Annotated in this window: 106 protein-coding genes and 1 pseudogene (1 of these 107 running past the window's edge); 32 read left to right on the forward strand and 75 right to left on the reverse strand. The window is 63.9% G+C overall.

From position 1 onward, the window contains the following. Positions 1-175, forward strand: a 175-nt coding sequence (locus M3484_RS18025) for a hypothetical protein (RefSeq protein WP_249498708.1), incomplete at its 5' end; no start/stop codon positions are given. Between the two features lie 84 nt (positions 176-259). Here M3484_RS18025 and M3484_RS18030 read toward each other — a convergent pair. Beyond that, a complete protein-coding gene (locus tag M3484_RS18030) occupies positions 260-706 on the reverse strand; it encodes a pseudoazurin (RefSeq protein WP_092895658.1) in 447 nt (148 codons plus the stop codon). 180 nt (positions 707-886) lie between these two features. On the opposite strand from M3484_RS18030, the gene dcm reads away from it, so the two are divergent. Continuing rightward, positions 887-2,083: a DNA (cytosine-5-)-methyltransferase gene (gene dcm, locus M3484_RS18040; protein WP_283258494.1), complete on the forward strand. Its 1,197-nt coding sequence runs from the start codon at positions 887-889 to the stop codon at positions 2,081-2,083. After that, positions 2,076-2,588: a very short patch repair endonuclease gene (locus tag M3484_RS18045; protein ID WP_249498631.1), complete on the forward strand. Its 513-nt coding sequence runs from the start codon at positions 2,076-2,078 to the stop codon at positions 2,586-2,588. Before dcm ends, M3484_RS18045 begins: the two co-directional genes overlap by 8 nt. On the opposite strand, the gene M3484_RS18050 is transcribed toward M3484_RS18045, so the two are convergent. Next, positions 2,522-3,586 carry a 3-deoxy-7-phosphoheptulonate synthase gene (locus tag M3484_RS18050; protein WP_249498632.1) on the reverse strand — a complete coding sequence of 355 codons (1,065 nt, stop codon included), beginning with the start codon at positions 3,584-3,586 and terminating at the stop codon, positions 2,522-2,524. The genes M3484_RS18045 and M3484_RS18050 overlap by 67 nt on opposite strands. Before the next feature lie 310 nt (positions 3,587-3,896). On the opposite strand from M3484_RS18050, the gene M3484_RS18055 reads away from it, so the two are divergent. Beyond that, positions 3,897-4,202, forward strand: coding sequence for a hypothetical protein (locus M3484_RS18055; protein ID WP_143040411.1), 306 nt, complete (start codon positions 3,897-3,899; stop codon positions 4,200-4,202). Here M3484_RS18055 and M3484_RS18060 read toward each other — a convergent pair. Further along, entirely contained in the window at positions 4,171-4,374 is a 204-nt protein-coding gene (locus M3484_RS18060) for a hypothetical protein (RefSeq protein WP_092895666.1), read from the reverse strand. The genes M3484_RS18055 and M3484_RS18060 overlap by 32 nt on opposite strands. 255 nt (positions 4,375-4,629) lie before the next feature. On the opposite strand from M3484_RS18060, the gene M3484_RS18065 reads away from it, so the two are divergent. Continuing rightward, a complete protein-coding gene (locus M3484_RS18065) occupies positions 4,630-4,887 on the forward strand; it encodes a GlsB/YeaQ/YmgE family stress response membrane protein (protein ID WP_092895668.1) in 258 nt (85 codons plus the stop codon). 433 nt (positions 4,888-5,320) lie between these two features. Here the strand turns inward: M3484_RS18065 and uvrB are convergent. After that, a pseudogene (uvrB, locus tag M3484_RS18070) lies at positions 5,321-7,291 on the reverse strand (excinuclease ABC subunit UvrB); the annotation flags it as partial. 291 nt (positions 7,292-7,582) lie between these two features. On the opposite strand from uvrB, the gene M3484_RS18075 reads away from it, so the two are divergent. After that, positions 7,583-7,894 carry an ETC complex I subunit gene (locus M3484_RS18075; RefSeq protein ID WP_092895672.1) on the forward strand — a complete coding sequence of 104 codons (312 nt, stop codon included), beginning with the start codon at positions 7,583-7,585 and terminating at the stop codon, positions 7,892-7,894. Between the two features lie 306 nt (positions 7,895-8,200). Here M3484_RS18075 and M3484_RS18080 read toward each other — a convergent pair whose 3' ends face one another. Then, the gene (locus tag M3484_RS18080) at positions 8,201-9,394 is read right to left on the reverse strand and encodes a DegT/DnrJ/EryC1/StrS family aminotransferase (RefSeq protein WP_249498633.1); all 1,194 of its coding nucleotides are present in this window, start codon (positions 9,392-9,394) and stop codon (positions 8,201-8,203) included. A gap of 93 nt (positions 9,395-9,487) precedes the next feature. Here M3484_RS18080 and M3484_RS18085 point away from each other — a divergent pair, with 93 nt between their 5' ends. The 3 genes from M3484_RS18085 (at position 9,488) to M3484_RS18095 (ending at position 12,390) form a co-directional block, all read left to right on the forward strand. Further along, complete coding sequence (locus M3484_RS18085) at positions 9,488-10,240, forward strand: cephalosporin hydroxylase family protein (protein ID WP_249498634.1); 753 nt, start codon at positions 9,488-9,490, stop codon at positions 10,238-10,240. A 94-nt stretch (positions 10,241-10,334) separates the two neighbouring features. After that, positions 10,335-11,012 (forward strand): LbetaH domain-containing protein, encoded by a 678-nt coding sequence (locus M3484_RS18090; protein WP_249498635.1) that lies wholly within the window; start codon positions 10,335-10,337, stop codon positions 11,010-11,012. Positions 11,013-11,103: 91 nt separating this feature from the next. Continuing rightward, complete coding sequence (locus M3484_RS18095) at positions 11,104-12,390, forward strand: glycosyltransferase family 2 protein (protein WP_249498636.1); 1,287 nt, start codon at positions 11,104-11,106, stop codon at positions 12,388-12,390. Between the two features lie 3 nt (positions 12,391-12,393). Here M3484_RS18095 and M3484_RS18100 read toward each other — a convergent pair whose 3' ends face one another. Then, the gene (locus M3484_RS18100) at positions 12,394-13,317 is read right to left on the reverse strand and encodes a glycosyltransferase family 2 protein (protein ID WP_249498637.1); all 924 of its coding nucleotides are present in this window, start codon (positions 13,315-13,317) and stop codon (positions 12,394-12,396) included. Positions 13,318-13,468: 151 nt separating this feature from the next. Between M3484_RS18100 and M3484_RS18105 the strand changes: the two genes are divergently transcribed. After that, positions 13,469-14,272: a hypothetical protein gene (locus tag M3484_RS18105; RefSeq protein WP_249498638.1), complete on the forward strand. Its 804-nt coding sequence runs from the start codon at positions 13,469-13,471 to the stop codon at positions 14,270-14,272. A gap of 3 nt (positions 14,273-14,275) precedes the next feature. Here the strand turns inward: M3484_RS18105 and M3484_RS18110 are convergent, their stop codons facing one another. Genes M3484_RS18110 through rfbF form a run of 5 tightly spaced genes read right to left on the reverse strand, consistent with a single transcriptional unit; the run spans position 14,276 to position 18,675 of the window. Beyond that, entirely contained in the window at positions 14,276-15,052 is a 777-nt protein-coding gene (locus tag M3484_RS18110) for a glycosyltransferase family 25 protein (protein WP_249498639.1), read from the reverse strand. 17 nt (positions 15,053-15,069) lie between these two features. Then, positions 15,070-15,612 carry a dTDP-4-dehydrorhamnose 3,5-epimerase family protein gene (locus tag M3484_RS18115; RefSeq protein WP_249498640.1) on the reverse strand — a complete coding sequence of 181 codons (543 nt, stop codon included), beginning with the start codon at positions 15,610-15,612 and terminating at the stop codon, positions 15,070-15,072. Continuing rightward, on the reverse strand, positions 15,609-16,841 hold the full coding sequence (locus M3484_RS18120) for a methyltransferase domain-containing protein (protein WP_249498641.1): 1,233 nt from the start codon (positions 16,839-16,841) through the stop codon (positions 15,609-15,611). The genes M3484_RS18115 and M3484_RS18120 overlap by 4 nt, the downstream gene beginning before the upstream one ends. Beyond that, positions 16,838-17,908 (reverse strand): CDP-glucose 4,6-dehydratase, encoded by a 1,071-nt coding sequence (gene rfbG, locus M3484_RS18125; RefSeq protein WP_249498642.1) that lies wholly within the window; start codon positions 17,906-17,908, stop codon positions 16,838-16,840. The genes M3484_RS18120 and rfbG overlap by 4 nt, the downstream gene beginning before the upstream one ends. After that, positions 17,905-18,675 carry a glucose-1-phosphate cytidylyltransferase gene (rfbF, locus tag M3484_RS18130; RefSeq protein ID WP_092895692.1) on the reverse strand — a complete coding sequence of 257 codons (771 nt, stop codon included), beginning with the start codon at positions 18,673-18,675 and terminating at the stop codon, positions 17,905-17,907. The genes rfbG and rfbF overlap by 4 nt, the downstream gene beginning before the upstream one ends. Positions 18,676-18,883: 208 nt before the next feature. Here rfbF and M3484_RS18135 point away from each other — a divergent pair, with 208 nt between their 5' ends. Then, complete coding sequence (locus tag M3484_RS18135) at positions 18,884-20,269, forward strand: SLC13 family permease (RefSeq protein ID WP_249498643.1); 1,386 nt, start codon at positions 18,884-18,886, stop codon at positions 20,267-20,269. A gap of 5 nt (positions 20,270-20,274) precedes the next feature. Beyond that, a complete protein-coding gene (locus M3484_RS18140; RefSeq protein WP_249498644.1) occupies positions 20,275-21,171 on the forward strand; it encodes a LysR family transcriptional regulator in 897 nt (298 codons plus the stop codon). 99 nt (positions 21,172-21,270) lie between these two features. Here the strand turns inward: M3484_RS18140 and infB are convergent, their stop codons facing one another. The 4 genes from infB to rimP are packed head-to-tail and all read right to left on the reverse strand — an operon-like array spanning position 21,271 to position 26,841. Further along, positions 21,271-23,868: a translation initiation factor IF-2 gene (infB, locus tag M3484_RS18145; RefSeq protein WP_249498645.1), complete on the reverse strand. Its 2,598-nt coding sequence runs from the start codon at positions 23,866-23,868 to the stop codon at positions 21,271-21,273. A gap of 5 nt (positions 23,869-23,873) precedes the next feature. Next, on the reverse strand, positions 23,874-24,521 hold the full coding sequence (locus tag M3484_RS18150) for an RNA-binding protein (protein WP_249498646.1): 648 nt from the start codon (positions 24,519-24,521) through the stop codon (positions 23,874-23,876). Positions 24,522-24,545: 24 nt separating this feature from the next. Continuing rightward, positions 24,546-26,171: a transcription termination factor NusA gene (nusA, locus tag M3484_RS18155; RefSeq protein ID WP_092895700.1), complete on the reverse strand. Its 1,626-nt coding sequence runs from the start codon at positions 26,169-26,171 to the stop codon at positions 24,546-24,548. A gap of 52 nt (positions 26,172-26,223) precedes the next feature. Beyond that, complete coding sequence (gene rimP / locus M3484_RS18160) at positions 26,224-26,841, reverse strand: ribosome maturation factor RimP (RefSeq protein ID WP_249498647.1); 618 nt, start codon at positions 26,839-26,841, stop codon at positions 26,224-26,226. Between the two features lie 425 nt (positions 26,842-27,266). Here rimP and M3484_RS18165 point away from each other — a divergent pair, with 425 nt between their 5' ends. Next, positions 27,267-29,087, forward strand: coding sequence for an autotransporter assembly complex protein TamA (locus tag M3484_RS18165; protein WP_249498648.1), 1,821 nt, complete (start codon positions 27,267-27,269; stop codon positions 29,085-29,087). Next, positions 29,087-32,632 (forward strand): translocation/assembly module TamB domain-containing protein, encoded by a 3,546-nt coding sequence (locus tag M3484_RS18170; RefSeq protein ID WP_249498649.1) that lies wholly within the window; start codon positions 29,087-29,089, stop codon positions 32,630-32,632. The genes M3484_RS18165 and M3484_RS18170 overlap by 1 nt, the downstream gene beginning before the upstream one ends. A gap of 194 nt (positions 32,633-32,826) precedes the next feature. On the opposite strand, the gene M3484_RS18175 is transcribed toward M3484_RS18170, so the two are convergent. The 6 genes from M3484_RS18175 to M3484_RS18200 all read right to left on the reverse strand — a co-directional run bounded on the left by M3484_RS18175 (position 32,827) and on the right by M3484_RS18200 (position 39,826). Further along, entirely contained in the window at positions 32,827-33,024 is a 198-nt protein-coding gene (locus tag M3484_RS18175) for a hypothetical protein (RefSeq protein WP_092901287.1), read from the reverse strand. Between the two features lie 410 nt (positions 33,025-33,434). Continuing rightward, positions 33,435-34,073, reverse strand: a complete 639-nt coding sequence (locus M3484_RS18180) for a YjbF family lipoprotein (RefSeq protein ID WP_249498650.1) — start codon at positions 34,071-34,073, stop codon at positions 33,435-33,437. Further along, on the reverse strand, positions 34,064-36,124 hold the full coding sequence (locus tag M3484_RS18185; RefSeq protein ID WP_249498651.1) for a YjbH domain-containing protein: 2,061 nt from the start codon (positions 36,122-36,124) through the stop codon (positions 34,064-34,066). The genes M3484_RS18180 and M3484_RS18185 overlap by 10 nt, the downstream gene beginning before the upstream one ends. A gap of 180 nt (positions 36,125-36,304) precedes the next feature. Continuing rightward, on the reverse strand, positions 36,305-38,257 hold the full coding sequence (locus tag M3484_RS18190) for a polysaccharide biosynthesis protein (protein WP_249498652.1): 1,953 nt from the start codon (positions 38,255-38,257) through the stop codon (positions 36,305-36,307). 69 nt (positions 38,258-38,326) lie between these two features. After that, on the reverse strand, positions 38,327-38,938 hold the full coding sequence (locus M3484_RS18195; protein ID WP_249498653.1) for a sugar transferase: 612 nt from the start codon (positions 38,936-38,938) through the stop codon (positions 38,327-38,329). A 3-nt stretch (positions 38,939-38,941) separates the two neighbouring features. Then, a complete protein-coding gene (locus M3484_RS18200; protein ID WP_249498654.1) occupies positions 38,942-39,826 on the reverse strand; it encodes an NAD-dependent epimerase/dehydratase family protein in 885 nt (294 codons plus the stop codon). 121 nt (positions 39,827-39,947) lie between these two features. On the opposite strand from M3484_RS18200, the gene M3484_RS18205 reads away from it, so the two are divergent. Continuing rightward, the gene (locus tag M3484_RS18205) at positions 39,948-41,090 is read left to right on the forward strand and encodes a polysaccharide biosynthesis/export family protein (RefSeq protein ID WP_249498655.1); all 1,143 of its coding nucleotides are present in this window, start codon (positions 39,948-39,950) and stop codon (positions 41,088-41,090) included. Between the two features lie 28 nt (positions 41,091-41,118). Here the strand turns inward: M3484_RS18205 and M3484_RS18210 are convergent, their stop codons facing one another. Genes M3484_RS18210 through M3484_RS18225 form a run of 4 tightly spaced genes read right to left on the reverse strand, consistent with a single transcriptional unit; the run spans position 41,119 to position 43,449 of the window. After that, positions 41,119-41,565: a MarR family winged helix-turn-helix transcriptional regulator gene (locus M3484_RS18210; RefSeq protein WP_092895714.1), complete on the reverse strand. Its 447-nt coding sequence runs from the start codon at positions 41,563-41,565 to the stop codon at positions 41,119-41,121. Further along, positions 41,562-42,404, reverse strand: coding sequence for a carbon-nitrogen hydrolase family protein (locus M3484_RS18215; protein ID WP_249498656.1), 843 nt, complete (start codon positions 42,402-42,404; stop codon positions 41,562-41,564). The genes M3484_RS18210 and M3484_RS18215 overlap by 4 nt, the downstream gene beginning before the upstream one ends. Then, positions 42,404-42,661: a glutaredoxin 3 gene (gene grxC / locus M3484_RS18220; protein ID WP_198836718.1), complete on the reverse strand. Its 258-nt coding sequence runs from the start codon at positions 42,659-42,661 to the stop codon at positions 42,404-42,406. Before grxC ends, M3484_RS18215 begins: the two co-directional genes overlap by 1 nt. Before the next feature lie 35 nt (positions 42,662-42,696). Further along, positions 42,697-43,449: a ComF family protein gene (locus M3484_RS18225; protein ID WP_249498657.1), complete on the reverse strand. Its 753-nt coding sequence runs from the start codon at positions 43,447-43,449 to the stop codon at positions 42,697-42,699. Between the two features lie 77 nt (positions 43,450-43,526). Here M3484_RS18225 and M3484_RS18230 point away from each other — a divergent pair, with 77 nt between their 5' ends. After that, on the forward strand, positions 43,527-44,348 hold the full coding sequence (locus M3484_RS18230; protein WP_249498658.1) for a methyltransferase domain-containing protein: 822 nt from the start codon (positions 43,527-43,529) through the stop codon (positions 44,346-44,348). A 72-nt stretch (positions 44,349-44,420) separates the two neighbouring features. After that, positions 44,421-45,473 carry a ferrochelatase gene (gene hemH, locus M3484_RS18235; RefSeq protein ID WP_249498659.1) on the forward strand — a complete coding sequence of 351 codons (1,053 nt, stop codon included), beginning with the start codon at positions 44,421-44,423 and terminating at the stop codon, positions 45,471-45,473. Positions 45,474-45,677: 204 nt separating this feature from the next. Here the strand turns inward: hemH and M3484_RS18240 are convergent, their stop codons facing one another. Then, entirely contained in the window at positions 45,678-45,854 is a 177-nt protein-coding gene (locus tag M3484_RS18240) for a hypothetical protein (protein ID WP_092895724.1), read from the reverse strand. A gap of 144 nt (positions 45,855-45,998) precedes the next feature. Continuing rightward, positions 45,999-46,601: a L,D-transpeptidase gene (locus M3484_RS18245; protein ID WP_092895726.1), complete on the reverse strand. Its 603-nt coding sequence runs from the start codon at positions 46,599-46,601 to the stop codon at positions 45,999-46,001. Positions 46,602-46,863: 262 nt separating this feature from the next. Here M3484_RS18245 and dalA point away from each other — a divergent pair, with 262 nt between their 5' ends. After that, complete coding sequence (gene dalA / locus M3484_RS18250) at positions 46,864-47,382, forward strand: divisome-associated lipoprotein DalA (protein WP_092895728.1); 519 nt, start codon at positions 46,864-46,866, stop codon at positions 47,380-47,382. A gap of 100 nt (positions 47,383-47,482) precedes the next feature. Here the strand turns inward: dalA and M3484_RS18255 are convergent, their stop codons facing one another. From M3484_RS18255 to hslO, 7 genes are all read right to left on the reverse strand, one after another. Further along, on the reverse strand, positions 47,483-47,983 hold the full coding sequence (locus M3484_RS18255; RefSeq protein WP_092895730.1) for a L,D-transpeptidase family protein: 501 nt from the start codon (positions 47,981-47,983) through the stop codon (positions 47,483-47,485). 96 nt (positions 47,984-48,079) lie between these two features. After that, the gene (locus M3484_RS18260) at positions 48,080-49,315 is read right to left on the reverse strand and encodes a class I SAM-dependent RNA methyltransferase (protein WP_249498660.1); all 1,236 of its coding nucleotides are present in this window, start codon (positions 49,313-49,315) and stop codon (positions 48,080-48,082) included. Beyond that, positions 49,308-51,170: an ABC transporter ATP-binding protein gene (locus M3484_RS18265; protein ID WP_249498661.1), complete on the reverse strand. Its 1,863-nt coding sequence runs from the start codon at positions 51,168-51,170 to the stop codon at positions 49,308-49,310. Before M3484_RS18265 ends, M3484_RS18260 begins: the two co-directional genes overlap by 8 nt. Beyond that, positions 51,167-53,023, reverse strand: coding sequence for an ABC transporter ATP-binding protein (locus tag M3484_RS18270; RefSeq protein ID WP_249498662.1), 1,857 nt, complete (start codon positions 53,021-53,023; stop codon positions 51,167-51,169). The genes M3484_RS18265 and M3484_RS18270 overlap by 4 nt, the downstream gene beginning before the upstream one ends. A 60-nt stretch (positions 53,024-53,083) precedes the next feature. Further along, positions 53,084-54,235, reverse strand: a complete 1,152-nt coding sequence (locus M3484_RS18275) for a CCA tRNA nucleotidyltransferase (protein ID WP_249498663.1) — start codon at positions 54,233-54,235, stop codon at positions 53,084-53,086. Between the two features lie 13 nt (positions 54,236-54,248). Beyond that, a complete protein-coding gene (locus M3484_RS18280; protein WP_249498664.1) occupies positions 54,249-54,869 on the reverse strand; it encodes a CoA pyrophosphatase in 621 nt (206 codons plus the stop codon). Then, entirely contained in the window at positions 54,859-55,878 is a 1,020-nt protein-coding gene (hslO, locus tag M3484_RS18285) for an Hsp33 family molecular chaperone HslO (protein ID WP_249498665.1), read from the reverse strand. The genes M3484_RS18280 and hslO overlap by 11 nt, the downstream gene beginning before the upstream one ends. 224 nt (positions 55,879-56,102) lie before the next feature. Between hslO and M3484_RS18290 the strand changes: the two genes are divergently transcribed. Beyond that, positions 56,103-56,546, forward strand: a complete 444-nt coding sequence (locus tag M3484_RS18290; protein ID WP_249498666.1) for an NUDIX hydrolase — start codon at positions 56,103-56,105, stop codon at positions 56,544-56,546. A 62-nt stretch (positions 56,547-56,608) separates the two neighbouring features. Here the strand turns inward: M3484_RS18290 and M3484_RS18295 are convergent, their stop codons facing one another. From M3484_RS18295 to mbfA, 5 genes are all read right to left on the reverse strand, one after another. Beyond that, the gene (locus M3484_RS18295) at positions 56,609-57,232 is read right to left on the reverse strand and encodes an HAD-IA family hydrolase (protein ID WP_249498667.1); all 624 of its coding nucleotides are present in this window, start codon (positions 57,230-57,232) and stop codon (positions 56,609-56,611) included. Continuing rightward, entirely contained in the window at positions 57,229-58,191 is a 963-nt protein-coding gene (locus M3484_RS18300; protein ID WP_249498668.1) for a DMT family transporter, read from the reverse strand. The genes M3484_RS18295 and M3484_RS18300 overlap by 4 nt, the downstream gene beginning before the upstream one ends. A gap of 13 nt (positions 58,192-58,204) precedes the next feature. Continuing rightward, positions 58,205-58,684: a YaiI/YqxD family protein gene (locus M3484_RS18305; RefSeq protein WP_092895748.1), complete on the reverse strand. Its 480-nt coding sequence runs from the start codon at positions 58,682-58,684 to the stop codon at positions 58,205-58,207. Positions 58,685-58,842: 158 nt separating this feature from the next. After that, positions 58,843-59,673, reverse strand: a complete 831-nt coding sequence (fghA, locus tag M3484_RS18310; RefSeq protein ID WP_092895750.1) for an S-formylglutathione hydrolase — start codon at positions 59,671-59,673, stop codon at positions 58,843-58,845. A 103-nt stretch (positions 59,674-59,776) separates the two neighbouring features. Continuing rightward, positions 59,777-60,754, reverse strand: coding sequence for an iron exporter MbfA (mbfA, locus tag M3484_RS18315; protein WP_092895752.1), 978 nt, complete (start codon positions 60,752-60,754; stop codon positions 59,777-59,779). 248 nt (positions 60,755-61,002) lie between these two features. Between mbfA and M3484_RS18320 the strand changes: the two genes are divergently transcribed. Next, positions 61,003-61,563 carry a TetR/AcrR family transcriptional regulator gene (locus M3484_RS18320; RefSeq protein ID WP_249498669.1) on the forward strand — a complete coding sequence of 187 codons (561 nt, stop codon included), beginning with the start codon at positions 61,003-61,005 and terminating at the stop codon, positions 61,561-61,563. 291 nt (positions 61,564-61,854) lie between these two features. Here M3484_RS18320 and M3484_RS18325 read toward each other — a convergent pair whose 3' ends face one another. The 8 genes from M3484_RS18325 to M3484_RS18360 all read right to left on the reverse strand — a co-directional run bounded on the left by M3484_RS18325 (position 61,855) and on the right by M3484_RS18360 (position 69,161). Next, positions 61,855-62,250 (reverse strand): GNAT family N-acetyltransferase, encoded by a 396-nt coding sequence (locus M3484_RS18325; RefSeq protein WP_249498670.1) that lies wholly within the window; start codon positions 62,248-62,250, stop codon positions 61,855-61,857. 239 nt (positions 62,251-62,489) lie between these two features. Then, complete coding sequence (locus M3484_RS18330; RefSeq protein ID WP_249498671.1) at positions 62,490-63,767, reverse strand: bifunctional folylpolyglutamate synthase/dihydrofolate synthase; 1,278 nt, start codon at positions 63,765-63,767, stop codon at positions 62,490-62,492. A 7-nt stretch (positions 63,768-63,774) separates the two neighbouring features. After that, positions 63,775-64,080, reverse strand: coding sequence for a monooxygenase (locus M3484_RS18335; protein WP_249498672.1), 306 nt, complete (start codon positions 64,078-64,080; stop codon positions 63,775-63,777). 25 nt (positions 64,081-64,105) lie between these two features. Continuing rightward, positions 64,106-65,032, reverse strand: a complete 927-nt coding sequence (gene accD / locus M3484_RS18340; protein ID WP_249498673.1) for an acetyl-CoA carboxylase, carboxyltransferase subunit beta — start codon at positions 65,030-65,032, stop codon at positions 64,106-64,108. A gap of 246 nt (positions 65,033-65,278) precedes the next feature. Further along, positions 65,279-65,884, reverse strand: a complete 606-nt coding sequence (gene recR / locus M3484_RS18345; RefSeq protein WP_249498674.1) for a recombination mediator RecR — start codon at positions 65,882-65,884, stop codon at positions 65,279-65,281. A 13-nt stretch (positions 65,885-65,897) separates the two neighbouring features. Next, positions 65,898-66,251, reverse strand: coding sequence for a YbaB/EbfC family nucleoid-associated protein (locus M3484_RS18350; RefSeq protein ID WP_092895762.1), 354 nt, complete (start codon positions 66,249-66,251; stop codon positions 65,898-65,900). A 55-nt stretch (positions 66,252-66,306) separates the two neighbouring features. Further along, on the reverse strand, positions 66,307-68,079 hold the full coding sequence (locus M3484_RS18355; protein ID WP_249498675.1) for a DNA polymerase III subunit gamma/tau: 1,773 nt from the start codon (positions 68,077-68,079) through the stop codon (positions 66,307-66,309). Between the two features lie 122 nt (positions 68,080-68,201). After that, complete coding sequence (locus M3484_RS18360; protein ID WP_249498676.1) at positions 68,202-69,161, reverse strand: L-threonylcarbamoyladenylate synthase; 960 nt, start codon at positions 69,159-69,161, stop codon at positions 68,202-68,204. A gap of 159 nt (positions 69,162-69,320) precedes the next feature. Between M3484_RS18360 and M3484_RS18365 the strand changes: the two genes are divergently transcribed. Next, a complete protein-coding gene (locus M3484_RS18365; RefSeq protein WP_249498677.1) occupies positions 69,321-71,015 on the forward strand; it encodes an acyl-CoA dehydrogenase family protein in 1,695 nt (564 codons plus the stop codon). A gap of 3 nt (positions 71,016-71,018) precedes the next feature. On the opposite strand, the gene M3484_RS18370 is transcribed toward M3484_RS18365, so the two are convergent. Together M3484_RS18370 and M3484_RS18375 are read right to left on the reverse strand one after the other, a co-directional pair. Then, positions 71,019-71,675, reverse strand: coding sequence for a GntR family transcriptional regulator (locus M3484_RS18370; RefSeq protein ID WP_092901306.1), 657 nt, complete (start codon positions 71,673-71,675; stop codon positions 71,019-71,021). Positions 71,676-71,750: 75 nt separating this feature from the next. Further along, positions 71,751-72,443 carry a M48 family metallopeptidase gene (locus tag M3484_RS18375; protein WP_092901309.1) on the reverse strand — a complete coding sequence of 231 codons (693 nt, stop codon included), beginning with the start codon at positions 72,441-72,443 and terminating at the stop codon, positions 71,751-71,753. Positions 72,444-72,611: 168 nt separating this feature from the next. Here M3484_RS18375 and M3484_RS18380 point away from each other — a divergent pair, with 168 nt between their 5' ends. Next, positions 72,612-72,947 (forward strand): TIGR02300 family protein, encoded by a 336-nt coding sequence (locus tag M3484_RS18380; protein ID WP_249498678.1) that lies wholly within the window; start codon positions 72,612-72,614, stop codon positions 72,945-72,947. A 97-nt stretch (positions 72,948-73,044) separates the two neighbouring features. Here the strand turns inward: M3484_RS18380 and M3484_RS18385 are convergent, their stop codons facing one another. The 3 genes from M3484_RS18385 to M3484_RS18395 form a co-directional block, all read right to left on the reverse strand. After that, complete coding sequence (locus tag M3484_RS18385) at positions 73,045-73,974, reverse strand: 4-(cytidine 5'-diphospho)-2-C-methyl-D-erythritol kinase (RefSeq protein WP_249498679.1); 930 nt, start codon at positions 73,972-73,974, stop codon at positions 73,045-73,047. Further along, complete coding sequence (locus M3484_RS18390) at positions 73,934-75,799, reverse strand: tetratricopeptide repeat protein (RefSeq protein ID WP_249498680.1); 1,866 nt, start codon at positions 75,797-75,799, stop codon at positions 73,934-73,936. Before M3484_RS18390 ends, M3484_RS18385 begins: the two co-directional genes overlap by 41 nt. Before the next feature lie 370 nt (positions 75,800-76,169). Next, entirely contained in the window at positions 76,170-77,813 is a 1,644-nt protein-coding gene (locus M3484_RS18395; protein ID WP_249498709.1) for an electron transfer flavoprotein-ubiquinone oxidoreductase, read from the reverse strand. 337 nt (positions 77,814-78,150) lie between these two features. On the opposite strand from M3484_RS18395, the gene greA reads away from it, so the two are divergent. Both greA and M3484_RS18405 read left to right on the forward strand, forming a co-directional pair. Next, positions 78,151-78,621, forward strand: coding sequence for a transcription elongation factor GreA (greA, locus tag M3484_RS18400; protein WP_092895778.1), 471 nt, complete (start codon positions 78,151-78,153; stop codon positions 78,619-78,621). Between the two features lie 12 nt (positions 78,622-78,633). After that, complete coding sequence (locus M3484_RS18405; RefSeq protein WP_249498681.1) at positions 78,634-79,665, forward strand: hypothetical protein; 1,032 nt, start codon at positions 78,634-78,636, stop codon at positions 79,663-79,665. A 17-nt stretch (positions 79,666-79,682) separates the two neighbouring features. Here M3484_RS18405 and M3484_RS18410 read toward each other — a convergent pair whose 3' ends face one another. The 7 genes from M3484_RS18410 to M3484_RS18440 form a co-directional block, all read right to left on the reverse strand. Beyond that, positions 79,683-80,294, reverse strand: coding sequence for a GNAT family N-acetyltransferase (locus tag M3484_RS18410; protein WP_249498682.1), 612 nt, complete (start codon positions 80,292-80,294; stop codon positions 79,683-79,685). Next, positions 80,284-80,784, reverse strand: a complete 501-nt coding sequence (mobB, locus tag M3484_RS18415) for a molybdopterin-guanine dinucleotide biosynthesis protein B (protein ID WP_249498683.1) — start codon at positions 80,782-80,784, stop codon at positions 80,284-80,286. Before mobB ends, M3484_RS18410 begins: the two co-directional genes overlap by 11 nt. Next, positions 80,781-81,365, reverse strand: a complete 585-nt coding sequence (gene mobA / locus M3484_RS18420; RefSeq protein ID WP_249498684.1) for a molybdenum cofactor guanylyltransferase MobA — start codon at positions 81,363-81,365, stop codon at positions 80,781-80,783. Before mobA ends, mobB begins: the two co-directional genes overlap by 4 nt. A gap of 48 nt (positions 81,366-81,413) precedes the next feature. After that, complete coding sequence (locus M3484_RS18425) at positions 81,414-82,040, reverse strand: hypothetical protein (RefSeq protein WP_092895784.1); 627 nt, start codon at positions 82,038-82,040, stop codon at positions 81,414-81,416. A 58-nt stretch (positions 82,041-82,098) separates the two neighbouring features. After that, the gene (locus tag M3484_RS18430; RefSeq protein ID WP_092895786.1) at positions 82,099-82,248 is read right to left on the reverse strand and encodes an aa3-type cytochrome c oxidase subunit IV; all 150 of its coding nucleotides are present in this window, start codon (positions 82,246-82,248) and stop codon (positions 82,099-82,101) included. Positions 82,249-82,393: 145 nt separating this feature from the next. Next, complete coding sequence (locus tag M3484_RS18435) at positions 82,394-82,897, reverse strand: DUF6173 family protein (protein ID WP_249498685.1); 504 nt, start codon at positions 82,895-82,897, stop codon at positions 82,394-82,396. Next, positions 82,894-83,913, reverse strand: a complete 1,020-nt coding sequence (locus M3484_RS18440) for an MBL fold metallo-hydrolase (RefSeq protein ID WP_249498686.1) — start codon at positions 83,911-83,913, stop codon at positions 82,894-82,896. Before M3484_RS18440 ends, M3484_RS18435 begins: the two co-directional genes overlap by 4 nt. Before the next feature lie 361 nt (positions 83,914-84,274). Between M3484_RS18440 and M3484_RS18445 the strand changes: the two genes are divergently transcribed. Next, positions 84,275-84,934, forward strand: coding sequence for a thermonuclease family protein (locus M3484_RS18445; protein WP_249498687.1), 660 nt, complete (start codon positions 84,275-84,277; stop codon positions 84,932-84,934). A 40-nt stretch (positions 84,935-84,974) separates the two neighbouring features. Here M3484_RS18445 and M3484_RS18450 read toward each other — a convergent pair whose 3' ends face one another. From M3484_RS18450 to M3484_RS18460, 3 genes are all read right to left on the reverse strand, one after another. Then, the gene (locus tag M3484_RS18450; protein WP_249498688.1) at positions 84,975-86,951 is read right to left on the reverse strand and encodes a DNA gyrase/topoisomerase IV subunit B; all 1,977 of its coding nucleotides are present in this window, start codon (positions 86,949-86,951) and stop codon (positions 84,975-84,977) included. A 233-nt stretch (positions 86,952-87,184) separates the two neighbouring features. After that, positions 87,185-88,204: an LLM class flavin-dependent oxidoreductase gene (locus M3484_RS18455; protein WP_249498689.1), complete on the reverse strand. Its 1,020-nt coding sequence runs from the start codon at positions 88,202-88,204 to the stop codon at positions 87,185-87,187. A gap of 139 nt (positions 88,205-88,343) precedes the next feature. Then, the gene (locus tag M3484_RS18460; RefSeq protein WP_092901323.1) at positions 88,344-89,003 is read right to left on the reverse strand and encodes a glutathione S-transferase family protein; all 660 of its coding nucleotides are present in this window, start codon (positions 89,001-89,003) and stop codon (positions 88,344-88,346) included. Between the two features lie 371 nt (positions 89,004-89,374). Between M3484_RS18460 and ppk2 the strand changes: the two genes are divergently transcribed. Together ppk2 and M3484_RS18470 are read left to right on the forward strand one after the other, a co-directional pair. Further along, positions 89,375-90,361, forward strand: a complete 987-nt coding sequence (gene ppk2, locus M3484_RS18465) for a polyphosphate kinase 2 (RefSeq protein ID WP_249498690.1) — start codon at positions 89,375-89,377, stop codon at positions 90,359-90,361. Between the two features lie 57 nt (positions 90,362-90,418). After that, a complete protein-coding gene (locus M3484_RS18470) occupies positions 90,419-91,813 on the forward strand; it encodes an MATE family efflux transporter (protein ID WP_249498691.1) in 1,395 nt (464 codons plus the stop codon). On the opposite strand, the gene M3484_RS18475 is transcribed toward M3484_RS18470, so the two are convergent. From M3484_RS18475 to M3484_RS18485, 3 genes are all read right to left on the reverse strand, one after another. Continuing rightward, on the reverse strand, positions 91,772-93,841 hold the full coding sequence (locus M3484_RS18475) for a capsule polysaccharide biogenesis protein (protein ID WP_249498692.1): 2,070 nt from the start codon (positions 93,839-93,841) through the stop codon (positions 91,772-91,774). The genes M3484_RS18470 and M3484_RS18475 overlap by 42 nt on opposite strands. A 7-nt stretch (positions 93,842-93,848) precedes the next feature. Continuing rightward, complete coding sequence (locus M3484_RS18480; protein WP_092895800.1) at positions 93,849-94,985, reverse strand: polysaccharide biosynthesis/export family protein; 1,137 nt, start codon at positions 94,983-94,985, stop codon at positions 93,849-93,851. A gap of 90 nt (positions 94,986-95,075) precedes the next feature. After that, complete coding sequence (locus M3484_RS18485; protein WP_092895802.1) at positions 95,076-96,362, reverse strand: capsule polysaccharide biogenesis protein; 1,287 nt, start codon at positions 96,360-96,362, stop codon at positions 95,076-95,078. 239 nt (positions 96,363-96,601) lie between these two features. Here M3484_RS18485 and M3484_RS18490 point away from each other — a divergent pair, with 239 nt between their 5' ends. Further along, positions 96,602-97,198 carry a riboflavin synthase gene (locus M3484_RS18490; protein ID WP_092901326.1) on the forward strand — a complete coding sequence of 199 codons (597 nt, stop codon included), beginning with the start codon at positions 96,602-96,604 and terminating at the stop codon, positions 97,196-97,198. Positions 97,199-97,365: 167 nt separating this feature from the next. On the opposite strand, the gene M3484_RS18495 is transcribed toward M3484_RS18490, so the two are convergent. The 5 genes from M3484_RS18495 to M3484_RS18515 form a co-directional block, all read right to left on the reverse strand. Beyond that, positions 97,366-97,875: a CarD family transcriptional regulator gene (locus M3484_RS18495; RefSeq protein WP_092895804.1), complete on the reverse strand. Its 510-nt coding sequence runs from the start codon at positions 97,873-97,875 to the stop codon at positions 97,366-97,368. A gap of 334 nt (positions 97,876-98,209) precedes the next feature. Continuing rightward, positions 98,210-98,548, reverse strand: coding sequence for a ferredoxin FdxA (fdxA, locus tag M3484_RS18500; RefSeq protein WP_092895806.1), 339 nt, complete (start codon positions 98,546-98,548; stop codon positions 98,210-98,212). Between the two features lie 51 nt (positions 98,549-98,599). Next, positions 98,600-98,995, reverse strand: a complete 396-nt coding sequence (locus tag M3484_RS18505; protein ID WP_249498693.1) for an RNA-binding S4 domain-containing protein — start codon at positions 98,993-98,995, stop codon at positions 98,600-98,602. A 3-nt stretch (positions 98,996-98,998) separates the two neighbouring features. Beyond that, the gene (locus M3484_RS18510; RefSeq protein WP_249498694.1) at positions 98,999-101,983 is read right to left on the reverse strand and encodes a helicase-related protein; all 2,985 of its coding nucleotides are present in this window, start codon (positions 101,981-101,983) and stop codon (positions 98,999-99,001) included. Between the two features lie 19 nt (positions 101,984-102,002). Next, positions 102,003-102,644 (reverse strand): tetratricopeptide repeat protein, encoded by a 642-nt coding sequence (locus M3484_RS18515; RefSeq protein WP_249498695.1) that lies wholly within the window; start codon positions 102,642-102,644, stop codon positions 102,003-102,005. On the opposite strand from M3484_RS18515, the gene M3484_RS18520 reads away from it, so the two are divergent. Both M3484_RS18520 and M3484_RS18525 read left to right on the forward strand, forming a co-directional pair. Beyond that, on the forward strand, positions 102,643-102,930 hold the full coding sequence (locus M3484_RS18520) for an SCP2 sterol-binding domain-containing protein (RefSeq protein WP_092895810.1): 288 nt from the start codon (positions 102,643-102,645) through the stop codon (positions 102,928-102,930). The two genes, M3484_RS18515 and M3484_RS18520, sit on opposite strands and share 2 nt — an antisense overlap. Further along, positions 102,927-103,877 carry an alpha/beta fold hydrolase gene (locus M3484_RS18525; protein WP_249498696.1) on the forward strand — a complete coding sequence of 317 codons (951 nt, stop codon included), beginning with the start codon at positions 102,927-102,929 and terminating at the stop codon, positions 103,875-103,877. The genes M3484_RS18520 and M3484_RS18525 overlap by 4 nt, the downstream gene beginning before the upstream one ends. A 16-nt stretch (positions 103,878-103,893) precedes the next feature. Here the strand turns inward: M3484_RS18525 and M3484_RS18530 are convergent, their stop codons facing one another. The 3 genes from M3484_RS18530 to cobS all read right to left on the reverse strand — a co-directional run bounded on the left by M3484_RS18530 (position 103,894) and on the right by cobS (position 105,738). Continuing rightward, positions 103,894-104,325, reverse strand: a complete 432-nt coding sequence (locus M3484_RS18530; RefSeq protein ID WP_249498697.1) for an META domain-containing protein — start codon at positions 104,323-104,325, stop codon at positions 103,894-103,896. An 85-nt stretch (positions 104,326-104,410) separates the two neighbouring features. Continuing rightward, positions 104,411-104,875: a transcription antitermination factor NusB gene (nusB, locus tag M3484_RS18535; RefSeq protein ID WP_092895816.1), complete on the reverse strand. Its 465-nt coding sequence runs from the start codon at positions 104,873-104,875 to the stop codon at positions 104,411-104,413. 98 nt (positions 104,876-104,973) lie between these two features. Then, complete coding sequence (gene cobS, locus M3484_RS18540) at positions 104,974-105,738, reverse strand: adenosylcobinamide-GDP ribazoletransferase (protein ID WP_249498698.1); 765 nt, start codon at positions 105,736-105,738, stop codon at positions 104,974-104,976. Positions 105,739-105,864: 126 nt separating this feature from the next. Here cobS and cobT point away from each other — a divergent pair, with 126 nt between their 5' ends. Continuing rightward, a complete protein-coding gene (gene cobT, locus M3484_RS18545; protein WP_249498699.1) occupies positions 105,865-106,890 on the forward strand; it encodes a nicotinate-nucleotide--dimethylbenzimidazole phosphoribosyltransferase in 1,026 nt (341 codons plus the stop codon). An 82-nt stretch (positions 106,891-106,972) separates the two neighbouring features. On the opposite strand, the gene M3484_RS18550 is transcribed toward cobT, so the two are convergent. After that, on the reverse strand, positions 106,973-110,407 hold the full coding sequence (locus tag M3484_RS18550) for a hypothetical protein (protein WP_249498700.1): 3,435 nt from the start codon (positions 110,405-110,407) through the stop codon (positions 106,973-106,975). A gap of 171 nt (positions 110,408-110,578) precedes the next feature. Between M3484_RS18550 and M3484_RS18555 the strand changes: the two genes are divergently transcribed. Continuing rightward, positions 110,579-111,286 carry an SIMPL domain-containing protein gene (locus M3484_RS18555; protein WP_249498701.1) on the forward strand — a complete coding sequence of 236 codons (708 nt, stop codon included), beginning with the start codon at positions 110,579-110,581 and terminating at the stop codon, positions 111,284-111,286. A gap of 48 nt (positions 111,287-111,334) precedes the next feature. Here the strand turns inward: M3484_RS18555 and M3484_RS18560 are convergent, their stop codons facing one another. Next, positions 111,335-112,571, reverse strand: partial view of an O-acetylhomoserine aminocarboxypropyltransferase/cysteine synthase family protein gene (locus M3484_RS18560; RefSeq protein ID WP_249498702.1) — the 3' portion only. It continues 74 nt past the right edge of the window; only the last 1,237 of its 1,311 coding nucleotides appear in the window; the start codon falls outside the window, past its right edge; its stop codon occupies positions 111,335-111,337.

Below are 112,571 nucleotides of genomic sequence, written 5' to 3' on the forward strand. Positions count from 1 at the left end.
ACCCGACCTGATCCAGTTCGCCCCGGGCCTGCCGAAGACCCGTTCCGGCAAGATCATGCGCCGCATCCTGCGCAAAATCGCCGAAAACGACTTTGCCGCCCTCGGGGATACCTCAACCCTCGCAGACCCGACCGTCGTCGAGGACCTTATTGAGAACAGGATGAACAAGGGATGAGGCTGTAGCGCCAGATCCGGAAGAAATGTTGAAGAAGGGAAAACGCTGCTCATAATCGGGCGGCGTTTTCCATATGATGTTCGATTATTGAACCTGATCCAGTGCCAGATCCATCCGCTCACGCGCTTTCTTTGGCAGTTTCACCGCCTTGAGCTTCTCGATCTCGTCCGCCAGATCTGCAGGCGCCGCGCCCACCTGGATCACCATCACCATGCCCATGGCCAGATGCGGTGTGCATTTGACGCCGTAAATGCCTGGCTCGGTCACCGTCACGTCAAGCTCTTCATTGATTTTGCCTTTGAACACCGCGGCGCCGGGCGGCAACATATCTTTGATCGCCTCGACATTGTGGCTCTTGTCGGTTGGGATGAACCTGATCACATCGCCCGGTTCGGCGCGCACGTAATCCGGCTCGAAAACCATTGTGCCGGCGGCGCCTTTGTTCAGCATATGCACCTCGATTTCGGCGGCAAAGCCGGGGGCTGCGAGGCCGCAGGCGATCAGGGCGGCGAAAAGGATGCGGGATGTCATGGTGAACTCCTGTGTCACAGAAATGACCGGCAACCGGCCATTCCCCATGCGCTAAGCGGAGTTGTCCTGCCCGACCTTGAGCGAGGTCAAACCGGACCTGCGGCGGGGCGTCGCAGTCCCGGTTGCGGCGGGGCGTGTATCGCCATAATGTCAGAAAAATTCCCAGAGATGAAAGCCGCGATGCAAACCGAATTTGACAGGCTTCTGGCCCAGGCGGGGTGGTCTGTGCCCGATGCCGCGAAACGTCTTGGCTATTCCGAGGGCCATATTTACCGCTGGAAACGTGGCGAAGAAGCCCCGCGCGAGGCCGTTCTGACGGTATTGCGTGCCGAGGCCGGGCGCCATCCGGACCCTGAAGGCTCTTTCACGTTCATCGACCTCTTCGCGGGAATCGGGGGCCTCAGGCGTGCCATGGAGGCGGCGGGGGGGCGCTGTATTTTCACCTCGGAATGGGATCAGTTCGCGCAGAAAACCTATCACGCCAATTATCCTGACAACCGCCCGATTGCCGGCGATATCCGCGAAGTGGCTGAGGCCGATGTGCCCGACCATGATGTGCTGGTTGCGGGCTTTCCCTGCCAGCCGTTCTCTATTGCCGGGGTCTCGAAGAAAAATGCGCTTGGCCGGGCGCATGGTTTTGCCGATGAAACCCAGGGGACGTTGTTTTTTGACGTGGCGCGGCTGATGAAACACCATCGCCCGGCCGCGTTTTTGTTGGAAAATGTAAAGAACCTGCAAAGCCATGATAAAGGTAATACTTTCGCGGTCATTCACCGGACGTTGACCGAAGAACTGGGCTACCAGCTTTTTACCAAAGTGATTGATGCCGGTCATTTCGTGCCGCAACATCGCGAGCGGATCGTGATGGTGGGCTTTCGCGAGACCACCTCTTTCAGCTGGGCTGACCTTGAACTGCCCACTTACGGCGGGCGCCGGCTGGGCACGATCCTGCATCCCGAGAACGGCACTGAGGCTCCGGAAGGGCATTTCACCACCGGCCCCGATGCGGTTGTCAGCGAGAAATACACGCTGACCGACAAGCTCTGGCGCTATCTTCAGGACTATGCCGCCAAGCATCGTGCAAAGGGCAATGGGTTCGGATTTGGCCTTTTCGGGCCGGATGACATCGCCCGCACGCTTTCGGCGCGCTATTATAAGGACGGGTCCGAGATCCTGATCCGCCAGCGGCCCGGTGAAAACCCGCGCCGCCTGACGCCCAGGGAATGCGCGCGACTGATGGGCTATGGTGAGAATTTCCGCATTCCGGTCTCGGACACCCAGGCCTATCGCCAGTTCGGCAATTCGGTGGCGGTCCCGGTCTTTGCCGAGGTCGCGCAGAAAATGCGGCCACATATCCTTTCGCTGATCCATGGCTGACGTTCATTCGCCTGATGTGCGGCGGCGCAATATGCAGGCGATCCGGGGCGCGGATACAAAGCCCGAGAGGGTGTTGCGCAAGGGGTTGCACCGACTCGGGTTCCGCTACCGGTTGCAAAGGGGTGACCTGCCCGGGCGGCCCGACCTGGTGCTTTCGAAATACCGGGCGGTGATCTTCGCGCATGGGTGTTTCTGGCACGGCCATGGCTGCGACCTGTTTCGCTGGCCCAGGACGCGGGAAGAGTTCTGGCGCGGCAAGATCGGCAGCAATATGGCGCGCGACGCCCGCGTCCTGGCCGCGCTTGAGGCACAGGGCTGGCGGGTTGCCCTGGTCTGGGAATGCGCGCTGAAAGGGCGGGGGCGGCAGCCGGAAGCTGCTGTACTGGCAGAGCTGGCCGCCTGGATAACCGGGGGCGGCCAGCATATCGAGATTATGGCTCAGGCGGCGGCCATATCGCCCGCTTTGACCGCATCGGCGAGCCCGTCAAGCAGTTCGACCGTCTGATCCCAGGAGATACAGCCATCGGTGATCGACTGGCCATAGACAAGATTTTGGCCAGGAACGACTTTTTGCGCACCGGCGACCAGGTTGCTTTCGACCATCAGCGCACGGATACGGCGCTCGCCCGCGCGGATACGGGCGGCGACATCGGCAACAACGCCGGGCTGGCGGGCCGGGTCTTTGCCGCTGTTGGCATGGCTCGCATCGATCATGATACCCGGATCAATGCCGGCCTTTGCCGCAGCCGCAGCCACCGCATCGACATCGGCGGCACTGAAATTCGGCCCATTCGAACCGCCGCGCAGCACGACATGACAATCGGGGTTGCCGGTGGTGCGCGCGATCGCCGCCCGGCCGTCTGCCGTGATCGCCGGGAAAGAATGCTGGCCGCGTGCCGACAGAATCGCATCCAGCGCCATCTGGACCGAGCCATCGGTGCCGTTCTTGAAGCCGACCGGGCAGGACAGGCCCGAGGCCAGCTGGCGATGGATCTGGCTTTCCGTGGTGCGCGCCCCGATCGCGCCCCAGGCGATCAGATCGGCGAAATATTGCGGCATGATCGGGTCGAGGAATTCGGTCGAGGCGGGCAGACCCATGCGGTTGATATCGAGCAGCAGCTTGCGCGCCAGGGGCAGCCCGTCTTCGATCCGGTCCGAGCCGTCGAGATGCGGATCATTGATCAGACCCTTCCAGCCGACCGTGGTGCGCGGCTTTTCGAAATAGACCCGCATCACGATTTCCAGCTTGTCCTGGTGGCGCTTGCGCTCGGCCGCGAGGCGGCGGGCGTAATCCATCGCGGCCTCGGGGTCATGGATCGAACAGGGCCCGATCACGAGGAGGAGCCGCTCATCACGGCCCGCCAGAATCTCGCGGATGGCATTGCGGCTTTGTGCCACGGTTTCGGATATGGCGGCATCGCGCGGAATCGCCACCGCGAGCTCCAGCGGCGAGGGCAGGGGGCGCAATTCCTGGATACGCAGATTGTTGGTTTCGGTCGGCATTTCGGTCTTCCTGTTCTTTGCCTCAGGATCTGACCGGTACCCCCAAAACGGAAAGCCGCCGGTCGAACCAGCGGCTTGGGGGTTTTTGGTGAGTATCGCCTGTCTCGCGTTACACAGCCGCCCGCATCCGCTGGCATGAGCGGAAGTAATAAAACCAGACGGGGGCGCAGGACATCGACATGTCGGGAAAGCTAAGCGCGAAAAATCACTTTGTCACCAGAAAAATAGTGAGGATTTTCAGGGGCCTGGTGGGGCGGGCAAAGATCTTCAGGAATTATTAACCCTGGTCGCAGAGCATCGGATCATGCGAGTGACCCTGATCCTGCCCCTTTTTCTTGCCGCCTGTGGTGCCCAGCCAGCGCCGCATATGTTCGGGGCCGAGCGCTTTGACGCCAGCCGCGGCGGGCATGACTATGTGGTCTTTCTGAAGGGCAGCAGTGTCGAGGTGATCCGTCTCGGCTGGGCCTCACCGGGGGAGCATCAGGCGATTCGGGCCACAATGATCGACCTGATCCCCGAGCTCACCGGCTGCAAATTGCGCGAAAGCGCGCTTCAGGGTGATTCGGGCGAGATGCGGGGGCTGGTCACTTGCCCCCGTCCGGCCCCTTTGGCCTGACGATATAAAGCATATAGCCGGCATAAAGCCCCGCCACGAGGAAGACCGCCCCCCAAAGCGGCGCGTTGAAGACAAAGAATTCCAGACCCGACCACAGGATCGGCAGGACCGTGGTCAAGAGCCGCGTGACGGGGCGCTCGAACATCGGGTGAAACGGGTCGAGGATCTGCATGGGCACGGGTCCGGTCTTTAATGAGGTGAAGCGGCGGCGGATGAGGCGTCGAAAGTCGGAGCAAAGCACATTCGGCGGATGCGGCGGCAAGGTCAATCGCCGTGAGCCAGGGTCTTTCTGCGAGAGGGAACCAAATCGCTCCGGCTGCGTTAATCTTCCGGCCATAGTGAGGCTCTGCAACAGAACCGCCGATCTTCGGGCGGGGCGGCATCGCCCGACACCCTGACGGCGCTTCGTTAAAGTGAGGGAGAGATTATGGGTATCGAGAGCATTCTGATTCTTCTGGTCATCGGCGCAATTGCCGGCTGGCTGGCGGGACAACTGGTCAAAGGCTACGGCTTTGGCCTGGTCGGCAATATCGTGGTTGGTGTGGTGGGCGCCTTTATCGCCGGGCTGATCCTGCCGCGGATCGGACTGACCTTTGGCGGCAATGCAATTCTTGCCTCCATCATCCATGCCACCATCGGTGCGGTGATTCTCCTGCTGCTGATCCGCCTGGTGCGGACGGCCTGAAATCATTAATGCGACGGGGTCAGCGGTCGCAGCCGACCCCGTCGCCACCCCGGTCAGGGCCGTAAGTATCCTGGCCGATGACCCTGAGCAGCCCTTCGACAGCAGCAGGGCCGTCGAGACTTCGGTCGGCGTAATCTTCGCCAGACTGAATCGTTGTCCGACATCTGGCGCGACGGGCGCGCGGGCGCCCGAACAGGTCTGGTCACTGCGCGGATCACAGCCCCGGACGGAAACCCGGCTGAACCCCCGCAATGCGGCATGAAGACGTCAACCAGGGTCGGCAGCCTGGGCCAAGGCGGGCTTGTTATCGCCGCTTGCTCCTTTTGGTGCCGCCACGTTGGCCTGCGCGCCCGGCGGTCGAGCGGCCCGAGGCCTTCACCGCTTCATCCACCGCCTCATCGACCGCCGATTGCCGTGCCAGCGGGTCGTCGGCCACGGCCAGTTCTACCGCTTCGAGCCGTTTGACCTCGTCGCGCAGCCGCGCGGCTTCCTCGAATTCGAGGTTTTCGGCCGCCTTGCGCATCGCCACCCGCAGCGCGTCCAGATGCGCTGCCAGATTTTGCCCCACTGCCGGCCGGTCGATTTTCGCCGTCACCCGCGACTGATCGGTATCGCCCGACCACAGCCCCGCCAGCACATCCTCGACGTTTTTCTTCACCGTCTGCGGCGTGATGCCATGTTCACGGTTATAGGCTTTTTGCTTTTCGCGCCGCCGTTCGGTTTCGGCCATGGCGCGGCTCATCGAGCCGGTGATCTTGTCGGCATACATGATCACCCGCCCCTCGGCATTGCGCGCGGCCCGCCCGATGGTCTGGATCAGCGAGGTTTCCGACCGCAGGAAGCCCTCCTTATCAGCATCGAGAATCGCCACCAGTCCGCATTCGGGAATATCGAGCCCCTCGCGCAAAAGGTTGATACCCACCAGCACGTCAAAGGCTCCGAGCCGCAGATCGCGCAGGATCTCGATCCGTTCGATCGTGTCGATATCGGAATGCATGTAGCGGATGCGGATCCCTTGTTCATGCATATATTCGGTCAGATCTTCGGCCATGCGCTTGGTCAGCGTGGTCACCAGAACGCGCAGGCCCTTTGCCGCGACCCGCCGGACCTCGTCGAGAAGGTCATCGACCTGCATGTCGACCGGCCGGATCTCGATCATCGGATCGATCAGACCCGTCGGGCGGATCACCTGTTCGGTGAAAACACCACCGGCCTGTTCCAGTTCCCATGCCGCGGGCGTGGCCGAAACGAAGACCGATTGCGGCCGCATCGCATCCCATTCCTCGAATTTCAACGGCCGGTTGTCCATGCAGGAGGGCAGGCGGAAGCCGTGTTCCGCCAGCACCGATTTGCGCCGGAAGTCGCCCCGGTACATGCCGCCGATCTGCGGTACGGAAACGTGGGATTCATCCGCAAAAACAATGGCATTGTCAGGGATGAATTCAAAAAGCGTCGGCGGCGGCTCGCCAGGCGCCCGCCCCGTCAGATAGCGCGAATAGTTCTCGATCCCGTTGCAGACGCCGGTGGCTTCCAGCATCTCCAGATCAAACCGGGTGCGCTGTTCAAGGCGTTGCGCCTCCAGCAGCTTGCCCTCATCGTTGAAGCGTTTCAGCTGCTGATGCAGTTCGGCACGGATGCCCTGGATTGCCTGGGCCATGGTCGGGCGCGGCGTCACATAATGGCTGTTGGCATAGATACGGATCTGGCTGTAGCTGCCGGTTTTCGCGCCGGTCAGCGGGTCGAATTCGGTGATACTTTCCAGCTCTTCGCCGAAAAATGAGAACCGCCATGCGCGGTCTTCAAGGTGGGCGGGCCAAAGTTCGATCACATCGCCCCGGACGCGGAACCCGCCGCGCTGAAACCCGACCTCCGAACGCCGGTATTGCTGCGCCACCAGTTCCTGGATGAATTTGCGCTGATCGTAGAACTGTCCCTGAACCATGTCCTGGGTCATCGCCGAATAGGTCTCGACCGAGCCGATGCCGTAGATACAGGACACCGACGCCACGATGATCACATCGTCACGCTCCAGCAGCGCCCTTGTCGCGGAATGGCGCATCCGGTCGATGGCTTCGTTGATCTGGCTTTCTTTCTCGATAAAGGTATCGGTGCGCGCGACATAGGCCTCGGGCTGGTAGTAATCGTAATAGCTTACGAAATACTCAACGGCATTGTCGGGGAAGAAGCCTTTGAATTCCCCGTATAATTGCGCGGCCAGCGTCTTGTTTGGCGCAAGGATGATCGCCGGGCGCTGCGTCTCTTCGATCACTTTCGCCATGGTGAAGGTCTTGCCGGTGCCGGTTGCCCCCAGCAGCACCTGGTCATGTTCTCCCGCGGCCACACCCTGCGACAGTTCGGCAATTGCGGTCGGCTGGTCGCCCGCCGCGGTGAAGGGCGTGTGCATGACAAAGCGCTGCCCGCCTTCGAGCTTTTCGCGCCGGACTGGGGTGATATGGGAAATGTCGGGCAGCTTGTCGGGCGCGTTGTTATGCATCTCGGGCCTCGGGAGGGGCAGGGGGGCAGCGGGCAGTCTGTCGCTAATTTGATCTGTTTTTGTTCCAGTTCAACCCCAGTTCAGCGCCGCGCTGTCCTTGTGGCGCGAGATGCGCCGGCGCGATGGTCCGGTCTGTCGGCATCCCTTGCACTTTCGCAGCGTTTCGGCCAGAACGGCGGGGCTATTCCGGAGGTCAGCCCAATGCGAGCCCGTATCTATCAGCCCAGCCGCAATGCCATGCAATCTGGTATGGGCAAAACCCATGTCTGGCTGCTGGAATTCGCGCAGGATTCGGCACGTGAAGTGGATCCGCTGATGGGTTGGACCTCATCTTCGGACACCCAGACCCAGGTCAAGCTGCGGTTCGAGACCCGCGAAGAGGCCGAAGCCTATGCCCAACAGCATGGCATCGCCTATACGGTGATCGAGCCGACCCCGCGCAAGGCAAATATCCGCCTGCGTGGCTATGGCGAGAATTTCGCCACCGACCGGCGCAATCCGTGGACCCATTGACCGGGGCTAATTGCAGTAACGTTCGTTCCGGCTGACAGCAGCTTGCCCCAAACTTGCGCTGTCGCCGAAATTGCCCGCCGCGCAACTGGCGCTTGGCTATGCCATGGAGCATGACAGCCTAGGCCTGTCCCTTGCAGGACCCTTGAGTGCGATTTCGTCCTCAGGGCCGTCGAAAATGTCGACCGCTATACTCTTATCAGCTAGTGCGGCGAGAATACGATGTATGCCCATCCCCTTGCCCATGGGGAGGAGTGCCGAAAGAGCTGCAGCTTTGGGTCGGTGAGGGGGGCGAAGGAGCGCGTTGCCTCAGCGCCGGGCGCATCTCTGCAAGATCTCTTTCAGCGTTTCGCAAATATAGCTCACGGTTGCTTCATCGAGGCCATAGCCCGAGGGCAGATTGATTCCGGCATGGACGATCCGTGCGGTCTCTGTGCGCGGCGTCATCAGGGGGCGGCAGTCTGTGTCCGCATAGGCCTTGAGCGATGAGAGGCTTGAGAAGAATGGTCTTGAATCAATGCCTTGTTCTGCCAGCGCGGTTTGCAGGGCGAATTTATCCAGATCATAGCGTTCATCGGGGATGACCGTGACCATCCAGAATGAGTTCTTAACCTCTTGCGGCTCGGCATTGATCGCGAGGCCCGGCACATCGCGCAACCGGTCGGCATACCAGCCGAACAATTGCCGCTTATAGGCGATCAGCGCATCCAGCCGCTCCATCTGTGCGATGCCAAGGGCGGCCTGAACGGCGCTCATCTTGTATTTGAACGCGACCTCGTCATTGAGGAAGAAACGGTCTCCCGGCGGGCGGCCATGGTCGCGCAGCTTTTGCACCCTTGCATGCAGGGCCGGATCATTGGTGACCAGCGCACCGCCTTCGCCGGTGGTGATGGTTTTCGAGCCGTGGAAGGAAAACACCGCCACATCGCCGAGGCTGCCGGCCGGGCGGCCGCAATATGTCGAGCCAAGCGCTTCGGCCGCATCCTCGATCAGTGCGATTCCGTGACGGTCGGCAAGGGCGCGCAGCGCCTCCCAGTCGCACATCGAACCATAGAGATCGACGCCGATGATCGCCTTTGTCCGGGGTGTGATTGCGGCCTCGACCGCCACCGGGTCAAGACACCAGGTATCGGGCAGGATATCGACGAAAACCGGCACCGCGCCCACATAAGTGACCGGTGCCATCGAGGCGATCCAGGTCACATCCGGGCCGATCACCTCATCGCCGGGCCCGACCCCAAGTGCCGCCAGCGCCAGATGCAGCCCCGAGGTCGCATGGGGCAGGCTGACCGCATGGGCAACTCCGCAATGGGCGGCGAGCATCTCTTCGAACCGGCGGTTATAGCGGTAGTGATCCGCGCCCCAGGCGTTCAGCGCGGCCTCACGCGCCAGCTCGCCCTCGCGTTCGGTAATCGACGGCGCTGCCACCGGGATCTGGCGGGCGGGTTTTGCGGCGGAAACGGGCGCGGCAGGATTGGGGGCCAATGGCCGATCAGATGTCATTCGACGTTTCTCCCTGACCGGTTTTCTCTTGACCGGTGGCCGGTCCTGGTCGTCTGATCCCGATACCCAGATCCAAGTCGTATCGAGGCCAAAGTGACCGTACAAGACGACCGTTTAGAGTTCGAAGCCCATAAACGCAAGCAAGCGCTCGCGCTCGGAGGGGACAAGGCGGTTTTCGCGCAATCGCTTGATATGCTCACCGCGCTGGACCGCTATGATTACTCCTATCTCTGGAGCTGGATGGGCGTTCCGATCATCCAGATGCCGGCCGATATCATGGCCACGCAAGAGGTGATCTGGGAGACAAAGCCCGATGTGATCATCGAGACCGGTGTGGCGCGCGGCGGATCGGTGCTGTTCATGGCCTCGCTTCTGGAGGTGATGGGCAAGGGCAAGGTGATCGGCGTCGATATCGACATCCGCGCCCATAACCGCGACACGATCGAAAGCCATCCGATGGCGAAACGGGTGGTGCTGATCGAGGGTGGTTCGGCTGATGAGGACACGCTGGCAAAGGTGCGGGCCGAAATCCCGCCGGGGTCGCGGGTGATGGTGGTTCTCGACAGCGACCATTCGCGCGCGCATGTTCTGGCGGAATGCCGCGCCTATGCCGATCTGGTGACCGAAGGCTGCTATCTTGTGGTCGCGGATACGGTGATTGGCTTCATGACGCCGGATCAGACGCCGAAGAAACGGTCGCATGTCTGGTTTGCCGGCGATGAGCCGCTGAGTGCGGTCGGGGATTTCCTTGCCGGAACCGACCGGTTCGAACCGGATCCGCTCATCAATGGCAAATTGCAGCTCTCCTCGTCGCCGGGGGGGTATCTGCGTTGCGTTAAGGAGTGATGGCGGACAGGCGCGCAGCATCGGCATTGAAGATCCCCTGTTGCTGCCGGTCGCGGCAGGGAATACCAGATCTCCTATGGCAAGGAGGACCGATGTGAAGCTTTGTTTTCTTGGCGCATCCAACCCCGAGACGATCCGTATGCTACGCGCGCTGGAACGCGCGGGTCAGAGGTGCGAGGTGGCCGGGTTCATCGATAATGATCCGTCCCTGCAGGGAAGCGACTTCTACGGCTATCCGGTGCTGGGTGGCTCCGACCGGGTTGCCGGGCTCGCCACCGAGGGCGTGCATTTCGTGAACCTGATCACCGGCAGCGCTCTGGTGCGCTACGAGACGAGCCGGGATATCATCCGGCGCGGTGGCCGGCTGGCGAATTTTCTGCATCCTTCCGTCGATCTGGACATGGTCAGCCTCGGCTGCGGGAATTACATCCAGGAAGCCGTGGTCTTGCAGGCCGGTGTAGTGATCGGAGACAATTCGAGTCTGCATATGGGCGCGAAAGTGGGGCATGAGACGGTGATCGGCTCATCGACCTTCATTGCGCATGAGGTCAGCGTCTCGGGCTGTTGCCGCATCGGGGATGGGGTGTTTGTGGGCACCAATGCAACCATTCTGCCGCGGATCCGGATTGGCAATTTTGCGATGATCGGTGCCGGGGCGGTGGTAACGAAAGACGTGCCCGATGGGGCGGTCGTGGTCGGCAATCCGGGGCGGATCCTGCGTATCGATGAGGCGAATGCCGCGCGTCAGCATGATCTGGGCCTGCCTGCTTAAATCGTTTATTGCGGCTCTGATCGCATGGCCCTGATTTGGCAGGATCGCGAAGATTTCAAAGGTGTGCAGCGCCACAACGTCCGGAACGAGTATGACCCTGAAGATCAGCCTTATCATTCCCACCCGCGAAAGACTGGAATACCTGCCCTGCGCGCTGGCTTCGGCGCAGCTGGCCGCGGACCGTGCCGGGGCGGAGGTTGAGATACTTGTGTCCGATAACGCCTCGGGCGACGGTACCGACGCCTGGCTTGCCAAGCAGCGCGACCCACGCCTCAGGGTGATCCGCAGCGAACGCCGGCTTTCGATGCGCGAAAATTATCAGTTCGCGCTGGAAAATGCCACCGGCTCGCATCTGATCTATATCGGCGACGATGATGCGGTTCTGCCCCATGGCCTGGCGCTGGCGCGGCAGATGATTGAGACGAAGGATGTCGATATCTACAAATGGCGGGTGGAGAATTACCACTGGCCCGACCCCGCCAGCGGCACCGATGGCTGGGTCAAGATCCGGCCGCAACATCTGGATGGCCGCTGCGAGATGATCGACCCGGCGGCCGTGCTGTCGAGTTTCTGCAACGCGAGTTTCCGCACCTATCACGATGGCGGCATGATCTATCACGGTATGATCAGCCGCCGGCTGGTCGACCGCGTGGTGGCGAAGACCGGCGGGCCCTATTTCCGGGGGTCCTCACCCGATCTTTATACCTCGGTGCAGGCATTGGTGATCGGGGATCGCCCGATCATGAAAGTCAACCTGCCTCTGACCATGGGCGGCACGTCGCCGCGCTCGAACGGGGCTTCGGCGCAGCAACGGGCAAAGATCGCCAGTGCGGCGGAAAGCCCGGAATTTATGAAATTCATCCGTGAAAGTGCCGAGGACCCTTATCAGTGCCGGCTGCCCGCACGGGTACCATCCCTGATCCTCGTGACACTGGACGGGCTGACCGAAGCGGCGCGGCAATGCGGCCGCGAACTGGATCTGGATATGGCGGCCTGGAGCGCGCGTGTCGCCCGGGAGATCGCCGGTTTCGTCGAACCGGACAGGTCCGACTGTGTCGCGCTGGCGCGGATGTTCTTCGGGCCGGATTTCGATATTCCACCCGCAGCTTCGCCTGTTTCCGGCGCGCCGCGCGCAAAAGACGCAATGCGCCGCAGCAACGCGCCCGGACGGATCAGGGCCGTTGGCGGGCCACCGATGCAGGATGCTCTGACAGCCGCTGATTTCATTGACCGCCTGACCCGGCTTGAGACGAGTGCCGGGCGGCATTTCGGCCCGGTATCGGGTTTTGTGCGGATGTTGCGGATGCATGGCACGGCGGCGCGTCTCTTCGAAAGTGCGCCCCGGCCGCTGGCGTCCTGGCAACCGGCGGAGAGCTGATCTTCAGCGCCGCGCTTTCGATGACATGAGCTTGACCGCGCCATAAAGCCGAAAGGCCGGGCGCATCATCCAGGGGCGCACCATTGCGGTGAACGCCCTGATCCGCGCGCGCGCGCCCAGTTTCGCCGCCCGGCGCAGATACCGTGCCCCAAGGAACCAGCGTGCCTCGGACCAGGCGGGAAAGCTTGCCTCATGCCGGGTCCAGGTCCGCAGGTAGCAGTCCAGCACCAGATCCGGGTCCGAGCCTTGCGTCAGCTGCGCGCCGGGCGCATCGGCGGCGCTGTGCAGGTGATAGATCCGCATGCCGGGCCGCGCGTCATACCAGGGCAGGCTGCCACTGGCGATGAGCGCGCAGCACAGGCTGGTATCCTCGTCGATCTTCTGGTCGGGATCGAGGCCGCCCAGGGCGAGAAACCGCGTGCGGCGGATCCAGAAACCGGTGCCAAGCCCGGCGATCTTGTGGCGCAGTGCCGCTTTCGCCGGCACCTGACCCTGGGTGAGGCGGCGGGTGAGCGTTTCCTCATGCCCCGAGGCATCGCGCCGGATCACCGCGCTGAAGCCGTAATCCACGGGCTCGCTTGTGGCGATTTCCAGAACCCGGGCGGCATAGCCGGGCAGGAGTTCATCATCATCGTCGAGGAAGAGGATGATATCGCCCAATGCCTCGGCGGCGCCGAAATTCCGCGCCCCTGCCGCGCCACGCAAACCGCTGTTGTGCAGAACCCGGAGAGGCGCATCCCATCCGGTCAGAACTTCGCTTGCGGGCAGATCGGAGGCATCATCGATCACCAGCACTTCAGCCGCCGGTGGCAGATCCGCCAGCGCCGAGGCGACTGCGCGTTTCAGCAGATCCGGGCGGTTATGCGTCGGGATCAACACCGTCAGTGCAAGCCCCTCAGTCTTTACCGCATCCCGCCCCTCTGTCACTGCCAGGCCCCCCGTTTCCTGCCTTATGACTAGCGCATTGCGCGGCGAATGGCGAGGCTGCGACGGGGCTGTGCGGCCCGCACTGGCAGCCCGGGCCGAATGGTGACAGAATGGGCCTTTGTGATCCGATGCACGTAAATCCGAGGCAGGTATGGTTCCCCATTCGAAAAGCGGCTTTGGCGAGCGCGTTGTGCTGAGCATGAAATGGGGCAAGCTTTACCCTGCCAGCTATGTGAACGTGCTTTATAATGCCTGCCGCCGGAACATCACCGGGGATTTCCGCTTTGTCTGCCTGACGGATGACGCGACCGGGCTTAGCCCGGAAATCGAGGCCTGTCCGATCCCCGATCTGGGGCTGACCCCCGGCATGTGGAAAAGCGGCGCCTGGGCTAAGCTCGGGGTGTTTCAGCATGACCTTTACGGGCTGAAGGGCCGCGCGCTTTTCATCGATCTTGATATGGTGATCTGCGGCGCGCTGGATCCGTTTTTCGATCATCCGGCACCGGTCCTGACCACGGATATGGGCGAGGGCTGGGGGCGGCCGTCGCGGGCAAACGCCCCGCGCGAAGCCGGAACCTGCATCTTCGCCTTCACCCTTGGCGCAGAAGGCCAGATCGTCGACCGCTTTACCGCTGATCGTGAAAAGGCGGTGCGTGACCATGTGATCGAGCAGAACTGGGTCGGTGCCGAAGCCAGCGCAATGGATTACTGGCCCGATGGCTGGGTGATCAGCTTCAAGCGGCATCTGCGCCGTCCGATTGGCCTGGATCTGATCCTGCCCCCGAAAGCACCGCCGGCCTCTGCCAAGGTGCTCGCCTTTCACGGCACGCCGCGCCCGATTGACCTTCTGCGACCGGGCAACCGGTTCTGGGACAGGTTTCCGCATATGGGCCATGGCCAGGTGCGCTGGATGGCGGAATATTGGGTGGAAAACGGCGGCGACCTGCCGCGCTGATCCTCAGCCCTTAGGGGCGGGAAAGCGCCCTTTGCGGATCAGATAGCCCAGCTTTCCGATCATATTGCGCAAGCGCAGCCCATAAAGCGGCAGCCGCCGATACCAGGGAAATTTCCGCACATCGCTGTGCGACTGGCCGGTGATGGTGCTGGAATTGCCGTCATCGACATGGCTGGGGAAGGGCTCCAGCCCGTAATGGCGGAAGTCATGGATATGGACGCGGTCGAGCTCGTGGTCGATGGGCCGGGTGATCGGCAGCATCCCGGGCAAAAGCCGCGCCGCCAGATCGCGACGGATAAGGTAGGCGCCGAGGCCCGTCGCGGGGCCGAGATAGGCGTTCAGAGCCCAGATGCCGAGCTTTTTTTGCCGCAAGGGCTGTTTGGCACGGATCTTGTTAAGCTTCAGGAAATCCCAGTCTGCCTTCGCGGCCAGCGCCGTTTGCAGCGCGGTCATGAATTCGGGATGGAAGACGACATCATCCTCCAGCACCAGCGCCACATCCTTGCCGGAGTCGAGAAACGCCTGCCAGACCGCGATATGCGAATGGTAGCAGCCAATCTCGCCCGGAAGCACCTCGCGGCCCACATTGCGGCGAAAGGCCGGCAGATCGACATTCTGCACCAGCCGGTCCCATTCGGCGCGGCCATCAGTGGCCTCATGCAGGCTATAGGGCAGGTTCAGCGCAGAAAGCTGTGCCTCCATAGCGGCGCGCCGCTGTGCTGATCGCGGCAGGTTGATCAGCCAGGCGCCGAAATCAGGCAGCATTTGCGAATCTGGCATGGTCACTCCTGTGGTGGTCAGGTGAGGTCAGGACGGCTGGCGAAGGGCGGCAGGGCGGCGTCAGCCTCCGAGATCACCGCGGGGCGCGCAGGCCAGCTGATGGCGAGAGCGGTGTCATTCCAGGTGATGCCGCGCCCATGACCGGGGATATAGGCGGGCGCCATCATATATTGAACCACCGCGCCGGGCGTCAGGCTGAGAAACCCATGCGCAAAGCCTTTGGGGATATAGATGCCGTTCATCCGCCCGGCATCCAGCTCCACCGCATGCCATTTACCGCGCGTCGGGCCGTGGCGCAGATCGACGGCCACATCCCATACGCGACCCGCAACACAGCGGACCAGCTTTTCCTCGGCAAACTCACCGGCCTGATAGTGCAGGCCCCGCAAGGTATGGACCGCCGTATTGGTCGAAAGATTGACCTGCACCGGCTGAAAATCCACCCCGGCCGCCAGAAAGCTGTCACGGCAGTAGACCCGCGCGAACTGCCCGCGCGTATCCTGATGCGGATCAGCCTCGACCTGGATCAGGCCGGGAAGCGGCGTCGGGACCAGTCTCATCCGATGTGAAGCGCCGGGATCGCGGTGACGAATTCGCCACCCCAGGTGCGGATCTGCGCCTGTTGGTCGCGGATCTCGGCTGCGATGTTCCAGGGCAGGATCACCAGGTAATCCGGGCGGCGTGCGGCGATTTCCTCGGGCGCGAAGACCGGGATATGGCTGCCCGGCAACAGGGTTGCCTGTTTCTCGGGGTTGCGGTCGACGACGAAAGCGATGTCATCCGCGCCGATACCGGCCACGTTGAGGAAGGTGTTCCCCTTGGCGGCGGCGCCGTATCCTGCGACGGTTTTGCCTTCTTCGCGCGCATGCGCCACGAAAGCACGGAAGGCGCTCGTGATCGCGGCGACTTTGCCCGCAAGATCACCATATCCTGCAGCCTGATCCAGTTTCAGGCGCATCTCTTCCGCCGCGACCTCTGCAAGGCCCGGCCCCGGCTGATGCGCGCCCTTATGGCCGACAAAGACCCTCAGCGAGCCGCCATGGGTTGGCAGGCGTTCGACATCGAAGACCTCCAGCCCGGCCTCGTCCATCAGGCGGCGCACAAAGGTCAGCGACAGGTAGGAATAGTGTTCGTGATAGATCGTATCGAACTGTACCTGTTCGATCAGCCGCGCCAGATGCGGAAATTCAAAGGTTGCAACGCCTTCGGGGTTCAGCAGCACGCGGAATCCGGCAGCGAAATCGCGGATATCGGGGACATGGGCCAGCACGTTATTCGCGGCCATCAGGTCGGCGCCATGGCCTTCGGCGCGCAGGCGCCGGGCGGTGTCTTCGCCGAAAAACGCGACAAGAGTGGGCACGCCTTTGGCTTCGGCAAGGCTTGCGGCATGGCCTGCGGGCTCGACCCCCAGAACCGGGATGCCAGCCCCCGCGAAATGCTGCAGCAGATAGCCGTCATTCGACGCGATCTCGACCACTTTCGATTGCGGGCCAAGCCCGAACCGCGCCGTCATGGCGGCCGCATAGCGGCGGGCATGTTCGACCCAGCCCTGGGAAAAGGACGAGAGATAGGCATAGCCATGCGAGAAGATCGCGTCCGCAGGCACGGTCTCGGTGGTCTGGGCAAGCCAGCAGCTGTTGCAGACCATGACATGGAGGGGAAAGCGTCGCTCGGCGGCCAGGGCGCCCGCATCCCCTGCGGGCAGGTAGCTGTTTGCAAGCGGGGTCTCGCCCAGATCGACGAGCGTCTGGGTCAGGGCTGCGTTGCAAAAGCGGCAGGAACGGGTCACGGGCGGATATCCTCGTAAAGGGCAATCTGGTGGTCGGTGAGCGCGGTCATATTCTGCCCCTCCGCCCAGGCGGCATACCAGTCAGCGGTGAGGCCGATGGTCCGGGCGGCGTCAAGGCGCGGCGTCCAGCCAAGCACCTTCTGCGCCAGCGCGGAGTTGATACCAAGGAGCGCCATTTCATGCGGGCCGGTCTGACTGTCCTGCGCGAAAGCGGTGGGGCGACCCATGGCCGAGAGCAGGCGGTTTGTCAGGACGCCGACCGCGACCGGCTCTGCCCCCTCGGCCGGGCCGAAATTCAGCGCATCGGGCAGGGGCGCGTCACCTGTCATCGCTTCAAGCAGGGTGAGATAGCCGTCGAGGCATTCCAGCACATGCTGCCAGGGCCGGGTCGAGGCGGGATTGCGCAGCAGCGGCACCTCATCTGCGACCAGCGCACGGATGATATCCGGGATCAGCCGGTCCTCCGACCAGTCGCCGCCGCCGATCACATTGCCGCCCCGCGCGGTCATCAGCCGGGGGCCAGCCTCAGTGCAGAAAGACTGCCGCCATGAGGCCACAGCGATCTCGGTCGCCGCTTTCGAGGCCGAATAGGGGTCATGCCCGCCCAGCCGGTCGCCTTCTTCATAGGCACGGCCGGAGCCGTCATTCTCATAGACCTTGTCCGAGGTGATCACGAGCACCGCGCGCGGGCGTGCCAGCCGGTGCAGCGCGTCAAGCAGATGCAGCGTGCCCATGACATTGGTGGCAAAGGTCGCGACCGGTTCCGCGTAAGACCGCCGCACCAGCGGCTGTGCGGCCATATGCAGCACCAGATCGGGCTGTGCCTGTGCCACGGCCGCGTCAACCGCCGCCGCGTCGCGCAGATCGACCAGATGCGAGGCCGCGAGATGACCCTCGCCCAGAAGCGTCGAGAGGTTGGGCCCGGGCTCCGGCGGCAAAGCGAGACCGGTCACGGCCGCGCCGCGCCGCGCCAGCCAGCGGCCCGCCCAGGCGCCCTTGAACCCGGTATGTCCGGTCAGGAGAACGCGCTTCCCTGCCCAGAAGTCCTTCGCGGAATCAGAGGTCACGACCAGATTTTCCAGGGCGCGGCCCCACCGGCCCAGAGCTTTTCCAGATGGTTGCGGTCGCGCAGCGTATCCATCGCGTGCCAGAAGCCGGGATGGCGCCAGGCCTGCAGCTCGCCGTCGCGGGCGAGCCCCTCGAGCGGGTCGCCCTCGAACGGGGTGGGATCGCCCTCGATCCGGTCCAGAACCTCGCGCTCCAGCACGAAAAAGCCGCCATTGATGCGGCCCTCATCCCCGGGCGGCTTTTCGATGAACCGCTCCACCTGGCCGCTTGCGGTGATCTCAAGCGCGCCATAGCGGCCCGGAGGCGTCACTGCCGCGATGGTCGCAAGCTTGCCATGGGCGCGGTGAAAGGCGATTTCCGCCGTGATGTCGATATCCGAGACCCCGTCGCCATAGGTCATGCAAAAGGTCTGGCCAAGCCAGGGCTTTGCCCGTTTCAGACGCCCCCCCGTCATCGAATTCTCGCCTGTGTCAATCAGCGTGATGCGCCAGGGTTCGGCGACAGAGCCGTGATAGGTGATCTCGCCCGTCCGCGCATCCACCGTCATATCCGAGCTGTGCATGACGTAATTGGCGAAATATTCCTTGATCATATGGCCGCGATAGCCAAGGCAGATCACGAAATCGGTAATGCCGTGATGGGCATAGATTTTCATGATATGCCACAATATCGGGCGGCTGCCGATCTCGATCATCGGCTTGGGTTTCAGATGGCTCTCTTCGGAGATCCGGGTGCCAAAGCCCCCTGCCAGGATAACAGCCTGCATGTCCACCCTCATATCCGTCGCCCGCTATGTACAATATCGCGGCCGCGGATGACAACCTCCGGCGCAGGCAGGGGCGATGTCGGCGGCGGTCCTCAGCTTTTCCGGGGGGAGGCCCCCGTTCATTCGATTGGTAAGCCGGTCGGCGGATATGCGATAGCGTGAACTGGCCTGACCGGATGGGGCGGCCAGGATGGCAGGAGATGGTCTGATGGGCGCAGTACAAAGACAGGGCATGGCGGCGCTGATCACCCTGATGAGCCTCGCGCTCGCCGCAGGGCTGGCGCTCTGGCTGCCCTGGGGGATCGCCGGGACCGGCGGGTTAGGTGCGTTTTGCATCCTGATGTGGGCAAGCGGCGCGGTGCCGGAACATCTCACCGGGCTGATCTTCTTCGCGGTGGCGATCCTGAGCGGACTGGCAGTGCCCGATGTGGTGCTGGGGGGCTTTTCCTCCTCGACCTTCTGGCTGTTGTTCGGAGGGATGGTGATGGCGGCCTCGATCCGCTTTACCGGGCTGGGGCGGCGGCTGGCGCCGCTTCTGGGGCGGCTGACGGGGCAGAGCCTTGGCGGCATCGTGGCGACGATCGTTGTGGTGGGGGTGGTGCTGTCTTTCGTGCTGCCCTCATCGATGGGGCGGATTGCGTTGTTGCTGCCTGTGGTGGCGGCGCTGGCGGATCACCTCGGATATGCGCAGGGGCGACCGGGACGGATGGCCATGCTGATGGCGGCCACGTTCGGGGCCTGCCTGCCGGCCTATGCGATCCTGCCCGCCAATCTGCCGAACATGATCCTTGCGGGCAGTGCCGAAAGCCTCTGGCAATATCACATCGGCTATTTCGACTATCTCTGGCTGCATTTTCCGGTGCTGGGCGCGCTGAAGGCAGCGTTGCTGGTGGTGGTGATCCTGCGCCTTTATCCCGATCTGCCGCCCGGGCGCCCGGAGCAGCATGAGGCGCCATCGGCTATGAGCCGGGCCGAGATCGCGCTTCTGGTGATCATCCTTGCGATGCTGGGCCTGTGGCTGACCGATGCGCTGCATCACATCTCGCCGGGCTGGATCGCGCTGGCGGGGGCGGTGATCTGTCTCTGGCCGGGCGCCGGGCTGACCGGGCCGAAATGCCTGAATGAAGAAATCGGCTACGGGACGTTGTTCTTCGTGGCGGCGATCATGGGGCTCGGGGCGGTGATTGCGACCAGCGGGCTGGGCGAATGGATCGTCGGTCAGGCATCCCGGCTGATCGGGCTCGCGCCGGGGCAGCCGCTGCGCAGCACCCTGGCGCTTGGCGCGATCGCGACGCTGGTGGCGCTGGTGACCAATCAGCCCGGCGTGCCGCTGGTGATGACCCCCGGCGCCGGCCATCTGGCAGAAGTGACCGGCCTGCCGCTGGCCACGGTGCTGATGACCCAGGCACTTGCGTTTTCCAATGTGATGCTGCCGTTTCAGGCGCCGCCTTTGATCATGGCGGCGCAGACCGGCAATCTGCCGATGCGCGAGATGACCCGGATCTGCCTCATTCTTTTCGGGCTGACGCTTCTGGTGCTGACGCCGCTTGATCTGGTCTGGTGGTGGTGTCTCGGCATGTTTCCGCTATCGTAACCAGGATGGATATCCATGAGCTGCGCAGTTTTATTGCCGTGGCGGCGGCGGGCAGTATCACCCGCGCCTCTGAACAGCTTTGTCTGAGCCAGCCGGCGGTCAGCGCCCATATCAAAGCGCTGGAGGAGGAGCTGGGCCTCGTGCTCTTCCGGCGCAATCCGCGGGGGATGGGGCTGACCGATGACGGCGCCCGGCTGCTGGCCCAGGCTGAAGCGATCCTGGCGGCGCATCGCGATTTCCTCGCCGGGGCACAGCGGTTGCGCGGAAGGCTGTCAGGCCCGCTGCGGATCGCGGGCGGCGGCAATTCTGATCCGGAGCCGCCCGGCCGGCTGGTCAGCACGCTTTCCTCCCGGCATCCGGAGATCGCGGTGACCCTGGTGCAGGCGAGCAGCGGCGAGGTGATTCGCGGGCTGCGGGACGGTAGTTTTGACGGCGGGTTTTTCAACGCGCCCGCTCCGGACCGTGCCGGGGAGGATCTGAGCGATCTGACGCAGCGGTTATTGGGACGGTTCAGCATCTGGCTTGCGGCGCCGAAAGGCATGGTGGCGGATCCGTCCGATCCCGACTGGCAGGCGCTGGCACAAAAGACCTGGATCCTGCCCGAAGAGAGCCCGAGCTGTTGCGGCCAGGCCGCCAGGGCGCTGTTCCTGCGCCACCAGTTCCGTCCGCGCCAGGTGATCGGGATCGACCGCGAGGCCGCCACCCGCAGCCTGATCGCAAGCGGGGCCGGTCCGGGCTTTCTTCACGACAGGGCGGCGTTTGCCGCGCGTGACAAGGGCGAGCTGGAGCTGATCTGCCAGGCCGGGCAGGGGGGTGATGTGGTTTTCGCAACCCTCGCCAGCCGGGCGGAAGAGCCGCTGATTGCCGCCACAGATGCAGTAGCGGCTGATCTCTGGCCGTGATCGCGCGCTGCGGTCAGGGCGCGAAACAGATCAGCAATGAAAAAGGCCGGGACATGATCCCGGCCTTTTCCATAGTCCCGACGCTTTGAGGCCCGGCGCTCAGAGGCTGCGCTGGATCTCTTCGCGTTCGAAGATCTCGATCACGTCGCCCTGACGGATATCCTCGTAGCGCTCAAACGCCATACCGCATTCGGTGCCGGACTGGACTTCTTTGACCTCGTCCTTATGGCGCTTCAGCGTTTTCAGCGTGCCTTCATGGATCACTACATTGTCACGCAGCAGACGCACGCCAGCCGAACGGCGGGCAATGCCTTCGGTGACCAGACAGCCTGCGACATTGCCGGTGCCGGTGATGCGGAAGACCTCGAGGATCTTCGCATAGCCGATGAAATGCTCGCGGATCTCGGCCTTGAGCATCCCCGATGCCGCCTGCTTCATCTCATCCAGCAGATCGTAGATGATCGAATAATAGCGGATCTCGACGCCCTTTTGCTGTGCCGAAGCACGGGCGGTCGCGTTGGGACGCACGTTGAACGCAAGGATCGGCGCGCCCGAGGCATCAGCCAGGCCCACATCCGAATCGGTGATCGCACCGACGCCGTAATGCAGGATCCGGATCCGGACCTCGTCATTGCCAACCTTTTCCAGCGCCTGGACGATGGCTTCCGCCGAGCCCTGCACGTCGGCCTTCACGATCACCGGCAGCACGGCCACATCCTTGTCAGCCTTGGCTTTCGCCATCAGCTGTTCCAGCGTGGTCGCGGCACCAGCAGCCGCACGTTTGTCCTTGGTCGCTTTCTCGCGGTAATCGGCGATCTCGCGGGCCTGAGCCTCGGAGGCCACAACGTCAAGCGTATCGCCAGCCGAAGGCGTGCCATCAAGGCCAAGCACTTCGACAGGAACCGACGGGCCGGCCTCGAGCACGGTCTCGCCCTTGTCATTCACAAGCGCGCGGACCTTACCCCATTTCTCGCCGACGACGAAGATATCGCCCTTCTTCAGCGTGCCGTTCTGCACGAGAACCGTCGCCACCGGGCCACGGCCGACATCCAGCTTGGCCTCGACCACGGCCGCACGGGCGGCCCGGTTCGGGTTGGCTTTCAGGTCAAGCACTTCGGCCTGGATCGCGATGGCTTCCAGCAGGTCGTCAATGCCCTGGCCGGTATGGGCCGAAACCTCGACATCCTGCACATCGCCCGACATCGCCTCGACGACGATTTCGTGCTGCAGAAGATCGGTACGCACCTTGGTCGGATTGGCCGAAGGTTTGTCGATCTTGTTGATCGCCACGATGATCGGAACGCCCGCCGCTTTCGCGTGGGAAATCGCCTCGATCGTCTGCGGCATGACCGCATCATCCGCCGCGACCACCAGCACCACGATATCCGTCACCTGGGCGCCACGGGCGCGCATCGAGGTGAAGGCCGCGTGGCCGGGCGTGTCGAGGAAGGTGATCAGCTGGCCGTTCGGGGCTTTCACCTGATAGGCACCGATATGCTGCGTGATGCCGCCGGCTTCCCCGCTTGCCACGGTGGCCTTGCGGATCTTGTCCAGAAGCGAGGTCTTGCCGTGGTCGACATGACCCATGATCGTCACAACCGGCGAGCGGGTGATCAGGTCATCGGCTTTGTCGACAACAGTGTCGATCGACTGTTCAACGTCAGCATCCGAGACCCGGACCGCACGGTGGCCGAATTCCTCGATCACCAGTTCAGCCGTATCGGCATCAATGGACTGGTTCATCGTGACCATCATGCCCATCTTCATCAGCGATTTGACGACATCGGCGGCACGTTCGGCCATCCGGTTCGCCAGTTCGCTGATCACAATGGTCTCAGGCAGCTGCACATCGCGGGCCAGCTTCTCGGGCTTCGAGAAGCCCATAGCCTTCTGGCGTGCCTTTTCCTGCTTGCGCTTCATCGCAGCAAGGCTGCGCTGACGTCCGCCTTCTTCATTGGTCGCAGCCGAGAGTGTCAGCTTGCCGGCACGGCGGTCGCCTTCGCCGCGACGTGCGGCGCCGCGATCGGTGTCGCGATTCTCACGCTCACGCTCGGTCTTGCGCGGCGTGGTGGCCGGGCGCGGGCCGGTGGCGTCGGTTGCACCGGGGCGCGGACGGCTCTGGCCCGCGCCGCGATCTGCGGGCACGCCCGGATCGGCTTCGGCTGCGGTCTTTGCAGGTGCTTCGGGGGCTGCGGGCTGACGGCGCTGCGTGCCAAGCACATCAGCCTTGCGGGCTGCGGCCCTGGCCTTCGCCTCTTCCTCGGCCTCGCGCTTGGCGCGCTCTTCCTCTTCGGCTTTCGCCCGGAGGGCAGCCTCGCGCTGGCGATCCTCGCGCTCTTTCGCCTCGATTTCCTCGCGGCGGCGCTGGCGTTCCTCTTCGCGTTCTTTTTCCTCGGCAGCCCGTCTGGCTGCATCTTCCTGCTCGCGTGCTTTGGCACTGCGCAGAGCGTCGAGGCGGCGCTGCATTTCGGCATCAGAGATGCCTGCGGGCCGTTTCGACGGGTCGCCCAGATGCGACGCGCCGGCCCCGCCGGCAGCCGTACCGGGCTTTGCCTGGGCAGGCACCACAACGCGCTTGCGTTTGGTCTCTACGACCACCGCATGGGTGCGTCCGTGCGAGAAGCTTTGCTTCACCGAACCGGAACGTGGGCCACCACCGCCAAGCCCGAGGGGTTTTTTGCCGTCAGTATCGCTCATACGTCTTACATATCCTTCCCGGCGGATATCCCGCCGACATGCTCTGCGTCCGGTTCGCCCGATGGCGCCCTGAAGCCGGAGAGCCTTGCCGCTTCCTCTACTATGCGTGGACTGAGTCCACCAGCGGCAAGCGCCGCGTGTATTGCACGTTCACGACCGAATGCCAAACCCAATTCCCCTGCCGAAAGCCAGGAAATCAGGGTGTTTTTGCCTTCCGGGGGCCGCAATTTGCTTTTGCCGCGCTCCGAGCCGTCTTCTGCCTGGATCAGAACGCGTGCGGTTCCCTTCACCAGCCATTCTTTCACCTTCTCATATCCGGTGATCGCATCGCCGGATTTGCGGGCCAGCGAGATCAGTTCGATCACCCGTCTCGTCAGCAGATCATGGACCGTATCTGCCAGGTCTTCCGGTGCCTTCACAGGGGCGCGCGCCGCCCGGGCGAAGAGCCCCTTCTTCGCGGCTTTCGTCACCAGATCCCGGTCGGCCGAGACCCAGATCCCCCGACCGGGCAGGCGTTCCAGAATATCCGGAACGATTTGCCCGTCAGGTCCGATGACGAAACGGACGAGGCCGGTTTTCGACCCCGTCTCGCCGGAAGCGATACATTTGCGCTCCGGCTCGTCCCTTGATTTATCCCGGCCACCGCGCGTCATCGCGGAAACTCCCGAGGCCTGAGATCAGGCCCCGGTCTCCTCTTCGCCGGTTTCATCTTCTTCGGTCTCTTCTGCCTCTGCCGGCATCATTTCGGTCGGGTCAACCCAGCCCAGCATAACGCGCGCGGTCATGACCAGGTTCTGTGCATCATCAAGCGACACGCCGAATTTCTCGAGCAGGCCATCGTCTTTTTTGCGCTGGCCGTTTTCCGTGGTCCAGCCGCCGGCCAGTTCCCAGTCGGCGCAGGTTGCGAAATCTTCCAGCGTCTTCACGCCGTCTTTACCCAGCACTTCCAGCATCTGGGGAGTGAGGCCCTCGAATTCAATGAGGCTTTCCTCGACACCCATCGCGCGGGCAGCTTCCAGAGCCTTTTTCGCCTGCTCTTCCAGGTAGTCACGGGCGCGGGCCTGCAATTCGTCTGCGGTGCCTTCGTCAAAGCCGTCGATGGACAGAAGCTCGTCCTGGTCGACATAGGCGACTTCTTCGAGATTGGTGAAGCCTTCGGCAACCAGCAGCTGCGCCATCATCTCGTCCACATCCAGCGTCTCCATGAAGAGCGCGGTGCGGGCGGCGAATTCGGCCTGGCGGCGGGTCGATTCTTCGGCTTCGGTCAGGATGTCGATATCGAGCGCCGTCAGCTGGCTTGCCAGACGCACGTTCTGACCACGACGGCCGATGGCAAGCGAGAGCTGCTCATCAGGCACCACGACCTCGATCTTGCCGCCTTCATCATCGAAGACAACCTTGGAGACCTGGGCCGGTTGCAACGCGTTCACGAGGAAGGTCGCCTGGTCCTGGTTCCACGGAATGATGTCGATTTTCTCGCCCTGCAGCTCGTTCACGACGGCCTGGACGCGGCTGCCGCGCATACCGACGCAGGCGCCGACCGGATCGATCGAGTTGTCGTAAGAGATTACAGCGATCTTGGCGCGCGAGCCGGGGTCACGGGCCACGGCCTTGATCTCGATGATGCCGTCATAGATTTCCGGCACTTCCATCTTGAACAGTTCCGCCATGAATTGCGGATCGGTCCTGGACAGGAAGACCTGCGGGCCACGGACTTCGCGGCGCACGTCTTTGATATAGCAGCGGATGCGGTCGCCGATGCGATACGCTTCGCGGCCGATTTTCTCGTTGCGGCGCAGGATGCCTTCGCCACGGCCGATATCGACGATGACATTGCCATATTCTTCGCGTTTGACGGCGCCGTTGATGATGGTGCCCTTGCGATCCTTGAATTCGTCGAACTGACGATCACGCTCGGCCTCGCGGACGCGCTGCAGGATCACCTGTTTCGCCGATTGCGCCGCGATGCGACCCAGATCGACCGGGGGCACTTCGTCAACGATCTCGTCGCCGATGGCAGGGTCTTTCAGGTAGTCTTTCGCCTGTTTGACAGTCAGCTGGGCGTGGTAATTTTCAACCGCATCATCCTCGACCACGGTGCGCACGCGGGTAAAGCTGGCGCGGCCCGTCTTGCGGTCGATGGCGACACGGATGTCCATATCGGCGCCGTAACGCGATTTCGCCGCACGGGCGAGGCTGTCTTCCATCGCCTGGATCACCAGATCCGGGTCAATCATCTTCTCGCGCGCAACGGCCTCTGCAGTCTGCAAAAGCTCAAGCTGGTTGGCCGAGGTAATCGCCATTTGGGTCTCTCCCGCTCTCGTGTCAGGTTCTGGAAGTCAGAATTCGGTCGCGTCAGTGTTTCGTTTCGGGCGTGTCGGAAATCTCTTCCTCTTCGCCTTCGATTTCTTCGATCTCGTCAAAGCCGCCCTCTTCGGGCAGCGCGACTTTGCGCTGGCGCAGCATCTCTGCGATCAGCTCATCCGTCAGGATCAGTTTCGCGTCCGAAAGCCAGTCGAATTGCAGCCCGATGATCACAAGCTGCCCGTGCTGTTCGATCTCGATCAGGATCTCGCCATCCTCGACGCCTTTCAGCTCGCCCTTAAAGCGGCGCTGGCCCTCGATCAGCTCGGTCGTCTCGATCCGTGCTTCCCAGCCGGCCCAGGCTTCGAAATCCTTTTCCCGCGTCAGCGGGCGGTCGATGCCGGGCGAGGAGACCTCAAGCACGTAATTCTCTTCGATCGGGTCTTCGACGTCGAAAACCGCCGATACCGCAGTCGAGATCTTCGAGCAGTCTTCGACGCCGATGCCGCCCTCGGGCCTGTCGGCCATGATCTGGAGGGTGCGCTGGATCTTGCCCTGGCCGCCCATCAGACGGATGCGCACCAGTTCATAGCCGAGCCCCTCGATCACCGGAGTGGCGATTTCGGCGAGGCGGCGGTCAATGGCGGTTTTTGCGATCAGGTCGGACATGGCGGGCTCGGATATGCCTTTCGGGCTAAGGGTCAGGTGCTGAAACGACAGGGCGGGGCGTGAAACAAAAAAGCGGGCTCAGCGGCCCGCTCATCTTTTCGGTAGCCCCGGGTTTGGACCCCGGCGCAGCTGTTGGAGCCTTATATAGGGCCAGAGGCGGTTTCATGCAAGCGCTCTGTGGTCCTGCCGCGGGTGGCGGGGGTGTCCGGGCGGCTCTGCTCAGCAAAACCAGGGCCTTAGCTGCCAGGATCGCGATGCAGCACCGGTGCGGTGGTCGCGAATCGGTGTGACGGTCGGGCAATCGCGCCGGGCAGGGCAGGGGAACAGTTTGGGACAAGCCTGCCACAACACGCTAAATCTGTGGTTCTCCGGTTGCTCTTGGCCAGGAATTGACGATACTTGCCCCGTTGGCGGAGGGTGATGTTTTGCGTAGCTTTTTTCCAGGACTCCCAGGGCGCCGGCTGGCGCGCGTCACGCTGATTGCGGGGGGCATTTCCTGCGTCGCGCTTGAGCCCGGCCAGGCGCTGGACGGGGTCGCGTTTGACGTGGTGGGCGAGAACAAGGATCTCACCAGAACCCTGCGGCAGTCGTCGCTTCTGGTGGCGCAGGTGTCTGAAAAACAGACCGAGGCCGAAGACCTGTTTACCGCCGCGCGGGCCGATTACGGCCGCATCCTTGCCGCGCTTTATGCCGAGGGTTATTATTCGGCGGTGATCCGCATCACTATCGACGGACGCGAGGCCGCGAATATCCCGCCGCTTGATGCGCCATCCTCGGTCGGCGCGGTCAGCGTCTGGATCGATCCCGGCCCGCGTTTCGAGTTTTCCGATACAGTGATCGCCCCGCTGGCCAGTGACACGGTCCTGCCCGAGGAATTCGCTCGCGGCGAGGTTGCCCGCGCCGGGGTGGTTGAGCAGGCGGTCTCGGCCTCGATCCTGCAATGGCGCGAGCGCAGCCATGCGAAAGCCAGGGTCGAGCGCGAGGATATCACCGCCGATCACCGCAACAATACGCTCTCGGCGCGGATCGGGATCCAGCCCGGCCCGTCGCTGCGGTTTGGCACGGTGACCGTCAAAGGCGCCGAACGGATGCGGGTGCAGCGCATCCTCAAAATCGCGGGTCTGCGCGAGGGCGAGAAATTCAGCCAGACCGAGCTGGACCGCGCCGCCAACCGGTTGCGGCGGTCGGGCGTTTTCTCGGCAGTGACGCTGACCGAGGGGGAGACGCTGCAAAATGGCGGTCTCCTGCCCATCGAGATCTCGGTCACGGAACAGAAGACGCGGCGCTATTCCATCGGGGCCGAGCTGTCTTCGGTCGACGGGGTCTCGCTGACCGGCAACTGGATGCACCGCAACCTGCTGGGCGGCGGTGAGCGGCTCAAGGTCGAGGGCGCGATCAGCAATATCGGCTCGGGCGACAGCGGGGTGGATTACGAACTGGGCGTCACCATCGACCGCCCCGCCACGCTGACCCCGGACACCACGGCCGGGCTTCTGGCAAGGGTCGGCCATCTTGATGAGGTGGATTATTACGCCGATTACGCCGAATTCGGCCTGACCTTCACACAGTATTTCTCGGAACAGGTGACATTCCGGGGCGGGCTTTCCTTTGAATATGTGCAGGGTGCGGATCCGACCGGCGATTTCCGCTACCGCAATCTCTCGCTGCCGCTGGGCGTGACGTGGGACCGCCGCGACAGCAGCACGGATGCGCGGAAGGGCTTTTATATCGATGCGACCGCCAAGCCGTTTTACGGGCTCGGCACCACCGGCTCGGGCGCGCGCCTGACCGCCGATATGCGCGGCTATCGCAGCTTTGCTGATAAGAAATACACCATCGCGGCACGGATCCAGGGGGGCGCGATTGTCGGCAGCGAGCTCTTGGAAACGCCGCGCGATGATCTGTTCTTCTCGGGCGGCGGCGGTACAGTACGCGGCCAGCCCTATCGCTCGCTCGGGATCAACACGCCGGACGGATCCGGCGGCACCTATCTGATCGGCGGCACCGAATTCGCCGCCGCCTCGATAGAGCTGCGCGCGCGGTTCGGCGAAAGCTGGGGCGGCGTGGCTTTCGTGGATGCCGGCTATGTCGGCGCCGATGGCGACAGCGAATCCCATGCCGGCGCCGGTTTTGGCGTGCGCTACGAGACGGGCTTTGGCCCGATCCGCTTTGACGTGGCGGCTCCGGTCAGCGGCAAGACCGGCGACGGCGTGCAGATTTACATCGGTCTGGGGCAGGCATTCTGATGCGCTATATTCCTCTTATTCTCCCGGTTGTTGCGCTTACGGTGCTGCCGGGCGCCCCGATCCATGCGCAGGACAGCGCTGCTGATGATCGCGGCTGGCTGACCGCCATGCTGGAAGACAGCCTTTCGGGGGCCGGGCGCAAGGTGACGATCACCGGGTTCGCCGGGGCTTTATCCTCGCGCGCGACGATCCAGAGGCTGACCATCGCAGACGATGACGGCATCTGGCTGACCATCGACAATGCCGCACTTGACTGGAGCCGTACCGCGCTTTTGTCGGGCGAGGTGATCGTCAACGAGCTTTCCGCCACCTCGATCGTGCTGGACCGTATTCCGGCGGGCGACCCGGATGCGGTGTCGCCCGAGGCGGGGACCTTTGATTTCGCGCTGCCGGATCTGCCGGTCTCGATTGATATCGGCAAGGTCCAGGCCAACAGTATCGTGCTTGGGGAAAGCGTGCTCGGCCAGCAGCTTACCGGTACGCTGGCGGCGGAGCTGCACCTTGCGGGCGGCGCCGGTACCGCCGATGTGCTGATCGAACGCACCGATGACGGGCCCGAGGCGAAGATCGCGCTGAAAGGCAGCTATTCGAACCAGACGAAACAGCTGGCGCTCGATCTGGATGCGCGCGAAGGCGCGGGCGGGCTGGTCGCCACCGCGCTTGATCTTCCGGGCAAACCCGCCGCCGGGCTGAGCGTCAAAGGTCAGGGCACATTCGACGATTTCGCCGCCGATTTCCGGCTGGAAAGCGATGGCGAGGAACGTCTGGCCGGGCCGGTTACGGTGAAAACCATCGAGACGGGCACCGGATTCGAGGCACGTCTGACCGGCAATCCGGCGCCACTGTTCCTGCCGGAATATGCCGAATTCCTTGGCAGCAGCCTGTCGCTTGACGTTGCAGGCACCAGCCTTAGCAGCGGCGAGCTGGATCTGGGCGAGGTCTCGCTGAAAGCGCGTTCGCTGAACCTTGACGGCAAGCTGAAGCTTGATGCCGGGGGCATGCCGTCTCTGATCAATCTGACCGGCACTCTGGCCAGCCCTGATGGCAGTTCGGTTCTTCTGCCGATCTCGGGGCCGGTGCCGACACGGGTGCAGGATGCGGCGCTCGGGCTGCAATTTGACGCGGCGCAGGGCTCCGGCTGGACCATGCAGCTGAGCATGACCGGGCTCGACCGCGATGACCTTTCGCTGGCCCGGGCCGGGCTGATCGGTGGCGGCACGCTGGACCGGCAGAACGGCAAGCCCGGGATCGAAGGCACGCTGATGTTCGACGCCGAAGGCATCGGGCGTCTTGACCCCGCGCTGATCACGGCGATCGGCCCGAAAGTCACCGGTCGCACCAGCTTCAAATGGCGCGAGGGCGACCAGTCGTTCAGCCTGCCGGAAATCTCCCTCAACGGCAGTGATTACGGGCTGACCGGCACGGTCGACATCGCGGGGATCGGCGACGCGCTTTTGACCAGGCTTGATATGGTGGTGAAAGCCGGGGATCTGGGGCGTTTTTCGGGGCTCGCGGGACGCCCGCTTGCCGGTGTGGCCGAGGTCGGGCTGAAAGGCACGGTGACGCCGCTGACCGGGGCGTTTGATCTTGATCTGAACGTGCTGGGCCAGGGGTTGAAATCCGGCATTGCTGAGGCCGACCGGCTGCTCGCGGGGCGTTCGGTCATCACAGCCTCGGCCCTGCGCGATACCACGGGCACCACGCTGCGCAGCTTCTCGGCCCAGGCGGCATCACTGAATGTCAGCGGCTCTGGCAAGCTGACCAGCCAGGGTGCTGATATCAAAGCCGATATCGACTGGAGCAACCTTGCCGATATCGGGGCGAATTATGGCGGCGGGCTGAAGGTCAGCGGCACGTTCACCGGTGATGCGGCCAATGGAACCGCAAGTTTCAGCGGCGAAAGCCAGGGGCTGCGCATCGGCCAGGCCGAGGTCGACCGGCTGATCTCGGGGCGCTCGGATATCAGGGCGACGGTGGCTCTGGTCGGCGGCGCGCCGATCCTGCGAGCGCTGAACCTCACCTCTCCCCATGTCACCGCCGAGGTGACGGGCGAGGGCGATGCCGGAGCGATGCGGGTCTCGGGGCGGCTGAGCGATCTTGGCCTGCTGGTCGCGGAATTCCCCGGACCGGTGACGCTTTCGGGGCGGCTGACGCCGGCGGGAGGCGCGGATTTCGACAGTGATCTGCGGGTCCAGGGCCCGGCCGGGATCGATGCGCGGCTGACGGGGCGTATCGGCCCGGTGCCGGATCTGACGGTCACCGGCAGTGGTGAGGCAGGGGTGGCCAACCCCTTCACCGACCCGATCACTGTGGCGGGGCGGCTGGGCTATGATATCCGCCTTCAGGGTGGCTGGGGGGTGACGAATGCCGCCGGTCGGGTGACGTTGTCAAATGGCCAGCTGGCCGTGCCGGCGCGGGGGATCTCTTTCGAGCGGATGGCGGCGACGGCGGATCTCTCGGGCGGGACCGTGCGGCTTTCGCTGACGACAGATGTGACGCGGGGCGGGCGGATACGGGTCGACGGACCGCTGGCGCTGGCCGCGCCATTCAACACCGATCTGACCATCCAGGCGGACCGCGTCCATCTGCGCGATGCCGAGCTTTACGACACAACGCTTGATGCGGCGCTGGCGCTGAGCGGCCCGCTGATGGGTGCGGCGCGGCTTTCGGGCACGGTGCAGATCGGTGAGACCGAGTTGCGCGTGCCTTCGACCGGCTTTGCTTCGGCAGCCGATATGGAAAAGATCCACCATGTCGGCGATACCAGCGCGGTGCGGGCCACCCGCGACCGGGCAGGGCTGGGGGCAGTGCCGCCGGGCGGTGCTGCAGAGGCCGGCTCTGGCATGCCACCCTGGGCGCTGGACCTGTTGATCCAGGCGCCGAACCGGATTTTCGTGCGCGGTCGCGGGCTTGATGCCGAACTGGGCGGGCAGCTGCGCGTTGGCGGCACGCTGAACAATATCGTCCCCGCCGGCAGTTTCGACCTGATCCGGGGGCGTCTCGACATCCTCGGCAAGCGGCTTGTGCTGGATGTCGCGTCGCTGACGATGGAAGGCAGCCTTGTGCCCTATATCAATTTCCAGGCGAGCAACGTTTCGGATGAGGTGACCAGCACCGTGACTGTCTCGGGTCCGGCCAATGACCCGGAAGTGACCTTCTCCTCTGACCCGGAGAAGCCACAGGAGGAGGTTCTGGCCTGGCTTTTGTTCGGGCGTGGGCTGGATACGATCTCGGCTTTCCAGGCGGCGCAGCTGGCCAATGCGGTGGCGACGCTGGCGGGGCGCGGTGGCGAGGGGATCGTCAATAAATTGCGGCGCGGCTTTGGCTTTGACGATCTGGATGTCTCGACCTCGGCGGATGGGAATACATCGGTCAGCGCCGGGAAATATATCTCTGAGAAGGTCTATACGGAGGTCGGCGTTGACCAGTCCGGCAATACGCGGGTCAATCTTAACCTGAGCCTGCGGCCTGGCGTTACGGTCAAGGGCAGGGTCGACAGCGATGGCAGCAGCGGCATCGGTATCTTCATGGAGCGCGATTACTGAGGCCGGTCAGGCCAGCACTGGCGGGCCGGAAAGGTCGGGCCGGTGAAAACGGAAAAGGGCCACCCTGCGGGGTGGCCCTTTTTCTGTCCGGCCTCGCTGCGCTACAGGGCAAAGCTGAAGGAGAGGCGGCAAAAAAAAGAGCCAGCTCGAAGGCTGACCCTTTTAAATTCCTGCGCGAGTTATGCGCAGTTGGCTCAGCTGTCGCTGCCGCAAGCAACGGCGCAAAGAACCGCAGCACCGATCAGCAGCGGGACGAGAACGCCACCGGTGCTCGAGGTGCGCTCGGTAACAACTACCGGTTCAACGTCGTCAATGACGACAACCGGGCCACCAGCGAAAGCAGCCGAGCCCACGAGGGACAGTGCGACTGCAGCAGTCATGACTTTCTTCATCGGAAACCTCCAGAACGACTCCATCTTCGGGATAGCATTTTTCTGCTCAGGACAAAAGCTAATCTCACGCGGTGAGCGGAAACTGTGGCAGCGGTGCAATGAATTCGCCCTGCGGATGCAGAGATCCGCCAATCCTGTCGGGTATTACCCTGAAAATGATGCTGTTTGCGGCTGAAAACGTGGAATTTGCGGGGGCGCTGGTAATCATTGCAAGACGAAGCCGGGGGGCAGCGGCGTCCGGTCACCAAAACCGGCAGAATCAGGCCTGTGATTGCGGGTATTCCGGGGGCCGGAGGTCAGAATATATGCCGCAATCACCGAAAGCCTGTGATGTGTCGGTTAAAAGAAAGGTATTGTGGGCGAGGCAGGGGCAATTCCCCGTCCCCCTTCGCGCTTTTGCCCGCGAGCGATCAGTCGACCACGCGTTCGAATTCGATCTGGCCGATGCCCGGGCTGACCCATTCGCGTGATTTGCGGACCTTGCCGCCTTCCAGCCAGTAGTGATTGGTAAGGCGCCCGCCCTCGCGTTCACAGGTCTCGCTGATCTTGCGGGTGCTGTGGCCGCGCCCGTAGATCGTCACTGTCTCGGACCCGTCGGTGGTGACGACGCAATTGTAATCGCGCCGTCCGGTCTGGTCATCGGCATCCATGTAGAAATACGACCGCCGATAAGCGCCGCCCGAAGCGATCTGGCCGGCCTGGGGCGCAGCAGAGGACATCAGATCAGCGCCAAGCCCCCGGGTCTCGATCAGGACATCGCCACGGAACGAGAACAGCATCCCATCCGCCGAGAACCACTGTGTCACATCACCACGACGGTCGCGGATGGTGAGGAAGGTCTCGATCCCGCGCGAGGGGACGCGCAGTTTCATCACCGGCTCGCGCGATTTCTCGATCGCGGCACGGCTGACATTGCCGATCGGAGCCAGCTGGCCACCGGCTTCGCCGCCTGTCAGGTCCTTGACCCCGGGGATGAGCTTTTCCAGCTTGCCGCAGCCCGCGAGCGTGGCGAGCAGCACCAGCGCGCCGGTGGTGGTTTTCAGCGCCATACGCGGCTCCATTGGTCATCGACCCGGTCAGAGTGATAATCGCGGATCGTGTCATAGAGCCTGCCCTCGACATCGACACGCGCGCCGCCGTCGCGTTGCAGCGGGCGGATGGTCTGGCTGATTTCCTGGCGGGACGGGTTGCTGAGCATCCAGTTCATCGGGATGGTGATGCGGATCCCCTTGTCGAACCGCCCTTCGCCGACCGCTGCCGCGCTGGCATCGGTCAGGGTTGCAAAAGCGCCCACTTTCCAGCCATTGGCGAATTCGCGGTCCAGCGTCAGCGTCGCGCCGACATCGCCCGCAAGATAGCGCCCGACATCAAGCTGGCCGAGATAGCCATTGCCGAAATCGTAATAGGCCGAGAGATAGCCGGTCGTGATGGCATAGTCATAATCGCCAAAGCCCAGCATACCATCGGTGTCGCGCTGTTTGGTGTAATTTACCTCGACCCCAAGGGCGAGCGGGCTGTCGGCTGGTTTCCAGAGCACCTCACCCGAGACGCCGCCATGCATCCGTTCCAGATAACCGACGGTGACACGGCTGTAGAAATTCGGGGCGGGGTGGGCATACCAGGCCAGCGTCGCGCGTTCGAACGCGAAATCGGAATCCTCGTTATATTTGCGCGTGTCCGACCGGACATGGGGCAGGGTGCCACCTTTGGGGACCAGATGCGCTTTCTCGGAATTGCCGGCGATCTTCTGATAGATGGTGCCCGAGGCAACCCAGCCGGGGGCCAAATCATAGCTGGCCGATGCGCGGATACCGATATCGCCATGCGCCGGCGACGTTACGCGGAAGCCCGGCAGGATACGCCAGCGGAGCTTCTGATACATATCCTCTTCGGCGCCTGCGCCACCGGGGATCATCTCGCCTGCATCGGCCCAGGTGACACGCTCCCGCAGGGTCGCGGCATTGTTGGGCGTATGTTCCAGCCGTTCCAGATCCGAACGGCGGATGGTGACTTTCGACACGCCCATGCCTTTGACGACCGGCACGATCTCAAACGTCTCGACCGAGGCCGGCATCACGGCGGCAAGTGCGCGGGCGGTGCGGCCGATGGCCTGGGCCGGCGCGTCAAGCTTGTCATTGCGGATGCGGATCTGCACGCGGTCGGCTGTATAGGCGAAATCCTCGATGCGGATTCCGTCTTTTTCCAGATAGCGGTTCAGGTTCTTGCGCAGGAGACCATTGGCATTGGCCTGAGTAACCCAGCCGCCGTCATATGCATCCGGGTTCGAGGCACGCGACGGGCGGGTGATCACCGGGATCGGCCCGGAACCCAGAACGCCGATGGTGCCGGGGCGGTTTTTCGGATCCATCACCAGATGGAAGGAAAACCCGAATTCCGACCCGTAAAGCGAATAGGCGCCGATGCGGACATTATCGCCCCAGGCATATTCGACGCCGATATTATAGGGGTTCTTGCGCTCGAACACTTTCCGGTCGCCGGATTCCAGATTGTAATTGTCGCTGGAATACTCGGCCTTCACCGTCCATTTGTCGTTGATCTTATATTCAAGGCCGCCAAAGAGTGCGGCCGGGCCGCGAAACCAGTTATCGGCGTTCAGTTCGGAGCCGAGGCCGGTGGTGGAATCCCAGCTGTCGCGCACGCCGCCGAACGGGTTGCCAAAGGACTGGTAGCTGCCATAACGCCCCCAGCCGATGCCGGCAGTGACTTTCAGCCTGTCGTTGAAGGTCTTGGTCGCGACCAGATATTCGGCAGAATTAAAGCCTGTCCCGAGAAAATCCTGCAGCCCGAGGGTGACGGCGGGCATCCATGCGCCCTCTTCCGCGAGGCGGAAGCGCAGATCGAAGCTGCGGTCATTATAGGTCGAATAATCATTCGGGTCAGGCAGAACATCGTTCCATTTGCCGGTCGCCTGCAACCGGAAACTTGCGGCCATCCAGGGGGTGATCTGGAAGCTGAGTGTCGCGCGAGACACCGCGCCAAATTTGGAAACCGAGAGGTTGAAGGTGCCGTCCGGCATCGTATCGCCCGAGGGCATATCAATAAGGCCGGGCACGCCGCTGAAGCTCAGCGTCGGTTTCATCTCTGCCTTCGACTCTCGCACAAAGGGGAACGTCATCACCGATGCACAAACCGTCGCAAGCAGCAGGCTACGTGTCTTGCTTGCCAAAACTGACCCTCCGTTCGCCCCATCTATGCGAAAGCCAGCACCGAACGGCAAGCCCTGCTGTGCGAAGGTGCCCACAGATTGGCAGGAACCGCGTCACTGCGACATCATTGCTGCATTGGGATCCGGCCTCGCCTCGCCAGTGCTGCAGGCGACGCTGATCGCGAGTTCACGGGCTTCCTCGGCATCGCCTGTGGCGGCAATCCGGCCAAGCCTTTGCAGCAGAACCGGAATTTCCAGCCGGGTTTCGTCTTCTTCACTCGCGCGCAGGATCTTGGGATGCGGCGTGCGCAACAGGCCGTCGCCGATCAGCAATTCCTCATGCAATTTTTCGCCGGGCCGCAGCCCGATGACTTTGATTTCAATATCGCCGGTCGGGTTGTTCTCATCGCGTAAGGTATAGCCCGCCGCTTCGATCAGCTGGGCCGCAAGATCGCGGATCCGGACCGGCTTGCCCATATCAAGCACGAAGACATTGGCGCGGCCGCGTGTCGAGGCATCCTCGAACGAGCCCGCCAGCAGCACGAGGCGCGTCGCCTCGGCAATCGTCATGAAATAGCGGGTGACGTCTTCATGGGTCAGCGTGACCGGTCCGCCATGGGCGATCTGATCCTTGAAGAGCGGAATGACCGAGCCCGAAGATCCCAGCACATTTCCGAACCGCACGATTGAGAAATGTGTGCCCTGGTGGCGATGCGCCATGTCCTGGATCACCAGTTCGGCCAGCCGTTTAGAGGCGCCCATCACATTCGTCGGCCTGACCGCCTTATCGGTCGAAACCAGCAGGAAGCGCTTCACCCCCGCTTCGACGCAGGCATCGGCAAGCGCTCTGGTGCCCAGCACATTGTTCACCAGACCCGAGATCGGATTGGCCTCGACCAGCGGGACATGTTTATAGGCGGCGGCATGCAGCACCACCTCGACGCCGTTTTCATGTATGGTGCGGCGCAGGGTGCGGGCATCGGTTACCGATCCCAGCACCGGTTCGATATGGATGCCCTGCGCGCCGGGCATCGCGGCGAGTTCGCGCTCGATGTTGTAAAGCGCCAGTTCGGACATCTCGAACAGAACCAGCCGCACCGGTCCGCAGGACAGCAGCTGGCGGCAGAGCTCGGACCCGACAGACCCCCCGGCGCCCGAGACCATGACCGAGCGGCCGTAATAGGCGTCTGTCCCGTCCGGCAGGCCGACATCAAGCCGGTCGCGGTTCAGGAAACGCCCCGGCGAAACCGATTTCAGCGTATCGACGCGCATCTCGGCCCCGGCGAGCTGCTCGAACGAGGGCAGCACCTGCACCTCCAGCCCAAGCGCCTGCATCTGCCGCACGATCCGCATCTGTTTCGGTGCCGACAGCGACGGGATCGCCAGGATCACCCGGTTGATCTCATGATTGCGGGCAATATCGGAAATCCACTCGGGCGAGAGGATGCGCAGCCCGGCAATGCGCTGGCTGGACAGGTTCGGGTCATCATCCAGGAAGGCGACAACGCGGATCGTCTCATGCGCTTTAAGGGCCGAGGCGAGGCGCAGCCCGGTGGTGCCGGCGCCATAGATCAGCACCCGTACCGGCACTTTGTTATAGCGCAGCGCCGAGAGGTAAAGCTGCAGCAAGATCACCCGCGACCCGATGGCGGACAGAAACAGGATAAGCGCGAAGGCAAGCGTGCCGACCACCGGGAAATAGAGCCCCGGCAGGCTGGTGACGAAAAAGGCGCCGGTCGTAACCATTGCCGCATAGGGGAAGATCCCGATGGTGCCGAAGGTCTCATAGCTTTTCAGCTTGACCCGCAGCAGCCCGAGGGCGATCGAGGCAAAGCCGCCAAACACCGCCAGCAGCGGAAAGACCAGTGCCAGCCGCGCAAGCTGCTCGGAGGGCCAGATTGTATTATACGTGAAAATGCAGGCCAGCAAAAAGCTGAATGGTGCGAGGGAGACATCGAGCAGCCAGATGGCCAGTTGCTTGTGCTGCCTGGTCAGAGATTGGGAGATCCAGAACAGCGTCTTGCGAAAAGATGTCATTGTCAGAAAGATCACCAGGTAATTGAACACAGAATGATCATATGCCACCAACCCGGCAAGCATAACATACAAGGCAGAGTATCAGTGGCGCTTACCTGCCTATTTCCGCCGTAAGACCTGCCCGAATGTGCGGCCAAGTATGACAATATCGTAACAAAGACTGCGCTTCGCGCGGTAGATCAGGTCGAGATGCGCCTTTCTGGGTACGCAGCGCCGACGGTAAACCTCGTCGGTCTCAGATGCGTCACGGCATTGCGCAAGCAGCCATGCCTCGTGACGGTGGAAGTGCAGCGTAGCGAGGCCGGTGAGACCAGGACGGCATTGCAGCACCTCGCGGTAAAGATCGGGGAAGGCCTCAGTATATTGCGGCAAGGGCGGGCGCGGGCCGACAATGCTCATATCACCTTTGAGGATGTTCCAGATCTGCGGGATCTCATCAAGCCGGTAGCGCCGCAGGATACGGCCTTCGCGGGTGATGCGCGCGCTTTTGTCGCCGCCCGAAACGCCGGTATCGGCGCGGTCCACCGTCATGGTGCGAAATTTCCACAGCCGGAATGGCTGGTCAGGGGTCTTCATCCGCTCGGCAAGGTAGAAGACCGGCCGGCCGGAACGGATCAGGATCCAGATCGCGATGATCAGCGCCGGCAAAGCCAGCAGACAGGCTGCCACCAGTGCGAGCACAAGGTCAAAGAGGCGTTTGCCGGGGGTCATGGTTTATGGCTCCGGCAGGGCGCGCAGCGCCTGGATTTCCGCGATGATCTGTGCGGGTGAGGCAGAAGGCAGCGGCAGCAGCGCGGCAAGCGCTGCATTATCCTGGCTCGCGACAGGCACCACCTTTGGATTGGGCGCGGCCCAGCCCCAGGCGAGGTCCGAGGCGCGCAGGAGATCGGCCATGCCCAAAGGCGGTGCCTGCACGATGTTCAGGACTGGCGGCAGGGTTTCGCCCGCCGCAATCCGCCCCAGCAGCGCGGCCAGCGCTTGCGCGAAGGTGATGGGGCCGATCCAGGACCGTAATGGCCCGCCCGGCATATCTGCAACCGGGTCCAGTAGGATGTCCTGACCGGGCGCGCGCGGGGTCAGCAGGGCATCGGCCCCGGCCAGATTGCCAAGCCGCAGGATGGTCAGCGGCAGGCCCGATGCCACAAGCAGACGCTCGGCCTCCAGCTTGGCCGCACCATAGGGGCCCGGCGGCGCGGGCGGGTCGCTTTCGCGGGCCGGCACCGGCCCCGGCGCATAGACGGCCGCAGTCGAGAGACAGACCAGATGGCGGACATGATTTTGGCGACAGGCTTTCAGCACCGGCGGGATCAGGCCCGGATTGGCACCCGGATCCCTCGCGCCGGTCGTGCCGGCCAGATGCAACAGGATCGCATCCCGCGGCCAGGCCGGGGCAGGGCCCGCGCCGATCTCCCAGCGGATCCCGGGTGCCGCCTGCCGCGAAGACCACAGAAACTGCAGCGCCGGCGGTGGCGCTGCCGTCCAGACCCGCTTCAGGATCGAGCCAACCCGGCCTGCCGCGCCGGTTACAATAACAGTGGTATCTGACAGAGTTTCCCCCAGGGTTTTTGCGCCGCATTCCCGCCAAATCGTCCGGGCCAATGTCACAGGCAATTGACCGTAGCCGACCAGAGCTTATGGTCCCTGGGGTCGGACTGTCCATATATGGGGATATGCGGACAGGCACGATGCCGGAATTCCAGGGCTGCCGCCGGAGATTTGTATGCGTTCCTCGTCTGTCGTCAGGCTGCTTGTTGCAGCCACTGTCTCTGTGTCACTAGCCGGCTGTACCGCGCCGAGAGGGGCGGGGAAGGCGAGCGAGATCCTGCGCGGCGCGGATGCCGAAGACGCAGATTTCCAGGTGGTGAATGTGTCGCGCGATACGGTGGGGCGGGTTTCGGGCTGGCCCGGCATGGGCGGGGGCGCCGCCACCTCGGGCTGGCTGACCAAAAAGCGCGGGCCTTCGGGCAATACGATCCAGGCCGGCGATAAGATCGATCTGACGATCTGGGAGACCGGGGATGTCACGCTCCTGTCGCAGCCTGGACAGAAACTCGTGGCACTGCCGGGGCTTACCGTCTCGCCCGATGGGTCGATCTACCTGCCCTTCGCCGACAAGGTCTATATCGGCAATATGACCCCCGACCAGGCGCGCGAGGCGGTACAGAAGAAAATCGAAACGATCATGCCCTCGTCTCAGGTGCTGGTCGCACATCAGCCGGGACATAAATCGACCGTCGATCTGGTCTCAGGCGTCAATGCGCCTGGCAGTTACCCGATGCCCTCGCGGGACTTTACCGTCCTGGGTCTGCTTGCCATGGGCGGTGGTATCCCGGCCGCGACGAAGAACCCCTATGTGCGGCTGATGCGCGATGGCAAGCTCTACGGCATCTCTGCCGACCGGCTGCTGAAAGACCCGGCGCAGGACACCACGCTGCGTGGCGGCGACAAGGTCTATGTCGAATCGGATGAGCGCTATTTCATCGCGCTGGGCGCCTCGGGTGCCGAATCACAGGTGCCCTTCCCGCAAGAGCGGGTGACTGCGCTGGAGGCTTTGTCGCTGACCGGCGGACTGAACGATACGCGCGCCGATGCCAAATCGGTGCTGGTTCTGCGCAATTATCCGGCGACTGCGCTGCGCGCGGCGAACAGTGCGGCTGGCGTGGGCCCGGACAAACAACGCGTGATCTTTGCCATCGATCTGACCTCGGCAGATGGGCTGTTCTCGGCCGGACAGTTCTACATCCAGAACAAGGATGTGGTTGTGGTGGCGGAAAGCCCGATCGGCTCGGCGGCCTCCATCATCGGCCTCGCGGCGGGTGTGATGGGGATCGGGCGCGCGGCCCAGGCGATATCAAACAACTGATTGCGGGACCGAGGCGGCGGGAGGGCGTTCAGCCCTCCTGTTCCAGCCTTGCCCGCATCTCACGCAGGACCGGCAGGACGGCGCGCACCCGGTCCTGGCCAAGCGCCTCGACCACTTCGGCAATCATCGGCGTCACTGCCTGGACGGCGGCATCGCGGGCGGCGCGTCCGGCGGGGCTGATCGCCACGAATTTCCGGCGTGCGTCATCCCAGTCGGGGCGAATATGGATATGCCCGGCCCATTCCAGCCGCGACAGTGTGTTGGTCATCGCGCCCCGCGTGACATGGAACGCGCGCGCAAGCTGCGCGGGGCTGCGTTCATCCTGCACCCGCGCGAGGTGGTTCAGCACCGAGAACTGCGACAGTTCCATGCCCTTTGGCAGTGCTTTCGAAATGCGGTTGCGCGCAAGCTGATCGGTCATGAACAATTCGCCAAACAGCGCGACGGCAATGTCTTCGGTGCGGTCCTGGCTCATAGGGGCGTATCCGGCCCGCTGAAATCGCGGTCATGGCTCAGCGCCGGAACCCGGCCCCGCGCCCGCGCGATCTGGGAAAGGTCGAGATCGGCCAGGGTGACGCCCGGCTCGGTCCCGCCATCGGCGATCACCTCGCCCCAGGGCGCGATGGCAAGCGAATGGCCCCAGGTGCGCCGCCCGCGGCCATGCGCCTCGCGGTGAAAACCGGTCTGGGCAGGGGCGAGGACGAAACAGCCATTTTCAATGGCGCGGGCGCGCAGCAGGGTCTCCCAATGCGCGCGTCCGGTGGTGTCGTTGAAGGCCGCCGGCACCGTCAGGATCTCTGCGCCGCCTTTCGCGAGGTGGCGGAAAAGATGCGGGAAGCGGAGGTCGTAGCAGACCGCCATGCCGACCTTACCAAAGGGTGTTTCCGCCACCACCGCGCGGTCGCCGGGCCGATAGCCTGCGCTCTCGCGGTAGATCTCGGTTTCCGAGACATTGACGTCGAACATATGAATTTTGTCGTACCGCGCGAGGATGCCGCCATCCGGCCCGATCAGAAAGGAGCGATTCGCGAACCGCCCATCAGCATCCTGCGTCAACAGCCCCAAGGAGCCGATCAGCAGATGCTTCCCCGCTGCTGCTGCCGCCTCGCGCAGGGCGCTGAGCGTGGGGTCGTCGGCCTCATGGTGATAAACACTGCGCTGGTGATCGCGCGATGAGGACAGGCAATTGGTCATCTCGGGCGTCAGGATGAAATCCGCGCCCGAGGCCACCGCTGTGCGAATCATCCCCTGGACCGAGCCGAGATTCTCGGCCGGGTCATCCGTCACATTCAGCTGGATCAGAGCCGCCCGCATCAGCCGGCCAGCAGGGGGTCAAGCCTGCCCTCATGCTCCAGCGCATGCAGATCGTCCGAGCCACCGACATGGGTCTCGCCGATGAAAATCTGCGGCACCGTCCGCCGCCCGCCGGCACGATTGGTCATGGCGATCCGCAGATCGGGGTCACGGCTGACGTCAATCTCGGTGAAGGCCACGCCCTTTTTCGTCAGAAGCCGCTTTGCCGCGAGGCAATAGGGGCAGGTGGGGGTGGTGTAGATCTCGACTTTAGGCATGGCTGGTCCCTCATTCCGGATGGAATTATAGGGATTTAACCATTGCGTGCAACGCGTGCGAGGGCGAGAACGGATACCGGCCCTGCGCCTGCTGCATGACAGGCGGCGGTGGCTGCAGAAAATGTCGCGCCCGAGGTCATCACATCATCGACCAGCAACACCGGTCGGCCCCGGATCCCGGCGGCCTGGCGCGGCGAAATGCGGAATGCCCCGTCAAGCGCGGCAAAGCGCGCCTCGCGCGAGCGGCCCTCCTGGCTGCCTGTGGCGCGCGGGCGGGTCAACAGATCGGGAAAGTGATCAAGCCCGGTCAGCCGGGCCAGTTCATGCGACAACAGGGCAGCCTGGTTATATTGCCGCCGAAAGAGCCGCCAGCGGTGTAGCGGCACCGGCGCGATCACCATGCCTTCGGCCAGCAGGGGCCGCGCCGCGCGCGCGAGCCACTGGCCCATTGGACGCGCCAGGTCCAGCCGGTCGCCATGTTTCAGCGCCAGCACAAGGCTGCGCCCGGTCGCCCTGTAGAGCATCGCCGCGCGCCCGGCCGCCCAGGGGCGGGGGGCGGCATGGCATTCCTCGCAAAGGTGATCCCCGCCGCCAGCTGCCCCGGAGGCATCCGGATCTGCGGGCACCTCCAGGCCGCAGGTGCTGCAGCAGGCGCCGGTGATAAACGGCGTGTCACGCCAGCAGCCGCCGCAAAGCCCGAAATCCGACGAGACCAGCCCGCCGCAGGCAATGCATTGCGGCGGAAATACCGCGCGGAGCAGCCCGAGCCCCAGTGTCTTCGCAAGCAAAGAAGGCCGACCGGACGGCGCCCCAATCACCTTATCTTCGCTTGCATCTTTGCCTGCGCCCCCTATTTTCCGCCATCATGTCCGCACCTGTCCTGACCGATCGCCACGCCCTTTCGCTGCACCGCCGTCGCGCGGTTGCCTCGCCTGATCCGGCCTTTTTCCTGCTTGAAGAGGCTGCCGATGAGATCAAGGAAAGGCTGCTTTCGGTTAACAGGAGGTTTACGGCGCCGGTTCTGATCAGCGGTTTTCCGGATTTCTGGGCCGGGGCGCTGCCGGATCTGCCGCAATCCCCGGATCTGCCGCTGCTGAAGCTGGCCCCTGGCAGCCAGGATGCCGTAATCCATGCGATGAGCCTGCATTGGGCGGATGATCCGGTCGGGCAGATGGTACAGGGGTTTCGTGCCCTGAAGCCCGACGGGTTGTTCCTCGCCCTTTTGTTCGGCGGGCAAACGCTGCACGAGCTGCGCGCCTGTCTTGCCGAGGCCGAGGCCGAAATCAGCGGCGGTCTCTCGCCCCGGATCCTGCCGATGGCCGAGATCCGCGATCTGGGCGCGCTGTTGCAACGAGCCGGATTCGCACTGCCGGTGGCAGACAGTTTCACCCGCAAAGTGGCCTATCGCGACATTTTTCATCTGATGTCGGATCTGCGCGCCATGGGCGAGACCAATGCGCTGGCAGCCCGGTTGCGCCGCCCGACATCGCGCGCGCTGTTTCTAAGGGCTGGCGAGATCTATCGGCAAAATTTCCCGGCAGCCGGCGACCGGATCGAGGCTACATTCGAGGTGATCTGCCTGACCGGATGGACCCCGCATGAAAGCCAGCAAAAGCCGCTGCGCCCCGGATCAGCACGCGCGCGGCTGGCGGATGCGCTTCGTGCGACGGAACACCGCTTGCCGTGATGCGGCCTGGCGCTTGACCCCACAGGTCAAGCCTGTATCCCGGACCCGCAACCAGCAGAGGGAGCGACAGGCATGACTGACGCGAGAATCAGCGCGGCGAACGGGCTTCCCGAAGGGCATCCGGTGACGGGCAGCAAGAAGATCGGCGTGCTGATCGCCAATCTCGGCACGCCTGACGGCTATGATTACTGGTCGATGCGCCGCTATCTGAACGAGTTCCTGTCAGACAAGCGGGTGATCGATATCCCGGACTGGAAATGGCAGCCGCTGTTGCAGGCGGTGATCCTGTCGAAACGTCCTTTCACCTCGGGGGCGAATTACAAGCTGATCTGGAACGAAGACCTGAACGAATCGCCCCTTATGACGATCACCAAGGCCCAGACCGCGGCGCTGGCGGCGTCGCTGAAGGCGCAGTTCGGCGACCGGGTCGAGGTCGATTTCTGCATGCGTTACGGCAAGCCCTCGACAGAAGAAAAGCTGAAAGCGCTGATCGCGAAGGGCTGTACGAAGATCGCCTTCCTGCCGCTTTACCCGCAATATGCGGGCGCGACGGTGGCGACGGCGAATGACCAGCTTTTCCGCGCATTGATGCAGGAAAAGCGCCAGCCCTCGGTCCGGATCGTGCCGGAATATTACGACAACCCGGCCTATATCACGGCGCTGGCGGGGGCCGTCACCCGGGCCTATGCGGGGCTTGATCACCGCCCCGACCTGCTGGTCGCAAGCTATCACGGCATGCCGAAGCGCTATGTCGAAGAGGGTGACCCCTATTTCTGCCAGTGCCGCAAGACCTCGCGCCTGCTGCGTGAAAAGCTCGGCTGGGAGGACGCAGAGCTGCACACCTCGTTCCAGTCGGTTTTCGGCACCGAGGAGTGGCTGCGTCCCTATACGGTCGAATATGTGGCCGAGCTGGCGAAACAGGGGAAAAAGCGGATCGCGGTGATCGCGCCGGCTTTTTCGGCCGATTGCATCGAGACGCTGGAAGAGATCCAGGGCGAGATCCAGGAGGCCTTCCTGCATGCCGGCGGTGAGCGCTTCACCTATATTCCCTGCCTCAATGACGATCCGGCCCATATCGAGGCCCTGACCGGCATCATCGCAGCGAATCTGGCCGGCTGGGTCTGAGCCGGCGAGGCACCTTCCGGGCCGTTCTGCGGGGTGATTCTGACGGTTACTTCCGGCAGGATGGTCTGGGTTCACCCTGCCTTTCATTGGCGCATCTGTCGCCGGGAGCCGACACAGGCAGAAGGCAGGGGCATTCACGCATCGGCACAAATGAAAAGGGACGGCAGAAACTCTGCCGTCCCTTTCCATGAATTGCTTCAGTGATCAGCTTGCGGCAGCTGCTGCGATCACAACGAGCACCAGCAGCGGAACAAGGATGCCGCCCGAGGACGACGTCGTTTGCTTCACGACTTCCGGCTCCATATGGGGTTCAACAACACCACCTGCGAAAGCCGACGAAGCGGCAACCGAGAGAGCAGCGGCAAGCGCGATTTTTTTCATCTTAGAATCTCCAGTTACAGCATGCCGTGGTATTGCAGAGGTCACGACATGCACCCAAGTGTCCTCGTATCCGTTTGTTAATCAGGAGCCCCTGGAAAATGCAATTCGCTGTAAGCGGGTGCTGTATGTAGGGCTAAAGTGTCGTCAAATTAGCAACACTTGTGTGCCAATTTGCGCCATATCGTAAAGTTCCTGCACGTGTTCATTATACATGCCGATGCAGCCATTGGACGATTTCCGCCCGATCTTGCGCGTGTCATGCGTGCCGTGGATGCGGTAATAGGTCCAGCTCAGATACATTGCGCGGGTTCCAAGCGGATTGTCCGCAGCGCCGCCTTCAACCACATCCGGCCATTCCGGATTGCGCTCTTTCATCGAGGGCGTCGGACGCCAGGACGGATTGACGACTTTTTGCACCACTTCGGTCCGGCCCAGACGGGTCAGATCATCCGAGAGCGGCACCGAGGTCGGGTACAGCCGGTAAACCGACTGGTCTTCCGACCAGAAATGCAGCGCCCGCGAGGTGATATCGACGAGAATCGCCCCTTTGCGGGTGTTGTCGAAATAGCCCCGCCAGTCCAGCATCCGGAAGCTGGAGGCATTGTTGCGCGGAGTATCCTGGGCCATTGCCGGCGTCAGCCCGGTGCCGAAAGTGGCGGCTCCGAAGGCAGAGGCGCCAAGTGCGGCGGCCCCCAACGCGGCGGCATTGCCAAGCACCCTGCGGCGATTCAGGTGGTCAGCGGACATTTCGTTACTCCTGGAATGGGTATTTTTGTGCGGAACCTAGTGTTTTCCGGCGTCATGCGCAAATCAAACGGTTGTAACTTTCGTGCATGGTGGCGACCTGCGCTGTGCAAAGGCGCGAAAGCGGGCCGGGGCGATGTCTGCAGGCCCCCGTGCATCTTGACCCGGGGCCGCCCGGCGCCTGCGTCACGCGTAGCATTTGCGCCTGCGCCGCAGAACGGATAAAAGGGGTAAAACACCGAAACGGGCAGTAGTTGGTGAGAACATGAACAGACGAGCATTCCTGGCCCTGGGGCCGGCACTTTTGCTGGCGGCATGTGTGGGGGCGGGAACCGAACCGGTGCAGCTTGGTGCGGATGGCAAGCCGTTGCCGCGCATCTATCGCATCACCCCGGCCATTGCCGAACAGATCCCTTATCGCTTCCTCGACAGCGTCAATACGATGCGGCGGGCAAAGGGCGCGCAGCCTCTGGCCTTCAGCGCGGCGCTGAATGCGGCGGCAGAGACCCATTCGCGCGATATGTCGGTGCAGAACCGCCCCTGGCATTTCGGCTCTGACGGCTCTTCGCCGCTGACGCGGGTGCAGCGCGCGGGCTATAACGGGCGGCTTCTGGGCGAGAATATCTCGGAGACCTATCAGACAGAGCTGGAGACGCTCTCGGTCTGGATGGCGGCCAAGGATCAGCGCGATGTGATCCTCGATCCGAATGCGCGCGAGGCGGGCTTCGCCTGGTATCAGGAAGAGGGCGGAAAGATCTGGTGGACGCTGGTAACAGGCGGCTGATCCGGCCGCGGAACCCCGGCGAAAGCAAATGACCAAAGCAAAACGGGCGGCCTGTGCAGGGCCGCCCGTTTTGCTTTGTCTGTTGGCTATGGGGGGAAATTCAGGGCAGGATATGGATCGGTGTGCCCAGATTGACCATGGAATAGACCTCTTCGATCTGATCATCGGTCACGGCGATACAGCCCTCTGTCCAGTCCCGCACCGAGACTTTGTTGCGCGGCCCGCCATGGATAAAGATCTCGCCGCCGGGTTTCTTGTTCTGCAAAAGCGCGAATTCCTTGTCGATGACATTGGGGTAATTCACGTAAAGCGACAGATGGTAGCGCGAGTTCGGGTTCTTGAAGGTCATGTAATAGGTGCCTTCGGGCGTCTTGCCGTCCCCTTCGAACTGCTTGTGGCCGACCGGAGCAAAGCCGAGGCCCACATCATATTTCTTCAGCACTTTTTCATTGTGCAGAAGATACATGATTCGGTCGGTCTTTTTGATGACGACCGAAGTGACCTCCGGGCCCTTATAGGTCCGGAATTTGGTATCCTTCTTGCCGCAGGCTGCCAGCGTCACCGCAAGCGCCAGGATAATAAGAAGTCTGAATGCCCGCATGGAGTGTTTCCGCTCGCCTGTTTTTTTACGGATAGCGGAATCACCTTGCTGAGGCCAGCATTCCCGTCGCCATCCGGTCTCACGGATGCGTTATTTTCAACGCGAAAAGCGGGCTGCCAGTTCGATATGAACCGACCAGCGGAACTGGTCGACGACCTGAACATGGTCGAGCCGGTAGCCGGCCTGGATCAGGATCTTTGCGTCGCGCGCAAAGGTGACGGGGTTGCAGGACACCATCGCGATCACCGGCACCTCTGACGCCGCAAGCCTCTGACATTGCGCCTCGGCCCCGGCACGGGGCGGGTCGATCACGACCGCGTCAAAGCCTTTCAGCTCATCGGTCTCAAGCGGGCGGCGGAACAGATCGCGGGTCTCGGTGGTGATCTTTTTCAGCCCCGGCGTGTTGCGCGCGGCTTTTTCAAGCGCACCAGTGAGGGCATTGTGGCCCTCCACCGCATGGACCGACGCCTCTGCCGCCAGCGGCAGGGCGAAAGTACCAAGCCCGCAGAACAGATCCGCAATACGCTTCGCGCCCCCGACGGCGGTTTTCACCGCGCTGACCAGTGCCGCCTCGCCCTGGAATGTCGCCTGCAAAAAGGCGCCGGGGGGAAATTCGACCCGCGCCGTGCCCAGCCGGATCACCGGCGCCTCGCGTTGCGAGATGATCTCTTTGTCCCAGGTCAGGCGCGCGATGGAGAACCGCTCGGCAAGCCGCGCAAGCTCCATCTGCGCCGGGCCGTCCAGCTCTTTACCGCCGGTCACAACCACATCCGGCCCCGCGAGGCTTTGCGTTACCTGAAGCTGGATCTCGGATGTGCGCGAGCCCCCGAACTGCACCAGCGCCTCCAGCGCGGGCAGGGTGGCCATCAGGTCGGGATGCAGCAGCTTGCAGCCCGGCACCGCGATGATCAGTTCCTGGCCTTTGGCGTGAAACCCCAGCTGCACACCGCCTTTGGTGCGCCGCCCCGACAGGGTCGCGCGCCGCCGTGTGGCCGGTGGCGAGGTCGCAACCCCGGGCAAAAGCGGCGCCTCGATCCCCTGGAGACGCAGCGACTGGGCGACCACATCGCGTTTCCAGCTGGCCACGAAATCATCCGAGGCATGTTGCAGCTGGCAGCCACCGCAGCTTTTCGCATGCTGGCAGGGCGGTTTTACGCGCGCAGGCGACGGCGTCACGATCCGCGCGCCGGTCAGACGGTCGCCCTGCAATATGCCTTCGACCTCTTCGCCGGGCAGCATCCCGGCAACAAACACCGCACCATCCGGGCCGGACGCAATCGCGTCGCCCAGATGCCCCAGCCGGTCAATGACCAGCCGAACCGTTTCACCCATTCGCTTCTTCCTGTTCGGTGACGATGAAGCCGCCCGACTGGCGTTTCCAGTACCGCGCATAGCGCCCGTCCTGTGCCAGCAGCGCCTCATGGCTGCCTTCTTCGACAATCTCGCCCTTTTCCATCACGATGATGCGATCCATCGCCGCGATGGTCGAAAGCCGATGCGCGATGGCAAGCACGGTCTTGCCCTGCATCACGCGTTCCAGCGCCTCCTGGATCGAGGCCTCGACCTCGCTGTCAAGCGCCGATGTCGCCTCATCCAGCACCAGAATGGGCGCGTTTTTCAAAAATGCCCGCGCCAGTGCGATGCGCTGCCGCTGGCCGCCGGAAAGCTTGACACCGCGCTCGCCAAGGAAGGCGTCATAGCCCCGGCGCCCCTGGTGATCGACCATGGAGGAGACGAAGTCATGCGCCTCGGCGGCCCGCGCAGCCGCCTCGATCTCGGCCTGCGAGGCTTCGGGATTGCCGTAAGCGATATTGTCGCGGGCGGATCGGTTGAAGGTCGCGGTCTCTTGCGTGACCATGCCGATCTGACGGCGCAGGCTTTCCTGCGTGACACCGCGCAGGTCATGGCCGTCAATGGTGACGGAGCCCTTTTCCGGGTCGTAAAGCCTGAGCAACAGCGAAACCAAAGTCGATTTCCCGGCGCCCGAAGCACCAACAATGCCGATCTTCTCGCCCGCCATGATGGTCAGGCGGATGTCGCGCACCCCGCCCCGGCCTTTCTCATCGGTGCGGCCATAGGCGAAGGTCACGTCATTATAGCCGATCTCGCCGCGAATCTGCGGCAGCTGCGCCGCATCTTCCGCATCGGCCAGCGTATGGGGGACAGAGAGGGTCTTCATCCCGTCCTCGACCTCGCCGACCGAAGTATAGATCCCCATCAGCGTGAACGAGACCCAGCCCGACATCTGCGCGATGCGGATCGCGACCGCGCCGGCGGCAGCGATATCGCCGGCAGTGGCCAGCCCTGCCTGCCATTGCAAGAGCGTGCCCCCGATCAGCAGGACCGGCAAAAGCCCTGACAGCGCCATCAGCGAAAAGCGAAACCAGGTCGAGATCTCGCCGAATTCAAGCGAGGCTTCGCGGAAGCTTTCCATCGCTTTCAGCGCGACCTCATCTTCGAACCTGTGATGGGCGAACAGCTTGACCGTTTTGATATTGGTAATGGTGTCGACCACCTGGCCCGAGACCATGGCGCGGGTCGCGGCGCGGGCGGCAGAATTTTTGCGCACCCTTGGCATGAAGAAGCGGATCATCACCACGTAGAAGATCAGCCAGCCCAGAAGCGCCAGCGCGACCAGCGGATCAATCGCCAGCAGGAAAATCGCCGACCCGATCACCGAGGCGAGCGCGAAACAGACGGTGTTGATGATCTCGGTCGCGGTATCGGTGACGGCGCGGGCGGCCTGCATCTGCTTGGTGGCGATGCGCCCCGCGAAATCATTGTCAAAGAAGGTGACCGGCTGGCCAAGCGTCCAGCGATGCAGCCGCGACAAGACCAGCGGCATCACATTCGGCCCGATCACCACCGAGTTCGAAGCCGATGACAGGCCGAACGCCATCGGTCGCAGCACTAGGTAGAAGATCAGGAAGATCAGCAAAAGCCCCATATGGGCCTGGAAAAACGCCTCCGGCCCGGCATTGACCGCCGCATCCACCACCCAGCCGAGGATCACGGCACTGACCACCTCGGTTGCACCGGCAATCGAGGAAATCACGCCTGCGACGATCATCCATGGCCAGGCGCCGCGCAGACACCAGCGCATGAAGGCGCCCAGGTTTTGCGGCGGCGGCCCATCCGCCGGGCGAAACGCGTCGATCCGTGCTCCGAGCCAGGCGAAAATGCTCATTGCGGCTGATCCTCAGACTGGTCTTCAAGGCCGATGAAGCCGCCCGATTGCCGTGCCCAGAACCGGGCATAAAGCCCGTTCTGGGCCAGCAATTCGGCATGACTGCCCTGTTCGGCCACTCGGCCATCATCCAGGACGACAATGCGGTCCATCTCGGCGATGGTGGAAAGCCGGTGCGCAATCGCGATCACGGTTTTCCCCTGCATCACGCCGTAAAGCGCGGCCTGGATCGCGGCTTCTGCCTCGCTGTCCAGCGCCGAAGTGGCCTCGTCGAGGATCAGGATCGGGGCGTCTTTCAGGATCACCCGCGCCAGAGCCACCCGCTGCCGCTGGCCGCCCGAAAGCTTCACGCCACGCTCGCCGACATGGGCGTCATAGCCGCGGCGCCCGGAAGGATCTTCCAGGGTCAGGATGAACTCATGCGCATCGGCGCGTCTGGCAGCCGCGATCATCTCGTCTTCTGTCGCATCCGGCCGGCCATAAAGGATATTGTCGCGCACCGAGCGGTGCATCAGCGAACTGTCCTGCTGCACCATGCCAATCAACCGGCGCAAGGAATCCTGGGTGACTTTCGTCACATCCTGACCGTCGATCAGCACCTCGCCGCCTTCGGGGTCGTAGAACCGCAGGATCAGCTTCACCAGCGAAGATTTCCCCGCACCTGACCGCCCGACCACACCGATTTTCTCGCCCGGACGGATCACCAGATCGATGCCCTGGATGCCGCCCGCCTCACGCCCGTAATGGTGGCGCAGGCCTTTCAGCTCGATCAGCCCCTCGCGATAGTCCAGCGGTTTCGCGCCGGTCGCATCGGTCAGCTGAATGGGCTGGGTGATGGTCTGCATCCCCTCCTGCACGACGCCCAGAGCCTGGACGAGGCCGGAAAACGCCCACATGATCCAGAAGGTCATATTGTTCAGCCGCAGAACCAGCGCCGAAGCGGCGGCGACGGTTCCGGTCGAGGCCTGGCCCTGAACCCAGAGCCAGACCGCCCAGCCGATGATCGCGATGATCAGGAACCCGTTCAGAAGCGTCAGCGCGAGATCCATCCTGGTGATGATCCGCATTTCCTTCTGGAAGGTCGTTCGGGCGTTTTCGATCGCCTCTTTCGCATAGAGGATTTCGCGGTCGTGATGGGCGAAGAGCTTGACGGAATGGATGTTGGAATAGGCATCGACCACCCGCGCGGTCACGGCCGAACGCGCGTCCGAGCTTGCCATCGCGGCCGGCCCGGCGCGGCGGATCGTCCAGCGCACCAGCGCCATGTAAAGCGCGAACCACAGAACCAGCGGCACCAGAAGGCGCGGATCGGCCTCGGCCAGCATAAGCCCCGCACCAACCACCGTGACGGCGGCAAAGGCCACCGCGTCAAAGGTCTGGAACACCGCGTCACCGGCGGCGGGCGGGGTTTGCATGATGCGGTTGGCGATGCGGCCGGCAAAGTCGCTCTCGAACCAGCCGACGGGCTGGCGCAGGACATGGCGATGGGCGCGCCAGCGGATCATGGTGCCGAAATTCGGCAGGATCGTATTGTGCAGCAGCGCCACGCTGCCGACCTGGATCATCGGGCGTATCACCAGGACCGCCAGCGCGATCAGCGCGACTTCCAGGCCGTGCTCTGCGAAAAAGGCGGCAGGGCCCGACGTCACCATCAGGTCGATCAGCCGCCCGAGATACCAGATCAGCGCCACTTCGATGAAGGCCGAGGCCACCGACAGGGTGCCGGTGACCGCAAAGACCTTGCGGAAGGGGCGGATATAGTCCCTCAGCCAGGGCCAGAGCTTGCGCGGCGGGGTATCCGTTTCGGAATAGGCGGTATACGGGTCGACGAGACCCTCGAAAAAGCGAAACATTTCAGCACCCGGAATTGTCCGGGGTGTCTATACGGTTTTGCGGTAAAAGGAAACTGCGGCTCAGGGCAGAGCCAGCAGTGCGTCTCTGCCGAGGGTCAGATCCGAGGCGAGCCAGGCCTCTTTCAGCACTGCCAGCCGCCGGCCAAGCGCAGGGCCACTGTAATCCGTCATCAGGTCCGCAGCGGTGACGGGGAAAGGGGCGGCGGCACCGCGCGCGACTGCGTCTTCCCAGCCAGGAGGCGGAGGGCTTTCGATCAGCGCCGCGCGCGCGAGGATGGCATCGGTGGCTGTTTCGCTGCCGAGGACATGACCCAGCCGGGCAGGGGCGCCGCCTTCCAGGGTGGCGTCGCGCAGGCGGGTGATCTCTGCGCTTTCGGCGCGTGAAAGGCGCAGGGTCTCGGGCAGGCTCTCGCCGCCCATGACCGCAAGGCGGCGGGTCCAGCGCGGGGTACGGCCCGCCTCGAAATGGACCAGCACTGCGATCTGGCGCGCATCGGCCCCTGGCAGCGTGGCCGCAAGGACGCCTGCGGCCTGCATCGCCGCCAGCGCAGGCGCCGGATCGGGGGCCGCGAGGAGCTTTTTCAGTTCGGCGCCGACCCTTTCGCGTGACAGCGTGCCGATCCCGTCGGCAAGCGCCGCGCAGGCGCCGAGGCTGTCCGGGTCCGGGCCTTCATCCGGGTCGCCATACCAGGCGTAAAAGCGGAAGAAGCGCAGAATGCGCAGGTAATCCTCGCGGATACGCGCCTCTGCCGCGCCGACAAAGCGGATATGGCGGGCCAGGGCATCTGCGAGGCCGGTGCCCAAAGGATCGGTCACGGTGCCATCTGCCCGGGCGTAGAGCGCGTTCATGGTGAAGTCGCGCCGCATGGCATCGTCTTCGATCCGGTCGGAAAAAGCCACCACGGCGCGGCGGCCATCGGTTTCGACATCGCGCCGCCAGGTGGTGATCTCATAGGGCTCGTCCCCGATGATCACGGTGACTGTGCCATGGTCGATCCCGGTCGGCACGGCGCGAAGCCCCGCCGCGCGGGCGAGCCCGATCACCCGGTCGGGATGCGCATCGGTCGAGATATCGACATCGGCGACAGGCGCGCCGATCAGCGCATTCCTGACGCAGCCGCCCACTGCCAGGGCCTGATGGCCCGCGGCTTCCAGCAGGTGAAACACCTGCTGGCTTTCGGCGCGGGTGAGCCAGTCGCCGGTAATCTTCATACTGCGGCGCTCTTCATGTTCCGTCCCGCCCGGCAGCGCGCCCGGCAAGGCCGCGCAGGATGCGGGCGGTGGCGCCCCAGATATACCACGGCCCCCAGGGCACTGTGTAATAGCGCCGCCAGTCGCCGCGCCACATCCGCCGCTCGATCGAGTAATGCGGGATCGACAGAAGATGCGCCAGCGGTACGGTGAAAACCTCTGCGACCTCACCGGCCTCGGGGCGCGGGGTAAACGGGGTCGCGATCAGCCCCAGAACCGGGGTGACCTGAAAGCCGGTCACCGTCTCATGGTCTGGCAGGCGGCCAAGGACCTCGACCGCGCCGGGGGCAAGGCCGGTTTCTTCCCATGCCTCGCGCAGGGCGGTGGCCTCGGGGCCGACATCCCCCTCGTCGGCCTTGCCGCCCGGGAAGGCGATCTGGCCGGGATGGTGTTTCAGCTGCGACGAGCGTTTCGTCAGCATCACCCGTGCCCCTCCGGGGGTAAGCAGCACCGGGATCAGCACGGCGGCGGGGCGCAGTTTGCGCCCCTCGGGCAGGCGGATGCCTGGATTCAGGTCGTAATCCGAGGATGGCCGGGCGGCCCCTGGCACAGCCAGGAGCTGCCGCAGCGTTTCGGGCGAAGGGTCAGCCGTCATTGCCGGTGGCGCTGGCCGCAGCTGTGCCCTCAAAGCCGAGCGTGGCCGGGTCCATCTCGTAATGCGCGCCGCAGAACTGGCAATCGGCGGTGACCCGGCCCTCCGGCGTCGTCATATGGGCGATGTCCTTCTGGCTGTAGATCGAGAGCGTGTTGCGCACTTTTTCTTCCGAACAGGAACAGCCGAACCGCAGCGGCTGAGCATCAAACACCCGGGGCTCTTCCTCATGGAAGAGCCGCACCAGCAGTTCCGTCGGCGCGACATTGGGGCCGATCAGCTCCAGCGTCTCGACAGTGTCGAGAAGGTGATTGGCACGGTTCCAGTCTTCGGCCGGTGCGCCGGAAAGAATATCGGCATGGGTCAGAAGCCCGCCTTCGCCCGAACCCTCTGCCGCCGCCACACCGCCGGTTTGCGGCATATGTTGCAGCATGATGCCGCCCGCGCGCCAGCCGGCCTCACGCCCCGGCTCGTGACTTTTGCCAAAGCTCAGTGCAAAACGGGTCGGGATCTGTTCGGATTGCGCGAAATAAGTTTCGGCACAGGATCTCAGGCTGCCACCGGCGATGGGCGTAAAGCCCTGATAGGGCAGCATCCCTTCCCCCTGGTCGAGCATGACCGCGAAATACCCTTCGCCGATCAGCGAAAAGGGGTCATCGGTTTCCGAAACCCGGTCAGCGTCATAGCTGGCATAGGCGCGGATGCGGGCGGGTTCGCCCTCGGCGGTCGGGCCGTAATAATCGGTGGCGATCAGCCGGGCCGCACCATTGCCCCGGATCTGCAGCGAGAGCTTCCAGCGGAGTTTGATCGTCTGCCCGATCAGCGCAGTCAGAAGCGCACATTCCGCCACCAGCGCCTCGATGGCGGGCGGGTATCTGTGTTGCGAAAGGACCTGGTCAAGCACCCCGTCCAGCCGCGCCACCCGGCCACGGATGCCGCTGAGGTCAAGCTGGAAGGGAAGGACGGTGTCATCCCACGCGATTTTGGAGCCGATCTGGGTCCCGGTTGCCATAGATTTATCCTCGGGCGCGGAATTTGCGCATGTCTGAAGGGCGGAGACCCGGGCAGGGCCTGGGCTCTGCACGCACATGCCTTCAGCCTTGCCCATCAGGGCGGGCTCTGGCAAGGCTGAAGGCAGAACGGCGCCCTGGCCGGGACTGGGTTCGACGGCCTATATAGGCGCGACAGGGCGGGTGACCAAGGGGGGCCGTTTATGGGGCGCTTTGTGGGGATGCGATGATCAGGCGGTATGGCGAGGCGGTGAAACCCGGGCAGCAGTATCGCCGGCGACCAGGGGCCTATGCGGTTCTGTGGCGCGCGGGCCGGATACTGACCACCTTCCAGCAAAGCCCGGTGCCGGAATTCCAGCTGCCGGGCGGCGGGATAGATCCGGGCGAAAACCCGCTCGCGGCGCTGCATCGCGAGGTCTTTGAGGAGACCGGCTGGAAGATCGATGCGCCGCGACGGATCGGGACCTATCGGCGCTTCACCTTCATGCCGGATTACGACTTCTGGGCCGAGAAGGTCTGCACGGTCTGGCTGGCGCGGCCGGTCCTGCGGCACGGGCCGCCAGGCGAGTCGGGCCATACGGCAGTCTGGCTGACCCCCGGAGAGGCGCTGGAGCTTCTGGGCAGTGAGGGTGACCGCGCCATGCTGGCACGGGTGCTGGCTGGCCGGTGACGGAAGCGGGGGGTATCTCCCTCCGCATCCCCGGTAGTATTTCGATCAGGAGGCAGGGGCGATCAGAGCCCGGCCTCATCCTCGGTCAGCAGGTCTTCCGCGACGAGACGACGGGCGAGGCCTTCCCAGCTTTCGACCTGATGGGTGCGCCAGCCGCGCCTGGCGGCGGCGGTGATATTGTCGGCGCGGTCATCGGCAAAGAGCAGCCGGTCGGGGGCGATGCCGCAATCCGCCTCGACATGGGCGTAGAGCGCGGGGTCCGGTTTCACCAGCCGCAGACGGCCCGAGATATAGAGCCGGTCGAAATCGGCGAGGAAGCCGTAGCGCAGCAGGGCATGGTCCCAGGAACCGTCGCCGAAATTCGTCAGAGCAAAGACCGGGATGCCTTTGGCGCGCAAAGTGTCGCGCAGCCGGATTGCTCCGGTGATCGGCGGCGAGGCGAGATCGTGCCAGCGATCATGCCAGAGCATGATCTCGGCCGCCCAGGCCGGATGATGTGCGGCAAGCTCCTCGATCGAGGCGCGGAAAGGCGCGCCGGCGTCGATCGCGTCATTGACTGCCACGAGGCCGGTCTGAGCAAAAAGCGCGCGGCGGCGGTCCTCGCCGATTTCGCGGTCATAAAAGCCCTCCGGATCCCAGCGGAGCAGTACATTGCCGATGTCGAAGATGACGGCTTCGGGTTTCACGTCTTTTTCCTTTTGCCGATGATCGCTTCGCGCCAGACGATATAGATGCCCGAGCCGCAGATCAGCGCGATGCCGCCCCAGGAGGTAAGGTCGGGCCAGGTGCCGAAGATGGTGACGCCCCAGAAAATCGCCATCGGCATCCCGGTATAGTCGAATGGGGCGAGGATGGCGGCTTCGGTGGTGCGATAGGCCTGGGCGACCATTAGCCCGCCGGTCACCACGCAGCAGCCGGTCAGCAAAAGCCAGGGGATATCGGCAAGCGGCGGCCAGATCCAGGGGCGCAACAGAAAGCTCCAGAGCTCATCGCCGGTTTCGAACCGGCCATCACCGCAGATCAGACCCATAAGCGATGACAGGATGATGAAACCCGAGATGACATAGAAGGAAAATGTCATCGCCGTCTCGGTTTCGCGCATCGAGCGCGTCATCAGATTGCCGATCGCATAGAGCAGTGAAGACAGGAGCACGAGGAGCGCGGCGATCTGGATGACCCCGGCGCCGGGGCGCAGGATCAGGATAGTGCCGATCAGGCCGAGGAATACCGCGAACCAGCGCCGCGGCCCGACACGTTCATGCAGCGCAAGGACGGAAAGCGCCGTCACCATCAGCGGGCTCGTATAGGACACCGCCGCCGCATCGGCCATCGGCATCACCGCGAGGCCCGTATAATAGACCGAGTTCGAGATCAGGATGACGAAAACCCGGATCAGGTGGCCCAGTGGCCTTCGGGTGCGCAGCTGGCCAAACCCGCGCGAGGAGCGCGCGATCAGGAAAAGAAGGACCGTCATCCCGATCAGCGAACGGATCAGGATGATCTGATGCAGCGCATAGCCGCTCGAAAGCTGCTTGATCGCCATATCATTGACCGAGTAAAGCGCGGTTCCGCCTGCCGCGAGCAGGATGCCGGTCAGAACCGGCGCGGGGCCGGACGGGCCGGCATGGTGTATGGGCTCAGACATAATGGCAGCAGATTCAGCCTGCTTTCCCGCCCGCGTCTGTCCTGCCCGCGACATCGGCGCGGCGCATCACGCGATCCAGCGCTTCCAGAAACCGCGAGCGGTCGGCTTTCGAGAAGGCGCGGCCACCCCCCTGGCGGAACGGATCGGCCGAGCGCAGGTCTGCCATCAGATCGCGGGTGGCCAGAACCGAGCCGATATTGCGCTCATGCAACTCTTCCCCATTGGGTTTGACGACAAAGGCGCCGCCTTCGATCACGCGCGCGGCCAGCGGGATATCCGAGGTCACCACCACATCACCGCGCCCCGCGTGGTCCGCAATCCAGCGATCAGCCTCGTCCAGGCCCTGACCGACATAGACCGAGGAGACCAGCGGATTGGCCGAGGGCCGGATGCCGCCATTCGAAACCAGCACCATCGGCTGGCGCAGCCGGGTTGCAACCTGTTCGGCCTCGGCTTTCACCGGGCAGGCATCGGCGTCGATATAAAGCGTCATCGGGCATTCCTGACATGCATTGTCATCTCTGGCTGGCCGGGGAAGCCTCCGGCGGGGATATTTAAGGACAGATGAAACACGGATATTTTCATCTGTCTCTAAATATCCCGGGGGAGAGGCCCTGAAAGGGCCGAGGGGGCAGGGCCCCCTCTTTGTCTTCAGCCCCTCAGCGCGTCGACATGGAAGGAGATGTGATCTTCGATGAAGGAGGACACGAAGAAATAGCTGTGGTCATAGCCTTTCTGCATCCGGAAGGTGCCGCCCTGGCGGCGTTCTGTCATCGCGGCGGCAAGGGCTTCGGGTTTCAGCAGGTCGATGAACTGATCTGAGGTGCCCTGGTCGATCAGCACCGGCCCGTCAAAGCCACGTTTGCGCATCAGCGCCGAGGCGTCATGCGGCGCCCATGTGCTCTCATCCGCACCGAGATAGGCGGTGAACTGTTTGCGGCCCCAGTCTGACGCCATCGGGTTGCAGATCGGCGAAAAGGCCGAGACCGAGGAAAAGCGGCCCGGGAGGCTCATCGCGATGGTCAGCGCGCCATGGCCGCCCATCGAATGTCCGGTGATCGCCTGGAGGCCTTCCTCCAGCGGGAAGGCGCGGAATACGAGGTCCGGCAGCTCATCCGTCACGTAATCCCACATCCTGTAGTGCCTGGCCCAGGGGCCTTCGGTCGCATTCACATAGAAGCCGGCGCCCTGACCCAGATCATAGGCCTCATCATTGGCGACCGCCTCGCCGCGCGGGCTGGTATCGGGGAAGATCAGCGCGATGCCGGCCTCAGCGGCCCAGCGTTGCGCGCCGGCTTTCACCATCGCATTCTCATGCGTGCAGGTCAGGCCCGAGAGATACCATAACAGCGGCACGGGCCCGTCTTCGGCCCCTTCCGGCAGGAAAAGGCCAAAGGTCATATCGGTCCGCGTGGTCTCCGAGGCATGGCTATAGACGCCCTGCACCCCTCCAAAGCAGCGGTTTTCCGAAATCGTCTTCATGGTCTCTCCTCCTTCGTCTCCGGATGGGGCGGATCCCGGCCCCCTCCGGCTTTGGCGCCACCATGGAGTTATTGCCGCGCCGGAGCAAGGGGCGCGGGCGCACCTAGCCGCCGCCGATCAGCACACCGGCGGCAAAGACCAGTGCGCCGCCCAGCACCACCTGGAAGGCCGCGCGCAGGAATGGCGTCTCCATATAGCGGTTCTGGATCCAGGCGATGGCCCAGAGCTCAAAGAACACCACGATCATCGCAATGGAGGTGGCCAGGTGGAAATTCGGGATCAGATAAGGCAGGGCATGGCCAAGCCCGCCAAGGGCCGTCATCACCCCGGTCGCGATCCCGCGTTTGATCGGGCTGCCGCGCCCCGAGATCCGGCCATCATCGGCCGCGGCCTCGGTAAAGCCCATCGAGATCCCGGCGCCGACCGAGGCGGCCAGCCCCACCAGAAAGGTCGTATGGGTGTTTTGCGTCGCGAAAGCCGTGGCGAAGATCGGCGCGAGGGTCGAGACCGAGCCATCCATCAGCCCGGCAAGGCCTGGCTGCACCCAGGTCAGGATGAACTGGCGCTTTTCCGTCTGGCTCTCGGCCGCACTGGCATCGTCGCTCAGATGGGTTTCTGTCAGCTGATCGGCCGCCCGTTCATGGGCTGATTCCGCCTGGGCCAGATCGCCCAGCAATTTACGCGTTGCCGCATCGGTGATATGGGCGGCGGCGCTTTCATAAAAGGCGCCGGCCTCGCGTTCCATCTTGGCCGCCTCGGCCCGGATTACGTCCAGCGACATCTGCGCCTTCAGCCAGACCGGCCTGCGCATATGGAACCCTGCCACATGTTCGCGCCGGATCAGCGGGATCACCTGGCCGAACCGGCTTGTGAAAAGGTCGATCAGCGCGCGGCGATGGCCGTCTTCCTCAAGCGCCATCCCATCAAACACCGCCGCGCTGGCGGGGTATGCCTCCCGGAGATGGTCGGCGTAATGGCGGTAAATGCGGGCGTCATCTTCTTCTGACGAGATCGCCAGAGCGAGGATCTCTTTCTCTGAGAGATCCCGGAGCCGGCGGCGGGATGAGAGCGCGGTCAACATCTCGGACCTCCATCACAGTGGCATCACTTAAGCCCCCCGGCACAATCTTTGCACGACAGGCTGCATAGCGGCCAGCTAGCCTGCTGCGCTGCCGGAAGGCCAGCCGGAAATTCCGGCCCGGGGGCGAATTGACAAGCCTCATGGTTGCCAATGGCCCGACCGGCGGCCATGATGCTGCTGTTATGACATGTATTTCCGACTCCGAGGTCCGCAGAGGCCGAAAATTTGATCAGGTTCAGGAAGGCGCATTGCGTGTTTTCCTGCGCGATGGGTTTGAAGGCGCATCGGTCGATGAGATCGCCCGCGAGGCCGGGGTTTCCAAGGCCACGCTCTATTCCTATTTCCCCGACAAACGCGTGATGTTTGCCGAAGTGTTCAGCGTCGAATGCCAGCGCCAGGCCAGGTTTGCCGAGGCGGATATGACGCAGACCCCCCCGGCGCGCGAGTTTCTGGCCCAGTCCTCGCGGCGGGTGATCCGCTTTGCGCTGTCGGATTTCGGGCGGCAGCTCTTCCGGCTTGTCGTCGGCGAAGTGTCGCGCTTTCCCGAACTTGCGCGGCAGTTCTATGTGAACGGGCCGGGGATCGTCAGGGGGCGGCTGGAGACCCGGCTGCGCGAGCTGGCGGCACGCGGCGAGCTGGAGATCGCGGATTTCGACCTTGCGGTGGACCAGTTTGTGCAGCTGGCGAAATCGACGGTGCATGACCGGGCGATGCTGAACCTCGTCGATGACATCCAACCCGAAGAGATCGAGCGCGCGGTCGAGGCCACGGTGGAGATGTTCATGGCCCGCTACGCCGCGAAAGGCTGAGGCGCCTGTCCCCGGGTCGGGTACGCTTTCGGGTCATCAACCCTATGGCCTTAATTCAGCGCAGGGGACGGGCAGACAGAAGAGCGGCCCCTGACGAGATCGGTTCTGCCAGAGGGCAAAGGGGGCGGGTGGTCTCCGGGCGTCCCATGGGCCGGTCATAATCGGCAGTCAGGCCCGCCCCGCCGCCGCTGGGCGCGGCGATCTGTCAGCCGCAAAACGTTCGGGCCAGCCGTCACCTGAGTTACCCAGGGGTGTGCTTGCGCAGTATCACAGGCCGGGCCTGGGTGCCGCTCAGGGTGACGGGATACCGCCCGACTCAAGCAGCACATAATCCTGACCATTCGCATGGCCGTCACCGGCCTGCGTGAACTGATTTGCCCGATAGAACGCAAGTGCCGGGGTGTTCAATGCGACGCATTTGAGGCGGTAGCGGGCAGTCGGCCAGCCGGGCAAGGCCCGGAGAAGGGCCGACCCGATGCCACGGCGTGGAAGGTCTGGGTCAACATGCAGGTGATGGATGAAATTGTCGGGTGCCCAGACCGAGATGAAACCCAGAATCCGACTGGCCTCCACAGCGACAAATTGCAACTCATCGACTGTCTGGAGGTCGAAATCCTCGGCACGCAGCGAGGACGGATCCTCCCAGACGAAGGCCGAGCGTCTGGATCGCAGGAACAGGTCTCGCAAGGCTGGCACGTCTCGGGCGTCGGCAATTCGGGTTATCAGGTTCGCACCCTTTCCTGGGCTGATGGCTGTGTCCGGTCCTTTGATCAGTCAATCAGACCAATGACGCCCGGCCCCCGTTAAGGAGCCTGAAGACCCGCCCGGCAATTATGCACGGACGGCAGGCGTGCATCCGCTGCGGCCGAACCGCAAAACGGTCCTCAGGCACTGATATTCGGCGCAGAAATGGCCGGGCGCCTGGCTCAGCCATTCTCCTTCAGGATCTGCCCCGCGAGATAGAGCGAGCCGCAGATCAAGACCCGTGCCTCAGGCGCCCGGGCGGCGATCTCGTCAAGTGCAGCCTGGACCGACCCTGCAACCGCGGCAGGGATCCCGGCGTTTGCAGCTGCATCGCGCGTCGCCGTGGCCGGCAGGGTGTTTGGCTCGCCCGGGATCTCGACCGCGATCAGACGCCGCAATCCGGGGGCGAGCGGGCGCATATAGCCCGTCACATCCTTGGTGTTGAGCATGCCGCAAATCGCGTAAGTATCGCGCGCGGGCATGCGGGCAAGCGTTGCCGCCACCGCATCGCCGCCTGCCGGATTGTGACCCCCATCAAGCCAGAGCTCGATGCCCGGCGCCGATGCCGCAAGCGGGCCTTGCGTCAGGCGCTGCATTCGGGCGGGCCAGACGGCCTGGGTGACGGCAGCCTCGCAGGCGGCTTCATCCCGGCCCAGAAGGCGCAGCGCGGCAATCGCAGCCCCGGCATTCTGGATCTGATGCGGCCCCGGCAGATTGGGCAAGGGCAGATCCAGCAGGCCGTTCTCATCCTGATAGACCATGCGGCCGCGCTCTTCGGCGATCTGCCAGTGCTGGCCAAAGGCAATGACCGGTGCGCCAAGACGGGCGGCCCTGGCTTCAATCACCGCGAGGCCCGCCTCTTCCTGGGGCCCTACCACGACAGGCACACCGCGCTTGATGATCCCGGCTTTCTCGCCGGCGATCTCGGGCAGCGTCTCGCCGAGATATTGCTGATGGTCGACCGAGACCGGCGTGATGATCGTGAGACGCGGCTGTTCCACGACATTGGTGGCGTCGAGCCGCCCGCCAAGTCCGACCTCGAGCAGCGTGAAATCCGCCTTCACCCGCGAAAAAGCGAGCATCGCCGCCACGGTGGTGATCTCGAAAAATGTGATCGGCTCGCCGCCATTGGCGGCAATGCATTCATCCAGCAGCGCCATCAGCGCCGGTTCCGAAATCAGCTCGCCGGCCAGCCGGATCCGCTCGTGGAACCGCGCCAGATGCGGCGAGGTATAGGCATGGACCTTTGCGCCCGAGGCCTCGAGCCCGGCGCGGATCATCGCCTGGGTGGAGCCCTTGCCATTGGTGCCCGCGAGATGGATCACCGGCGGCAGGCTGCGCTCGGGGTGGCCGAGAGCCGCCAGCAGGCGATGTACGCGGTCAAGCGTCAGGTCGATGATCTTTGGATGAAAGCTCATCATCCGCTCAAGGATCGCATCCGATCCGGTGCTGTCTGGCATGGTCATGTCAGAGCGGCGCGCGCGTGATGGCGGACAGCGCGTCATTCACCGCAAAAGCATGTGCCACAATGCCGGTGATGCCGAATGCTGCGAGCCGGGCCGAATGTTTCACGCGGTACGCCTCTGCCGCGTCAGCCGTGGCGAAGAGGTAGATCCCGCCTGCGCGGCTGTTGTCCTGGTTCTCGGTCCAGATCTTCCACAAAAGCCCCAGCTCTCCGGCGATATCCTGTGCCAGGTCCTCCATTGCCGCAGTCATCCCGGCCCCCCAGGGGCCCGTGAAGGGGAAATCGAACTGAAGAAGTGTGACAGACATCATGAATGCCTTTCCTGGCTCAGCTTTAGGGCGTTTCGGGGGCCGGAGCACTGGTCGCGACCGGGGCCGGTTCGGGGGCGGCAAGATCGGCGCGGATCGCCGGGGGCTGGCCGGTGAGCATGCGCAGGATGGTGATCAGCTCTTCCCGCATGGATTTGCGATGGGTCACGCGGTCAAGCATGCCATGATCCAGCAGGTATTCGGCGCGCTGGAACCCTTCGGGGAGCTTTTCGCGGATGGTCTGTTCAATAACGCGCGGCCCGGCAAAGCAGATCAGCGCATTGGGTTCGGCGATCTGCACATCGCCCAGCATCGCATAAGACGCCGTGACGCCGCCGGTGGTCGGATGGGTGAGGACGACGATATAGGGCAGCCCTGCCTCTTTCAGCATCTGGATCGCCACGGTCGTGCGCGGCATCTGCATAAGGGCAAGGATCCCCTCCTGCATCCGTGCGCCGCCGGCGGCGGAAAAGACCACGAAGGGCTTTTTCATCTGAACCGCGCGCTCGGCACCGGCGATGAAGGCATTGCCGACATACATCGACAGCGATCCGCCGATAAAAGCGAAATCCTGCGCGGCGGCGACGATGGGGGTGCGGCCGATCTCGCCCTCGGCCACCAGCATCGCCTCTTTCTCGCCGGTCGCTTTCTGCGCGGCTTTCAGTCGGTCGGGATATTTCTTCTGATCGCGGAAATGCAGCGGATCGGCGATGGGTTCGGGAACCTTCACCTCGGTGAAAATACCACCGTCGAACAGTGCGGTGAAGCGATCCCGCGGGCTGATCGCCATATGGTGATCGCAATTCGAGCAGACATTGAGATTGGCCTCGAGCTCACGGTGGAACAGCATCGTTCCGCATTCCGGACATTTGGTCCACAGGTTCTCGGGCACCTCGCGCCGCGAGAAGAGCGAGTTGATCTTCGGGCGGACGTAATTGGTGATCCAGTTCATATGCAGGCCTTTCCACCGGGGACGTTTCGGGGGTCTGAGGTTTGGTCTCCGAGATAAGGCCACGGCGCCCTGAATGCAATGCAAAGGCCTGTGGCCGGCGGCGAAGAGGGGGCCAGCCCCCTCGCGGCTTTGCCGCTCACCCCCGGGATATTTAGAGACAGATGAAATTGCTAAGTGAGAGTGGTTTTCAGCTGTCCTTAAATATCCCCGCCGGAGGCATCCGCAGCCGGCAAGAGGCCGCGGGGTTCAGAGTTTGCGCCGCGCCCGCAAGGCGGCTCCGAGCGTGCCATCGTCGAGATGGTCAAGCTCGCCACCGACCGGCACACCCTGGGCAAGGGTCGTGATCTGCGCTGTCGTCACCGTCAGGGCATCGGCGATATAATGCGCGGTGGTTTGTGCATCAATTGTGGCGCTCAGAGCGAGGATCACTTCGGTGATATTTTCATCCGAGACCCGTGCGACGAGGCGCGGGATTCCGAGTTCCTCGGGGCCAAGCCCGTCAAGCGCCGAAAGCGTGCCGCCGAGAACCTGGTAGCGGCCGCGAAACACGCCGGCGCGTTCCAGGGCCCAGAGAGCGGCGACATCTTCGACAACGCAAAGTTCACCCGTCGCGCGGGCGGGATCCTGACAGATCGGGCAGATGTCTGCGGTAGAGATATTGCCGCAACTCTGGCAGTCGCGGGCGTTCAGAGCCACTTCGGCCAGCGATTGCGCCAGTGGTGCCATGACCTGAGCGCGACGTTTCAGCATGGCCAGCACCGCCCGCCGGGCCGAGCGCGGGCCAAGGCCCGGCAACCGCGACATCAGCTGGATCAGTGTTTCGATACCGGTCTCGTCAGAAGTGCGCGTCACTGGGGCGCCGGCATCAGAACGGGAGTTTCATATCGGCCGGCAGCCCGAGCTGTTCGGTCAGGCGGCGCATCTCGTCTGCGGATTTCGTGGCGGCGCGCGACTGCGCATCGCGGATCGCGGCGAGAATCAGATCCTCCAGCACTTCCTTTTCCGAAGGCACCAGGATCGACGGGTCGATATCAAGCCCGGTCACATCGCCCTTGCAGGTCGCGCGCGCCTTCACGAGGCCGGCGCCGCTCTCGCCCACCACCACGCTGTTTGCGAGGCTTTCCTGCAGGTCGGCCATTTTCGTCTGCATTTCCTGGGCGGCTTTCATCATTTTGGCCATATCGCCAATCCCGCCGAGACCACCAAGACCTTTGAACATCGGTTTCTTCCTTTGTGTTTACCGCTGACTGCTGCGCCCGGGGCTGTGTGCAGGGTTATTCCTCGAACGGGTCCCAGTCATCGCCATCGGCCGCTTCGACCTCGGGCAGTGCCTCAAGCGCGGCCTCCGCCTCTGCAGAGCTCGCCGTTCGGATATCGGTGATTTTCGCTTTCGGGAAGGCCGTCAGCACGGCTTTCACCAGCGGGTTTTGCAAAGCGCCGGTTTCGGCCTCGCGCCGTTCCTCTTCACGGATCTCGGCGATGGTGGGGGCGCCGCCGCTTGCGACCACCGAGACGCCCCAGCGGCTGCGGGTCCAGCCCTGAAGGCGTTGCGAGAGTTTGGCCGCCAGATCGCGCGAAGCACCGGGGGCGGGTTCGAACTCGATCCGGCCGGGCGCATATTGCACGAGCCGCAGCCCGGTCTCGACCTCGACCAGCAGCTGCATATCGCGTTTCTCGCGGATCAGCGCCACGATCTGATCAAAGGAGGTATAGATCACCTCCGGCTGGCCATTCAGCGCGGGCGCCGCCGCCATCATCGCGCCATGCGCCGGGCCGCGCGCCATGGGGGCAAAGCGCATCGCGCCGCTGCCGGCCGGGGCGCCGCCCGCCATGCCACCACCGCCGGGACCACCCGCGGCAGGGCCATCCGAAGACGGGCGCGGCCCGTCATTCAGGCGCCGCATCAGCGTTGCGGGGTCGGGAAGCTCGGCCACATGGGTGAGGCGGATGATCGCCATTTCCGCCGCCATCATCGCATTGGGGGCCTGGCCGACTTCTTCCAGGGCTTTCAGAAGCATCTGCCACATCCGGGTCAGCGCCCGCATCGGCAGCTTTTCGGCCATTTCAAGGCCCCGGCTGCGCTCGTCCGGCGGCACAGTCGGGTCTTCGGCGGTCTGGGGCGTGACCTTGATCACGGAAATCCAGTGGGTGATCTCGGCCAGATCGCGCAGGACGGCCATCGGATCGGCGCCTTCGGCATATTGCTGTGCGAGTTCCGCCAGAGCCTCGGAGGCCTGGCCCTTCATCACCATGTCAAAGAGATCCAGCGTGCGGCCGCGATCGGCGAGGCCCAGCATGGCGCGGACGGCGGGCGCGGTCGTCTCGCCCTGGCCATGGCTGATCGCCTGGTCGAGGATTGAGGTCGCGTCGCGCGCAGAGCCCTCGGCTGCGCGGGTGATCAGCGCCAGCGCATCCTCGGAAATGTCAGCACCCTCAGAACCCGCGATGCGGCGCAGGAGGGCCATCATCACCTCGGGTTCGATCCGGCGCAGATCGAACCGCTGGCAGCGCGACAGGACGGTGACCGGAACCTTGCGGATCTCGGTGGTGGCGAAGATGAATTTCACATGGGCGGGCGGCTCTTCCAGCGTCTTCAGGAGCGCGTTGAAGGCGTTGACCGAGAGCATGTGCACTTCGTCGATGATGTAGATCTTGTAGCGCGCCGAGGCCGCCCGGTAATGCACCGAATCGATGATCTCGCGGATATCGCCGACGCCGGTATTCGAGGCGGCGTCCATCTCCATCACATCGACATGGCGGCCTTCCGAGATCGAGACGCAATGCTCGCATTTGCCGCAGGGCTCGGTCGTGGGGCCGCCGGTTCCGTCTGGACCGATGCAGTTCAGCCCCTTGGCGATGATACGGGCGGTGGTGGTCTTGCCGGTGCCGCGGATGCCGGTCATCACGAAAGCCTGGGCAATGCGGCCGGCGGCGAAGGCGTTTTTCAGAGTGCGGACCATCGCCTCCTGGCCGACAAGATCGGCGAAGGTCTCGGGGCGGTATTTGCGGGCGAGAACCTTATAGGCCTGCGGCGATTGGTCGGACATCTGGCCTCCTGTGGCTCTGGCTCAATCTAAGCACCGGCGTCGCTTTCGGCAACCGGCTGCCGCTGGCGCCGGAATTCGTGACGAATTCCGGTCCGGTTTCTTGATGAAGAAACCGGCGCCCGTTACGGGCGGGGCGCGGCGGCCCGGCGCAGGCGATCATTGATGGCCTGGCCAAGACCGGTTTCCGGAATCGGCGCAAAGGCGATGCGGCCTTCTGTACCTGCAAGCACATCGGCTTCGCGCAGGATGTGAAAGAGCCGCGCGGCAGCCTCCACGAGATCACCATGTTCCGACAGGGTCAGATCGCCTTTTACCTCGCCGAAGCCTATGAGGATCTCGCCGGTTTCGGCTGCTCTTGCCTCCAGCCGCACCAGCGCGCCCGGCGCGTAATGCGACCCGAGCTGGCCGGGCGCCGTTGGGCGGTCAGGCGCTTTTGGCGTCATATGCGGTGGGATCCGCTGACCCAGCACGGTTTCCAGGGCCTCGACCGGTACGCCGCCGGGTCGCAAAAGCTGTACCCCGTCGCCGAAGCCCAGGATTGTCGATTCCACCCCGACCTCGCAGGCGCCGCCATCCAGCACCGCCGCGATCCGGCCTTCCAGCCCGTCCATCACATGCGAGGCCCTGGTCGGCGAGACCCGGCCCGATGGATTGGCCGAGGGCCCTGCCAGCGGGCCGCCGAAGGCGCGCAGCAGCGCCCGCGCCACCGGATGCGCCGGCACCCGGACCGCAAGCGTTCCCAGCCCCGCCGTCGCCAGCGGCGAGATCCCTGCGCCGGGCCTGAGCGGCAGCACCAGGGTCAGAGGCCCCGGCCAGAAATGTTCCGCCAGCAAAAGCGCCTCTGGCGTGAAGGTCACATAATGCTCCGCCGCCGCCAGATCCGGCAGATGCGCGATCAGCGGGTTGAAAGAGGGCCGCCCCTTGGCCTCGAAAATCCGCGCGACTGTGCTGTCGAGACGCGCATCCCCCCCGAGCCCGTAGACCGTCTCGGAGGGGAAGGCGACCAGTTCGCCCTCGCGCAGGAGCCTGGCTGCGCGGGCGATACCGTGATCGGTGGCAGCAAGGAGTTCGGTCTGGCGCATTCCTGATCCTGGCATGTGACGTCCGGCGATTGTGACGCAGCGTCTGTCTTGCGGGTGAGGGGCATTTGTTATGCTTTTGCGCATATTGGACCTCGACAGATCAGACAAGACCGTTCCCGGGCCCCGGCCCCGGCGCAGCGGCCCGCCGGAGACCAGAATATGAGCCATGCACCCGCAGCGGATCACCGATTCATCCTGGATCACATCATTGATTTTACGGATATTTCCGGGACGGATCGCTTTGTCGAAGCCTCGCCCGACATGGTAAGCGCGATCCTTGATGGTGCGGCGCGGCTTTGCGATGAAGTGGTGGCACCGGTGAATCGCGATGGCGACCTGACACCCGCGCGGCTGGAAAACGGTGTGCTGCGCGCCTCGCCCGGCTTTGAGCGCGCCTACCGTGCCATTGCCGGGGGCGGTTGGGTCGGGGTCTCGGCCAGTGCGGAATATGGCGGTATGGGGCTGCCGCATGTGCTGGCGACCTGCGTCAACGAGATGCTTGCCGGCGCCTGCCTGTCCTTGCAGCTGAAACCGCTTCTGAGCCAAGGGCAGATCGAATCGCTGGAACATCACGCTTCGGAGGCGCTGAAAGCGCTTTATCTGCCGAAGCTGATTTCGGGCGAATGGTCGGGCACGATGAACCTGACCGAGCCGCAGGCCGGGTCGGATGTCGGTGCCCTGACCACGCGCGCGGTGCCGGCAGAGGATGGCAGCTACCGGATCAGTGGCCAGAAGATCTTTATCACCTGGGGCGATTCGGATCTGGTGTCGAATATCTGCCATCTGGTGCTGGCGCGGCTGCCGGATGCGGCGCCGGGGGTGAAGGGGATCTCGCTGTTTCTGGTGCCGAAATACCTGCCGGATGCGGCGGGAAATCCGGGGCAGGCGAATAATCTGCGGGTGGTCAGCCTGGAACATAAGCTCGGCATCCATGGCAGCCCGACCTGCGTGATGGAATTCGATCAGGCCACCGGCTGGATGGTGGACGGGCCGGGCAAGGGCATGGCTGCGATGTTCACCATGATGAACAACGCCCGCCTGGGCGTGGGGATGCAGGGGGTCGGCGTGGCCGAGGCGGCGCTGCAAAAGGCCGTGGCCTTCGCGCAGGAGCGGGTGCAGGGCAGGACGCCCGACGGCTCTGCCACGATCATCGGCCATGCCGATATCCGCCGTATGCTGACTGAGGCGCGCGCCAAAATCTTTGCGGCGCGGGCGATCGGCCTCACCTGTGCCAAAGCGATCGATATGGCCAGCGCGACCGGCGATGCCGCATGGGCGGCGCGGGCAGCGTTCCTGACGCCCATCGCCAAGGCTTTCGGCACCGATATCGGCATCGAGATCGCCGATATGGGGGTGCAGGTTCATGGTGGCATGGGCTTCATCGAGGAAACCGGCGCCGCGCAATATCTGCGCGATGCAAGGATCACCGCGATTTATGAAGGCACCAATGGCATCCAGGCGATGGATCTGGTCGGGCGCAAGCTGGCCGATGGCGGCGCGGTGGCCTTTGAGCTGATCGACGGGATCATCGCCCGCGCCATCGCGGCGGAGGAACACTGGCCGGAGCTCGCGGCGATCCTCGGCACGGTGGCGAGATCGTTGCGGGGGGCGACCGGCACGCTGCTTGAGATGGAGATGAACGACCGTTTCGCTGGCGCGGTGCCCTATCTGCGCGCTTTCGCGCTGGTGCTGGGGGCGGATGCACATCTGCGGGCCGCGCAGGCCGATCCGGAGCGGCTGCCACTGGCGCGGGTGATGATCACCCGTCTTACAGAGGATGCGCTTTTCCTGCTTTCCGCGGCACGCCGGCGCGCGGCGGATCTTTACGCGGTGCCGGTCGCGATGCTGGGCTGAGCCCTATCCGGCGAGGTGGCGCAGCCCCTGTGTCACGTCGGTTCTGACGGCAAGGCGCAGCCCCGGCTCGTCACCGGCTTTCAGCGCCGACAGGATCATCCGGTGATAGGGCGGGGCCTCGCGCCGCCGCAGACGCGCGTAAAGCGCCCGCATCGTCGGGCCAAGCTGCAGCCAGACCGTCTCGCACATTGCGAGCATCGCGGGGGCCTGGGCGCGCAGATACAGGGTGCGGTGAAATTCCAGATTGGTCCGGACATAGGCGACCGCATCGTGGCGCGCGACGGCTTCGGTATTGGCGGTGTTGATCGCCGCCAGCCGCTCGATCAGCGCGAAATGCGCGCGGGGCAGGGCGCGGGCGGCCAGTTCCGGCTCCAGCATGGCGCGGATTGCAGCCAGTTCCTCGATCCGCTCGGGTGTCAGCTCCGGCGTGGACACCCGCCCTGAGGAGGACAGCGTCAGCGCGCCTTCGGCCACAAGACGGCGCAACGCCTCGCGCGCGGGCGTCATCGAGACGCCGAAATCCTTCGCGAGCCCGCGCAGCGTCAGCGACTGGCCGGGCGCCAGTTCGCCATGCATCACCTGCTGGCGCAGGACACGGTAAAGCCGCTCATGCGCGGCGGCATTGGGGTCGGGCGGACGGGGGCCGGCAGGAATGATCATGGCGGGCATCGGAACATGCTGGGCAAAGCGGGGTCAACCGGTATCAGGGTGGAAACTGGGGCGGGCATGATGCGTTCAGCCCGCAAAACTGTAGCGGTGCAGCGTCTGGCCGTCGCGTTTCAGCCAGTCGCGCTCGGCCTTCCAGCCGGGGCGGATCTTCGAGACCACCGCCCAGAAATCAGCGGAATGGTTCATCTCGACCAGATGCGCGACTTCATGGGCCGCGACATAGTCAAGCACCTCGCGCGGCGCCATGGCAAGGCGCCAGGAATACATCAGCGTGCCGTCATGGCTGCATGATCCCCAGCGGGACCGTGTGTCGCGCAGAACAAGCCGCGTATAGCTGCGCCCGACAAGGCCCGCGTAATGAGTTGAGCTATAGGCCAGCCGGTCGCGCGCCAGCGCCTTGAGCCAGGCCGCCACTTTTGCACCGGCCTGATCCGGCCGCCCCGGCACGAGGAGGCTGTCGCCTTCGACCCGGACGCCGCGCCCTTCAGACGGAATGAGGCGCATCATTCGCCCCAGAACCGGCAGTTCGGCCCCGTGGGTAACCGGCACCAGCCGCGCCATTGGCATCGAGGCCAGCACATTCCTCAGCCAGCCTTCCTGATCGCGCAGAAAACTCAGCGCGTCGCGGTCTTTTGCGCGCGGCGGCAGCGTCAGCGTCACCTTGCCATCGAGTCGCGAAACACGCAGCGAGAACCGCTTTGCCCGGGCCGAGCGGCGCATATTGATCTCGACCGGCGGCGGTCCGGGCAGCAACAGCATCAAATTCTCGTTCCAGAGGCCAGAATTCACGTGCCGTCCGGCTTGATTCCGCGCCAGTAAAGGCGCATCTGACGGCTTACGCAAAAGGCTTTGACAGCCGCTCCGGCCTGTGGCAAGGGGCAGCGTTCGGATTACCCTGTCATCAGGGCGAAAGTGAAGGGACAACCCATGGCCAAGGAAGACTGGGGCACCAAGCGTCTGTGCCCGACGACCGGAAAACGGTTCTATGACCTGAACCGGACGCCGGTGGTCAGCCCCTATACCGGCGAGGTTGTGGATATCGAATCGGCCCGCCGCAAGCTGGCGGCTGCGGTGATCTCGCGCGTTTCGCCCGAGAAGGACGACGAAGTTCTGGTCGACGATCTCGAAGCCGAAGAAGATCTGCTGGAAACGGCAGAAGGCGGCGATGACGATATCGACGATGATCTGCTTGAAGATGATACCGATGACAATGTCTCGCTCGACGAGCTGGCCGATGTGGCCGGCAGCGACGAAGAGGGCTGAGACAAGCCTGCAAGGCCTTGCTCAGCATAGCCCCGTGAAACAGGAAAAGACCCGCCGCTGGCGGGTCTTTTTCGTTTCGTCTGGCGGGGGAGGAGGCTCAGGGGGCGCAGACCCCGTCGGGCGCATTTCCGGGTCCGTGCACGATCGGCCCGGCGCTGGTCCACCAGGCGGGATTGGAGCGGGCGATCAGCGGCAGGGCGGCACGGGCCGCGGCCTCATCGGCAAAAAGCGCGAAACAGGTGGCGCCCGAGCCGGACATCCGCGCCATCAGCGCGCCGGGAAGGGCTTTGAGCTGGTCCAGCACCTCGCCGATCACCGGGGCGACCTCGCGCGCGGGCTTTTCCAGGTCATTGCGCTGGTCCCGGGCCCAGGCCGCGAGGGTGGCGATATCGGGCCAGGCGGGAAGGCGCGGGGGCAAAGGCGGGTTCTCGCGGCGTGTCAGGGCGCGAAACACTGCCGGAGTGGGGACTTCGACACCAGGATTGACGAGAAGAATGCCCCCTGACGGAAAGCCGGTCAGCGGTTCGATGATTTCGCCGATGCCGCGCATCCTGGCGGGGCCGGGGCTCAGGCAGACCGGTATATCGGCGCCAAGCCGGGCCGCGATACGGGCAATCTCTGCCGCGTCAGGCCGCGCTCCGGGCGGGACCAGCCGCAGGGCGGCGCGGATCGCGGCTGCCGCATCCGAAGATCCGCCGCCGATGCCGGAGGCCGGCGGCAGATGTTTTTCCAGCCGGAACGCCATGGGCAGCCCCGGGAATATCGCGGCCGAGGCGCGCGAGACCAGGTTTTCGGTGCCACCGGGCAGTGCCGGTCCGAAAGGGCCGGTCAGCTCCAGCAAGGGGGCTGCGGCCGGCGCCGCATCAAGCCAGTCGCCGATACCGGCAAAAATCACCAGGCTGTCCAGCAGGTGATAGCCATCTTCCCGCCGCCCGGTGACATGCAGGCAGAGATTGACCTTGGCAGGTGCGAATTCGCGGATGGAATCAATCCTCTGCAGGGGCGTTCTCCGGCAAGCTGCCCTCACTGTCGCCACCGGCATCGGGCGCGACGGCGCTGCCGTCCTCCGCGGCGGGTGCCGCTGCCGGAGCGGGAGAGGCGGCCGGAGAGGCGGGACGCGCCGGGGGGCGGGCGGCCTCTTCGGCCATGACCGCATCAAGGCCGATATCCAGCTTGCGCCGGATGCGGATCGCATCGGCGGCATCCGGCCCGTAAGACAGCGCCCGGTGCCACTGGAATTCCGCTTCGCGCTTGCGGCCGTTCATCCAGTAGATATCGCCCAGGTGATCGGTGATCTCGGGCTCAAGGGGTTCCAGCAGCGAGGCCTGTTCAATCGGCTGCAATGCTTCCTGATAGCGGCCGAGCATGAAATAGGCCCAGGCGAGACTGTCAAGGATCATGCCCGAATCGGGCGCTCCGGCCACGGCCTGTTTGATCATAGCCAGCGCTTCATCAAGGTCCTGGCGCCGTTCCAGCAGGCTGTAGCCGAGATAATTGAGCACTTCCGGCTGGCCCGGATTGATGCGCAGCGCCTCGCGGAAATCGAGATCGGCGCCGGTATGGAGGTTCTGACGTTCCCGCATCGCTCCCCGGCTGAAATAGAGCAGCCAGGCCGCGCGCGGGGGCGGATCGGGCAGAAGACCGATTGCCACGCTGTAAGCCGCCTCTGATTCGGCCCAGCGTTGTTCATTGCGCAGCATGTCGCCAAGCGCGACCTGGACCACCAGCAGCTTGCCATGGCTGCGGGTCAGCTGTTTCAGCACTTCGATCGCCGCCTCTTTGCGACCGGCGGAATAAAGCGCATTGGCGCGGCCGAGCTGGGCATCATACCAGGACGGGTGTTCGGGCGAGAATTCATCATAGGCTGCTTCAGCCAGATCGTATTCGCCCATCTGGTCGAGCATCGCAGCCCCGAGCAGGATCGCATCGTCATGATCGGGTTTCAGCGCCACGGCGATGCGGCAATTCAGCTGGACAAAAGCGGGCTCGGCCTCGCCGCTGAGCAGGGTGGCCAGCGACCAGAAAACCTCGGCCATGCCCTCGCGCGCGTCTTTCACGGTGTCAAAGGGGATGGTCTCGCCTGCGACAAGCCGGGCGCGCAACACCTCGGCCAGGGGCTCGGGCGTGGTGCCCCAGGTCTTGTCGATCAGCGCGATGGCGTCGTCATTGCGTTCAAGCTGCGACAGGATCTGCACATGCGCCAACACCCCGCGCCGGTTCAGCCCCAGACCGGGTGCCGACAGCGCCTTGTCGGCGCCCTCGAAATCGCCTGCCAGCGCGAGCGCAAGTGCTTTGTGATAGATGCCATGCGCCTCGAGCCCGCGGCGTTCGGCAATCTCGTCAAATTCGCCCAGAGCCTCGGTCATGCGGCCCTGACCGATATCGGCCCAGGCGCGGGCAAGTCCATCGACCAGCGGGCCAATGGATTTCCCCTCATCCAGCGCCGATCTGATGGCGGCGAAATCGCTGTTCAGACCAGCCTGGCTGATCTGCGCCAGATCGGCGAGCTGGGCGGGCTGGTCGCCCTCTTGCATAAGGGCGTGGCGATGTTCGGCGATGCTCGCCGCATCGGCGATCTTGCCAAGGCTGAGCAGGGCGAAGATCGAGCCGTCCATCAGCAGCCGGTTGTCAGGGTCAACGCTGAGCGCCTGGGTGAACCAGGCGGAGGCGGAGCGGAAATCACCGGCGGTTTCGGCATTGCGGGCGGCAAGGAAAGCGCCTGAATCGACGGGAGTTTCGGTCGTGACATCAGCGGGTTGCGCTGCGGCAGAGGCCTCTTGCGCGACCACCGGTGAAAGCCCCGAAAGGCTGAGACCAAGCGCGGTGGTCAGCGTAAGGAGAGAACGGATCATTGCGGAATACCCCCTGGACTGCCTCTGGCGGAGCCCGTCTGACCTGGCCCACCCCCGCCGGGCCTTTCGGACACGCCCATGCTGGGATCGAAGCTAACGCCCCGTTTTGCAACACGCAATGCAGGGCGGAGCGGTTCGGGGGGAGGATTGCCTGTGATAGTGGGCTGGCGGGTGAACTCTTCGTGAAACGGTGTTCACGCCATGAGCCGGAAAAAAGAAACCGACTGCCAGGAATTACACCACAGCCTTGCAGGAGGTCCGCATCATGACGGCCCTGTTGTGCAGGCGAGGCTCTTTATAAGTCTGTGCGGCGGATAAGGGGCGGCGGTCAGGCGAGGATTTCGGCTTCGCTGACCGCAGCCCCCGGCCCTTACATATTCGGGTAGTTCGGCCCGCCCCCGCCCATCGGCGTGGTCCAGTTGATGTTTTGCGACGGGTCTTTGATGTCGCAGGTTTTGCAATGGACGCAGTTCTGGAAGTTGATGCGGAAGCTGGCATCCTGGCCTTCGCCCAGCACCTCATAGACGCCGGCCGGGCAGTAGCGCTGCGCGGGCTCGTCATATTCGGGCAGGTTGACGCGGATCGGCACCGAAGGATCTTTCAGCCGCAGATGGGCGGGCTGGTTCTCGTCATGGTTGGTGAAGCTGTAGGACACATTGGTCAGCCGGTCGAAGGAGAGAACGCCATCCGGTTTCGGATAGTCGATCTTTTTGTAATCCTTGGCCTTTCCGGTTGAATCTGCATCGTTCTTGCCGTGTTTCAGCGTTCCGAACAGCGAGAAGCCGAGCGTATTGGTCCACATATCGAGCCCGCCGAGGGTGAGCGAGGCCTTGAGACCCCATTTCGACCACATCGGTTTGACATTGCGGACCTTTTTCAGATCCTTCCCGATGGCGCCGGCCCGCACCTCGGTTTCGTAATCGGTCAGCTCATCGCCCTGGCGTCCCGCGCTGATCGCCGCATAAGCGGCCTCTGCGGCGGCTTTGCCCGAGAGCATCGCGTTATGGTTGCCCTTGATGCGTGGCACATTGACGAGACCGGCCGAGCAGCCCAGCAGCGCCACGCCAGGCGCCACCATTTTCGGGATCGACTGGAAGCCACCTTCCGAGATCGCCCGCGCGCCGTAAGCCACGCGTTTGCCGCCTTTCAGCAGTTCCGCCACCATCGGGTGATGCTTGAAACGCTGGAATTCCATGTAAGGGTAAAGGTGGGGGTTCTTGTAGTTCAGGTGAACCACGAAACCGACATAGACCTGATTGTTTTCAAGATGGTAGATGAAGGAGCCACCGCCCGCATTGCCACCCAGCGGCCAGCCCATCGTATGGGTGACGGTGCCCTCGCGGTGCTTTTCGGGATCAATCTCCCAGATCTCTTTCATGCCGAGACCGAATTTCTGCGGGCAATGGCCCTGCGAGAGGTCGAACTTCTGGATCACCTCTTTCGCGAGGCTGCCGCGCACGCCTTCCGAGAGGAAGACATATTTGCCGCGCAGCTCCATCCCGGGCTCATAGGCAGGGCCGGGAAGGGCGGTTTCAGGATCGAGGCCGAATTCACCGGCAACGACGCCGGCGACCCTCTTGCCATCTTCGGACCAGACCAGCTGCGAGCAGGCCATGCCGGGGAAAATTTCGACGCCGAGCCCCTCGGCCACACCCGCCATCCAGCGGCAGACATTCGCCATCGAGACGATGTAATTGCCGTGATTGTTCATCAGAGGCGGCATCGGGAAATTCGGGATGCGGATCTTGCCGGCCGGGCCGAGGATATAGAAATTATCCTCTTTCACCGGCACCCTGACCGGTGCATCCATCTCGCGCCAGTCGGGCAGCAGGGCATCGAGACCGGCGGGATCCAGCACCGCACCTGAGAGAATATGCGCGCCGACTTCAGAGCCTTTTTCCAGCACGACCACGCTCAGATCGGGGTCAAGCTGTTTGAGACGGATCGCCGCCGAAAGACCCGAAGGCCCTGCGCCCACGATCACAACGTCATATTCCATCGACTCGCGGGTGATCGCTGTGTTGGGATCGGTCATCGGCTTTTTTCTCGCTCCTTGCTGCGGTCTGACGGCGCCGCAAATTCTGGCTGGGAAGTCCTGTTGGGCCCCGATTGGCCGGGCGTCTCGTGATTGCCCTATGGGCAGGCGCGCGTCAACCATGCTGCAGCATCATCCCATAGGGGCGCAGCCCGCGGCACTATTCTTGCCGTTAAGCGACAGGACGCGCATGCAGCACGCCATGGCCCTTGCTTTTTCTTTGCCCATCGGGTGAGGTTGCCGGAACACGAGGCGCGAAGTCATGACCCGGGTGACCGGTTCGTGGCTTCTGTTTTTTTAAAGTGACGACAGCGATATGGAAAAAATTCCGGTTACGAGGCGCGGCTTTGAAGTGCTGGATGCGGAACTGCGGCAGTTGAAAAGCGAGGCGCGTCCCGCGATCATCCGCGACATTGCCGAGGCCCGGGCGCATGGCGACCTTTCGGAAAACGCCGAATATCATGCGGCGCGTGAAAAACAGGGCTTTATCGAGGGCCGGATCAAGGAACTCGAAGGCATCATTTCGCTTGCCGATGTGATTGACCCGACTTCGCTGTCGGGCGCGATCAAATTCGGGGCGACGGTCACCGTGGTCGATGAAGACAGCGATGAGGAAAAGACCTGGCAGATCGTCGGCGAGGTCGAAGCCAATATCGAGCTCGGGCTTTTGAACATCCGGTCCCCGATTGCGCGCGCGCTGATCGGCAAGGAAGAGGGCGACAGCGTTGATGTCACCACTCCGGGCGGGCAGAAAAGTTACGAAATCCTGTCGGTGCGCTATATCTGAGCCGGAGCCGCCATGGCGAAAGATCCTGAGGACATGCCCGAGGATATGAATGCAACAAAGTCGTGGGCGGGGGCCCTCGGCGGCTCGCCGGTGACCGGGATCGCCGCCGGGGTGATGTCGGGCATCTGGGTTGTGGCGGTGCTGGCCTGGGTCTTCACTGCGCCCGAAGGCACCGAATCGCGGGTGCCAGGCCTTGTGATGACCCTGTTGATTCTGTTTCTGCCGCTGGCCCTGATCTGGGTCGCGGTGGTGACATTGCGGCTGGTCGCCGATCTGCGCTCTGAAGCGGCCAGCCTGAAAGCCGCCATTGACGGTATGCGGGGCTCTTTTCTCGAGGCGCGCCAGGAGATCCGCAGCGTGATCGCCCGCCCCGAGGCGCCGGTCGCGGCTGCGCCGATGGCAGAGCCTGCGGGAAGTGCGATGGCCGGACCCGCCAGTTTCTCGTCGCGCCGCGATCAGTCGCTTTCGGTGCCTTCGGCAGATCGCAAGGTCGCGCTGACGCCGGCGCGCCCGGAACCCGAGGCCGAACAGCCGACCCTCGCACTTGGCACGCCGGGCGATATGGCGCGCCAGCCGCTCTCGATCGAAGATTTCATCACGGCTCTGCAATTCCCCGAAAGCCCCGATGACAAGGCCGGTTTCCGCGCCCTGCGGCTGGCGCTTGAGGATCGCGAGGTCGCGAAGCTGATCCGCGCGGCCCAGGATGTGCTGACGCTTCTGAGCCAGGAGGGCATCTATATGGATGACCTGCGGCCCGAGCTTTGCCATCCCGATATCTGGCGCCGCTTCTCGGCCGGCGAACGGGGGCGCGGCATTGCGGCGATTGGCGGTATCCGGGATCGCTCGTCGCTGGCGCTGGCTGCCGGACGACTGCGCGAGGACACGATTTTCCGCGATGCGTCGCATCACTTCCTGCGCACCTTTGACCGGGTCTTCCAGGTGTTTGAACAAAATGCCAGCGATAATGAGCTGATCCATTTCGCCGATACCCGTACCGCGCGCGCCTTCATGGTACTGGGCCGCGTGGCCGGGGTTTTCGACTGATCACCCGGGTGCGGGGCCTAATCCGCAGGGAAATCGTCGAGCTGCCGCACCATGGTCGTCGCGGCGGCAAAGCCGAAGGCAAAGCGCAAAAGACCAAGCTGATCAGTATGGGTCGCTGTAAAGCCCTCGCGCTCGTAAAGGGCGCGGGCGCGGGGATTGCCATCGATCACCTCAAGGCGCACGGAAGGGTAGCCCCGCCGCTTTGCCTCGCGACACAAAGTGGTGATCAGGGCGGTGCCGACACCGAGGCCGCGTGCCTGTGACGCCACGGCGATTCCATCGATCAGGAAGCGCTCGTTATCGACCTCATGGCTCAGGAGCCGCAACAGACCTGCGCGCCAGGCCGATCCGAACACGCCGTAAACCCGCCGCAGATCGCGCCTGGTGCCACCTGAAAAGCTGCCCTGCACCGATTTGAACCCGGCAAGCCCGATCAGCCGGCCGGTATCGTCCTGCGCGGAAAAGCAGTGATCGGGCCTGAGCCCGCGTGTCAGGAAAGCCAGCGCCCGGTCGTCAGGCCCCATGACGCGGCCGAGTTTGGCACCGAAAGCCTCCCAATAGATGCGTGCGGCCTCGTCGCGCTGGTCCATGGGAAAGCCGCGCCGGATGGAAAAGCTTTCAGGCCGCAAGCCCGGAATCCTTCAGGATAAATGAGGCAATTGCCTCCGCGTCATTCAGATCGAGCACTGGCACGCTCAGCCCCTTCAGGGCAGCGTCTGAGGCCACCGCCCGCACCAGCGGATCGCCGGGCTGGATCATCGGGCGGTCGGCCACGCCCGCGCGCCAGACTTCGATCTTCGGATGGGCGTCGCGCTTGTACCCTTCGACCAGCACCAGATCGACCGGGGTGAGGCGGGCCAGCACCTCTGTCAGTTCCGGCTCGGGGCCGCGATGTTCGCGCAGGATGACGAAGCGTTTCGCAGAGGCCAGCACGACTTCCTGCGCGCCGGCTTCGCGGTGGCGCCAGGTGTCCTTGCCGGGCTGGTCGAGATCGACATCATGATGCACATGTTTGACCGTCGAGACCGACAATCCACGCTGTGTCAGGGTGGCGACCAGGCGCTCCATCAGCGTGGTTTTGCCGCTGTTTTGCCAGCCGATCACACCATAGATCTTCATATGGGGCGGCCCTCACTGCGGATACTGGCGCGGGCGAGGTCTTCGGGCGTGTTGAGATTGTCGAAGGCACCCGCATCGGGGAAATCGACGGGGCAGGCGCCATGGTGCGCCGCGAAATCGGCGATTTTCGGTTTCGCGCCAGAGGCGAGGAAACCGGCAAGCGGATCCGCGAGTGTGACCGGCCAGATTGCGGTCGCATTATGGTCGCGCCCACCTGCCCGGGCAAATCCCGGCCCCGGCAGCGCGGTGGCAAGGCGTGTGATCAGATCACCCGGCAGGAAAGGCGCATCAACCGGGACAGAGACCAGCGCGGTGGCGCCTGCCGTCTTTGCCGCGCGCAACCCGGCAAGGATCCCGGCCAGCGGCCCGAGTGACGTTTCATCGGGCAGGACCTCAAGCCCGGTAAAGGCAAAGCGCGCCGCATCGCCATTGGCCGAAATCAGCAGGCGCCCGGCCTGGGGCTGCAGCCGCGCGATCACATGGGCGATCAGCGGCTGACCGGCGAGCGTCAGAAGCGCCTTATCCGCCCCGCCCATCCGGCGCCCCTGTCCCCCTGCGAGAATGACGGCAAAGAGGCTCACGCGCGCAATCACCTTATGCGGAAATGGAACTTTGCCGGTGCAGGCGGATCAATTGACCCGTCTGCCCTTTTTGTCGACGAGGATCACGCCATGCCCGGCACCGGGATTGTCGTTTTCTTCGGTTACGATACGGGTGGTGACGCCCGGCAGCTCTGCGAAGGACGCATCAAGCCTTTTCGGGAAGTAAGTCGAGGACACGCCCTCAAAGCCTGGAACCGAGCGCAGGATACCGGCGATCGAGCTTGCACAATGGGCCTTGGCCACTGCGCCATTCGACATTGCTTTTTGCAAGATCGCCTCGGCCACGGCGGGCGAAACCTGCAGCTTACGCTCGATGACGTGGAACTTCTCTGTTTCAGAGTCGCGCGCATGGTAATCGAGGTAGAAATTCACCATCCGGTCGGTCATGCCGAAATGCACGTCATTGCGTTCGGGCGCGGCATCATGATGCCAGGTCCCGGCCGGATCAAACAGCACACGTTGCGAAGCATTGATCAGCAAAGCCGAATGCGATCCCGATCCGGTGCGGTCATTGATGGTGGTCAGAAGCGTGATTTCGGTCGGCGGTCCGGCGACATAGCTGGCACGTGAGACCTGGTCGTCAGGCGCCCAGACCGGTTCTGCACAGGCCGAAAGCGTCAGCAGCACCGCGAGCGCGGCAAGAAGGCGATACATGTAACCTCTCCCTGCCCTGTGCCGGCCCGCAGGGGGGGCCGGTTTCAGGGCGGCAAAATCACGTCCGGGCGAGGCCGAGGAAAACGAGAACCACGACGCAGACAACGACAGTCCAGGTCGCGACCCTGATGAAACCGGCAAAGGTTTTTTCCTGAGTGCGGATATCCATGCTGCCATGCGTGTGATCGCCATGCTGATGATCGGCCATTCTTCATTCCCCGGGAACAGATGCTTTTCCGCCTGTTAGCCGATTCAGCGCCCGCTGTCACCCATCGGGCGCGGCCCGGCATGCACGAAGATGCCATGGTGATGTATCTTTCCCGCGCCAGCGCCCTGGTCTGCGGGGGAGGTCCTCAGTCGCCCGCGACCGGCCAGACCGAAGCATCCCCGGATTCGCCGCCGTCCCAGCCCTGCAAAAGCCGAAAGCCGATACGGACCGGCGGCGCTTCGGGGGCAAGCTTCGGCACCGCGCGCAGCAAAACCGAAAGCTGGCTGACATGCTGCACCATCTGGGTGCGGATGCCATCTTCATCCCGGCCAAAGAAGGTGAGCAGATCCGGGGCCGACCAGCCCAGCCCCTCGATCCGGAGCACCCCGGCAGCGCTGCCGGTAAAGCCCATGGCGATCTCCTGGCTCTGATCGAGCTGGCTTTCGAACTGGCGGATATAGATCACCAGACGCTCGCAGGCCGATTCGGCCGGGGTCTTTTGCGCCGCTGCCTTCCTCGTCGAGGTCTTCGGTGCCGCTGTCGCAGGGCTGCCGGGAACGATGGCCGCAGCCTTCGCCGTCGTTTTGCGTTTCGCGGGGGCTGCGGTGCTGCCAGCGGCGGCGGCTTTGGTCAGGGTTTTCTCGGTCATGTCTTTTGCCAGAGCCATGCCCCATCGGGGCCGGGGGAACGGGTGATCTCGCCCCGGTGCAGCAGGTGGTTCAGATGCGCCACCGCCTCGACCAGCGCGAGGCCAAGCTCGCTTTCGCCGATCCTGCGGCGGAAGAGCATCGGGAAGCAACCCACTGCCGTATTGGGCACGGTGAGGAAATCGCGCAGCCGGTCCAGGGCCGAGAGGTGGTTTTCCACCATCTGACGCAGCCGGAACGGCAGGCCGGTGAAAGGAAGCTTATGGCCTGGCAAAACCAGCTGATCCTCGCGCGCGAAAGCGCTGAGGCGGGTGCAGCTTTCCAGCCATTCCCCAAGTGGGTCGGCCTCGGGTTCCGCCGGATAAACGCCGATATTGGCAGAGATCCCGGGCAAAAGCTGATCGCCACCAAGAACGAGGCCGTCCGTCCAGAGCGTCGCATGCGCGGGGGCATGGCCATGACCGATGCGGATCTGCCAGTCGCGCCCGCCCAGCCGCAGGGTCTGGCCTTCGCTGATCCGGGTAAAGCCCAGTGGCAGCGGCGCCATACAATCCGACGAGTTGAACGGGCGCTCATTCATCCGCCGCTCCAGATCGGAGGGCAGCATGCCGGCGCGTTTCCAGAAGGCGACCGTCTCGGGAGAGGGGCGTTCTTCGGCTGTGTTAAACAGCATCCTTGCATAAAGCCAGGCGGTGCGGGTGATCAGAAGGGCTGCGCCCTGTTCGATGAACCAGCCCGCCATACCGATATGATCCGGGTGATGATGGGTGACGATCAGCCGCTTTACCGGCCTGCCGGCCAGCGGCCCGGCCAACAAAGCCTGCCAGGCCGCAAGGGCGCGGCGCGATCTGATGCCGGTATCGATCAGCGTCCAGCCATCGCCCTCGTCGATCGCATAGACATTCACATGGTCCAGCGCCCAGGGCAGCGAAAGCCGCATCCATAGAACACCCGGTGCGACCTCGGTCGCGGAACCGGCTGCGGGTGCATCGGGGAAGGGGTGGCGGATCTCACTCATGGGGTGTTTCATGCCGGGAACGCGCGGCGCGGGCAAGCTGATGTTCATGGGAGCGGGTTCGGGAGCAGACGATATCGCGGATGCGCCTGCCTTCGGGCTTTCGCAGGGGCCTCATATCGGGGGTTTGTGGGATTGGACCAAATTCGGTACTTTTTCGGGGGGCGTTGGTGATTGCTTTCTTGTTGTGGCGCTGACCCGGCAGGACAGGTCGCGCGCCGGGGGCACCAGGATGGAATGCGGGGCGCACATCGCGGGGCAGTCCCACGGGGGGATCCTCAGGATAAAACCGGGGTAAAGCTTGCGGTAACCTTTGTTAACGCAAGCGCTGGACAAAGCCGGTGGCATCGGCCAGGCCCCTCTGATGTCCGGTCTCATTCTAAAACTTGTCTTCGTAACTTCTGTTGTTGCCGCGCCGTCGATCTCGGGCGCGCCCCAGGTCAGTGATGGGGATACGCTGCGGTTCGGACCGGTCGTGGTGCGGCTTCATGGCATCGACGCACCGGAATCCGGCCAAAGCTGTGCCAGTGCCGGTGGCGGCAGCTGGCCCTGCGGCCTGGCGGCGACAAGGTGGCTGGAGGCATTGATCGCTGGCAAGACCGTGATCTGTGAGGCGCTGGACCGCGACCGCTATGGAAGGGTGGTCGCACGCTGCGCGGCCGGCGGCGAGGATCTCGGCGCCACAATGGTCTCGGATGGCTTCGCCTGGGCCTATATCGCCTATTCCGATGCCTATCTGCCGCAGCAGACACTTGCGCAGGCGGCCGGTCACGGCATCTGGTCCGCACCGTCACAACCCGCCTGGGAGTTTCGCGCCGCGCACTGGATGGCGGCCGATCAGGATACGCCGATTGAGGGCTGCCCGATCAAGGGCAATATCTCGAAATCGGGCGAGCGGATCTACCACCTGCCCTGGTCACCGGCCTATGCCAGAACGGTGATCCGCGAAGATCAGGGCGAGCGCTGGTTCTGCGACGAGGCCGAGGCCCGGGCCGCGGGCTGGCGCCCGGCGCGCGGGAAATAACGCCGGGGCGCGCAGACCTGGTACAGGTCTGCTGCCAACCTCAGATATCGAGCTCGTCGGTATTGGCGAAACGGGCCTTTTCCTGAATGAACTGAAAGCGCAGCTCCGGCTTTTTGCCCATCAGGTCATTGACCAGGGTCTTGGTCGATTCGCGCTCTTCCTCATTGATCGAGACCTGGATCAGCTTGCGCGTTGCCGGGTTCATCGTGGTGTCTTTGAGGTCCTTGGCATCCATCTCGCCCAGCCCCTTGAAACGCTGCACGTCGATCTTGCCGCGCCCGCCCAGACCTTTGGCCAGCCATTCCTCTTTCTCGGCATCATTCGAGACATAGAGCCGCTTCGGCCCCTGGGTCAGGCGGTAAAGCGGCGGGCAGGCAAGGTAGAGATGCCCTTTCAGAATCAGCTGCGGCATCTGTTCGTAGAAGAAGGTCATCAGCAGCGAGGCGATATGGGCGCCATCCACATCGGCGTCGGTCATGATGATGATCTTGTCATAGCGCAGATCGTCGATGCGGAAGCGCTCTTTCATGCCAACGCCAAGCGCTTCGCAAATGTCGCGGATCTCGGCATTGTCCGAGAGTTTGCTCGCGGCAGCCCCCAGCACATTGAGCACCTTGCCGCGCAAGGGCAGCAGCGCCTGGAATTTGCGGTCGCGCGCACCCTTGCCGCTGCCGCCGGCCGAATCGCCCTCGACGAGGAACAGTTCGGTGCCGGAGCGGTTCGAGGCCGAACAATCGACAAGTTTACCCGGGAGGCGCAGCCGCTTGGTCGCCGTCTTGCGCTGCGTTTCCTTTTCGGCGCGGCGCTTCAGCCGCTCCTCAGCGCGCTGCACCAGGAAATCGAGGATCGCGCCGGCAGATTTCGGATCACTGGCCAGCCAGGTGTCGAAATGGTCGCGGACGGCGTTTTCCACCCATTTCGCCGCCTCTTCCGTCGCCAGCCGGTCCTTGGTCTGGCCGACAAATTGCGGCTCCCGGATAAAGACCGAGATCAGCGCGCAGCCGCCGGTCAGCATATCCTCGCGGGTGATCTGATCGGCTTTGCGGTTCTTGACCCGCTCGCCATATGCGCGGATGCCTTTCAGGGTCGCAGCCCAGAAACCTGCCTCATGGGTGCCGCCCTCAGGGGTTGGAACCGTGTTGGTGTAGGACGAGATGAAACCGTCGCGCATCGGCGTCCAGTTGACCGCCCATTCGACCGAGCCGGGCACGCCGAACTTTTCCCTGAAACTGACTTTGCCCGCGAAAGGCCGCTCGGCATAGGTCTGATCGGATTGCAGCTGTTCGGCCAGATATTCGCCAAGGCCACCGGGGTAATGGAAGGTCGCTTCCAGCGGCATATCGCCGTCCGGAATCGCGGATTTCCAGCGGATCTCTACGCCGGAATAAAGATAGGCCTTGGAGCGGACCATCTTCATCAGCCGCGCCGGGCGGAAGGTCTGATGGCCGAAAATCTCGGCATCGGGGTGGAAGATCACCGTGGTGCCGCGCCGGTTCGGCGCCGGGCCAATTTTTGCGACCGGTCCCCGGGGCTTGCCACGCGAGAATTCCTGGACGTAGAGCTCTTTGTTCCGCGCCACCTCGACCCGCATATGGTCGGACAGTGCATTGACCACAGACGAGCCAACGCCGTTCAGCCCGCCCGAGGTTTCATAGGCGTCGCCGTTGAACTTGCCGCCTGCATGGAGCGTGCAGAGGATCACCTCCAGCGCGGATTTGTCGGGGAATTTCGGATGCGGGTCGACGGGAATCCCGCGCCCGTTATCCCTGATCGAAACCGAGCCATCGGCCAACAGTTCGACCTCGATCCGGTTGGCGTGGCCGGCGACCGCCTCGTCCATCGAATTGTCGAGGATCTCGGCGGCAAGATGGTGATAGGCGCGCTCGTCAATGCCGCCGATATACATGCCGGGCCGCATCCGCACCGCTTCAAGCGGTTCAAGAACCTCAATCGAGGAGGCGTCATAGGTCTGCTGGTTCGGCGCGGCGAGAAGATCGCCGGAATCATTCGGGGCCATGCGCTGCTCTTATGGTTTGTAGCACAGCATTAGACCACCCGGAGGGGGAGGCGCGCAAGATCCAGGGGGGATTTTCCTGTGGACGCGCGCAAGGGGGGCGCTGCCCCCGTCTCCTGGCGGAGACCCCCCGGGGATATTTAGAGACAGATGAAAAGATCTTCTGCTGATTTCATCTGTCCTTAAATATCCCCGCCGGAGGCATCCGGCCCCGTAACGGGGCCGGACGTCTTTTCTCAGCGCCAGCCAAGCGCCGGGGCGACATGTTTCAGGATATTCTCGATCACATGGGCGTTGTACTCGACGCCCAGGGTGTTCGGTACCGTCAGAAGCAGGGTATCGGCCTCGGCGATGGCTTCGTCCTGGCGCAGGTCCTCGATCAGCTTTTGCGGCTCGGCGGCGTAGGAGCGGCCGAAGACCGCGCGCTGATCGTCGATCACACCGACCTGGTCCTGGTCGGGGCGCGATTGCCCGAAATACATCTGATCCTGCGCTGTGGTGATCGCGAAGATCGAGCGGCTGACCGAGACGCGGGGCGTATGCTTATGACCCGCTTCTTTCCAGGCCGCGCGGTATTTGCGGATCTGGTTGGCCTGCTGCACATGGAAAGGCTCGCCGGTCTCGTCCCATTTCAGGGTCGAGCTTTGCAGGTTCATCCCCAGTTGCGCCGCCCAGATCGCGGTCTGATCCGAGGCTGCGCCCCACCAGATGCGGTTTCTCAGCCCTTCGGAATGCGGCTCCAGCCGCAAGAGGCCCGGCGGGTTCGGGAACATCGGGCGTGGATTTGGCTTTGCGAAGCCCTGACCTTTGAGGAGGCTCAGGAAGGTCAGTGCATGTTCACGGGCCAGATCCTGATCTGTCTCGCCCTCTTCCGGCGCATAGCCGAAATGGCGCCAGCCATCGATCACCTGTTCGGGCGAGCCGCGGGATATGCCCAGCTGCAGCCTGCCGCCGGAGATCAGATCGGCAGACCCTGCATCCTCGATCATGTAATGCGGGTTCTCATAGCGCATATCGATGACGCCGGTGCCGATCTCGATCTTCTTCGTGCGGGCGCCGATGGCGGCCAGAAGCGGGAAGGGCGAAGACAGCTGGCGGGCGAAATGGTGAACCCGATAATAGGCGCCGTCAGCACCAAGCTCTTCGGCGGCTTCGGCCAGTTCGATGCTCTGGAGCAGCACATCCTGGGCCGAACGGGTGTCCGAACCCTGCTGGGTCGACCAATGGCCGAAAGACAGAAAACCGATTTTCTTCATGGTTCAAATCCCCTGATCCTGAGACCCGGGCCGGGCCAGTGGCCGTGCCGGATCGTTTGACGGAAAGATGGGGCGATCGGCGCGCCAATGCCAGAAGCAGCGGCGCGCAACCACTGTGCGCAGGTGCCCGTTCCCGGGGTCAGGCCGGCTCTGCCTCGCGCCTGGCCCAGAAGGCCTGGAACGCCGGCCGGGCCTGGCAGCGGGCGAGCCAGTCACTCACATGCGGGTATTCCGCCAGAAGCGCGGGATAGCCCTGGGCATAGCGCAGGCATTCGGCAGTATTGATATCGGCGGCGGTAAAGCGGTCGCCCACCAGCCAGTCATGTGCGCTCAGGTGCCGTTCCAGCCGGTTCAGCGGCCGGCGCAGTTTCTCGGCGCTGACCCGGATCGCGGCGCGGGTTTCGGGCAGGGTGTCGCCACCGGATTCGACGGCGAGCAGGATCTCCAGCGCCGGCGGCTCCAGTGAGGTGGCCGCGTAAAGCGCCCATTGCTCCATCAGCGATTGCTCGGATGCGTCGGCCGGGCCAAAGCCACCCCCGTGGCGGCGTGCGATATGGAGGGTGATCGCTAGCGACTCGGTCAGCAAAAGCCCGTCATCCTCCATCGCGGGGATCTGGCCCTGCGGATTGACGGCGAGATAATCGGGCGAGGCGGTGTTCAGCGCCGCGTCTTCGGCCTTCGCATCCCTGAGACGATAGGCCTGGATCACCGGCACATGGGTGAAATCGCAGCCGATTTCGCCGAGAAGCCAGAGCGGGCGCGAGGCGCGTGAACGATAGACGCCGTAAAGGGTGATCATGGCGGGGTCCCCAAAGCCGGGCAGATACTGCCTGAAATAACCCGGCCCCAATAGCAGAAGCGGGAAGAAAATCCACTGGCTGCCGGGGCCGCTCACCCGATTGGGAAAAGATTTCCTGCGAGCGTCCGCCAGGCAGGAGGGTTTTTCGCACGGGTGGGGCTTGCGGGGAAAGGCGGGGGGCTCCGCCCGGGCTCTGCGGCTGACTTTGCCGGTCTCTCCTGGTATGCAGGCCTGACTGCGCGCCGCGTTTGTCCAGGATCAAGGTCAAATGCGGCGGCCAGGATTATGCTCTGGCCGGCCCCTTTCGGTCCGGCGCGCGCGCAGCCCAGACAAGACGGGCGTCGTTTTGCATTATGGTGAAGGAGTTTCTCATGAGCACAGATCTGCATGTCAGCGGCAACGAAAAACCATCTGAGCCAGAAACTGTTTCGGAAGATAGCCCGACCCCGCCGGTGCTGCCGCCTGAGACCGGCGACACTCTCGCGCCGCCGCGCCATTTTCCTGCAGTGACCCAGGACGAGATTCGTGAGGCCTTTGAAAGCGGGCGCTACCCCTATGGGCGCCTGATGGGGCGCGTCGCCTATGAGCGGGAAAAGGCGCAGCTTCAGGCCGAGCTTTTGAAGGTACAGATCTGGGCGCAGGAAACCGGGCAGAAATTCGTCCTTCTGATGGAAGGGCGCGATGCGGCTGGCAAGGGCGGCACCATCAAGCGGTTCATGGAACACCTGAATCCGCGATATGCGCGTGTGGTGGCGCTGACCAAACCCTCGGACAAGGAAAAAGGCGAATGGTTCTTTCAGCGTTACATCCAGCATCTGCCCACCGCCGGCGAGATCGTCTTCTTTGACCGATCCTGGTACAACCGGGCCGGGGTCGAGCGGGTGATGGGCTTTTGCACCCCGCCGGAATATCTCGAATTCATGCGCGAGGCGCCGGAGCTGGAACGGATGCTGGTCCGTTCGGGGATCCGGCTTTACAAATACTGGTTCTCGGTCACCAGGGGCGAACAGTTCAAACGCTTCAGGGCGCGCGAGACAGATCCTCTGAAAATGTGGAAGCTCTCGCCCATCGACAAGGCGAGCCTCGACAAATGGGATGACTACACCGAGGCCAAAGAGGCGATGTTCTTCTACACCGATACCGCCGATGCGCCCTGGACCATTGTGAAGTCGAATGACAAGAAACGCGCCCGGCTGAATTGCATGAAGCATTTCCTCGCCTCGCTGGACTATCCCGGCAAGGATCATGCGCTGGTGATGCAGCCTGATCCGCTGATCATCGGCTCGGCGGCGCAGGTTTTGCGGGGGGCGGCGCACATCCCGGGCAACACCACACATCCGGCTGTGCGGCATGGCTGAGATGCCACATCTCGCGGCATATTGCCGCTAATTTGATCAAAGGATAGACCATGCGGCATGGATAATTTGTCGCAGCCCGCCCGTCCGTTCACATTCGCCAGGCATCTGCGTGAGACGCTGCGGCTTGGTCTGCCGCTGGCGGGGTCCTCCATCGCGCAATTCTCGCTGCATGTGGTCAATACCGCTATGGTCGGCTGGTATGGCGTGGTGCAGCAGGGCGCGCTGGTGATCGCGGCGTCGAGCTTTTTCATTCTCTTCGTCGTGGGTTCGGGTTTTGCACGCGCGGTGATGCCGCTGGCCGCGAGCGCAAGGGCGCGTGGCGATGATACGGAGCTCCGGCGCGCGGCGCGGATGGGGCTCTGGTTGTCCATCGGCTTTGGCCTGCTCGTGTACCCGATATTCTGGTTTGCCGGGCCGATCATGCTGGCACTTGGACAAAAGCCCGAAGTGGCGGCCGAGGCGCAGTATTACCTGCGCATCGCCGGTATTGGCATGGTGCCGACGCTTGGCGTGGCAGTATTGCAGGCCTGGCTCGCGGCGCTCGGGCGGACGCAGATCGTGCTCTGGGTCACGGTGGCGGCAGTGGTGGTCAATATCATCGTCAACTGGTTCCTGATCTTCGGCAATGGCGGCGCGCCCGAGATGGGGGTCGGGGGCGCAGGCGTGGCGACGCTCGTGGTGCAGGTCTTTTCGCTGTTGGGGCTGGGGCTTTATGCCGGGCTGTTGCCAGCGCTGCGGCAGTTTCAGCTCTTCCGCCGGTTCTGGCGCATCGACGTGGCGGCGCTGCGCGAGGTCTGGCGGCTGGGCCTGCCGATCGGGCTGACCGGGCTTGCGGAAAGCGGGCTCTTCCAGGCCAGCGCGCTCATGATGGGCTGGATTGGCACCCGTCAGCTGGCCGCGCATGGCATTGCACTGGAAATCACGGCGCTGGCCTTCATGTGCCATGTCGGCCTGTCGAATGCCGCAACGATCAGGGTGGCCGAGGCCTCGGGGCGCGCGGATCCGGCGGGGATACGGCTGGCCTCCGGCGCGGCGCTGCTGATCTCTTTCCTCGTCGCGGTTGTGGTGATCATCGTCTTTCTGAGCGTGCCGGAATTGCTGGTGCGGCAGTTCCTCGACCTCGAGAAACCGGGGTCTGATTTTGTGCTGCAATTCGGGATGACGCTGCTGGCGCTGGCGGCCCTCTTCCAGCTTGCAGATGCGATGCAGGTGATGGCGCTTGGCCTGTTGCGCGGTATTCAGGATACGGCGGTGCCGATGTGGCTCGCCACGATGAGTTATTGGGTGATCGGTATTCCGGTCAGCTATGTGCTGGCATTCCCGCTGGGCTTTGGCGGGATAGGCCTCTGGTCGGGGCTGGTGATCGGCCTGGTCGGGGCGGCGGTGAGCCTGATGATCCGCTTCTGGCTGCTAGCGCCAAAGCCGGGCATGGCTGGCAAAGCGGCCCTGTAACTTCGCGATCAGCCGGTTGATGAGGCCGGGATGCGGGATGGTGCCGCTGGCCAGCCGGTCAAGTGCGACCTCAACCGGGCAGGGGCGACGCGAGACCGGATCCCAGTAGCGCGGATAGGCGATCAGGCTGGCATGGACCAGCTGCGCCAGATCGGGCCGGGGAAGCAGCGCGCCATCGGGACGACGCAGCCGGCGTTCCGGGATATCGCCCAGATCACGGGTCAGCCCCCAGCCGGCATAGAAGGGCGCACCGAAGGTCGTGACCGCCTTGCTCCGGATCAGGGCCTCGAACCCGGTGAGGGAAGTCATGGTCCAGACCTCATCCACCTCATTCAGCGCGGCCGCCATACTGGCATGGGTCAGGACCAGATCGGCCAGCGGTGCAGTCTGATCGGCGGGGATCACCCCGGGGCGCAGACCGGCCTCGACATCGGGATGCGGCTTATAGAGGATCAGCGCATCCGGGTTGGCTGCGCGGGTGGCTTTCAGCAGGTCGAGATTGGTCCGGATGGCACCGGCGCCGCTCAGGATCGAGGCGTCATCTTCGACCTGGCCCGGAACCAGAATGCGGGATCTCTGGTCGGTCTCCCGGTCGGGGAGCGCCGGAATGGCACCTTCAATGTTGTATTTGGTCAAATTGGCCGCGCGCAGCCTTTCGATCAGCCGCGTCGCGCGGGCATGGCCGCCGGGGGGAAGGGGCGCCTTGATCAGCTCTTCCAGCCGCGAGGGATGCGCTGGATCGTAATAGATCCCGAGGTCATCGGCGACCAGCGACAAAGGCGGCACCAGCTCGGCCCCGAGCCCGCGTGAGCGCAGGAACCCATCCTCAACCCGCAGCGTGCCCTGGGGCAAGGAGCCTTGCGCTTTCCCGGCCCAGACCAGCAGGCTTTGCCCCTTCGCCTGCGCCACCCCGTCGATAAAGCGCAGCGGCTTTTCCCGTCCGAAAAACGCCTGCAACCGCCCGCGTTTCCACATACGCATCCCCATCGCCATATGGCCATGGCGATCTTGACGAAAGGCGCGCAGCTCGGCCTCCAGCTGATCAACCACCTCTTCAAAGCTGCAAAGCCGGTCGCGGCAGGGGTCATACCAGCGGGGCGCGATGATCATCACGCCGGCAAAGAGCTGCGCCCGTGTCAGCTTGCGCTTACGGCGGGACGGCGGCGTGCGGTCTTCGGTCAGCCCCCAGCCGGCATAAAAGGGCAGCCCCCAGACGCGGGGGCGATGCCCGGCAAGGATCGCCTCAAACCCAAGCTGCGACGACACGGTATAGACCGCCACCGCGCCTTCCAGCAACGCGTAGGGCGGGATCGCGGGATCGGAAAAGCTGATCCCCGGCCCCTCCGGGTCGCGCAGATGCTCGGGCCCGTAATGACCGGGGCGCAGCCCTTTCGCAGTTTCAGGATGCGCGCGGATCAGGATGGGCAGATGCGGCCAGTCGCGGCGCGCAGTTTCGAGCATTTCCTCGAAAGACCCCCGATCCGCACCCGAAGCCCGCAGCGAGGCATCGTTCACCGTCTGATCAACCACCAGCGCATAGCCCGGCGGCGGTGGGGGCAGGGAAATGTCGTGCAGATTGTATTTGGACAATTCAAGCGCGCGAAGACGGTCGATTCCGACCTTTGCACGGCTCAGAATGTTCGAATTGTCTAAGGGGTCAGTTAAGAGAATCCGCTCGGTCAGCGAGATATCCGACGGGTCGAAATGGATCCCTTCTGCATCGATCAGCAGGCCCAGCCCGGGCTCGCCCATCCGCCCCGGCCGGATCGAGCGTAGAAACGCATCCTCCAGCCGCACCAGCGGCACACCGCGTTTTGCCGCCACTTTCTCGCCGCGCCAGGCGGTGGGGCTGGCCCCCCAGACCACGACGCCGTCGCCCGGTTTCGGCAGGCCGAAGCGCAGCTCATGCCCCGCAAGGGCAAGGATCCGCTTCAGCCGGCGGTCACGCAGGAAGGACAGGTTCTGATGGAAAAGCCGCCGTGGGATCACCACGGCGGCCTCTGGTTTCGGATCGCGTTCGACGGCCAAGGCGGCCTCAGTTGCCGGCGGCGGAGTTGATGCTCGCCGCGGCCCCGGCAGATCCCGTCAGCACAGAAAGCGATTTCTGCCACTGAACATAGGGCGCCTCGGTCACATAGACGGTGTCGCCATCGCGGACGAGGAAGTCACGCGCCTCGAACATGCCGGTCGGCGCGGTCAGGTCGAGCACATAGACCACCCGCTGATCGCCCCTGAGATCGCTGCGGCCGAGCACGGCATTGGCGATGGCTTCGGGCTCGTTGCGGAAGACGAAGACACCGGTCGGATCGGCGGCCATGGTCTGCAGCCCACCCACCGTGGCCAGGGCCTCGATGGCCGAAAGGCTCTCGCTCTCGAACGGGACCACGGTTTGCGTGCCGGTGGCGCCAAGGGCGGTAAACTTGCGTTCATCTTCCTCGATCACGATCCGGTCACCGGGACGCAGCGCGATATCCATTTTCGGATTGGCCCAGAGATCTTTCAGCCAGATCTTGCCGGTCTGACCGCCACGGGTCACGCGCACAAGCGCAGTTGAGGGGTCGATCACGACGCCGCCGGCACGGGCCAGCATGGAGGCCAGCGTGCGGGTCGGCTGTTCGATCGGGAAGACACCCGGGGTAGAGACCGATCCGTTGATCGTCACGGTCGAGCCGTCACCGGCCACGCGCGCCACCTGGACCTGCGGATCCGGCGTTTGCGCATCAAGCTTGCGCGTGATGGCCGAGCGCACGGCCTCGACCGAAGTTCCGGCGGCTTTGATCCGGCCGGCATAGGGGATGAAGACAAAGCCCTGGCCGTCGACCTGGACTTCGGTCAGCTGCGAGACGCGCTGGCCGGTATTGCCCAGAAGCGGGTCGTCGCGGACGTTTTCAAACACGGTGATCGACAGGAGGTCGCCATTCGAGATCGTGTCCGATCCCATCTTGCCGGCCTTCTGGAAGCTGTCTGAAAACCCGAAAGAGGGCAGCACGGCGGTGGCGCGCGTGACCCGTGGATTGACGCTGACGATAAAGGCATCGCCCTCTTTCAGGACCGAGCCTGCAAAGATCTCTTTCTTGTTCGGTCCCGACCGCGGCAGGCCGCAACTCGCGGTCGCGGCGACAATGGCGATCAAGGCCAGGGCTTTCGCCCCCCTCGTGGTATGTCCGATCACTGCTCGGGCTCCTTTAGCGGATTTGCCTCAAGTTTTGACCGCAACAATACGGAATATCACGGAAATTGAAAGTCTTTGGTTTTCGGAAATTCAGGTCACCAGCCGCAACTGTTGCCTTGGTGCCGCGTTTCCGCTGGTCAAAGCGTCGTAAGGATCCTGCCCGGAAAGCAGCATATCCACAACTTGTCGTAGTAATTCACGCCGCCCACGCGAGGAGTAGAAGCCACCGGCGACCTGACTGGTCTCAAGCAAATAATGCCGGTAATCGCGATAGGCGCGGGTATCGGGGCGTTTTCCTTCGGCGAAAAACTGCGCGGCAGGCTGTGACGAGACAAATTCCGGCTTGGAATAGACCGCGCGACCAAAGGTGCGCAGCGGCAATCCGCGCCAGAGCGCCTGTTGCCCGGCGGTCGAATTCACCGTCACCGCAGACCGCGCATGGTTCAGCAAAGCGGCGAGTTTGCCGCCGCGCACGAAATGCACGCGTCTGGCCACACCAAATTGTTGCGCCAGCCGCCGGATGGTCGATTTCACCGCGATACGCCCGTCTTCCAGCGGATGCGCCTTGAAGACGAGATGGTGATGTTTCGGCGCGCCTTCGGCAAAGCCCTGGATCACCACATCGAGAAACTCGCCCATGGTGGTGAAGGGCGAATGGTCGCGGAAGCTGGCATCATGTTCCAGCTGCAGGATCGCCAGATGATAGGGGAAACCGCCATAGCGGATGCGCCAGGTGGCGAGGCGGCGTTCCAGCGCGTGGAAGGGCAGGAGGCAGAGCCGTTTTACATAAAGCAGGAATTCCTGGCGCACGGTAAGGGCGCGATGCGGGCGGAAATTGCGATAATCCCAGAACCCGGCCCAGACGAACCAGTGATAGAGCGCCCCCCAGAACATATGCTGGCGCATATCGCCCCACCGTGCCGGAGCATCGGGCAGATCGGTATCGGTGCGTGCGAGGGCGGCGCGCATCTCATCGACGCTCGTATCCATCAGCCGGGAATTGCCGTTCGAGCCATTGCGCTCATAGGTCACCCAATAGGGGCGCAGATAGCCTTCCTCGAAGACATGTATGGTCACCCCCATCGCGCGCGCGACCGCGATCGCTTTGGCGTGATTGGGACGGGTGTCGCCGTAAAGCACCAGATCGGTGATGCCCTTTTCCTCGATAATGGCGGCTACCCCTGCCGGCCAGTCTTCCGGACGGCCGCGCCAGGGAATATAGCTCGCGCCATCATGCCAGAGCGCGCGGTCGCCCCGGTTGAAGCCGACGCGCCAGACTTTTGCCCCGGAATGGCTGAGCATCTTCCCCAGACGTGAGAAGAAGGGGCCATGGGGCCCCTGCAGCAACAGAAAATGTTTGGTCTCTTCCGGTTTCATACCCACCAGTCATCTGTGAACTGCGCCGCCGCTCCGGCCCGGATATCCGGTGTTGCCGCACTTGCCTATGGGGCAATTCTACCGGTGCTTGCGGCAGGATTAGGGCGCGGCCTGGGCCATGCCGCGGTCATGGTCGCAGCAATGGGCCGAAATCGCTGGTCGCAGTCGCGGGGCTTGCCAGCGGGAAGCCGGCGGGGATAGACCTGCAGTCAGGGTTTAAGCGGCAAAGAGGGATGGCGATGTTCACCGGAATCGTGACCGATATTGGCGAGATTATCGAGCTGGAGCAACGCGGTGATCTGCGTGCGAGAATCGCGACCGCCTATCCGGCTGCGGGAATCGACCTTGGCGCATCAATCGCCTGCGAGGGCGTCTGCCTGACGGTGATCGAAAAGGGAACAGAACCGCGCAACTGGTTCGATGTCGAAATCAGTGCCGAGTCGGTGTCGAAGACCAATCTCTCCGGCTGGCATCTGGGAAAACGGCTCAACCTGGAACGGGCGCTGAAAGTGGGCGATGAGCTTGGCGGGCATATCGTCTCGGGCCATGTCGACGGCGTGGCCGAGGTTGTGCGGATGACCCCGGAAGGCGACAGCCTGCGGGTGACCTTCCGCGCGCCGGAAGTGCTGGCGAAGTTCATCGCGCAAAAGGGTTCGGTTGCGCTGAACGGCACGTCGCTGACTGTGAACGAAGTCGAGGGGCGCGATTTCGGGGTCAATTTCATCCCCCATACGCGCAAGGTCACGACCTGGGGCCAGCTGGCCGAGGGCGATCTGGTCAATCTCGAGGTCGATACGATGGCGCGCTATGTTGCCCGGCTGGCAGAGTGGCGCTGAAACGGGGCAGGGTGGATAGCTTTCCGCCAGGCCCCCGGTTTCTTTCCAGAAACCGGCCCGAAATCTGTACAGATTTCGGCGCCCGCGGGATTGGACCGTGCGATTGAAAACGGCGGCCCCGCATGAGGCCGCCGTTTTGCATGTCTGCGTGATCTCAGTCCGAGAGGTCAGGCCGCGCGCGACACCAGGACTTCTTCGACCTTCTTCTGCGCGCCGGCCTCGTCAACGCCCGAAACGGCGGCGACTTCGCGGGTCAGACGCTCCAGCGCGGCTTCATAGAGCTGACGCTCGGAATAGCTTTGCTCGCGCTGATCATCGGTGCGGTGCAGATCGCGCACCACTTCGGCAATCGCCATCAGATCGCCCGAGTTGATCTTTTGTTCATATTCCTGCGCGCGGCGCGACCACATGGCGCGCTTCACCCGGGCCTTGCCCTTCAGCGTCTCCAGTGCCCTGGTCACCACATCAGGGGCCGAGAGGGCGCGCATCCCCACATCGGTCGCCTTATTGGTCGGAACCCGCAGGGTCATCTTGTCCTTTTCAAAGGTGATGACGAAGAGTTCCAGTTTGAAACCGGCAATCTCCTGCTCTTCGATAGAGATGATCTTGCCAACACCATGAGCAGGGTAGACAACGAACTCGTTGGGGCGGAAATCAGGCTTCTTCGACTTGGTCATTCAGACACTTCCTCGGTCAGATACAGGTTTTCCGCGCGCACAGCCGTTCATAGGGACGAACAAGACCCTTCCCAGGCAGCGCCCGGTGTCGGGGGCCTGTGGTGAAGGGCACTATTGTCACAAGAATAGCTGTCTCAGGCGAGCAGTCCTGAGGCAGAATCAGGCATCCATGCTGGTTTATGAAAAAACCATAACACAGAATCACCACGATTCCAACCGTCCTGAGCGGTCACGCCTGTGCCACATGTCGCGAGAAGGGCAGGACTTACCCGAATTTCACGCTATTGGGATATGATGTGAGGCTGTGGGATGAGGCGCGGGTTAACCCGGCCTCTCAGCTGCCTTCGCCCGGTGCCGGATCGAAGTATTTCTCCAGCTTGCCGGCCTCGCCATCGCGCTCGGCATAGCCGGGCAACGGATCGCGCTTCTCGGTGATCACCGGCCAGATTTCGGCATATTTGCGGTTGAAGGCAACCCATTCCTCCATATCCGGTTCCGTATCGGGGCGGATCGCATCTGCCGGGCATTCCGGTTCGCAAACGCCGCAATCGATACATTCATCCGGATGGATGACCAGAGTGTTCACGCCCTCGTAGAAACAGTCCACCGGGCAGACTTCGACGCAATCGGTAAATTTGCAGGCGATGCAATTGTCGGTGACGACATAGGTCATGGGACGGTTCCGGAACACTCTCTGAGGCGTCAGTTAAGCCAGTGGGCCGGATCATTCAAGGCGTTGAGGTGTCACGACAGGGGCATCGAGATCAAGAAAGAGCGCCTGTGCCTCTGAGGCCGGTCCGCGGCGAACACCCGTTCCCAATACACGGATCAGGCGGATATTTCTTCCCTGAGGGAAAGTCAGTACATCCCCGGGCCCGACCTCGCGCGACGGGCGCGAGACCGGGGTTCCGTTCACCCTTATATGGCCTTCTTCAACCACCAGCGCTGCCAGGGTCCTGGTTTTGAAGAATCGGGCCTGCCAGAGCCATTTGTCGAGCCGCAGCTTCGGCTCGCTTCCCGCTCCGATCCCGGAGGCCGGAACGGTCGAAGCCGGAGCGTTTCCGCCCCGGCCTTCTTTCGCTTTGCCGGCACCCGATCTGCCGCCGCCGGTTTTTGCCAAGGCTCAGACCTTGCCCTTCAATGCCAGCAGCGCGGCGAAGGGGTTGTCGGGGTCGATCGGCTTGTCTTTGCGGGGCGGGCGGGCCTCGAAGGATTTGGCGCCTTCGTGACGTTGCGCCGGTTTGCCGTGCTTGCCACCATGCTTGCCATCGGGCTTGCCGCCACGAGTGTTGTCACGGCCGCCTTCACGATTGCCGAACTCCTTACGGGGGCCACGCTCACCGGATTTCTCACCGTCACGGCGCTCACCCTGGGGGCGGTCCCGACGTTCACCCTGGGGGCGGTCGCGGCGTTCGCCCTGCGGACGATCCCCTTGCGGGCGGTCCCCGCGCGGCGCACCACGTTCAGGGCGCTGGAAGCGCGGCTTCGGGGCCCAGGTGAAGGTGTAGAAGACCTCCATCTCGAGGGCCGCGGCTTCGGCCGATGCCTCACCTTCTGCCCCGGCTTCCGCCTCGGGGGCAGGTTCCGGCTCAGGCGCGGGCGCCAGCAGCGAGACCTCTTCCGGGATCGGCTGGCCGGAGGCAATCGCGGCCTCCAGCGCGGCGGCCACCTCGGCTTCCGGCGCCACAGCAGGCGTTGCCGCCTTTACCCGCGGGCGCTCGCCCTTTTCGGCCTTATAGCCCAGGCCGCCCATCAGATCCGAAAACTGCTCCAGCGTCATGCCGGTGATCGAGAGCATGTCCGGCACCGCTTCAAAACCTGCACGGCTGTCTTTCTGGCGCAGGATATCGGCGAGGCGTTCCAGCATGTCGATGCGGATGGCGCGGGTTCCCGCCGGGCGGTAGCCCGAAAGCGCATAATGCTCTTTCGGCACTTCGGCGATGTTCGGAATGGTCACGAGGCCCGGGGGCGGGCTTTCGGGGAATTCCGAGAGACCGTTCCACAAGGACCACAGCACCAGCCGCAGCCGGGTCGGCGCCGGTTTCAGCAAAGCCTGCTGGAAGATCGTATACTGGCCGAACCGGATGCCGTGCTTGCGCAATGCACCACGGGCTTCCTGGTCAAGTTCCTTGACCTCGGTTGCGACCTGCTCGCGCGGGATGACGCCAAGCGCCTCGGTCAGGCGGAAGGCAAAGCCCCGCGCCAGCCCGGTCAGCGTCTCGTCACGGCCAAGCGCCAGCAGCGGCTCGTAAAGCGCGGCCACTTTGCGGTCGATGAAATGCTGCAACCGGCGGCGGACCTTTTCGATCACGTCATCGCCGGCTTCCTCATCGACGAAAGCCTCGACAGAGGGCTTCAGCGGATCGGCGCCCTTGACGAGCTTTCCCACCGCCGAGCTGCCCCACATCAGGCCACCCTGTTCGGTGAAATCCATCTCGGTATCGGGCGCGTTGTAGAAGCGGTCCGCGCGCAGGCTGAATTCAGGCCTCAGCGCCTGGATTGCGGCCTGACGGAGGGTTTTGCCCTCATCTGCCGATGCGCTTGCGTCCTGCTGGAAGCGGAACCCTTCGAGCTTGCCGGTGAACTGGCCCTCGATGGTCACTTCGCCTTTGTCATTCACCTCTGCCACGAGGTCCTCCTTCTGCTTCAACCGGCGAAGCAATACGCTTGTCCGCCGGTCGACAAATCGTTGCGTCAGCCGCTGGTGCAGCGCATCTGACAGGCGGTCTTCTACCGCGCGGGTCTCGCCCCGCCAATGGGATTCGTCATCCACCCAGTTTTTGCGCTGCGCAACGTAGGTCCAGGTGCGGATATGTGCCAGGCGGCGCGAAATCTGGTCGATATCGCCATCGGTCTTGTCGATCCGGGCCACGGCTTTCGCCAGCCAGTCCGACGGGATGCGCCCGCCGCCGATGCCGCGCCCGACAAGGAAGTCGAATATCCGCGCCAGCAGCGTGTGGTGATCGGTTTCCGAAATATTGCGGAAATCGGGGATGCGGCAGACATCCCAGAGAAGCATCACGCGTTTCGGATTGGTCAGCTTGTCGGCGACCTCTGGCATGGCGGAGAGCGCCTTCAGCGCCACAACATCATCTGCATCGCGCGCGCGGCTCAGCCAGTCGTTGAAGGTCGGCTGTTCCAGCGAGCGGATCAGATGGCTGGCGGATCCGAAATCGAGATCGGCATTGCGCCACATCAGCTTCTTGACCGGTGCAAACTTATGCGCCTCGATCTGGTCGATCAGTTCTGAGGAGAACGGCCGCGCCTCGCCGGTGACGCCGAAAGTGCCGTTCTCGGTATGGCGCCCGGCGCGGCCTGCGATCTGGGCGATCTCCTGCGGCAGGAGCGCCCGCATCCGCCGCCCGTCGAATTTCGAGGTCGATGCAAATGCCACATGTCTGATGTCGAGATTAAGCCCCATGCCGATGGCATCGGTCGCAACCAGGTAATCGACATCGCCATTTTGATAAAGTTCGACCTGGGCATTTCGGGTGCGGGGGGAAAGCGCCCCCATCACCACCGCGCAGCCGCCCTTCTGGCGGCGGATCAGCTCGGCAATCGCATATACATTTTCAACAGAAAAGCCGACGATTGCCGATCTTTCCGGCATCCGGCTTATCTTTTTCGAACCAGACCAGGTCAAAGTCGAGAAACGGTCGCGTTTGACGTAAGAGTGGTTCTGCACCAGCCCGGCAATCGCGCCGCGCATGGTGTCCGATCCCAAAAACAGCGTCTCATGCAGACCGCGCGCATGGAGCAGGCGGTTGGTGAAGACATGGCCGCGCTCGGGGTCGGAGGCCAGCTGGATCTCATCGATACAGACGAAATCGGCGCCGATCTCCAGCGGCATCGCCTCGGTCGTGGCGACCCAATACTGGGTGCGATCCGGGATGATCCGTTCTTCACCGGTGACCAGCGCGACCCGGCTGACGCCGGCCTTGGCGACGACGCGTTCATAGACCTCGCGTGCCAGCAGTCGCAGCGGCAGGCCGATCACACCGGTCCGGTGTGTCAGCATCCGCTCGATCGCGTGGTGGGTCTTGCCGGTATTGGTCGGGCCGAGCAGCGCCGTCACGCGGCCACGCTCGTCTTTGCTACGGGCATCCATCAGATCTGGTTTCCCGCAGTCAGAGGGCCTGGCCCTCGAGTTGTTTTTCCAGCCGGTCGATGGCGCTTTTCACCTCGGGGATATGCGGGTGAATGGCCGCAGCCGACCGATAGGCGGCAAGGGCGCGTTCCGGCATATTCGATTCCTCAAGGATGGTGCCAAGGATGGACCAGGCCACGAAATGGCGTGGCTCATGTTCCAACACCCAGCCGAGATCTGCAATGGCCGGTCCGATCTCGCCATCGGAATAATAGGCCATCGCGCGGGTGGCGCGGGCCTCGACGAAATCGGGTGCGTGATCGACAGCCGCCGTCAGGTGTTCGATTGCGGCGGAGCTGTTGCCGGACTCCAGCGCTTGCGAGCCGCGACGCATCAGGATGTCGATGGTTGCCGATCCCGATTTGCCCGATTCGGTGAAGATCTCACCTTCGATCCTGAGGGCGGCGCCCTCATCGGCGTCCTTCAGCCGGTTATAGAGGTCGTCGAGCTTGCCTGCGTCCTGGGCAAAACCGCTTTGGGCCGCGAAAAGCGACAGGACCAGCGGAAATATTGCCGCAACGATATGATTGTGAAACCGGAACTGCGCTTTCATATAGGGGATCGTAACCGATCGGTGGCGAAATGCCAGCGGTCTCCGGGTAACGAAAGGGAGACGTGACATGAGCGACCTCATCGACAAGGCTGTCGAAAAGCTGGCAGCGAAACTGTCGGGCGGGTTCGATGGCGTGGCGAAATTCGTCATTACGGGCGAGGGGACGATCATGCTGGACGGCCAGGGTGTGCGCGCGGGCGATGAAGAGGCGGATGTCACGCTGACCGCCAGTGCCGAGACCTTCCGGGCGATCCTCGAAGGCGACATGAACCCGACCATGGCCTTCATGACCGGCAAGCTTTCGGTTGACGGGGCGATGGGCGTGGCGATGAAGCTCGGATCCGCCCTGTCATGACCGAAGCCGCGCCGCTGTTCGACAGTCTTGCCGATGGGCCCGAAGGCGGGCGCGCGGTCTGGCTCCGGACATCGGACGGGGTGCGGATAAGGCTTGGCTATTGGCCGGGGGGGACGCTGGGCACCGTGGTCCTGCTGCCCGGGCGCACCGAATATGTCGAGAAATACGGGCCCGCCGCGCGCGAGATGCACCGGCGTGGCTGGTCGATGGTCACGCTGGACTGGCGCGGCCAGGGCCTGTCGCCGCGCGCACTGCCCGATCCCATGCTGGGCCATGTCGAGCATTTTACCGATTATCAGCGTGATCTGGATGCTGTGCTGAGCTGGATTGCCGCAGAGGGTGCAGAGCTGGGTGTGAGCGGCCCCCTGATGCAGATGTCGCATTCGATGGGCGGGCTGATCGGGCTCCGGGCGCTCACGCGTGGGCTGCCGTTCCGGGCCACTGCCTTTTCGGCGCCGATGTGGGGGATTCGCATCCCGGTCTGGGGCAAGCCGCTGGCCGGGCTGATGCAACGCCTGCCGCTCGCTTTGCCGCAGGATCGCGGCTATGCGCCCAGCACCTCGGCGCAAAGCTATATCCTGCGCACCAGTTTCGAGAAAAATCACCTGACCGGCGACGCGCCGACCTGGTCCTGGCTGCGCCGGCAGCTGGAAACCGAGCCGGGGCTGCGGCTTGGGGGGCCATCGCTGGGCTGGTTGCGCGATGCGTTGCGGGAATGCGACCGGATGACGCGGATCCCTGCGCCGGCTTTGCCCTCGCTGGTGGCGCTTGGCAGCCGTGAACATATCGTCTTGCCCGGCCCGATCCTGCGGCGGATGCGGGCCTGGCAGGGCGGGCGGCTGGATTTGTATCCGGGCGCCCGTCACGAGGTTCCGATGGAGACGCCGGAGCATCGCGCGCGGTTCTATGACAGCGCGCATGACCTGTTTTCAGCCGCGCTCGGCTGAGGTCAGGGTGGTAAGATCAGCCGCCGCAGGTATCGCAGACCAGTGATTTCGACCCCGGATCACGGGCAAATTCCAGGCTGCTGTCATCCGGCCCGGTCAGGACCAGCGTCTCACCCCGGATTTCGGCGCCAGTCATCGCGCCAAGGGCGGTCAGATAGGCATGTTCATCTGCCATGCGGTCGCAGGCCATCCGTGTCGAGGCAATCGCGGTCAGCGCGAGCGCTGGCAGCTCGGCCTGGTTCGGCCCGAAATAGCGGTTGCAGGGCGCCTTGCCGGAGATCTGGCCGTCGGCATCAATCGCAAAGCTGGCCTCATAGCTGACGCGCACACCGTCCTGGGCGATCACAAGCCATTCGCCGCCGGAAATGGTTTCGGCGGATCTGGCAGCGCCTGCGGCGCAAGCAAGGGTGGTGGCCAGGGCTAGGGACAAGGCAGTGGAGCGGCGCATCTGATCTCCTTCCGGGTGATTCCCGGTCTTGTGACAGGAGCCAGCCTTGCATGAAGTGCCCGTTCCTGAAAGCCCGGGCGCGCGATCAGAAGGACGCGGGCTTTGCCTCACGCGCCATATGGTCAAGGACCGCATTGACGAAAGCCGGCTCGCGGCCTTCGGGGAAGAAAGCGCGGGCGATGTCGACGAATTCGTTGATCACCACTTTCGGCGGCGTGTCCATCTGGGTCAGTTCGGCCCCGGCGGCGCGGAACAGCGCCCGGATCACCGGATCAATCCGGTCAATCGGCCATTTTGCCACCAGCGCGCGGTCGGTCATCTGATCGACCAGCGCCTGCCAGTTGACCGCATGTTCGACGAGGCTGCGGAACAGATCGGTATCGCCTTCGGCGAAATCGCCCTCTTCATAGCTGGCGCCGAAGCGATGGGCTTCGAACTCGCGGCTGACGGCTTTGACCGTCTGGCCAGAGATCTCCATCTGGTAGAGGGCCTGAACCGCGTAGAGCCTCGCGGCCGATTTCATCTGGCGTTTTTCTTCGCGCGAGGTCATGGGGCCGTTCCGCTGTTCATTTGGCTTCTTAACACAGGCGGGTCATTTGCGCCAATGTGGGCGCAGACGCAAGAGCCAGCGCGGTTGTTCTCGTGGCGTCAGGCGAAGACCGCAAGGCTGGCGGCAAAGGCCAGCTGCTGACTTGCGCCAAGGATATCGCCGGTCTGACCGCCAATGCGTCGTGCCGCCGAGGCGGCCAGCAGCCCGCAGATGACCAGCACCGCCGGCAGCGCGGGGAGGGCCTGACGCCCGCCAATCGCCAGCGCGAGCCCGCACCCGATCACCACCGCCATCAGCGCCGTGGCAAGCCCAGGACGGCCGCTCGCTGCCGAAAGTCCGGTCTGGCGTGCCGACGGCAGCGCCGCCATGATCGCCGCCATCGGCGCGCGCGACAATGCGGCGGCCACCAGCAGCGCCGGCACGGCCTGCCCGGTGCGGATCAGTGCGGTGAGCGCCGACCAGGCGGCCAGCGTTACCAGCAGCAGCGCGAGGGTTCCAAAGCTGCCGATATGGCTGTCCTTCATGATCTCGAGCCGGCGTTCCCGCGTGCGGCCTCCGAAAAGCCCGTCGGCGGTATCGGCGAGCCCGTCTTCATGCAGCCCGCCGGTGACCATCGCCATCACGCCCATCGCCATCGCGGCGATCACACCGGGCGAGAGCCTTGCCGCCTCTCCAAGCCAGATCACTGCCACGCCGATCGCCCCGCATATGAGGCCGACCAGCGGCCAGGCCCAGGCGCTTGACGCGCCGCTGTGGCGATGCGCCGGAACCGGCAGCCGGGTCAGCAGCGCAAAGGCAGAAGGAAGATCCTGAAGGATGCGCCCGGCGGGGAAGCGCGCGGGTTGCGGGCTGTTTTGGGTCATCTGGGCTTTCCGGCTGGAACGGAGCATCGTCATGGGGTAACCGCTGGGCGCGGCGGGATCAACTCCCGCCCCTGTCCTGCGCCTTTTCCGGCGTCTTGTAATGGCGCCGCTTTCCCGGAGAACTCCATGCAAAGCCCGGATCCGGTCACCCTCGCTGAGTTTCGTGCCCTTTGTGCCGCATTGCCGGCCCCGGATGCGGGCGCCGTCGCGGCGGCCAGGGCGCGTGATGCCGTTCTGACAAAACCCCCCGGCGCGCTTGGCCGGCTGGAAGAGATCACCCGTTGGCTTGCGGCATGGCAGGGCCGGGCAGTGCCCGAGGCCGGGCGGGTGCAAATCACGGTTTTTGCCGGCAATCACGGTGTGACGGCGCGCGGCATTTCGGCCTTTCCGGCCGAGGTGACGGTGCAGATGGTCGAGAATTTCCGTCAGGGCGGGGCGGCGATCAACCAGCTCGCCCGGACCTTCGGCGCAGAGCTTGAGGTGATCGCACTGGATCTGGACCGCCCGACCCGGGATTTTTGCGCAGCCCCTGCGATGGAGGAGGCGGAGCTTGTCGCGGCGCTGCGGGCTGGCTGGCAATCGGTGCGCCCCGGTACCGATCTTTATATCGCGGGCGAGATGGGGATCGGCAATACGACATCGGCGGCGGCGCTGTCAGCGGCGCTTTTCGGACATGATGGCGGGACTGCGGGCTGGTGCGGTCGCGGCACCGGGCTGGATGATGCCGGGTTGCGGCGCAAAGAGACGGCGGTTGCACTGGCGCTTGCTCTGCATGACGGGCATCTGGCAGACCCTTTCGAAGCGCTGCGCCGGCTTGGCGGGCGGGAGGTCGCGGCGATGACCGGTGCCGTGCTGCATGCCCGGGTGCTGCGGGTGCCGGTGCTGCTTGACGGGTTTATCGCCTGTGCGGCGGCGGCGGTGCTGGAGCGCGCGCAGCCCGGCGCGCTCGATCACTGTATGGCCGCCCATCAAAGTGCGGAGGGGGCCCATGGCAGGCTTTTGCAGGCGATTGGCAAAGAGCCGCTGTTGTCCCTGGGCCTGCGGCTCGGCGAAGGTTCGGGCGCAGGGGTCGCGCTTGGCCTGGTGCGGGCGGCGCTGGCCTGCCACTCCGACATGGCGACCTTCGCCGAGGCCGGAGTCAGCGGTGCCTGAGCTTGCCCTTTTCGAACATCTGACATGAAAAGGGGGCCGGATGATCCGGCCCCTTTTTCAGTTCTTAAACAGTCTGGCGCTCTCAGCCTTTGGGCATTTCCAGCGCGACCAGCCGGCCACCTTTCTGATAGCGCACCTCATTCTGGGTGATCGCCCTGACCTGACCGCCATCGATCCGGTCGCCGACCGAGACCTTGTGATATTTGCCATTCGCGGTCCGCACCAGGGCGTAGCGTTTGGAGGGCTGGCCATAGACGCCGATCAGATTGATTTTCGACAGATTGATCGCCTTGGCATAGGTTGCCTGTTTCGCGACGCTGGCCTTGGTCGGGATATTCGGCGCCGGGCCGGATGCGACTTCCGGCTCGTCAATCTCATCATGCTCCTCGGGTTTCGCGGCGGCCTTGCCCTTCGGCGCCGGCTGGGGCGCAGGGGCAGAGGCGATCTCGACCGGTGCGGGCGCGGGCTCCGGGGAACGAACGGCTGCGGCAACAGCCGCCTCGATGGCCCGGCTGAAATCCTGCGGGCGCGCAGCCGGGCGCCGCGAGATTGTCATCAGCGACGGATTGGCCAACTCAGCCGCGCTGAGCCCGGCTGTCGCAGGGACAGTGGCCGAGGCAAGCTGGACTTCTTCTTCATTGGCAAGCGAAGCGGCAGCCGTATCGGCACGGGCCTTTGCACTTGCAGCTTCGACAATGGCGGGGCGCTGCCGGGGGCGCAGACCGGCGAAATCAACCGGAGCAGTTGCAGGTTGCAGGGCCGCGTCATCATCGGTCGCGGGCCGGTCAGGACGGGCGCGGGGGCGCCGGTCGGCAAGTTCGGGATCGGGCTGGGCTACGGGTTCCGTCGTGGCGGCGGTGACGGTTGCCGGGGCGGTGCCGACAGCCCCTCCGGCCAGAGACGGATTGCCCGCCGCTCCGGTCGGGGCGGCAGCGGTCTCGCCCGCAGGCGTCGTGGCGGCTGGGCCCGGCGCGGTTTCGGAGGAGGCTTCCGGTGCAGCCGCCGGTGCAGGGGGAGCCGCATGGGCAGAGGCTGCTGCAGTGGCGGCAAGGGCGGCTTCGGTGGCTGCGGCACTGCGCGGCGGTGGCACGCGCGGCGGCTTACCCTCGAAAAGCATATAACCGCCGGGGGTTGGCAGCCCCGCAGCGGTTGGCATCAGCATCTGGTTTTCGTCATACCGATAGACAGTGCCAAAAGGCGGCGGCGGCATCGGCGCCCCCGGTGGCGCTTCAGCCGAGGTGTCAGGTCCGGGCAGGGACAGCGCATCAAAGGCGGGCGGCGGCGCATCCGAGCTGGAGAGGAAGATCTCATCCTCGGCATCAAGCAAGGCAACCGCTGCGGGGCTTTCGCTCTCCAAAGCGGTTTCGGGTGCCGGGTCCGTCGCGGCATCAGGCATGTCTGCCGCATCGGAATTGGCCGCAACCTGTTGCGTCGTCTCGCCTTCTTCCTCGGGGTCAAGCCCGTCAGCCAGCATCTCGTCATCCACGCTGACCGTTGAGCCCTCGTCTGCGGTGGTGGCGGCAAACTGGGTCTCTTCCTCGCCGGAGGTGCGATTGGAAGAGAGGTAGAAGGAGGACCAGGCCGCAACAAGTGCGAGGCAAAGCAACAGGATCGCGGTCAGGATCAGACCCAGGAAGCGCGGCTTGCCCCTGGTATTCCGGGTTGCAAAGGGCGACTGGCTGAGGCTGCGGGCGGCGTCATCGGTGCCATCGGCCGCGCGGGGCCTGGCGCCGGCCGGCATCTGGCCTGCGGCGACAGATTGCGCGCGGGTCTTGCGGGTGCCGGGGATGGACGGCGCGGTGATGAGGCCGGCAAGGCCGCCAGCACCACGTGCGGTCCTGGCCGCAGCGCCTGCGTTGCGGGCTGGCGCCGCAAACCCGGCTGGCGCGCCCGGTGCCGCAGTCGATGTTGCCGTCGGCGCCGGAGCAGCCCGCGCGTCATCACCGGCCGTTGCCTGCGGAGCGGAAGCCCTGGCGGAATGCGGCGCTGTGATCTGGGCACCCCTGCCTGAACGGCTATAGGCGGCAAGCGTTGCAGCCGAAGGCGCGGGCGGCAGGTCGTCGTCGGGCTCCCCGATCAGATCCGCGGTCTTGCCGGCCGCAGCGGTCTGAACCGCCGGTTGCACGCGTGGGGCGGAGGCCGGGCCAGAAGCCTGGTTCAGAGCCGAGGCCCGCGCAAGAGGCCCGGGCGCGGCTGGTTGTCCAGCCGCCGGCGTAAGCCCGGCCATGCGGCGCGCCAGATGCGGCAGCGGGGGCAGATCCGGGGCCTCGTCGGCCTCGGGGAAGGTCGTGTTATCCGGCACATGTGCGAAGGGCGCCTCATCCGGGTCCGCCTCGACAGGAGAGGCTGCAGGTGCGGCCGGGACCGCAGTCGGGGCCGGGACTGTTGCGGAAACGGCTGGCGAAACGGGGGCCTGGACCACTCCGGCAGTCAGGTTTACCCGCGGCGAAGCGGCAACGGGGGCGGGCGGGGCGACCGAAGGCTCGGCGGCGGGGGCCGCTACGCTGCCAAGCGGCGTGATTTCTGTGATCGTGACGCGCGGGCCTGGCGCCTGGGCCACGGGGGCGGCGGCAGGTGCCGGCGCGGCCGTTCGGACAAAGGGGGCTGGTTCATCGAAGCCATTGTCAGCATGCAGCGGCAATTCAGGCTGCGCCTCACGCGCGGCCGTCGGAACAGCCGCAGAAGTCGGAACAGTCGCAGCAGCCAGAGTTCCGCCAGGGGCGACTTCCGGTGCCTCTTCCACAGATGGGGAGGCCCTGGTCTCATCCGGGGGTGATTCTGCTGCCGGTTGCGCCGCGGGCTGCTGCTCTGCTTCGGCGGTCGCGGTCGCGCCGGTCGCAGGCCAGTCCTGTGCAGCGGCGGCGGCATCATTGCTTTCCGCTTCGGCTTCGGGATGCGATTCGCTCTGGCTTGCGGCTTCGATCTCGGCCTGGCGTGCTGCTTTCGCGCGGCGGCGGGCGGCGCGGGCCTCGTCGATCAGCAAAATGGCGGCACTGTCGCGCTCGATCTCCTCGCCATCCGCGAGGAAATTGCGGGCATCTGCCGCCTCGCCAAACCAGGGTTCGCCGTCGAATTCGCTCTCGTCTGGGATGGCAACGAAGGCGACAGGGCTGAATTTATGAGTGGTTGCAAAGGCTTCCGCCTCGGCCAGGGTTTCGCGCGCCACGGCGGCAACCCGGGCGGTGCGACCTTCGCCCCGCAGCCAGTCCCAGACGATTTCATCCGGGCGGTACGGCGTCCGCGACACAAGCGCATTGGTGATTTCCTGCGCGGTACGGGCGTCATCGCCGCCAGAGATATCCACCTCGGTATAAAGAATCTGCGAGGCGGGAATCACCAGCTTGGTCGTGAAGCCGCCCGGCGAGAGGCCAAGAGCGGTCTTGCGCATGTAATCAAGCGCATCCTCAAGATCGGATGCGTCGAAGGGTGTTTCACCAATCTTCAGCCAGCCCTTCGCCGTCCGGTGCAGAAGCGCGATGCTGGTATCGGTGAAATTGAGGGCAAAATCTGGTTTCATTCCACAGGCCTAGCACAGGACAACTGGGCGCGGAAACGCGCCCGGACGGGATCACTCCTACCTATAGCAGCTTTTCGCCGAATAAAAGAAAAAGACCCGTGAGCAGACCAGGGAATGGTCTTCGACATGCGTTAATGTTCTGTAAGCAGTCGCAGTGATAAGGAGTTTTCCATGCGTATGCGGTCTTTGTTCAAAACCTCCCTTTCGGCCGCGGCCTTTGGCGCGGCGCTGATCGCGGCTTCGCCGGTGCTGGCCGACGGCAAGGCGATCATCACCGTCAATGGTGAGGCCTCGGTGTCAAAGGCGCCTGATATGGCGACGATTTCGGTCGGGGTCACCTCGGTCGGGGAGAATGCGGGTTCGGCGCTGAAGCTGAACTCTGCCGAGATGGAGAAGGTGATTGCGCGCCTGAAAGAGCTGGGCGTGGCCGAGGGTGACATGCAGACCTCGGGCCTTTCGGTCAATCCGAACTGGTCGAATTCCTATTCGTCTTCGGGCACACAGAAGATCGATGGCTTTACCGCGATGAACTACCTGACGGTGGGGATCCGCGACCTGGATAAGCTGGGCGCGACCCTTGATCAGGTTGTGACCGATGGGGCGAATACCCTTAACGGCGTCACCTTCGCGCTGGTCGACCCGCGCCCGGCGCTGGATGAGGCGCGCAAGCTGGCCGTGGCCGATGCGCGCGCACGGGCCGAGCTCCTGGCAGAAGCGGCCGGGGTCAAGCTGGGCGATCTGGTCTCGCTGACCGATGGCGGCGGCTATAGCGGTGGCCCGGCGCCGATGTTCAAGGCGGACGCCGCTTCGGTCCCGGTGCAAAAGGGTGATGTCAGCTATCAGGCGACCGTCACCATCACCTGGGAAATCGGCGGCTGATCCTGTCGAATATCCTGCGGCGGGGATAACCCGCCGCAGGGCTTTACCTCAGCGGCTTTTGCCGGTGGCCGCGGTGATCGCCTGATCGAGATCGGCGATGATGTCATCGGCATCTTCGATCCCGATCGAGACCCGCACCACATTCGGGGCAGCGCCCGCCTTGACCTGCTGTTCTTCGGTCAGCTGGCGATGCGTGGTCGAGGCCGAATGGATGATCAGCGACCGCGTATCACCGAGATTCGCCACATGGCGGAACAGCTTCAGGTTGTTGATCAGGCTGACACAGGCGTCATAGCCATCCTTCAGCGCGAAGGTGAACAGCGCCCCGGCGCCTTTCGGCGTGATCTTCTTCACCTTCTTATACGAGGGCGAAGATTTCAGCCCGGCCCAGGTGACGAATTCGACGCGGGGGTCAGCCTCAAGCCATTCCGCGACTTTCTTCGCATTGGCGACGTGACGCTCCATCCGCAGACCCAGCGTCTCGATCCCCATCAGTGTGTAATGCGCGCCCTGCGGGTTCATCGTCATGCCCAGATCCCTGAGCCCGACCGCAATGGAGTGGAACGTATAGGCCATGCCGCCCAAAGTCGGGTGGAAGACGAGGCCATGATAGGCGGGCTCGGGCTGCGAGAGCGAGGGAAACTTGTCGCTTGCAGACCAGTTGAACTTGCCCGAATCGAGGACGATACCGCCGGTGACGGTTCCATTGCCGGTGAGGTATTTCGTCGCCGAATGCACGACCAGAGTGGCGCCAAGCGCAATCGGGTTGCACAGGTAAGGCGTCGCGGTGGTGTTGTCGATAATCAGCGGGATCCCTTTGCGGTCGGCGATCTTCGCCAGTGCAGGGACGTCGGTGATATAGCCGCCGGGATTGGCAATCGTTTCGGCAAAGATCGCGCGGGTGTTCTTGTCGACGGCCTTCGCCACCGCGCCCAGATCATCGGTGTCTACGAATTTGGCCGACCAGCCAAAGCGTTTGATGGTCTGGCTGAACTGGGTGATGGTGCCGCCGTAAAGCCTTGTCGAGGCGACGATATTTTTTCCTGGCCCCATGAGCGGGAACAGAGCCATGATCTGCGCCGCATGGCCTGAAGAGCAGGCGATCCCACCCACAGCGCCTTCCAGCGCCGCGACCCGGGCGACCAGTGCCGAGACGGTCGGATTGGTCAGGCGCGAATAGATATAGCCGATCTCTTCCAGGCCAAAGAGCCGCGCCGCATGGTCCGCATCTTTGAACTGATAGGCCGTGGTCTGATAGATCGGTGGGTTGATGGCGCCCGTCACA

The sequence above is a fragment of the Pseudomonas sp. GX19020 genome (assembly GCF_023371075.1).
GTDB lineage: Bacteria > Pseudomonadota > Alphaproteobacteria > Rhodobacterales > Rhodobacteraceae > Pseudogemmobacter.

Bases quoted from the DNA above. Each gene is read 5' to 3' on its own strand.
- M3484_RS18150 (WP_249498646.1), bottom strand. From the start codon at position 24,521: ATGACGCGCGGTGGCCGGGATAAATCAAGGGACGAGCCGGAGCGCAAA.
- M3484_RS18260 (WP_249498660.1), bottom strand. From the start codon at position 49,315: ATGGGTGAAACGGTTCGGCTGGTCATTGACCGGCTGGGGCATCTGGGC.
- M3484_RS18495 (WP_092895804.1), bottom strand. From the start codon at position 97,875: ATGACCAAGTCGAAGAAGCCTGATTTCCGCCCCAACGAGTTCGTTGTC.
- infB (WP_249498645.1), bottom strand. From the start codon at position 23,868: ATGAGCGATACTGACGGCAAAAAACCCCTCGGGCTTGGCGGTGGTGGC.
- M3484_RS18440 (WP_249498686.1), bottom strand. From the start codon at position 83,913: ATGAGTGAGATCCGCCACCCCTTCCCCGATGCACCCGCAGCCGGTTCC.
- fdxA (WP_092895806.1), bottom strand. From the start codon at position 98,548: ATGACCTATGTCGTCACCGACAATTGCATCGCCTGCAAATTTACCGAT.
- nusA (WP_092895700.1), bottom strand. From the start codon at position 26,171: ATGGCGATTACCTCGGCCAACCAGCTTGAGCTTTTGCAGACTGCAGAG.
- mbfA (WP_092895752.1), bottom strand. From the start codon at position 60,754: ATGTTGACCGCGCTCTCATCCCGCCGCCGGCTCCGGGATCTCTCAGAG.
- M3484_RS18275 (WP_249498663.1), bottom strand. From the start codon at position 54,235: ATGAAGATTACCGGCGACTGGCTCACCCGCGCCGAAAGCCAGCAGGTG.
- nusB (WP_092895816.1), bottom strand. From the start codon at position 104,875: ATGACCTCGCGCGAAGAAAAACGCCAGATGAAATCGGCCGCGAGGCTC.
- M3484_RS18075 (WP_092895672.1), top strand. From the start codon at position 7,583: ATGCGAGCCCGTATCTATCAGCCCAGCCGCAATGCCATGCAATCTGGT.
- M3484_RS18510 (WP_249498694.1), bottom strand. From the start codon at position 101,983: ATGGATGCCCGTAGCAAAGACGAGCGTGGCCGCGTGACGGCGCTGCTC.
- M3484_RS18065 (WP_092895668.1), top strand. From the start codon at position 4,630: ATGGGTATCGAGAGCATTCTGATTCTTCTGGTCATCGGCGCAATTGCC.
- M3484_RS18425 (WP_092895784.1), bottom strand. From the start codon at position 82,040: ATGTATCGCCTTCTTGCCGCGCTCGCGGTGCTGCTGACGCTTTCGGCC.
- M3484_RS18525 (WP_249498696.1), top strand. From the start codon at position 102,927: ATGACCGAAGCCGCGCCGCTGTTCGACAGTCTTGCCGATGGGCCCGAA.
- M3484_RS18185 (WP_249498651.1), bottom strand. From the start codon at position 36,124: ATGAAACCGACGCTGAGCTTCAGCGGCGTGCCCGGCCTTATTGATATG.
- grxC (WP_198836718.1), bottom strand. From the start codon at position 42,661: ATGCCTAAAGTCGAGATCTACACCACCCCCACCTGCCCCTATTGCCTC.
- M3484_RS18095 (WP_249498636.1), top strand. From the start codon at position 11,104: ATGACCCTGAAGATCAGCCTTATCATTCCCACCCGCGAAAGACTGGAA.
- M3484_RS18180 (WP_249498650.1), bottom strand. From the start codon at position 34,073: ATGGCGCTGAAAACCACCACCGGCGCGCTGGTGCTGCTCGCCACGCTC.
- M3484_RS18490 (WP_092901326.1), top strand. From the start codon at position 96,602: ATGTTCACCGGAATCGTGACCGATATTGGCGAGATTATCGAGCTGGAG.
- M3484_RS18045 (WP_249498631.1), top strand. From the start codon at position 2,076: ATGGCTGACGTTCATTCGCCTGATGTGCGGCGGCGCAATATGCAGGCG.
- M3484_RS18355 (WP_249498675.1), bottom strand. From the start codon at position 68,079: ATGTCCGACCAATCGCCGCAGGCCTATAAGGTTCTCGCCCGCAAATAC.
- M3484_RS18300 (WP_249498668.1), bottom strand. From the start codon at position 58,191: ATGTCTGAGCCCATACACCATGCCGGCCCGTCCGGCCCCGCGCCGGTT.
- dcm (WP_283258494.1), top strand. From the start codon at position 887: ATGCAAACCGAATTTGACAGGCTTCTGGCCCAGGCGGGGTGGTCTGTG.
- M3484_RS18135 (WP_249498643.1), top strand. From the start codon at position 18,884: ATGGGCGCAGTACAAAGACAGGGCATGGCGGCGCTGATCACCCTGATG.
- M3484_RS18335 (WP_249498672.1), bottom strand. From the start codon at position 64,080: ATGTCTGTCACACTTCTTCAGTTCGATTTCCCCTTCACGGGCCCCTGG.
- M3484_RS18270 (WP_249498662.1), bottom strand. From the start codon at position 53,023: ATGTTTCGCTTTTTCGAGGGTCTCGTCGACCCGTATACCGCCTATTCC.
- M3484_RS18280 (WP_249498664.1), bottom strand. From the start codon at position 54,869: ATGACGGCTGACCCTTCGCCCGAAACGCTGCGGCAGCTCCTGGCTGTG.
- M3484_RS18405 (WP_249498681.1), top strand. From the start codon at position 78,634: ATGGCGAAAGATCCTGAGGACATGCCCGAGGATATGAATGCAACAAAG.
- dalA (WP_092895728.1), top strand. From the start codon at position 46,864: ATGAACAGACGAGCATTCCTGGCCCTGGGGCCGGCACTTTTGCTGGCG.
- M3484_RS18290 (WP_249498666.1), top strand. From the start codon at position 56,103: ATGATCAGGCGGTATGGCGAGGCGGTGAAACCCGGGCAGCAGTATCGC.
- M3484_RS18230 (WP_249498658.1), top strand. From the start codon at position 43,527: ATGTCCGCACCTGTCCTGACCGATCGCCACGCCCTTTCGCTGCACCGC.
- M3484_RS18390 (WP_249498680.1), bottom strand. From the start codon at position 75,799: ATGATCCGTTCTCTCCTTACGCTGACCACCGCGCTTGGTCTCAGCCTT.
- rfbF (WP_092895692.1), bottom strand. From the start codon at position 18,675: ATGCAGGCTGTTATCCTGGCAGGGGGCTTTGGCACCCGGATCTCCGAA.
- M3484_RS18170 (WP_249498649.1), top strand. From the start codon at position 29,087: ATGCGCTATATTCCTCTTATTCTCCCGGTTGTTGCGCTTACGGTGCTG.
- M3484_RS18105 (WP_249498638.1), top strand. From the start codon at position 13,469: ATGGTTCCCCATTCGAAAAGCGGCTTTGGCGAGCGCGTTGTGCTGAGC.
- accD (WP_249498673.1), bottom strand. From the start codon at position 65,032: ATGAACTGGATCACCAATTACGTCCGCCCGAAGATCAACTCGCTCTTC.
- M3484_RS18140 (WP_249498644.1), top strand. From the start codon at position 20,275: ATGGATATCCATGAGCTGCGCAGTTTTATTGCCGTGGCGGCGGCGGGC.
- M3484_RS18115 (WP_249498640.1), bottom strand. From the start codon at position 15,612: ATGAGACTGGTCCCGACGCCGCTTCCCGGCCTGATCCAGGTCGAGGCT.
- M3484_RS18210 (WP_092895714.1), bottom strand. From the start codon at position 41,565: ATGAGCCAGGACCGCACCGAAGACATTGCCGTCGCGCTGTTTGGCGAA.
- M3484_RS18205 (WP_249498655.1), top strand. From the start codon at position 39,948: ATGCGTTCCTCGTCTGTCGTCAGGCTGCTTGTTGCAGCCACTGTCTCT.
- M3484_RS18555 (WP_249498701.1), top strand. From the start codon at position 110,579: ATGCGTATGCGGTCTTTGTTCAAAACCTCCCTTTCGGCCGCGGCCTTT.
- M3484_RS18195 (WP_249498653.1), bottom strand. From the start codon at position 38,938: ATGACCCCCGGCAAACGCCTCTTTGACCTTGTGCTCGCACTGGTGGCA.
- M3484_RS18350 (WP_092895762.1), bottom strand. From the start codon at position 66,251: ATGTTCAAAGGTCTTGGTGGTCTCGGCGGGATTGGCGATATGGCCAAA.
- M3484_RS18380 (WP_249498678.1), top strand. From the start codon at position 72,612: ATGGCCAAGGAAGACTGGGGCACCAAGCGTCTGTGCCCGACGACCGGA.
- M3484_RS18445 (WP_249498687.1), top strand. From the start codon at position 84,275: ATGTCCGGTCTCATTCTAAAACTTGTCTTCGTAACTTCTGTTGTTGCC.
- M3484_RS18265 (WP_249498661.1), bottom strand. From the start codon at position 51,170: ATGAGCATTTTCGCCTGGCTCGGAGCACGGATCGACGCGTTTCGCCCG.
- M3484_RS18245 (WP_092895726.1), bottom strand. From the start codon at position 46,601: ATGTCCGCTGACCACCTGAATCGCCGCAGGGTGCTTGGCAATGCCGCC.
- M3484_RS18520 (WP_092895810.1), top strand. From the start codon at position 102,643: ATGAGCGACCTCATCGACAAGGCTGTCGAAAAGCTGGCAGCGAAACTG.
- M3484_RS18215 (WP_249498656.1), bottom strand. From the start codon at position 42,404: ATGCGGGCGGCTCTGATCCAGCTGAATGTGACGGATGACCCGGCCGAG.
- M3484_RS18365 (WP_249498677.1), top strand. From the start codon at position 69,321: ATGAGCCATGCACCCGCAGCGGATCACCGATTCATCCTGGATCACATC.
- M3484_RS18360 (WP_249498676.1), bottom strand. From the start codon at position 69,161: ATGCGCCAGACCGAACTCCTTGCTGCCACCGATCACGGTATCGCCCGC.
- M3484_RS18470 (WP_249498691.1), top strand. From the start codon at position 90,419: ATGGATAATTTGTCGCAGCCCGCCCGTCCGTTCACATTCGCCAGGCAT.
- ppk2 (WP_249498690.1), top strand. From the start codon at position 89,375: ATGAGCACAGATCTGCATGTCAGCGGCAACGAAAAACCATCTGAGCCA.
- M3484_RS18030 (WP_092895658.1), bottom strand. From the start codon at position 706: ATGACATCCCGCATCCTTTTCGCCGCCCTGATCGCCTGCGGCCTCGCA.
- fghA (WP_092895750.1), bottom strand. From the start codon at position 59,673: ATGAAGACGATTTCGGAAAACCGCTGCTTTGGAGGGGTGCAGGGCGTC.
- M3484_RS18485 (WP_092895802.1), bottom strand. From the start codon at position 96,362: ATGAAACCGGAAGAGACCAAACATTTTCTGTTGCTGCAGGGGCCCCAT.
- M3484_RS18255 (WP_092895730.1), bottom strand. From the start codon at position 47,983: ATGCGGGCATTCAGACTTCTTATTATCCTGGCGCTTGCGGTGACGCTG.
- M3484_RS18530 (WP_249498697.1), bottom strand. From the start codon at position 104,325: ATGCGCCGCTCCACTGCCTTGTCCCTAGCCCTGGCCACCACCCTTGCT.
- cobT (WP_249498699.1), top strand. From the start codon at position 105,865: ATGCAAAGCCCGGATCCGGTCACCCTCGCTGAGTTTCGTGCCCTTTGT.
- M3484_RS18240 (WP_092895724.1), bottom strand. From the start codon at position 45,854: ATGAAAAAAATCGCGCTTGCCGCTGCTCTCTCGGTTGCCGCTTCGTCG.
- M3484_RS18515 (WP_249498695.1), bottom strand. From the start codon at position 102,644: ATGTCACGTCTCCCTTTCGTTACCCGGAGACCGCTGGCATTTCGCCAC.
- M3484_RS18450 (WP_249498688.1), bottom strand. From the start codon at position 86,951: ATGGCCCCGAATGATTCCGGCGATCTTCTCGCCGCGCCGAACCAGCAG.
- M3484_RS18370 (WP_092901306.1), bottom strand. From the start codon at position 71,675: ATGATCATTCCTGCCGGCCCCCGTCCGCCCGACCCCAATGCCGCCGCG.
- M3484_RS18455 (WP_249498689.1), bottom strand. From the start codon at position 88,204: ATGAAGAAAATCGGTTTTCTGTCTTTCGGCCATTGGTCGACCCAGCAG.
- M3484_RS18330 (WP_249498671.1), bottom strand. From the start codon at position 63,767: ATGCCAGACAGCACCGGATCGGATGCGATCCTTGAGCGGATGATGAGC.
- mobB (WP_249498683.1), bottom strand. From the start codon at position 80,784: ATGAAGATCTATGGTGTGATCGGCTGGCAAAACAGCGGCAAAACCACG.
- M3484_RS18460 (WP_092901323.1), bottom strand. From the start codon at position 89,003: ATGATCACCCTTTACGGCGTCTATCGTTCACGCGCCTCGCGCCCGCTC.
- hslO (WP_249498665.1), bottom strand. From the start codon at position 55,878: ATGGCAACCGGGACCCAGATCGGCTCCAAAATCGCGTGGGATGACACC.
- hemH (WP_249498659.1), top strand. From the start codon at position 44,421: ATGACTGACGCGAGAATCAGCGCGGCGAACGGGCTTCCCGAAGGGCAT.
- M3484_RS18110 (WP_249498639.1), bottom strand. From the start codon at position 15,052: ATGCCAGATTCGCAAATGCTGCCTGATTTCGGCGCCTGGCTGATCAAC.
- M3484_RS18080 (WP_249498633.1), bottom strand. From the start codon at position 9,394: ATGACATCTGATCGGCCATTGGCCCCCAATCCTGCCGCGCCCGTTTCC.
- cobS (WP_249498698.1), bottom strand. From the start codon at position 105,738: ATGACCCAAAACAGCCCGCAACCCGCGCGCTTCCCCGCCGGGCGCATC.
- M3484_RS18435 (WP_249498685.1), bottom strand. From the start codon at position 82,897: ATGACCGAGAAAACCCTGACCAAAGCCGCCGCCGCTGGCAGCACCGCA.
- M3484_RS18550 (WP_249498700.1), bottom strand. From the start codon at position 110,407: ATGAAACCAGATTTTGCCCTCAATTTCACCGATACCAGCATCGCGCTT.
- greA (WP_092895778.1), top strand. From the start codon at position 78,151: ATGGAAAAAATTCCGGTTACGAGGCGCGGCTTTGAAGTGCTGGATGCG.
- M3484_RS18430 (WP_092895786.1), bottom strand. From the start codon at position 82,248: ATGGCCGATCATCAGCATGGCGATCACACGCATGGCAGCATGGATATC.
- M3484_RS18050 (WP_249498632.1), bottom strand. From the start codon at position 3,586: ATGCCGACCGAAACCAACAATCTGCGTATCCAGGAATTGCGCCCCCTG.
- M3484_RS18375 (WP_092901309.1), bottom strand. From the start codon at position 72,443: ATGCTGTTGCTGCCCGGACCGCCGCCGGTCGAGATCAATATGCGCCGC.
- M3484_RS18175 (WP_092901287.1), bottom strand. From the start codon at position 33,024: ATGAAGAAAGTCATGACTGCTGCAGTCGCACTGTCCCTCGTGGGCTCG.
- rimP (WP_249498647.1), bottom strand. From the start codon at position 26,841: ATGTCCGACCTGATCGCAAAAACCGCCATTGACCGCCGCCTCGCCGAA.
- M3484_RS18305 (WP_092895748.1), bottom strand. From the start codon at position 58,684: ATGACGCTTTATATCGACGCCGATGCCTGCCCGGTGAAAGCCGAGGCC.
- M3484_RS18060 (WP_092895666.1), bottom strand. From the start codon at position 4,374: ATGCAGATCCTCGACCCGTTTCACCCGATGTTCGAGCGCCCCGTCACG.